The sequence below is a fragment of the Halomonas sp. R57-5 genome (assembly GCF_900070345.1).
In the GTDB taxonomy this organism is placed as follows: domain Bacteria; phylum Pseudomonadota; class Gammaproteobacteria; order Pseudomonadales; family Halomonadaceae; genus Vreelandella; species Vreelandella ventosae_B.
On the sequence record NZ_LN813019.1, the window covers coordinates 1,268,005 to 1,383,347 of the forward strand.

Genomic DNA, 115,343 nt, shown 5'->3' on the forward strand with positions numbered 1-115,343 from the left:
GATTTGTCGCGCTATTCGAGATACCGGCTTTAAGGGCTATATCGCCCAAGAGTTTCTCCCTGACCGGGCTAGTCAACAGGCAAAAATAGAATCACTGCAGGCGGCTATTCAGCTCTGTGATGTGTGATTCGACTCCAATAACAACACAGTAAGGAAGATGACCATGCCAGATAATCACTACGATGCCATTGTGGTTGGCTCAGGCATTAGCGGCGGTTGGGCTGCTAAAGAGCTAACCGAGAAGGGGCTAAAGGTTTTACTGCTTGAGCGTGGGCGCAATATTGAGCACGTGAAGGATTACCACAACGCCGATAAAGAGGCTTGGGACTATCCCCACCGCAACGAGCCTACCCAAGAGATGATTGCCAAGTTTCCGGTGCTCAAACGCGACTATCCCCTCAATGAAGCCACCATGGGCATGTGGGCGGATGAACAGGCCAATCCCTACGTAGAAGAGAAGCGCTTTGACTGGTTTCGCGGCTACCACGTAGGCGGGCGCTCCCTGCTGTGGGGGCGACAAAGCTACCGGCTCAGCCCGATGGATTTTGAGGCCAACCAGCGGGRAGGCATCGCCATTGATTGGCCGATTCGCTACGAAGATATCGCCCCGTGGTACGACTATGTGGAGCGCTTTGCCGGTATCGCGGGCACCCAGGAAGGACTGGATATTCTTCCTGATGGCGAGTTTCTGCCGCCAATACCGCTTAACTGCGTGGAAGAAGATGCCGCCAAGCGTATTAAAGAGGCGTTTGGTGGCCAGCGTCATCTTATCCACAGCCGGGTGGCCAATATTACCCAGCCAAAACCGGAGCAAAATCGAGTCAACTGCCAATACCGCAATAAGTGCTGGCTGGGCTGCCCCTATGGCGCCTATTTCAGCACCCAGTCCGCTACGCTGCCTGCTGCGGTKGCCACCGGCAATTTAACGTTGCGTCCGTTCTCGATTGTCAGTCAGGTGCTGTATGACAAGGACCGCCAGCGAGCGCGAGGCGTTGAGGTGATTGATGCCGAAACCCATGAAACCCACGAGTACACCGCCGATGTGGTGTTTCTCAACGCCTCGACCTTCAATACCACCTGGATTTTGATGAACTCTGCCACCGATGTCTGGGAAGGCGGTTTGGGTAGCAGCAGCGGCGAACTGGGCCACAACGTGATGGATCACCACTTCCGCTGTGGTGCCAGTGGCGAAGTGGAAGGCTATCAGGATAAATACTATTTTGGACGCCGCCCCGCAGGCTTTTACATCCCTCGTTTTCGCAACGTAGGCGATGAGCAGCGTAGCTACGTGCGGGGGTTTGGTTATCAAGGKGCGGCGAGCCGCCAGGGCTGGGATCGCGAAATTGCCGAACTCAATATCGGCGCTGATTTAAAGCAAGCACTCACCCAGCCAGGCGGTTGGACGATCGGAATGACCGGCTTCGGCGAAATGCTGCCCGACCACGATAACCGTATTTCTCTGGATCATAGCGTTCGCGATAAGTGGGGGCTGCCGGTGCTGTCGATCAATGTTGAGCTCAAGCAAAACGAGCGCGATATGCGCCGGGATATGGTTCAGGATGCGGTCGAGCTGCTGGAGGCCGCTGGCGTGAAGAACGTCAAAGGCGACGTAGGCGATTACGCGCCGGGCATGGGCATTCATGAAATGGGCACTGCGCGGATGGGCCGTGACCCGAAAACGTCCGTGCTGAACAGCCATAACCAGGTGTGGGACGCGCCCAATGTCTTCGTGACGGATGGTGCCTGCATGACGTCATCCTCTTGTGTGAATCCATCTTTAACCTACATGGCACTTACCGCTCGGGCGGTGGACTATGCCGTGGAAGAGCTTAAGCGGGGGAACCTGTCATGAATCGTCGCGAGCTACTCAAAATGATCGCGCTGACGACCGGTACAGCGATGATTGGGGGCAAATCTCTATTTGCCTTTAGCGGTACTGGCCAGGCAGACCACTCCCTTAGCAGCCAGGATGTGCAGCGCCTAGACGAGCTGGCCGAAACTATTTTGCCACGTACCGATACCCCAGGCGCTAAGGATGCCAACGTCGGGGAGTTTATGGCCGTGTTCGTTAGCGACTGCTATACGCCCTCAGAGAGAGAGGTGTTTTATTTTGGTTTAGCGCAGCTTGAGGCGCGCAGCCGAGCGGCTTACGAGCGTGACTTTATGGCGTTAAGTGGCGAACAGCGATTAGAGCTCATAACCGAGTTAGACCGAGAAGCGATGGCGCACGCCCAGCAACAGGCTCGTAGAGAGCAGCCAACCCCTGCTGAGGCACTGACTGCAGAGACCCAGACCGCGCAAAATCAAACGGCGGAAACTCAGTCAGCACAGGAGCACGCGGATAGCGATGAAGCGCTTCCACACTACTTCACCATGATGAAGCAGCTAACGCTGTTCGGCTTTTTTACTTCAGAAGTCGGCGCGACGGAAGTCTTACGCTACGAAGCTGTGCCTGGCCGTTACGACGGCTGCGCGCCCTATAACGGCGAGCCTGCCTGGGCAACTTAATTGTGATTTAAAGCAGTGGTGCCAAGTGATTTATCGCCTATTGTTGGCGGCAGACGTTGGCACCGCGCTCAGGCTGCAGCTATCTCTTTGAAGTCTACATTGACTTGGCTTATAGGCGGCAACTGTCTAGCTGAGTGCATTGTTGCGACTGTTCTAAGGGATAATTTCGGTAAATTGCATATTAGTAACAAGAATAAAAGGAGCAAAGCGTGATGTCTCAAAGGCTTCCTCTTAGAGGCTTTCTTATTGTCAGCATTGCAACTCTTAGTAGCACTTCCAGTATTGCACAAGTTGTTTATGAAGATGAATCGCAAAAACTCACCTTTGGAGGCGATGTAGAACTAGATATTAATGCGCAGAATACCCATGCAGGTGAAGGCCCTATTTTTTTTGAGGGGGATATTGAACGAGGTGATGAATTTGACCAAACCGGTCGTATATTGCTCGATATTAGTGGCGAGCGTAGTAGTCCTGCTAACCACTATGCGCGCTTTAAAGTGCAGCCACTGGTTCAGACTAACGGTGATTTTGGTGTCGATGACGCATGGTTAGCAATCGGTAGTTCCTACGGGCTTGAAGTTAAGATTGGTCGCTTCGAAGCATTTGATCTATTCCCTTTAGGTCAAGATGTATTTGTTGGTTTCAGTGGAGATACCTCAGATAGCCTGTACCGCGATGGTCAAGGCTATGTGTATCAAGCTAAGGAAGGACGTGGGAGAGGAGGTGACTCTGGTCAAGTGATGGTTAGCAAGCGCAGTGGTAATCTTTACGGCGAGGTTTCAACGCTATTCGGAGACCGTACAGATCTGTTCGATACAGATACTTATCATGGCTATCGCATTGATCCTGATGGACAAGTCAAAGACTCGTTTATTGTGCGCCCAGTTGTTGCTTGGTCTCCAGGCCCCTGGACACTGGCTGCAGGCCTTGAAGCTAATCTGGTGAGTGATGCTGTGGTCGATGAACGTGGTGCCGATATTAGTAACCGCACAGGCTATGGGACGCGGCTGTCGTATAACCAAGGCGACTGGCAATTGAACACAAACCTAGCTTATTTGGACGCTTATGAAGAAACAAATCTAACCTTGGGTTTTAACGCGTTGTGGCGAGGTTTCGGCGTTGGCTATATACATGCACGCAATGAAATTGACGATGTTAAACCGATTAACGACGAAGAGGTGGTTTTTAGCATGCCTGGTCGCTATAACATCGACACGCTTTATACCTCTTATCATTTCTCAGATGTGCTGAATATTGAAAATTTGAGTATTTACCTTGGTGCCTACTTTGGCCGTATTGATCATTACCAAATTGATGATCTAGATGATGCAGATCGCTATGGCGGAAGAATGCGTTTTAAATATTTATTTTAATAATTTTTGCTTTTTTTAACAGATGAGGAAAACCTATATGCGCTTACCAACACAGCTATTTTTTACGGCCTGTAGTGGTCTGATAGCAGCCCCGCTATTAGCAAATGAGGGCTCAATTGAAGATGAACTGAGTCCTCCACAACAGGCTGCCAAAACCGAAGTGTGGGAACCAGTACCCACTACGGTTTCGGTACCCGAAACCGACGCACCATCCGATGCGATCGTCCTGTTCGATGGCACCGACTTAGATGAGKGGGAAAACGAAGAAGGCGGGGCAGCCGAGTGGCACTTGGAAGATGGCGCCATGACGGTAAATCGCGGTGCGGGAGGCATTCGTACACGCAAGGATTTCTGTGATGTGCAGCTCTACTTGGAGTGGCGAGCGCCGTCCGATATTGATGGTATGGATGGGCAGGATCGAGGTAATAGCGGCGTCTTTCTACAGGAGCGCTATGAAGTCCAAGTGCTGGMCTCCTMCGACAACCCGACCTATCCCAACGGCCAGGCGGCTTCCATCTATAAACAGCATATCCCGCTGGTTAACGCATCGCGCCCGCCGGGGGAGTGGCAGAGCTATAACATTCTCTACACCGCGCCACGCTTTGATGATGAGGGCGCCCTTGAAAGCCCTGCCTACATCACTGTTTTGCATAACGGCGTAGTGGTTCAGCACCACGTTGAAGTGCAAGGCACCACCGAATGGATTGGAGAGCCCAATTACGAAGAAGCCCATGGCTGTGCGCCCATTTACCTGCAGGATCACGATGCTGACGTTAGCTTTCGCAATATATGGGTGAGAGAGTTATAGCAGAGCGCTTATAAGCACCCTAAGCAAGCAAGCCCAGTCTTCTGATGCTAGACAGTATCGGAGGCTGGGCTTTTTTGCGTTATAGGTGTCGTCACTAGTTGGCAGGCAGGCCTTGAACTTTTTTCATCATGGGTTAGTGCTTTGTACGTTGCTTTTCCATACAATATTATTAGGTAAAATTAATTTTTCTCCATCATTCAATAATTAGATGCGCGGTATAATTACTTTTATAAGCCAAGGGGGCGGTTGTGCACCTAGTCTTATTCGACATAGACGGAACGCTAGTCGAGTCATACGATTTCGATACAGAATGCTTTCAAGCAGCAACCAAGGATATATTGGGTGTGACCATTGGCCCTGATTGGAGCCGTTATAATCATGTGACCGATGCTGGAATTCTCACTGAGGTGATTGAAGAACTGCATCTTCAAAGTGACAGCGAGCGAATCACAACGGAAGTGAAGGCGCGGTTCGTGAGTCGAGTAGCGGATTACATCTCGTGTCATGATGTATTCCCTATCTTTGGAGCTTATGAGTTTATATCGCAGCTCGTTGCACGTCAGGATGTTGCGTTAGCATTTGCTACTGGTGGCTGGAGTGAATCCGCGAGGATGAAGCTTGAAGCTGCAGGTATCTGCTTTCCGTCTATACCMCTGGCTTCGTCTTCGGATCACTTTCGCAGGATAGAGATTATGCGATTGGCAGAAAGGCGCGTGGGTAACGGTCATTACGACGCTATAACCTATTTTGGAGACGGCCCCTGGGATCAGAAAGCATCTGAAACTCTGGGGTACAACTTCATCTCAGTCGGAAATCGTATTTCTAGCCCTCAGTCGATTCGAGATTATAGTGAAGCTGATGTGGCCTTTAGGTACATTGGATTATAAACAGGCCAAGCAACCAATGCGCAATCTCCGCTTCGCTACCGTTTTATCACCGGTAATGGCGTTACATCTAAAGTGAGAAACTTCAATGAAGCAATTTATAATTCTATTATTTAGCCTTCTGGGAGCTGCCATGGCGTTTGCTGAAAATCCACATAACTTTACGGACATTGATTCGAAAGAGAAGGCAATAAGGCTAGTGGAAGAAGGTAGACTCGTGCCCATTCTATTGTTTCCCGCAGAGCTTGGTGGCCCAGAAGCTCCACAGAACACGGTTTATGTGCCACCTGAAACACGAGATATTCAAACACAAATTATTGGCACATTGATCAGGTTTGTTGAAGAGGGGCTCATAGACAACTTAAATGCCGAGCCGGAATATAAGGGGAATAGCTTTGTCCCATCCAAAATCCATATGCGTACAAGTCATTCCGGTAAGCCAGGGCAGTTTAACCCGACTATCGAAATATGGTAGAAAACACGGCAAGCGCTGACTTACGTGCATTATGCGTTTGCTCTACAACCTTGTTACATTTAACCAAAAAGGGATTTTATGGACGGCTTTTTTGAAGAGATAGGCAGGGGGTTTTTTAGGGGAATAGGTTACATACTGGCAGAGATATTCTTCAGAACAATTTGTTACTGGGTTGGCTGGCCAATCTGCAAGCTAGTTACTTTGGGAAAATATCCTTCGGCTTCTAAAGTGATATATCTCGATGAGCATAGGAGTCGAGCTGACGGCGCTTGGTGTGCAGTAGTGGGTTTGCTAGCGTTGATTGTGTTGGCGCTTTATTTGCTCGGACAGTTTTAGATTTCGGCTATGCCATTCATTTAGGTGAGTTTAATTCTATTGTCAGGAGGCAAAGGAGTGGCGGCTAGAAAACAAAGATCATTGAAGATCAAGACGCTAAACTCAGTTTGTGCAAGTGCGTTAATCGGGGCGCTACTTTATATAGTGATCATGGGGTTTGAAGTGGTGGCGCTTGGCGCGATGGGGATTGCTCTCACTGGTATCTCAACACCCGTGATTGTCAGCAGTGAGGGAGTTTTAGAGGTGCTGCTAGAGATCGTCATGTCGGTAGCTGAAGGCATCATGACTATTGTTGAAGTTGTCGTAGGCGCAATATCGGGGCTTTTTAGCCTGTGACCAATAAGGCTTCATGACTGAGACGATGTGCCCATTAAGTACTTTAAAAGTTTATAAAATAGTTAGCCGGGCGCTGCCAAAGCGCCCGGCATGTCTCATGTTCTAGACCCTTACAGTTCAGACTTAGCCGTTACGCTTTTATCGTCTTTAAAAGTGAGGAAGAACAGCGCCAGTACCGCGATAGCAAACACCGCTGGGAACATCCAGATGCCTTGCCAGTCGTGCGCGCCGTTGGTGGAGAAATGGTCGGTAATCTGACCGGCTACCCAGAAGCCTATTAGCATGCCTACCCCGTAAGTGGCCAGCGTGATCATGCCTTGGGCTGAGCTTTTGAATTTATCGCCCGCGCGGGCATCGGTGTAGATCTGCCCGGTCACGAAGAAGAAGTCGTAGCACACGCCATGCAGGGCAATACCGATCAAGAGCATAAACACCATTTCGTCGGCGTTACCGAACGCAAACAGCGCGTAGCGCAGCGCCCAGGCCAGCATGCCGATCAATAAGGTTTTCTTGATACCAAAGCGATGAATAAAGACCGGTAGCAGCAGCATAAACAGCACTTCTGATACCTGGCCCAAGGTCATTTTGCCGGTAGGATTAGTAACGCCGATTTCGGCCAGGAAGGGGTTAGCGTTTTGGTAATAAAAGGCCAACGGAATGCAGATCAAGATCGAGGCAATAAAGAAGATGGCGTAGTTACGGTCTTTCAGCAGGGCGAGCGCATCGAGCCCTAGCACTTCTTTTAAGCCGACCGGGCCGTCTGCTTTAGGCCGTGTCGCGGGTAGGCTAAAGCTATACAGGCCAAGGGCTAAAGAGGCGATAGCGCACATCAAGAAGGTGTTACGCAGCATGCCGTCGGCAATGCCTTGTGATGAGTCCCAGGCGAATAAGTAGCTGATACCCAGACCGGCGATAATCCAGCCAATGGTTCCCCACACGCGGATTTTAGCGAACTCTTGGCCAGGGTCGCTCATTTGGCGGAAAGAGACCGAGTTGACCAGCGCCAAGGTGGGCATATAGACAATCATGTACATCAGCACTAGCGGGTAAAAGGTGCTGAAATCGCTGGCCACATAGAGGCCGTACATCAGCGCTGCGCCTGCTAGATGCAGCACCGCGAGAATGCGTTCAGCATTAAAATATCGGTCAGCGATTAAGCCGATAATAAAGGGGGCGATAATCGCGCCCCAGGATTGGGTGGAGAAGGCCATGCCAATTTGGCCACCGCTGGCGCTCAGGTTATTGGCCAGGAAGGTGCCCAAGGTGACAAACCAGCCGCCCCAGATAAAGAACTGCAAAAACATCATGATACTGAGTCGTGTGCGTATCATAGCCATGACGTGATCCTTTGTTGTGGTTGTGGTCGTGATTGCTGTCTTGATTTAAAACAATCAATTAGCGGTGTGGAGGAAGACCGAGAATTCGTCGGTTGCGAGAAGGGCTGGCGGTGACGCCAGCGAAATCGTCAAAGGCGCGACCGGCAGGTTGAATCAGGTGCGCCTGGATGAAAGACGCGCCCTCTGCGGCGCCTTGGGCGGCGTCCTTAATACAGCACTCCCACTCAAGCACCGCCCAGCCATCAAATCCGTACTGCGTCAGGCGGCTAAAAATACCGCTGAAATCAATCTGCCCATCGCCTAATGAACGGAAGCGCCCAGGGCGCTCTACCCAGCCTTGGTAGCCGCCATAAACGCCGCTGCGGCCATTGGGGTTAAATTCGGCGTCTTTAACGTGGAACATGCCGATACGCTCATGGTAGCGATCAATAAAATCGAGATAATCGAGCTGCTGGAGTAGCAAGTGGCTGGGGTCAAAAAGAATTTTCGCCCGTGGATGGTTGTCCACTGCCGCCAGGAACCGCTCGAAAGACGCACCGTCGTGAAGATCCTCGCCAGGATGTATTTCAAAGCACAGGTCAACGCCAGCTTCGTCAAAGGCCTCCAGGATCGGCCGCCACCGGCGGGCCAGTTCGCTGAAGCCTTCTTCAACTAACCCTTCTGGGCGCTGGGGCCAGGGGTAAACAAAGGGCCAAAGTAGCGCGCCGGAAAACGTAGCATGGGCGGTTAACCCCAACCGCTGGCTCGCTTTGGCAGCCAGTATCAACTGCTCAATAGCCCATTCGGTGCGCGCTTGGGGGTTGCCGTGCAGCTCGGCGGGGGCGAAATCATCAAATAAGTCGTCACAGGCGGGATGCACGGCGACCAGTTGGCCCTGTAAGTGGGTAGAGAGTTCACTGATCACTACACCGGCCTTTTCACAGCGGGCATTTAGCTCATCGCAGTAAGCTTGGCTTTCAGCCGCTTTGCGTAGGTCGATAAAACGACTATCCACGGTGGGCAGCTGAATGGCGTGATAACCCTGTTCGGCCGCCCAGCGGGCGATTCCGTCGAGGCTATCGAAAGGCGCTTCATCACCGATAAATTGGGCCAGGAAAATGGCGGGCCCGCGGATGCCTTTGTGAGTGTTGGGCATGATTAGGCTCCTGGTAGTTGAGTAGCGGGCAGCGGTGTCCATTTTTGTTCGCTTTGGGCGCTGGTGGTGACTGCCTCGATAAACGCCATGCCGCGAAGTCCGGATGCCATGCCGGGAACGCCATCAACGTCCCCGTGCTGGCCCTGATGAATCGCCTGGGCAAAGTCGCGGTAAAGGTTGCCAAGTGCTTCCAGGTAGCCTTCGGGGTGGCCGCCAGGTAGGCGTAGGCGCTGCATTGCGCTGGGGAAAAGGTCGGGTTGGTCGATGCCCGCACGGAGGGTGCGCATCGGTGCTTGTAGCGGGCGGTAGAGCAGGCTGTTGGGCGCCATTTGGTGCCACTCCAGCGCGCCTTTATCGCCGTAAATGCGTATTTTGAGTGCGTTTTCTTCACCGCTACAGACTTGGCTGGCTATCAGGGTGCCGCTGGCGCCTTGGTCGGTGCGCAGCAGCACATCGCCATCATCATCCAACTGGCGGCCCTCGGCGTGGCTGCTAAGTGAGGCACACAGCTCACTAACCCGATGCCCAGAGATAAACTCGGCGAGGCCAAAAGCGTGGGTGCCAATATCGGCCATGCAACCGCTGATGCCTGCGAGTGTCGGGTCGGKGCGCCAGGCGGCCTGCTTATTACCCTGCTGTTCTAAACGTTCACCTAGCCAGCCCTGGGGGTACTCAACATGAATTTTGCGAATGCTACCTAGTTGCCCATCGCTGACCATTTCCTTGGCTTGCCATACCATGGGGTAGCCTAAGTAGGTATGTGCCAGGCCATAGAGGCAGCCGCTGGATTGCCAGCTTTCTGCTAAGCGCTGGGCTTCGCGTAATGACACACCTGCTGGCTTTTCGCAGAACACGTGAAAGCCTGCCTGTATCGTCGCTTCAGCGATCGGCACGTGAAGGTGGTTAGGCGTGGCGATCACCAATAACTGCATGCGCTCTTCTGCGGGAAGCTGCTGCTCGCTTGCCAGTAACTGCTGCCAGTCGGCGTAAACACGCTCGTCGGGTAGATAACACTGTTCGCCAGTGAGTTGGTTGTTACCTGATGAGCGGCTAAAGGCGCCGCATACCAGCTCGCAGGTGTCGTCGAGACGGGCGGCCAAACGGKGAACTTGGCCAATAAACGCCCCTTGTCCACCGCCGATCATGCCGATACGGATACGTGACTGCTTGGGTCGCGGCATAGGTAGGCTCCTGTTTTAAGAAAGCTGTATTTGTTGATATTCACGGCTATTAAAATGGTTATTAAAACCAGTATGTAACCGGTTACATTTAAGTGGAAGTTAGGCCGCCACGCTGTGAGCGTCAATGCGACAAAGGTCTATCGGTGTTGAAGAAGGTGTCGTTAAATAGCGCGCTGAGTTTAACGCTGGGATGCGTTAAGCTGAGATAAATAATGCCGCGCAATCATCTGCTAACGGCGATTAAATAACGTTAAGAGAGTCCATGACCAATATACGTAAGGTCGCCGAGTTGGCGGGGGTGTCGGTAGCGACAGTGTCGCGGGCGTTGAAGTCGCCGGATATCGTCTCCCCCGTCACCCGTGAAAAAGTGCTCAAGGCGGTTGATCAAGCGGGTTATAAGCCTAACTTGATGGCGGTACAGTTTCGTTCCCAACGCACTTATAATTTGGTGGTGTTGGTACCCACCATTGCCAACACCTTCTTTGCGCGGGTCATCAGCGGCATCCAGGAAGCTGCCCAAGCACGCGGGTACGGTGTACTGCTGTGTAATACGCTGGGCGATGAGGCGATGGAAACCCAATACGCCAGCTTAGTGACGACGCGCCAGGCGGATGGTGTGATCCAGCTGCGCGCTTTCAACCCTTTTTCTGCCAATGCCTTTCCCGCCGGGGCAGCATTGCCAATGATCAATGCCTGTGAGGTGCTGGACGATGCGCCATGTCCTACCGTCAAACTGGATAACCGCGCGGCGGCCCGCGAGGCCACCGAGCACTTAATTGCCCTGGGGCATCGGCGAATTGGCATGATTAAAGGTCCGCGGCGCAGCCCGTTAACCCGTGACCGCCAACTGGGCTATCAGGATGCGTTGAGCGCGGCGGGTATTGCGTTGGATGAGTGCTTGCTGTGCCCTGGCGATTTCACCCCTCTGGCAGGCTATCAGGCGGCTGAAACGCTTATCGCGTTAACGGAGCGGCCCACTGCCATTTTTTGTGAAAGTGATGAGATGGCGATAGGKGCCATGAGCCGTATCAAAGAAGCAGGACTACGCGTGCCGGAGGATATGTCGGTGGCAGGTTTTGACGATATTGCGTTTGCTTCCTATAGCGACCCGCCGTTGACCACTATCGCTCAACCGGCGGAAACCTTCGGACGTGAAGCGGTCGCGATGTTGATTGAGGTGCTGGAAGGGCGAAAAGTCAATAATCTGATCTTGCCCTACACCCTGGTATCAAGGGCGAGTACTGCAGCGTGCCAACTTTAGGCGTGTTTCTTTCGTGCGCTAAGTGCATACAATAAGTGGGGCTTCTGCAAAAAGCCTGGCAACTGTTAGCTGCTAGCTGCGCACATCAGAAAACGTACTTCATAAAACGTACTTCATAAAAATAGCTAAAAAAAGGATCTACCATGACGCTGACACGCTCAATAGCTCGTTTTACCGCTGGCTTGGCCGGTGCGGCACTGCTTTCCGCCTCTCTTTCTGCACAGGCTCGCGAACTTTCGGTTTCCACCGTTCTGTCTGACGCTTTCCCTTGGGGGCAGGCGGCGGAGAAGTGGGCCGAACTGGTGGAAGAGCGTAGCGGAGGTGAACTCACGCTACGGGTTTATCCCAACTCTCAACTGGTCTCTGGCGATCAGACCCGAGAATTTTCCGCTATGCGCTCGGGGTTGATCGACGCCGCAGTAGGCTCGACCATCAACTGGTCGCCCCAGGTGCCGGAACTTAATCTGTTCTCTTTGCCATTCTTTATTCCCGATGAAGCCGCCGTGGATGCGGTCACTGGTGGGGAAGCGGGGGAGTTGGTCTTTGAGGCGATTGAATCCCGCGGTGTTATTCCGCTGGCGTGGGGGGAAAATGGCTTTCGTCAGGTCTCAAACTCACGTGGTCCGATTAGTCAGCCAGATGATCTGGATGGCCTGAAAATTCGCGTTGTTGGCTCGCCGCTGTTCCAGGACACCTTCTCGGCACTCGGTGCTGACCCGACGCAAATGAGCTGGACGGATGCGCAGCCCGCGCTGACGACTGGCGCGGTAGACGGTCAGGAAAACCCGCTTTCGGTGTTTGATGTGGCGCGTATCGACCAAGTCGGTCAAGAGCATCTAACGCTCTGGAACTACATGAATGATCCGCTGATTTTCGCGGTCAACCAGCAGGTCTGGCAAACATTGAGTGAAGAGCAGCAAACCATGCTGCGCGAAACCGCTCAAGAAGCCGGTGAGTGGGAAATCGCCATGACCCGTGAAGAGGAGAGCGAGCGTCTAGCAGCCATCCAGGAGCGCGGCGTGACGGTGACCGAGCTTTCTGACGAGCAGTACCAGGCGTTTGTTGAGGCCACACAGACTGTCTATGAAAAATGGGCGCCGCGAATTGGTGAAGAAGTGGTAGAAGCGGCACAAGCCGCTATCGACGCCCGCTAATTACCTTTTGATGTTGTCMCTCTCGGCCCTTAGGGCCGGGAGTTTTTTTGCTGTGAGGCTGCCATGAAAGGCTTTCCTGATGCGCGCCCCGAACGTTGGCTGGGTGCGCTGGCGTTAATCATTATCTCATTGATAAGTTTGGGTAATGTCATTACACGCTACTTAACCGGCGGCTCTTTTTCGTTCACTGAAGAGTTTTCCGTATTTCTGCTCGTGGTACTTACCTTTGCGGGCGCTTCCGTGGCGTTGCGGCGCAACCGGCATATTCGCATTGGCTTTCTGGAACGCGCCTTGCCCGCTAAGTACCGTCGTGCTCTGATTCTTTTTCAAGCGCTCTGCGGCGCCACCGTACTGGGCTTGATCACTTGGTACGGCGGCAAGTTAGCCTGGCAAGAGTATCAGTGGGAGTCGCTTTCGCCAGGGCTTGGGCTGCCCCAGTGGTGGTATTTAGTCTGGCTACCGGTGCTTTCCGCGGCCATGTTCTGGCGCCTGTTCCAGCAAACCGCTGATCGTTTGACGGGGAGGCTCACTGATGAGCCCTGATATATGGATGATTCTGGCCTTTGCGGGCTTGCTGATTGCGGGTGTGCCTGTGGCGTTTTCATTGGCGCTTTCCGGAGCGGTGGGCATCGTGCTGGGGTTGTCGCCGGATATGCTGGCGACGATGGGCACCAACACCTATAACAGCATCGCCAAGTACCCCTTGATTGCTATTCCGCTATTTATTTTAACCGGGCTTATCTTTGAGCGCTCCGGTGTGGCGCTGCGCTTGGTGCGTTTTGCCCAGGCGTTGATTGGCCCGCGCCATGGTGGTTTGGCGCTGGTCGCCGTGCTGGTGTGCATGATTATGGGCGGCATGAGTGGCTCAGGCCCCGCGGACGCGGCGGCCGTCGCGATGGTAATGCTGCCGAGCATGACCAAAGCGGGTTATCCCAAGCCGTTTTCGGCCACGCTGATTGCCGCCTCGGCGTCTACCGCTATTCTGATTCCCCCTTCAGTGGCGCTGATTCTCTACTCGATTGTGGTACCGGGTGTCGATTTGCGCGCCCTTTTCGCAGCGGGATTATTTCCCGGCATTTTGGCTGGGCTGGCGCTGCTGGTGCCTGCCATGATCGTTTCCAAACGCTACGGCTGGGAGGGCGGTACGCCGGTGGAGGGCGCCGAACGGCTAAGCGTACGCACCACCTTTAAACAGGCAATTCCGGCGCTGTTTGCCCCCGTGCTGATCTTGGGCGGTTTGCGTTCAGGGTTGTTTACACCCACCGAAGCCGCAGTGGTGGCTGTCGCTTATGGCGCGATTGTCGGGCTTTTTCTTACCCGAGAGCTGTCGTTGCGCGATTTATGGGAGTTGCTGGGGGAGGCGGCGATCATCTCCGGCGTGGTGATGCTGATTATCGCGCTGGCAGGTATTTTCGCCTGGGCGGGCACCATGCTGGGCACCTTCCGCCACCTGGCCGAGTGGATTATCAGCCTGACCGATAACGGCGTGCTGCTGCTGATTCTGGTGATGTTGGCGGTGCTGGTCGCCGGGATGCTGCTGGATGCGATCTCGATTTATCTGATTATGATGCCGATTTTGATCCCTGTGATGCAGCACTTTGAGTGGAACCCAGTGTGGTTTGGGATTCTATTGGCAATGAATATTGCCATTGGTCAATTTACCCCGCCGGTAGCGGTCAATTTGATGGTGACCACCGAAGTGGCCAAAATTCGTTTGGAACAAACCCTCGGCTGGGCGCTGCTGTTTGTTGTTGCTATGGGCTGTGCCCTGGCGCTGGTGGCCATTTTCCCCGCCATCGCGCTGTGGCTGCCCAGCGTGTTGGGCTATAACGTTTGATTGGTGTCGATTAGCCTATGCAAAGGCGGCATCGCAATTAACGCTCCCTAAACGATGAAGACCGCTACACTGAGTATTAGATATCAGCGAAGCGCATTTTTTAGCGTATTACATTTCGCTAATCAGGTTTTTTTCGCTAAAGTAGTGTTAGCAGGTTGCCAAAGGGACGCCTGTAACGGTTTGTCTTAAAAACAAATTGTCTTAAAAAAAGATCGCCTTAAAAATAGGCTGTCTTGAAAAACGTTTGGAGCAAGACCACCTGAGGGAACGGTTCATCAGGTGAGACCAACGCGCAAGATGCCCATAACATCAAATATGCTCATAACATCAATATAAAGAGGTGTGTTCATGAAACGCCATGTATTTTCCACTACAGCCTTCTCCGGTGCGCTACTTGCCGCCGCTGCTTTCGCCTCACCGGCAATGGCCCAGGATGATGAGCAATTCATCACCATCGGCACCGGTGGCCAAACAGGTGTGTATTACGTGGTCGGCCAGTCGATCTGTCGTTTGGTGAATCGTCTTGAAGACGCAGATATTAAGTGTAATGCACCTTCCACTGGTGGTTCTGTTGCCAACATCAATGGCATCAAGTCCGGCGAGTTGGATATGGGTGTTGCGCAGTCCGATGTTCAGTATCAAGCCTACAATGGCACTGGTAATTTCGAAGGTGAACCCTACGAAGATTTGCGGGCTGTATTCCGCGTACACGGTGAGCCTTTGACCCTGCTAGCGCGTGCTGATTCAGGCATCGAGACCCTTGATGATTTGGAAGGCAAACGCGTCAATATTGGTAATCCAGGCTCAGGCCAGCGCAACACCATGGAAGTGGTGATGGATGCCAAGGGCTGGACCGAAGATACCTTCTCTCTGGCATCTCAGCTTGATGCTGCCGAGCAAGCTGCAGCACTCTCCGATAACAACGTCGATGCCATGGTGTATGTGGTTGGCCACCCCAATGGCTCTATTCAGGAAGCGACCACTACCGTTGATTCCCGCCTGATTCCGCTGAATGACGAAGATATTCAGGGCATTGTCGATGAATATCCTTACTACTCCACATCGGTCATTCCGGGTGGTCTGTATCGCGGTAATGACGACGATGTTGAAACCTTCGGTGTGGCAGCGACCTTTGTAACCACTGCTGAGGCTGACGAAGAGGTTATTTACCAGACCGTCAAAGCAGTTTTTGATAACTTTGATCGTTTCAAGCGTCTGCATCCGGCCTTCGAGAATCTTGATCCGGAAGAGATGGTGTCTGAAGGGCTTTCCGCACCGTTGCATGAAGGCGCGGCGCGTTATTACCGTGAACAAGGCTGGATCGAATAATCCTGCAGCCTGAGGTATTGCTACCTTGGTAAGGAATGCGCGGTTACCCGAGGGTGCCGCGCATTTTGGTTTTGAATGTTGATGGGGCATTTCGGTATGGCAATTAAGCGTCAATCGACTCGGAGAAGGGCAGGCATATGAAAGACGATAAGCACGGGCCTTCGGGAGCCGGAGTAGACTTGGAGGATATGGTCGCCTCCAGTGACACGGGAGCCCGTAAACCAGCCGGCATGCCCGGCAAGCTCTTGGTGAGCATTGCGGCAGCGTGGTCTCTTTTTCAATTGTGGATCGCTTCCCCAGTGCCCTTCATTCTAGGGTTTGGCGTCTTTAATGCCACGGAAGCCCGCTCTATTCACTTAGCCTTTGCGCTGTTTCTGGCGTATATGGCCTATCCGGCACTCAAGCGCTCGCCTCGCGACCGTGTTCCGATTCAGGATTGGGTGCTTGCAGCGGCGGCGGCCTTTTGTGGCGCTTACATGTTTATGTTTTATGAGCAGTTATCCCAGCGTCCCGGTGCACCCATACTGCAGGACGTTATTATTGGCATCGCCGGAATACTGCTGCTGCTTGAGGCGACCCGCCGAGCGCTTGGCCCGCCGTTAATGATCGTGGCGTCGGTTTTTCTTATCTATAGCCTGGCCGGCCCTTGGATGCCGGGTATTCTTTCCCATGGTGGGGTAAGTCTCTTCGGCTTGATCAATCATCAGTGGTTGACGACGCAGGGGGTCTTCGGTATTGCCCTGGGGGTCTCAACCAGCTTTGTGTTTCTGTTTGTACTGTTCGGTGCCTTGCTCGATAAGGCGGGTGCTGGCAACTACTTTATCAAGGTAGCGTTCTCGCTGCTCGGCCACTACCGCGGTGGGCCAGCGAAGGCCGCCGTGGTAGCTTCGGCCATGACCGGGCTGATTTCTGGTTCTTCGATCGCCAATGTGGTCACCACCGGTACCTTTACGGTGCCGATGATGAAGCGCGTTGGGTTCTCAGCCGAAAAGGCGGGTGCTGTCGAAGTGGCGTCATCGGTCAACGGACAGATTATGCCCCCGGTGATGGGGGCGGCCGCTTTCCTGATGGTCGAGTATGTCGGTATCTCTTATGTTGAGGTCATCAAACATGCCTTTCTGCCCGCGCTGATTTCTTATATTGCGCTGGTCTATATCGTTCACCTGGAAGCCCTAAAGGCCAATATGCAGGGGCTTAAAAGCAGCAATCCACCTAAGCCGCTGGTCAATAAAGTTATCGGCTTTCTCGGTGGCTTGCTACTTATGATGGGCACCGCCCTGGCGGTCTATTACGGTCTTGGCTGGCTCAAGCCGGTGCTGGGCGATGCGACACCCTGGATAGTGGCGGTTGGGCTTACGTTTATCTATATCGCCTTGCTTAAACTGGCGGCAGGTTACCCCGAACTCGAACTCGATGATCCTAACGAGCCGATCTTTTCGCTGCCGCAAACCAAGCCAACGGTGTTAGTGGGCCTGCAGTACATCCTGCCGGTCATTGTGTTGGTCTGGTGTCTGATGGTTGAGCGTTTGTCGCCTGGGCTGTCGGCCTTTTGGGCCACGGTGTTTATGATCTTTATCATTCTTACCCAGCGCCCTATTACGTCGATTTTTCGGGGTCGCAGCGATATGCGTGCGGATCTGCGCGAAGGCGCTCTGGATCTGTGGAGTGGCTTGGTCACCGGTGCCCGCAATATGATAGGTATCGGCATCGCCACGGCCACCGCCGGCATTATCGTTGGTGCCGTATCGCAGACCGGGGTAGGGCTGGTACTGGCCGAGGTGGTGGAAACGCTTGCCATGGGTAACTTGATGCTGATCTTGTTGCTTACCGCCGTACTTAGTTTGATTCTCGGCATGGGGCTGCCAACGACGGCTAACTACATCGTCGTATCGGCGCTGTTGGCGCCGGTTATTGTCAGCTTGGGCGCTCAAAATGGCTTGTTGGTGCCGTTGATTGCGGTACACCTGTTCGTGTTCTACTTCGGTATCATGGCCGACGTTACGCCGCCGGTGGGGCTGGCGTCCTTTGCGGCGGCGGCAGTATCGGGTGGCGATCCCATTCGAACCGGCTTCCAGGCGTTCTATTACAGCCTGCGCACCGCGGCGCTACCGTTTTTGTTCATCTTTAATACCGACCTGCTGCTCATCGATGTGACCTTCCTGCAGGGGGTACTGATCTTTGTGGTGTCGACCATCGCCATGCTGATCTTCGCCGCGGCGACCCAGGGCTTCATGATTACCCGCAACCGCTGGTATGAGTCTGTCGTGTTGCTGCTGATTGCGTTCACGCTGTTCCGGCCCGGTTTCTGGATGGACATGATCCATGATCCCTATGAATCGATACCCCCCGCGCAGTTCGTCGAAGCGCTGGGCGATGTCGACGAAGACTCCACCCTGCGCTTGCAGATTGCCGGTCTCGATGACTATGGCGACCCCATGACCACCTATATGACGCTACCGGTGCCGGAAGGTGAAACGGGGCAGGAGCGGCTCGATAATCTGGGCATGGAGCTGTTTATTGAAGACGGCACGGCAACCGTGGATATGGTGACCTACGGAAGCCAAGCGGCAGAACTTGGTTTCGACTTCGATCAAGAAATCATTGAGGTACTGGCCCCCGTTGACCGCTGGACGAAAGAGCTAATGTGGATTCCTGCCTTCCTGGTCTTTGGGTTGATTGTTTTGATGCAGCGCCGCCGTCGTGAGAACACGTCAGCCGCTGCCACCGCATGAAGGAGAAGGCCATGTACAGCAAGATCATGTTGCCGGTGGACCTAAACGAGGAAGCTTCCTGGTCGAAGGCGCTGCCCACCGCCCTGATGCTATGTCGGACGTTCGGTGCCTCGCTGCATGTGGTGACGGTACTGCCGGACTATCGCATGCCCATGGTGGGCTCCTATTTCCCCAAGGACTTCGCCAAAAAAGCGCATGAGGCTATCACAGCTGCGCTTCATGACTTTATCAAGGCGAATGTCCCCGACGACATTCAGGTGCAAAGTGTCATTGTGGATGGTTCACCTTGGGAGGCGATTATTAAGGCAGGCAAAAAGCTGGATGTCGACCTGATCGTTATGGCCTCCCATACCAAGCGTAAGTTTGTCGATTATGTGCTCGGACCCAATGCCGAGCACGTGGTGCACCATGCCAAAATGTCGGTAATGATTGTGCGCTAGACGCCATGCTTGTGTAGCGCTAGTCGCATAGGAAAAACCAAGAACTCCGGGCAAGTGCTCGGAGTTTTTTTATGGCTGTCGATAGCACTTTTTAACTATATCTAATTTTGCTAACGCAGCAATTTAATTGGCGCTTTATCGCTATTTCGTGGATTTTTTGTACGCGTATCTCAAAGTGCCACCCGCCAAGAGCCCTGGTCAGCTACATTAAGAGGGTATTAAAAGATAATGTTCAGCCATTGAGTTGGCATTAATACCGTCAGCGAGTAACCCGCGTTGATGCGTTTGAGGTAAATCCTGAATCCAGGGTCTATATCAGGAACGACAGGAGTAATGCCATGAATGAGGCTACAACAAAAACAAACCACTCTTCGGATCTGCCCAGCGTTAAAATCACTATCAACAAGGTCGGTTTGGATCGACCCAGGGCGTGGTTAGCTGCAGGCGTAGAGGATTTTCGCCGTGCTACAGTAGTAAGCCTTTCTTATGGCATGTTTTGGGTGGGACTAAGTATCGCTATTACCTTAGGCGCTTTCACCATGGGGTACTGGTACTGGCTACTGCCCATGATTGCTGGTTTTATGTTTATTGGCCCACTGGTGGCAGTGGGATCTTATGGCATCAGCAGGGCGTTGGAGCGTGGCCAGGTGCCTAACCTAGGCGATGCGTTCGGCAGTTGGAAACCCCATGCCGGGCAGTTGGCAATGATGGGCGTAATGATGATGATCTTCTTCCTCGCCTGGATACGCCTGGCAACACTTCTCTTTGCACTGTTTTTTGGCTTTGAAGTCCCCAGCCCCGCTACACTTTACACCTCACTCCTGACCACTTCTGAAGGTTTAGGAATGTTAGCGGTTGGCACGGTGGCTGGCGGCATCCTGGCTTTTGGTGCCTTCGCTATTAGCGTTGTAGCGATTCCCACGCTGATGGATCAAGATCTAACCTTTATGGAGGGTATTGAAGCCAGCGTGCGCTGTGTCGCACGTAATTTCCGTGTGATGCTGTTGTGGGCGGTGATTCTTACCCTGTGCGTTCTGGTGGGTGTGATGACGTTCTATATCGGTTTGGCGCTGATCTTGCCCGTTTTAGGCCACGCAAGCTGGCACGCCTATGAAGAGCTTGTGCGCATTGAGCCCTTCGAGAAAATTAAAACGTAACCCAACTGTGAACAGTTAATAACGCTCTGGTTGCTAAAAATAGCGACGAAAAACAGTATTTACCCTGACCTGTTAAAGGAGATAGCGTAGTCTTTACGCTATCTTCTTCTATTGCTCCTGGCTGGTATAACCAGAGAGTAATCCTGTGTGAGGTGTTCACTGTGAAAGCGTTGTTAATGGGGTGGGTCGTGCTGATGTTCAGCACTCCTCTGGCGGGGCTTGCTGAATCGGCTAATGACTTAGAGGCGCCTAGCGGGCACGTTATCTTGACCGTCAGCGGTAATATTGACCATACCAACGTGGGCAGTGAAGCGCAGTTTGACCGTGCCATGTTAGCGGCATTACCGCAGCACGAGTTTGAGACCAGCACGCCTTGGACAGAGGGCAGCAGTCACTATAGTGGCCCGTTAATGCGTGATTTACTGGCGTTATTAAGCCAGGAGTATGATGCAGATGCAGTGCTCGTCTCCGCGCTGAACGGCTACGAAGCCGAAATACCGGTCAGCGATTTTAATGATCACGATGTTATCTTAGCCATGACCAAAAATGGTGAGGCGATTCCAATTCGAGAATATGGCCCTTTGTGGGTGCTTTATCCCTTTGATCAAGATGAAACGCTGTTAAGCGAAAAAATTCGCTTTAGAGCGGTATGGCAGGTTATGCATATTAATGTTCTCTAGCGCTTCTAATGCGCAGGCCTCCAGCCTACTGCGTTATCCTCTTCGTTTTAAGCTCGTTGCCATTGTCGCGGTGCTGCTGTTCGCTGCGGCACTGGTCGTCGCCACCCTGGCTGCGTGGCGGCAGGAAAATCTTACTCAAAGTCTGCGTGAAGATACGGCATGGGTTGTCTATAAACTGGATCGCGATGCGGTACAGCTACTGAATCATTTGCTGGCAGTGACCCGTGAGCCGTTATCACCTGCGGCTCACGAGGAACTCAATCTCCGCTTTGAGTTACTCTATAGCCGCATCACGCTGCTTAACGACGGTGAAGTCAGCAACCTCCTGCAACAGATCGATACCGCCCGTGAGCTACTGAGCCAAATCCAGCAGCAGCTTGATGTGCTGGATATTATGTTTACGCCCTACAATGCGCTCGAACTGAACCAGTTGCCGGTAGCGTCGCTGGAAGATGAACTACAGGCGCTAACGCGGCTAACTGAACGGTTGGTGATTGCGATTAACGGCTATTTAGCTGAATCGGCAACGGAAGAGCGTGCCCAGCTTAGCCTGCTTTACAAGCTACTTATGAGCCTGATTATTGGCATGAGCTTAGCGGCCTTTCTGGTGATTGCCTTTTTGGTGCGCGAAATGCGTGAAAGTGCGGCGATAAGGCGCAATCAGGAGAAGCTTGGCCGCCAGTTGGAAGTCACTGCCAAACAGGCTCAGGCGGCGAATCAAGCCAAGTCAGATTTTTTAGCCATGGTCAGCCATGAAATTCGCACGCCGCTAAACGGCGTTATCGGCATGAGCGAGCTGTTACGCGAATCAGCGAGTCCCGCTCAGGTGGAGGATTACGCACAGACGATCCACGATAGCGCCAATCAATTGCTGGCAATGATCAATGAAATTCTCGATTTCTCAAAAATTGAAGCAGGGTACTTAACCCTTGAAACATCGCCCACAGAACTCAAACCGCTGATTGATAGCGTGGTGGTGCTGTTTGCGCCCCGAGCAAAAATGAAAGGGCTAGCGCTGACGGTTAATGTGGATGCGCTGGTGCCAACCTGGGTGCTGGTCGATGCAGGCCGACTGCGGCAAATTCTGCTAAATCTTATTGCTAATGCGATCAAATTTACCGACCACGGTGAAGTCCGCGTGCGGGTCTCCTCAACGGTGGAGCAGCTACTCTTTGAGATTAGTGACACGGGGTGTGGCCTAAGCGAACAGCAACAACAACGCTTGTTTGAGCCTTTTCAGCAGGCAGACGCGTCGGTGGCACGTCGATTTGGTGGCACTGGGTTAGGGTTGGCAATTTGCAAACGGCTAAGCGAAGCGATGCAAGGGCGTTTAGGGGTAAAAAGTACCCCAGGCCAGGGGAGTACCTTCTGGTGCGAGTTGCCCTTGATCGCCGCTGACCCCGTAGCAACATCGCTGCCCCCAGTGCCCAAGCGGGACTTTGCCGGCACAACGCTGCTGCTTGTAGAGGATAACGCTGTCAACCGCAAAGTCGCGATGGGTTTATTGGCGCGCTTAGGGTGCGATATCGTCTGGGCGGAGAGTGGCCATGACGCCTTGGCCATGGTTCAGTCGCAGCAGGTGCATCTGATCTTTATGGATATTCAGTTGCCTGATATGGATGGCCTAACGGTCACCCAGCGTCTGCGTGAACAGGGCGGGTGGTTAGCCAGTGTACCGATCGTTGCCATGACGGCCGGTGGCGCCGAAGATGACCGACAACGCTGCCTGGCAGTGGGTATGGATGATTACGTCACCAAGCCGCTGTCGCTCTCTGCATTAAGTAACGTACTGGCGTTGCAACTGTCCTCCTTGGACACTATGCCTTTACAGGCGTTAGCGGTGATCCCAGGGCTCACTGGAGAGCAATCGTTGCTTAATAGCGACACCCTTAGCATGCTGAAAACAGCGCTGGGGGAAGCCAGCATGATCCAGCTGATCATGCTTTACCACCAGCAAGTCAGTGATTACTCCGCTCAATTGGCTGCGTGCTTGGCTGCAACCCCCTTAACGCCAGAGCAGGAACAGCAAGTCGCGCGGCTTGCGCATCAACTGCGTGGTGAATCATTAAGCATGGGGGCCGACAAGATTGCCGAGCTGGCAAAACAGCTTGAGACATTAGCCAAAACACAGCGGTCCACATCCACGCAACTTGATGAAGTATTTAGTACGTTAAGGCTCGCAGCGGCGCATACGCATGCTGCACTGGAGAGGTGGAGCCGTGACCACTTATCAGGCTGAACRGGGTATTCGCACTGCGACCAGCCAGCAGACTAATGCTAACCAGGCCGCGGCGGAGCTAGCCGACATTTTACGCCACGAACACTTGGGCTTCGTGCTGTTCTTCTGCAGTGCGGAGTATGATTTAGCGGCCCTGGCGAATGCACTGGAAAGCTGTTTCCCCACCACGTCACTAAGTGGCTGTACCACAGCTGGAGAAATAACGCCTGCAGGCTATGATCGTGGCTCCATCGTGGCTATCGGATTTGATCGCCGCCTGTTCGCCATTGAAACCGCGCTGATTGATGACCTTGAGCATTTTGAGCTGGCCAACGCTCAACCGCTGGTCGATACACTGTTGGAGCAGTGTCGCCAACAAGTCATCGCGCCGATTAATGAGCACAGCTTTGCGCTGACCCTACTGGATGGCCTATCCAGCCGTGAAGAGCAGGTGCTCGCTACCTTAGACGCTGCGCTAGGGCGTATTCCCAGTTTTGGCGGCTCGGCGGGTGATGACAATCACCTTAGCCATACCCATGTGTACACCGCCGGGCGCTTCCATACGCGTGCGGCGGTGGTGGTGATGATCAACACCCGGCTGCCCTTTGAAGTGTTTTCAACCCATCACTTAATCCCATTGACCCACAAGCTGGTGGTGACCGAGGCTGACCGTGAGCAGCGGCGGGTGATTGAGCTCAATGGGCTACCTGCCGCCCAGGTATATGCTGAGCTGGTAGGTATGGCGCCTGCACAGCTGAGCGCCGCCGTTTTTGCCCGCCACCCACTCGCCGTGCGCATCGGTGGGCAGCACTATGTGCGCTCCATTCAACGTGTTAACAGTGACAGTAGCTTGAGTTTTTACTGTGCGGTGGAAAACGGCATTGTACTCACGGCCATGCAGCCAACCCCGCTGTTGGATGATCTCAAAGTGATGCTTGCCGGGGTGAGCGCCAGGCTGGGGACGCCGAGCATGATTATTGGCTGCGACTGTTTTTTGCGCCGCATGGAGCTTGAGGCACTGCAACAACTGGATCAGGCATCACAACTGCTGCGCCAAGCAGGCGTAGTGGGCTTCAATACCTATGGCGAGCAGCATCACGGCATGCATGTGAATCAAACGTTTACGGGGGTGGCGTTTGGATCTCTTCCAGCTAACGACAGCCACTGACGCGGCTGAACACACAGCAGCGGCAAAGGGCTCTGATGAGGCGGACGTGGCAGCGCTGCGGGAAGAGAACCGCCGCCTGCGTAAAGTGTGCCAAGCGCTGATGGAGCGGGTGGAAACCGGGGGCGGTGCTGATCCGGCCCCCTATGCGGCGTTTGAGCGCTCGGTGTTACTTGCCGAGCAGGTGCGTGAGCGCACCGACGCGCTGCACCGCACCTTAGACGAGCTGAGCCAAGTTAATACGCGCTTGCTGGCCGCGAAAGCCGAAGCTGAAGCCGCCAACCTATCCAAAACGAAATTCCTGGCGGCGGTCAGCCACGACCTGCTGCAGCCGCTTAACGCTGCCCGGCTGTTTGCCAGCGCCTTGGAGACCCATTCGCTGCCTGAAACCTCGCAAATGCTAGTCAGCCATATAGGCCGCTCGCTGAAAGATGTCGAAGGTTTGATAGGCACACTGGTGGATATTTCGCGCTTGGACGCAGGTGTGCTACACGCTGATAAAGCGCCTTTTGCGGTGAGCACGCTGCTCGATGCGCTAGCCGAAGAGTATCGCCAAGTGGCCGGGGTGCGGGGACTGGCGCTTCACTATGTGCCTTCCAGCGCGGTGGTTGAGTCCGATCTGGCGCTGCTTGCGCGGGTGGTTCGCAACTTCTTAAGCAACGCAGTGCGTTACACCGACCAGGGCCGTGTGCTGCTGGGCTGTCGACGCAGGCGGGACGGCCTGGAAATTATGGTGGGCGATACCGGCCCCGGCATTCCCGAGCAGCAGCGCGAAGCCATCTTTCTCGAGTTTCGGCGCGCTAATCAGCCTAACAGTGCCCACAGCCGTGGCTTGGGGCTGGGGCTGGCCATCGTCGATCGTATCAGCATCATGCTGGAGCAGCCGATATCGCTGGCCTCTCGCCCCGGCGTGGGTGCGCTATTTTCGATTACCGTGCCCTACGCAACGGCAACGGTTCCCGCAGTGAGCAACACGCGTAGCGCGATACTGCCTGAGGCTGACGAGGAGGCGTTGAGCGGCTGCGTCATTTGGGTGATTGATGACGACCTGGCGATTATAGAAGGCATGCAAGCGCTGCTGGGCAGTTGGGGCTGCCGGGTGCGGGCTGCCGCCACGGTAAGTGCGTTGGAAGCCGCCAGTGACGGTGAACGCCCGGCGGTATTACTGGTGGATTATCATTTGGGCGAGCACCGCGAAACCGGTATTGAGCTGGCCGCACGCTTGCAGCGGCGCTATCCCGGCCTGGCTGCGGTGGTGATTACGGCCAATCACGAAGCGGAGATTAAGCGTGCCACCCGTGAAGCCGGCATGCACTGCTTGCTCAAACCCTTAAAGCCCCTGCGGCTGCGCATGCTGCTTGGCACGCTACTCAATAAAGCCTAATGGCGCAGTCTAACGAGTGCGGTTGGCCCGGTGAAAGCTTAGGTCCTCTTCGCCCGCAATAACGATCGCGTGAACCCGGCTCGTGGCATTCAGCTTACGTAAAATCGCCGAGACATGGGTTTTAACGGTGGTTTCGGCAATCAATAGTTCCCGGGCAATATGCTTGTTCGACATGCCTGTCGTCATGCACGCCAATACCTCTAACTGCTTATCGGTTAAGCGTGCTAAGCGCTCACTGGACGACGAAGTCTGGGTGGTGGGTTGTGCCAAAACAGCGCGCGGCGCTGGGCGGCGCATCACATCGGGCGGCAGGTAGAGCTGACCCTCAAGAATCTGTGTTAACGCGGCCAGCAGCGCTTCCCGGGGGGTGGATTTAGGGATATAGCCCACCGCGCCCAAGGTAATCGCATCGAGTACCAGCTGGCGCTCCTGATGCGCAGATACGATCGCCACCGGCAGCGAGGGAAATTTCTCGCGCAGCCGTGTTAAACCGTCTAGCCCTTCTGCATCCGGCAGGCTTAAATCCAGCAGCAGTAGATCTAACTCGGTGTTCGCTTCAATTAGCGCTATGGCGTCAGCGAGGCTCTCCGCTTCCAATAACTGGCTGCCTGCCAAGCCCCCGCTAATCACGGTTTGTAGTGCGTCGCGGAACAGCGGATGGTCATCCGCCACCAACAGAGAATACATGGCGTCTCCTACCAAGGGATGAGGGCTAATCCTGCCATCGGGCTATATCGCCATTTGCTTTAGTGAACAACACTGTCAATGCACCTAAATAATCATAATACTCAGGAGCACGACAATGATCTACGCCAACCCTGGTGATACCGGCTCTTTGGTGTCATTTGAAAAACGCTATGGCAACTATATCGGTGGCGAGTTTGTCGCCCCGGTGAAAGGCCAGTACTTCGACAATATTAGCCCCGTCAATGGGCATGTGTTTTGCGAAATCCCCCGCTCCACGGCAGAAGATATCGATAAAGCGTTGGACGCAGCCCACAAAGCGGCACCTGCCTGGGGGAAAACCTCCGTCCAAGAGCGCAGCAATATTTTGCTGAAAATTGCCGACCGCATTGAGCAAAATCTGGAAATGCTTGCCGTCGCGGAAACGTGGGATAACGGTAAAGCGGTACGCGAAACCCTCAATGCGGATCTACCTCTCGCCGTTGACCACTTCCGCTACTTTGCGGGCTGCTTACGCTCGCAGGAAGGCACGGCGGCGGATATCGATGCCAACACGGTTTCTTATCACTTCCACGAGCCGCTGGGCGTAGTGGGCCAGATTATCCCCTGGAACTTCCCGATTCTAATGGCGGTTTGGAAGTTGGCACCGGCACTGGCGGCGGGTAACTGCGTGGTGCTCAAACCTGCCGAGCAAACCCCAGCATCGATTTTGAAAGTCGTCGAATTGATTGGCGACCTGCTACCTCCGGGCGTGCTTAATATCGTCAACGGCTTTGGCGCCGAAGCGGGTCAGGCATTGGCCAGCAGCAAACGCATCGCCAAAATCGCCTTTACCGGCTCTACCCCCGTTGGCTCGCATATTCTGAAATGCGCGGCGGAAAATATTATCCCCTCCACCGTAGAGCTGGGCGGTAAATCTCCCAATATCTACTTCGCTGATATTATGAACGCCGAACCGACGTTTATTGATAAAGCGGTAGAGGGCTTGGTACTGGCGTTCTTTAACCAGGGTGAAGTGTGTACCTGCCCGTCTCGCGCGCTGATCCAAGAGAGCATGTACGAAGAGTTCATGGCCAAGGTGATCGAACGCACGAAAACCATCAAGCGCGGTAATCCACTGGATACCGATGTGCAGGTAGGGGCTCAGGCTTCCCAAGAGCAGTTCGACAAGATCATGTCGTACATGGATGTCGCTCGCGACGAAGGCGCGGAGTTCCTCACTGGCGGCAATAAAGAGACCATGGACGACAGCCTTAACAGCGGTTACTACATTCAGCCCACGCTGTTGAAGGGCAATAACCAGATGCGCGTCTTCCAGGAGGAAATCTTTGGCCCGGTGGTGGCGGTGACCACGTTCAAAGACGAAGAGGAAGCGCTGGCGATTGCCAACGACACCGAGTTTGGCCTGGGCGCAGGCGTGTGGAGCCGCGACATGAACGTCGCTTTCCGCATGGGCCGCGGCATTCAAGCCGGGCGTGTCTGGACTAACTGCTACCACCAGTATCCGGCCCACGCGGCTTTCGGTGGCTATAAGAAATCCGGCGTTGGCCGCGAAACCCATAAAGTTGCCCTTGAGCACTACCAGCAAACCAAAAACCTGCTGGTCAGCTACGATATCAACCCGCTGGGCTTCTTCTAAGCGTTCTGCTAGCCACACCGCCCGGTATTCGCCGGGCGGTATTGTCAGTCCCCCTGACGCTGACTCTACCGATAAGAGCCGTTTTTAAATGGCCGTATCGAAAACTATTAGGAGTTGCATCATGGATAGCACAATGCGCGCGGCGGTCGTTCGTGAGTTTGGCCAGCCGTTGGTCATAGAAGAAGTCGACGTACCTCGCCCTAAGCAGGGCGAAGTGTTGATGAAAGTGGCGGCCTCTGGGGTTTGCCATACCGATTTACACGCCGCCCACGGCGATTGGCCGGTGAAACCCTCGCCGCCATTTATTCCCGGCCATGAAGGCGTTGGGCATATCGTGGCGGTGGGTGCAGGTGTCACCCATGTCAAAGAGGGGGATCGTATCGGCGTACCCTGGCTCTACTCGGCCTGTGGCTACTGCGAGCACTGTTTGGGCGGTTGGGAAACCCTGTGTGAGTCTCAGCAAAATACCGGCTACAGCGTTAACGGTGGGTTTGCCGACTACACCTTAGCGGATGCGGGCTATGTTGGGCGCCTGCCGGATGCCATCGACTTCATTGAAATAGCTCCGGTGCTGTGTGCGGGAGTGACGGTTTATAAAGGCTTGAAAATGACCGATACCCGCCCCGGCCAGTGGGTGGTGATTTCGGGCATTGGTGGTCTGGGCCATATGGCGGTGCAGTACGCCAAAGCCATGGGGCTGAATGTTGCCGCGGTGGATATCGATGATGGAAAGCTAGCCCTGGCCGAGCGCTTAGGCGCTACGGTAACGGTTAACGCCATGAACACCGACCCGGCGGCGTACTTGAAGAAAACCATCGGTGGCGCTCACGGTGCCTTGGTCACAGCGGTATCGCCGAAGGCGTTTGATCAGGCGCAGAATATGCTACGCCGCGGCGGAACGTTGGTGCTCAATGGCTTACCGCCCGGCGACTTCCCGCTGCCGATCTTCAGCACGGTGCTCAACGGTATTACCATTCGTGGCTCTATCGTCGGCACGCGGAGTGATTTGCAGGAGGCGCTGGATTTTGCCGCCGAAGGCAAGGTCAAAGCGACGGTAGCAACCGATACGCTGGACAATATCAACGACATTTTCCAGCGCATGATCGACGGCAAGATAGAAGGCCGTATTGTGCTTGATATGGCGAGCTGAAAGCTGGCTATATAAGCAACCGGGGGAGGCAACTCCCCTTTCTAATGCCACCGTTGCCATTACATCGCCGCTATTAAGTCCCCGCCGTCACCTTGCTGCTATCCTGATCCCGCCAGCCCAACCAACGTTGCGACATGCGCTCGGCGTGGGCAAGGTTGCTGACGACCGCTAACTTACCCGCTTCGCGCTTAATGCCCGCGCGTTTAATTTTCAGCGCCATACGCGGCGGCAGTCCAACAAATATAACGCCTACGTCTTGCTCACCCAGTTCCCGGCGCAGGCTGTCCAGCGCCACCATGGCGGTGGTGTCCAGGCTGGGCACATCGCGCATATCCAAAACGACAATCCGAACGCCGTGATCAATCACCCGCAGCGTGGCAATAGCCTTTTCTGCCGCACCGAAAAAGAGCGGGCCACTGATTTTGTAGAGCGCTACTTCGGCGGGGAAGTGTTGGCCGGAATCGGGTGTGTCTAAACGCTGGGTATGGGTTAGCTGTGCCATACGGCGGATAAATAGCGCCGCCGCAAGGCCAATACCGACGGCCACCGCGATCACCATGTCAAAAATTACCGTGAGGGCAAAGCAGATCACCAGCACTGATACATCGCTGACGGGCGCGCTTTTCAGCGTATGTACAAAGTGGCGAGCCTCGCTCATGTTCCAGGCAATGATAAACAGCAGGGCGGCTAAGGCGGCCATGGGCACATATCCCAGCACACCCGCTAGCGCGACCACGGCAAGTAATACCACCAGCGAATGCACCACCGCGGCGACAGGTGAACAGGCACCGCTTTTGATATTGGTCGCCGTGCGGGCCAGGGCCGCGGTGGCGGTAATGCCGCCAAAGAAGGGCACCACCATATTGCCCAGCCCCTGGCCAATCAGTTCGGCGTTAGGGTCATGGCGGGTGCGGGTTAGGCCATCCGCCACTACGGCACACAGCAGCGATTCAATCGCCGCCAGTAGTGCAATCGCCAATGCCGGGCCAAGCAGCGCCTGAATCAGTGCAAAGTTGATCTCAAGTGGGGTGCCATCTGCGCCGGGAAAATGCCACGGCGCGGTGAAGCTAGGCGCAAAGGGGGGGATTCCACTGCCGCTCTCACCTTCGAACTCCCAGCTAAACCGTGAAGCGATGGTATCGACTTCAACACCACTCATCAGCAATAGCGCAGCCACCACCGTGCCCACCGCCAAACCTACCAGCGGGGCAGGTACAGGCGTATTCAGGCGGGGCCAGATTAACAGCGTCGCCAGGGTGATAAGCCCAACACTGATCTCTGCTGGTGAAAGTGTGGGTAGCGCTTGGCCAATCAGCATTAGGTTCTGCAGGGTGCTGTCGCCAAGCTCGACCCCGGATAAACCAAGAAAGTCAGGTAGTTGCAACAGCGCAATCACCACGCCAATGCCCGCCGTAAAGCCAAGAATCACCGGGTAAGGGACGTACTGAATCAGACTGCCCAACCGCGAAAGTCCCAGCGCGACCAAGATAGCACCCGCCATGAGCGTGGCAATCAGCAGCCCACCCAGACCGTGATTGGCCACAATAGGAAAAAGAATGACCACGAAGGCGGCGGTGGGGCCCGAGATATTAAACCGTGAACCGCCGGTTAAGGCGATCACCGCGCCCGCTACGATGGCAGTATAAAGCCCGTGCTGGGGTGGCACGCCGGTGGCGATTGCCAGTGCCATGGAAAGCGGTACCGCCACCACACCAATCGTCAGTCCCGCCATAACATCGCGCTTTAATTTGGCCAGCGTATACCCTTCACGCCAAGTGCTTACTAGCGCACTGCCAGGCAGCGGGAAAACGTAAGCCGAAGAGCGATGGGCACGGGACATGGGGCCAGTCTCCTAAGAATAGGGAAAACAAGTCATTACGCTACGCCTGCGCTGAAATTTGCACAACAAGGCGTTAGTCGCGGAGTCGTTTGCGCACAAAAAATCCCGGCACGTGGCCGGGATTGTTTTTTCGCTTAAATGCTAGCGCCGTTACATTTGGGAATCTTCAGGGGGCTCGCCGATAGTGCCAGGCATCGCCTGCACATGGCCCATCTGCTGACCGGCCAAGGTGAGGAAGTGCAGATGGCGTTCATACTCAGCCACCAGATCTCCAATTACCTGACCACGGGTGTAACCGTTAAGGTCTTTATCTTGACCACCTTCTGCTAGGTAGACGTCCAGACGTACATAGAAGTCATCATCGGCGGGGATGAAGCTTGGTGTACGCATGCGGTGCGGGCACACCTGATAGACAAAGCTGGTAGCTTCGCCGAAGTCGACCTGGAGCATCAGGTTAGGTAGAGATTCGCCCTCAACGTGTTCTTCGGTCACATTGGCGGTTTGGCCTCGGCTTTCAAGCTCCTGAGCAAACTGCGTCATCGCTGGGCGAATGGAGTGCTCAATCGTCGCAGCGGCACCTGCACGATTAGAGGTATCCAGGGCGCGATCCAAACGCTCCTTCCAGTCTCCGCCTGGGGCGCCTCCGGCAATCATGCGGCGGGCATCGGCTTTGCTACCTTCAAGTTTCAGGGCTTTATACATGCCCACCATCACCGCGAAAATAACCAGCGAGAAGGGCAGTGCGGTGATCACCACAGCGCTCTGCAGCGCGTTCAAGCCACCGGCCATGAGCAGGGCAATGGTGATCAAGCCGATCACCGCCGACCAGAAAATACGTAATTTAACCGGCGCATCGTGGTTCACATCGCTCAAAATCGAGGTGAAGTTGGCCAATACCAGCGCACCCGAATCCGCAGAGGTGATAAAGAATACGATGCCCAGCACGGTGACGACCGCGGCGGTAAGACCTACATAGGGATAGTACTCAAGCAGTGTGTAGAGCGTGGTTTGCGGGGTGTTAAGGGCCTGCTCACCCAGCTCGGCAACACCTTGGTTGGCGACCAGCTCAATACCGCTGTTACCAAATACCGACATCCACACCATCATAAAGGCGAGCGGAATAAACAAGGCGCCTGCGACAAATTCACGAATGGTGCGGCCGCGGGAGATACGCGCCAGGAACAGACCCACAAACGGTGTCCAGGCAATCCACCAGCCCCAGAAGAAGATCGTCCACCACATCTTCCACTCTTGGGCGCCTTCATCGGCAAACGCGTAGGTGTCAAAGCTGGCACCGACAAACCCAGACAGATAATCACCTGCGTTATTGACCACCTTATCCAGCAAAACCAGCGTGTCGCCGGAGAAGAGCACGAACAGCATCAGCGCCAATGCCAACAGCATGTTGAACTCAGAGAGGCGACGAATGCCTTTCTCAACGCCGGTTACCACAGAAATCGTTGCCAGTACGACCACCAAGACAATCAAAATCACCTGCACGGTGAGCGTTTCCGGCACGCCGAACATATAGGTGAGGCCGTAATTGAGCTGCATCACCCCAATACCCAGGCTGGTGGCGATGCCGAACACGGTGGAGATCACCGCAGTAATGTCGACAGCGTTACCAATGGGGCCGTGGATACGCTTGCCCAGAATTGGGTAGAGCGCGCTGCGGATCGCTAGCGGCAGGCGGTGGCGGTAGCTAAAGTAGGCCAACGCCATACCCATCAACACGTACAGCCCCCAGCCGGAGAGCCCCCAGTGCAGATAGGTTTGAACGACGGCGTTACGCATCGCTGCCTGGCTTTCCGGGGTTAAATCCGGCGGTGCCAAATAGTGGGCAACCGGCTCGGCAACACTGAAAAATAGCAGGTCGATACCGATACCCGCGGCAAACAGCATGGCAGACCAGGAGAGCAGCGAAAACTCAGGTCGTGAGTGATCGGGCCCCAAGCGGATGCTGCCAAAGCGTGACATACCAATCGCAATGACAAAGACCAGATACGCCACAATGGCGAGCATGTAGTACCAGCCAAAGGTTTTGCTTACCCAAGCAAGGCCGGCATCAAAAAAGGCACCTGCTTGTTCGGTGAACAGCATGGTGAGCACCAAAAAAATGATGATACCCGCCACACTGCCGTGGAAAACCACGGGGTTGAGGCGGTCGCGGGAGGGGAGGATGGGGTTGTCTTTCGCCATGCAGGCGGACTCCTGTTGTTGAAAGATGATTTTATTTTGAATGAACGTTCAAATAAAATACGCGATTAAGCGCCCCCCTTCAAGTTAACCTCCTCTATTTGGGTTGAATTAGCGTGAAGCTAGCAGTGTGGTGACGAACGCATAGATACAAAAACGCCCGGGGATACCGGGCGTTGGCTCTACTTTTGACGATTTACCCGCGTTTATTCGCTATCGGCATGCTCGTCTCTATGATCATCGTGGTGGCCACCTTTGCCATGCTTGCCACGATACTCTTCATGGGCTTCTTGCATGGCGTTGCGCAGTGCTTCTTGCTCTTCTTCGGTGAGAATTTCAGCTACACGCTCGTGGTGTTCTTCGCGCAGTGACTGCATGGCTTCACGATGTTCGGCGTGTGCCTCGTTGAGCTCGGCCTGTTTTTCAGCTGAGATATCAGCACGCTCGTACACCTCTTGGCGACGCTCCTCCATGCGTTCTTCCATACGCTCGCGATCAGGGCCTTGGCCTTCATGGTCACCGTGGCTATGCGCTTGAGCGGCAAACGCTAATGGCATAATGGCGATAGCCAGCAGGGCAGGGGCAAACAGTTGGCGAATTGACATTTTCTTAGCACTTGAAACGTTCATAGTTCTCTCCTGGTGAGTTGACGATGCCAGTATCACTAGGCGGCGTGCAAACCGTTTGCAGATAGTGTGCAACAATCATGATCTTATTGGCTTGTTGCAGGTCGTAGTGGGTAGGTGAGGGGTCACCTATTAATCCAGGAGAAACATAATGTCGCGTACCAAGCTAATTCGCGAGTGGCAACAGCATGGAGCACTTACCACCCTACGCCGAGTTACTGGCCTAGGGGCGGTTGCCTTATTGCTAAGTGGCTGTAGCGCTGTCCAGCACGTTAGCCAAGGTGATGACCCTGCCATTGAAGGTAGTCAACTGCACGAACCCCAGCCCTTTACACGCATTCCGCCAGCAACCTACACGCCAGACGAGTGGCCCCAGGCGTTAACGGCGGACGTTTACCTGCCTAATAATTTAAGTGACGGGCTGCGACCAGCCGCCTTGGTGGTACACGGTGGTGGCTGGCGCAATCGAACGCCGGAAGATATGCAGGGCATCGCCGAGCAGTTGGCGGGGCAAGGCTACGTGGCGGTGAATATTGAGTACCGTTTTGCGCCGGAGTATCGCTTCCCTAGCCAGTTGCATGATTTGCAGCAGGCGATGACCTGGATTCACGCTAATGCGGATGAGTGGCAAGTGGATACAAACCGAATTGTAGGCGTTGGGTTTTCATCCGGTGCGCATTTGGTGAGCTTGCTGGCGGTGGCGGGAGCAGAAGGGCCGCTGGCCGAACCCTACGGCGGCGAGCAGAGCCGTTTAGCCGCGGTATTGGCTGGCGGGCTACCCAGTGATTTGCTCAAATTTGATGATGGGCGCTTAGTGGTCGACTTTATCGGCGGTACCCGCGCTGAAGAAAACGAAGCATATCGCTTAGCCTCACCCGCGCGGCAAATTACCCCGAAGGCGCCGCCTTTTTTTCTGTTCCACGGCAATTGGGATCAACTAGTGCCGGTCGATCACGCTACGGACTTTTATAAAGCCCTGCAGGACAACAATATAGAGAGCGAGCTTTACCTGCAGCGCTGGCGCGGCCACATTACTAGCTTCCTGCTGCGTGGCGGCGCCATAGATGCGGGCATCGCGTTTCTCAATCGGCAGGTCAATCCTTAACGCCTATACGTCATCAAGACATGGCCAATGACATCATTCCGACAACAGCGTCATCATCAAGATCCATCTGAGTGACGAGTTTGCTTAGTTGGCTCATAGCCTCTTGAAGCGAATTATTGAGGCTACTGATTTCCTGTTGCAGGGCGTCAAGTTTTGCTTGTCGTTGTTCATCGTTTAGGGACTGGTCGCGCATAACATCTTCCAGTTCCTGCTGTTTCTCCCTTAATTTTTCTCTATATTCAGCAACTCGCTTTAGTAACTCTTTGACCTCCTGTGGGAGATCGCTTTCATCGATTTTAGTGTTCTTCGCTTCCTGTGTGTTACCAGCCTTTTCTGAAGCTGAGGCTATGCCTCTAGCCACGGGCGAAAGATCCAAGTGAATGCTGGTATTGGAATCCGTCGTTGCGGCTTTGGAAGAGACCGATGTTGTTGTTACTTGCTGGGCATTTGACGGCTCACTACGTAAAGGATGTGCGTCTAAAGGGGCACTCCCGGTAGGTAAAGAGATGGTCATGGCAATCTCTCGATAGTGTTAAAGGCTATTTTAAGCAGGCGCAACAGCGACTACGCAGGCCTGCTTAGGGAAATAGGTTCTAAGCAGGCTAATAGTACTATCGACAGTCCGAACCAATACTTTAGCTTACGCTAAGAAACACCTAGATAACCTGAAAGTCAGTGGAATATTGATAGCGATCTTTTTCTGCACAGCCATTGATGCAGGCATCGCGTTGTTCAATCGGCAGGTAGTTAGTGAGGACTAGACTTTAGTTGCGTTCTTACTTTATGCAAGGTTGGTGACAGTTTCGGGGAGTAGCGTTCTAAGCTCACAGCGAGATACCTGTGCGAAAACCAAACAAACCTATAAAAAGAGAGCCACGCTATGCTTAACACTTCCAGTGCTTCCTTATCGTTTAATATCAAATCGATATTGGTAGGGGCAACGGCCGCCATTGCCTCTCTATCAATGGCGCTTCCTGCTGTAGCTGACGACTTTCCCTCTCGACCGCTCAACATGGTGGTAGGTTTTGGCACCGGCGGAAGCGCGGATCGTATGACCCGCATGATGTCAGGGCCTATTTCCGAAGAGCTAGGTGTGCCGGTACAAGTAACTAATCGCCCCGGTGCGGGCACTCAGGTTGCTTCTAATTACGTCCTTAACGTGCCTGATGATGGTTATACCGTCTATGCCTCGACGTTTGCTCCTTACTTAACCAACTCGATCCTGACTGGTGATGCAGAGTTTAGTGTCGACGACTTTTCTTATATCAACTTCCAGTGGTTTGATTTGGATCTAATCGCTGCAAATAAAGACAGCGGTTATGAAGACCTGCCAAGCCTGCTTGAAGCGATCCGCGAAGAAGAGGGTCAAGTACGCGGTGCGGTGGTTCAAGGCTCTGCTGGTCACTTAATGGTGCGCTTGCTACTTGATGAAGCAGGTATTCCCCAAGATAACCTCAACTTGGTGACCTATAACAGCGGTGGCGAAGCCCGTTCAGCGGTAGCGGGTGGGCAGGTGGATTTCGTCTCTATTAGTGCCCAGGGCAGTGAGGGAATCCGTGAGTTCTTAACCCCGTTGGCGATCGTAAGTGATGAGCGCATTGAGCAGTGGGATGCACTCCCAATCAATGAAGCGCTGGCGCCGATGAATCTTGAGGTGCCCGTTCTTCAGGGCTCAATGCGCGGCTTTGCAGTGACCAGTGAAATGGAGCGCCAGCATCCTGAGCGTTTCGAGAAGATCTCCTCGGCTATTCAAAGTGCGCTTGCCCGCAAAGATGTTCAAGAGCAGCTTGAGCGCAACGAAATGGGCGGCGTTTGGGTAGGCCCAGAGCGCTCCAACGAGCTGATGCGCGAAAACTATCAGGTGTTTGAAAAATACGCTCACCTGCTTAACTAATTTTCACGACCAGGTTTTTCCGAACAGTTTTTTCGAACTAGTCCTTCCATGATAGCTGGCCCCTCACATTAATGAGGGGCCAGTATGGGGTTTTACCATGTCTGAATGTAAACGTGACTATGGGGACTTTATCGTTCTCATGGGTCTGGCTGGCTTTACACTATGGTATTTATTAGACGCCATTCGCGTATCCGCCACACCGCAAAACCTGCTGCTTATATTGCCACTTGCCGTTATCGTGTTAGCGATTATTGCACTCGAGTTGATCCTGCGTATTAAACACGGCTCGCTGTTTCGCTCCTCTGAAGAAGAACCGCTGCATAAAACATTACCTGTTGTGGGTCTCTTCGCCGCCTATGTAATGTCGCTTGAAGCGATAGGCTTTGATATTGCCACCGTAGCGTTTCTGGCGCTTTTCCTGATCCTTAAGGGGGAGCGCAATTGGTTGTTGGTAGGTGGTTATAGCGTCGTTTTTGGGCTGAGTGTCGCGTTCTTTTTCTCGCAGATGCTGCCGTACCCGATGACACTGCTGCTGCTTCCAAGCTGAGGAGATACCATGATTGATTTTGGCGCAGTAGGGCAGAGTTTTGATCTGCTTTTTTCTAATTTTGGCCCTTGGTTGGTGGTAGTGCCGGGTATCGTACTGGGGCTTATTTTTGGCGCAACGCCAGGCCTGCAGATATCAATGGCTATGGCCATTTTCCTGCCGATGACCATGTACATGGACTTTATTCAAGCCATGTTGTTCCTTACCGCTATTTTTACTGGCGGCTCATTTGGTGCCGGTATCCCAGCCATTCTGATGAATATTCCGGGTACCTCTTCGGCAATCGCTACCGCGTTTGATGGTTACCCCATGGCGCGGAAGGGGCAGCATAACCAGGCGTTAGGTGTCGCGTTAGCCTCCTCGGTGATTGGCGCGCTGATGGGCTACGTGGTGCTGTTCTTTATGATACAGCCGCTTTCCTACATGGTGCTGAGATTGGGGCCAGCAGAGATGTTTGTAGTGATTCTCTGGGGGATGACGCTGATCGCGAGCTTAAAAGGCGAACAGGTGCTTAAAGGCTTGATTGCAGGGTTTGTTGGCCTGTTAGTCGGGACGATTGGGTTTAGCGAAATCGGCTTGGCACGCGGTACGATGGGGCAGACTTACCTGTTGGACGGCGTGCCTGTTATCCCTGCCATGATGGGTATGTTTGCGGCCTCTGAGCTATTTAAGCTGGCCAACAAGGGCTTCATCGTTGAATCCGCCGATGCCCGTAAGGTCAAGGTGAGCGAGATCTTCGAAGGTTGCAGAATGGCGATGCGCTATCCTGTTGTGATGATTCGGGGTGGTTTGATCGGGGTGTTGGTCGGGGCGGTTCCTGGTGTGGGCTCATCCGTGTCTAACCTGCTCTCTTACATAGAAACTAAGCGCCGTGATCGGGATCCCGACTCATTTGGGAAAGGCAATCCGAAAGGGGTCGTGGCATCTGAGGCGGCTAACAGCAGCTCCGAAGGGGGCTCGATGGCAACACTGCTGGCACTAGGGATTCCCGGCGGTGGCGCTACAGCGGTAATGTTAGCGGCGTTTGCTATGCATAACATCACTGGCGGCCCGCAGTTTATTCGCCAACAAACGGATGTGGTTTACGCGATTATCTTCGCTAACTTTGCCCAGGTGTTTCTACTGGTGATCATCGGCTTACTGTTTATTCCTCTCTTGGCCAATATCGTCAAAGTGCCCATGCGCTACTTGATTCCTTCTGTGTTGGTGCTGGCGGTAATGGGATCCTTCGGGCTAACCGGCAATATGACTGGGCCCGCTACGGTGCTGGTGTTTGCGGTGATCGGTTGGATATTTCGCCACTACGGCTACTCCGTACCCGCCGCTGTGATCGGCATGCTATTAGGATCGTTGGCTGAAAAATCGCTACTTCACTCCTATCAAATCAGTGGTGGCGACATTACGTACGTTTTTGAGCGCCCAGTAACGCTGGCTATTTTTGCCTTACTGCTGATCTCACTATTTAGCCAGCCTGTAATGAAGCGGCTTAAAGCGCGCCAAGAGGCTGCTCAACTATGATTCTTGAATTCAGAATTTGAAATGTTGAAAAGAACTGTCATTACCGTTGGCTTGGGTTTTATGGGTGGCTGGTTTGCCMCCCTTTTTTCATTGCCCTTGGCTTGGATGCTTGGGTCTCTGTTTATGGTGATGGGCTTATCACTGATGGGGGTGAAAACAGGTGTCGATAAGCGTGTACACCGCACTGCCATAGCACTGCTAGGGCTATTTATAGGGAATCGAATCCAAGCAGATGAACTCGTAGGATTGGTTTTGTGGTACCCCAGTGTGCTGGCAATGCTGGTTTATATGGGACTAATGCTGATCGGCGGATTCTGGATTTTTAACCGAGCAAGTGTAGGACGCATGAATGCTATTTTTTGCTCGTACCCAGGGAGTATGAATTCAACGCTGGTGCTGGCTGAACGTGCAAATGGAGATTTACGCTGGATCGCCATCTCTCACTCGCTACGCTTAGTCACCGTGGTCTCGGGTGCGGCTTTCGTGGCGAGTTTTTTTGTTGATGATGTAGCGCTTGCCAGTTCGCCATCAGCGCTAGCCTTAGTCGATATCTTGCCTCTGTTATTGGCACCACTATGTTGGTGGTTAGCGCGCTTGTTAAGAATTCCCCTGCCTGAGTTTTTAGGGCCCATGGCCGCAGGGGCCATTATTGCTAACCTTGGATTTGATTACTCCCTGCCGACTGGGGTAGTGCTTGCAGCCTTTCTGGTGCTGGGGGCTTCTGTAGGCTCGCGTTTTTCAGGAACTCAGTGGTCGCAGGTAGTCAGCATGGGGCGCTATGGGATTACATTTGCCCTATTTGCGTTGGTGGTAGCGGCGCTAATGGCATGGTTGGTTTCAAGTTTTACTCAACTAGCCTTCGTTGCTGTCCTGCTTGCGTTAATTCCTGGTGGAGKAGGAGAAATGGCGGTGATCGCCATGGTGATGGGTATCGACCCAGTCTATGTTGTTTCTCACCACATACTGCGTCTACTGTTATTGATCTTTATGACCCCGCTAATGCTGCGAATAGTTAATCAGCCGCTTAAATAGCGGGGAAAGTCACCGTGACTTCAAAGCCGCCCTGGGGGCGATTTGTTAACGCCAGGCGGGCAGAGTGCGTCGTTGCAATTTGTTCTACAATGGCCAGCCCTAATCCGCTGCCAGGCGTATGTTTGTTGTGGCGGAAAAAGCGTTCCGTCAATTTGGAAAGCTGCGCTTCCTCCACGCCGGTACCCTCATCGCTAACCGTTAACGTTACTTGGCGCGTGTCAGCCGTTAGTGCAACGGTTATAACGCCTCTATAGGCCATGCTGCCACCCGCATGCACGCTGGCATTTTCGATTAAATTGGTTACTAACCAGCGCAGCATTATGGGGTCGCCTAAAATGTTAGGAATAGCTTTATGCTGATCAAAGGCGAGTTCTTGGTTCTGTTTATAAATATTAGGGGCAGTCTGGGCACAGGCGTCATGGCAAATGGCGATTAAATCGACACTTTCGAGATGAGACGTATCAACTAATTCACTGCGTGTTTTGGCGTATTTAAGCAGTTGCTTAACGGTGTGACTGGCATGTTCAGCGATGCGTTGAATCTCTCGCAGGCTAGTATGAGCGGGTGATTGCGAGGAGTCTTTAAGCGACATTTCCGTTAAAGCGCGAATCTCTGAGACAGGTGTTCTAAGCTGATGCGAGACATCAGCATTGAGCTGCTGAGTGCTTTCAATACTGCGCCGCATACGCTGCATTAAGTGATTAATACTCTGGATTAGCGGCAGGATCTCTTTTGGGGCTGCATCATCCAATGCATGCAAGTCATTCGGTGAACGTTGTCGCAAGGCTTGGCTAACCGCGTTAAGAGGTGCTAACCCAAGGTGAATGGCTAAAAGTGCAATTGAAATGGCTAGTAATCCTGTAACGACCATTAATCCTGTGAGCGTTATCATGAAGTCGTTGGTAAGGGTGTGGCGGGCTTCCTTTGATTCGGCGACGACGACTTCAATGTCTACCGGTTCGCCTCCTCTCCGGAACGGAAGGGTGAGCGCAACAGCTCTTAAAGCATTGCCCGCATAATCTACATCATAAAAAATGGGCTCTTGAGACGTTTGGGGTGGATCTGTCAAACCGCTAAAGCCTGCGATTATGTCTCCGTCATTTTCTTTAATGCGATAGAAAATTTTTCCTTCACCTCTGCTGCCAAGTGTACTGATGCTGAAATAGTGCATATTGATGCGTAGCTCACCATCCGCTGTGTAAATTCGACGCTCCAGTCTCTGAGCTGCATTAAGTAGCAGGTCATCAAAGGTGGCATTAATTTGGCGAGACAGCAGCAGGTGACTAGAGATCAATGCCAAGATCGCGAGGGCGGTGAAAGGCAGTCCAATCCATAAAAGCAGCCGACTGCGGATCGATTGGCGTTTATTCATAGCCAGGGGCTTTCACGTCTTTAGGTTCACAGTCTTTAGCTTCCAGGTAATAGCCCAGGCCGCGTACCGTTTTTAAGCCGAAATCGTAGCCAATTTTTTTACGAATCCGGGAGATGTAAGTCTCTACTGCGGCGTAGCTGACCGACTCATCGGAGGTAGATAGTCGGTCAATAATTTGATCCTTATTAACGAGGCGATTTTGGTTTATCAGCAGGTACTCCATGACTTCTAACTCGCGGCGATGCAACAGCAAGGGTTTGCCGTCAAGCCGAAGCTCCATGGCATCAGGTAAAAACTCTAAGCGCCCACACTGCAGCGTTTCTCCGCCAAAGTGCTTGGCACGCCGCACTAACGCCCGGGCACGTGCAGTAACTTCTTCCAACGAAAAAGGCTTGCATAGATAATCGTCTGCACCCACTTCAAGACCATGTATGCGCTGATCCAGGCTGTCGCGAGCCGAAATAATCAAGACAGGGATCGTATCCTGCTGATGGCGTAATCTGCGTAGTAGGGAGATGCCATCCAATTCAGGCAGGCCGAGATCCAGCACCAACAGATCGTATCCGCCCTGTTCAAGCATATGGAGTGCTTTTCTGCCATCGTCGGCGACATCAATGCTAAAGGCAGCCTCGCTAAGTGTGGCTGCAATAGAGTTGGCTAAATTAACGTTGTCTTCTACTACAAGCGCCTTCATAAGCAGTCCTGTTGTTATCCCTCCGGCTGGTACTTATACCCTACGCCATAGACAGAACGGATGATCTCCAGCTCCGGAAGCGCTTCGTGGATTTTCTTGCGCAGCTTTTTAATATGGCTGTCCACGGTGCGCTCTGAAACGATGCGGTTGTCGCGATACATATGATCCATTAACTGTTCACGGCTGAAAATTCGGCCTGGGGCCTGCATCATCACCCGCAATAGCTGGAACTCCACCGCCGTTAGGCCTAAATCCTGCCCGTGGGCGAGCGCTTGCCAGCCGTCTTCGTTTAATACCACAGGGGCGTTTTGCACCTTGGTTGGGGCATCGGCGACTGCTTGGCTGCGGCGCAGCACCGCCTTCACCCGGGCGACTACTTCCCGGGGGCTGAATGGCTTGCAGATGTAGTCATCGGCACCCAGCTCTAGCCCCAGCAAGCGATCCACCTCTTCTACCTTGGCGGTGACCATAATGATCGCAATGGTCGGCCACTTTTGACGAATTTCCCGGCTTAGGGTGAGGCCATCTTTGCCTGGTAGCATGATATCGAGCAGCACCAAAGCGGGGGAGTGTTGCTCCAGCCACGGCATTACCTCATCGCCATGGCCTAAGGTCGTCACCTCAAAACCATGAGTGGTTAAGTAGTCCGTCATTAGGCGGGCAATCTTCGGTTCATCCTCAACAATCAGTAAAGAGGCAGCATCAGACATAGCGGTAGACTCGCTTAACAGTGAACGTAAAAGCAGGGCGTAACGGTTCTTGTACTATCAGTTTTGGAGACATTAATCCCGGAAATATTAATCAGCAGCCAACAGCGGAAAACGTAGCGTCCAGCGTAGCCCACCTAGCGTTGAGCTAGAGGGCGTCAGCGTTGCGCCGTGGGCATTAACCAGGGCGCTGGCAATTGAGAGTCCTAAACCGCTGCCGCCACTGGCACGGCTGCGCGAGCCTTCAACGCGATAGAGCCGCTCGGTCAAACGGGCTAATTCACCTTCCGGCACGCCTGGCGTACTGTCTTCCCAGATGACTACGGCCATTCCCTGCTGAGCGGTAAGCGTGACGCGTAGCTCTCCCGGCGGCTGGGTATAGGCGCAGCTGTTGTCCAACAGGTTGTTCCAGAGCTGGCGCAGGCGCTGGGCATCGCCACGAATCATAATGCCAGGCTCGATCTGTTCGGTCAGCGTTAAACCGCTTTCGACTAACCAGCGGTCGGCGTCGGCGAGGCGGCTGGCGAGGCAGTCACTCAGGTCCATCGGCGCCAGTTGGATATCTAGAGCGCCCGCGTCGCTCTGCGACAGCAGGCGCAAATCCGCGACTAAGCGCTCTAGCTGCCCCACCTCTTGGGCGAGGGAGCTAAGGTTCTCCTGGTTCAGCGGGCGAATGCCATCCTGCATGGCTTCGATCTCGCCGCGCAGCACCGCCAGCGGCGTGCGCAGTTCGTGCGCTGTGTCAGACACCCAGCGTGCACGGGCATCGCGGCTGGCTTCCAGGGTTGCTGCCAATACGTTGAAGTCGCGTGCCAGGCGCGATAGCTCATCGCGACCGCGTTCAGGCAGCCGGGTGCGATAGTCGCCCTCGGTAAGCCGCAGCGTGGCGCCCGCCAGTGCTCGGGTGCGTCGCCCCAGCCACCAGGAGAGCCCGCCCGCCAGTAGCAGCGAGGCAACGCAGAGAGATACCACGATAAGCACGAGATTGCGTTGCTGGCGCTCCAGGAAGCGGCTCTCCATACGCTCCATCATTTCTCGGGGAGGCCGGAAACCCAGCGAGCCGATATGGGTATCACCGCTACGCAGGGTCAGCCAATGCCAACTGCCCGAGCCTTCCCGACCACTCCTGGGCGGCACCACAAAGCGGTCATCGGCGGCGCGCAGGGTGAAATCACGCGCCTCGCCGAGTGGCGAAGGGCGGTCACGGTTTTCTTGGCCTAGCTCAAAACGAACAATGAATGGCCAGCGCTCCGGTGACTGCTCCAGCCACTCCCAGCTCTGCTGGGTTTCCCAGCGAGTCACGAGGCCGTCAGCCAGCAGTGTGGCGCGGCGCTCCTGGGCTTGATTGAGGTAGTCGAGAAAGCCGCGGTCAATACTGTAGGAGACGGCCAGAAACATACTGGCTGAGATCGCTATATTGACGCTGAGAATAATCACAAACAGCTTGAGCCCCAACTGGGAGGGGCGCCATTGACGTATGGCGGTTAGCAAGGCCATCAGCGGGCTCCCTCTGTTTGACTAGGCTTGTTTGTAGTTGGATCAGGCTGGCGCGGCGCGCTGAGCCGTTCGCGAACATTCTCCATGCCCAGGTAGAGGCAGGGCACCAGGATCAGCAGTATCACGGTGGCGAACAGCATGCCAAAGCCCAGTGAAATTGCCATGGGAATCATAAAGCGCGCCTGCCGCGATGTTTCTAAGATCATCGGCGCCAGGCCTAGAAAGGTCGTCAGCGTGGTCATCATAATCGGCCGTAAGCGGCGGGKGGCGGCCGCCACAATGGCTTCCCTGGCGGCCATGCCTTCGCGGCGTTTGCGGTTGGCGTAGTCGATCAGCACCAGGGCGTCGTTAATCACCACGCCTGAAAGGGCGAGCATCCCCAACAGGCTGATAATCGAAAGCCCAAAGCCCATGATCATATGTCCAGCGACGGCGCCGACAATGCCAAAGGGGATCGCGGCCAGCACCAGCAGCGGCTGTAGGTAGCTTCTGAAGGGAATAGCGAGCAAGGCGTAGAGTGCAGCAATCATTAACCACATGGAGGTTTTTAGCGTGGCTAAGTTATCGGCGGTGTCCTGCTGACGACCGCCCATGCTGACTTCCAGCCCCGGCCAGGTCGCTTCCAAATTGGGGAACACTTCTTCCTGTAGTGTGGCAAGCACTTGGTTAATGGCCAGGTCGCTTTCGGAGTCGGCGGTGACGGTAATAATCCGCCGGCCGTTAATGCGTTCAAGGCTGCTAGAGGCTTGGCTGATGGTAATGTCGGCTACCCTGGAAAGCGGCMCACTCAGCCCATCGGGGGTGCGCACCGGCATGCGGTAAAGCTCGTTCAAGCTGTCGCGGTTGTCATTGGGCAAACGCACCTCAACGCTGATTTCGCTGCGCCCTACGTACTGTTCAAGCGCCGTGGCGCCCTGGAGAGGGCCTCGCAGGGCTTGGGCCAGGTTATTACCCGTGAGCCCCAAGGCGCGGCCTTCGGCAGAAAGACGCATCTCTAACTGTGGCTTGCCGTCGCCCAGGCCGCTGTCGATATCCGTAAGGCCATAGCCACCTAGCGTTTCCGCTAGCCGTTCGGCGGCGGCTTCCAGTACCTGGGTATTCGGGTGGGAGAGTCGGAGGCTGAGCGCCGCGCCACTACCAGGCCCGCCGACGTCGGCTTCAAAACGCACCGACTGGGCGCCGAGCAAATCACCGGTAAGATCGCGCCACTCTCGGGCGATCCGTGAGGGTGGCCACGCTTCCAGGCTTTCGCTGGCAATATCTAACCGCACTTCCAGGCTTTCGCCGTCCAGGCGGCTGCGTGAACTGCTAAAACTGAGGGTCTCTTCGCGCTCGCTAAGGGCATCGGCGGCGTCGAGCAGCTGTTGGCTTAGCTCGCGGCTAACGCTGATATTGCTGCCAATGGGTAGGGTGACCGTGGCCTGCACCTGATCTGATTCGACCCGTGGCATTAGCGAGAAACCCAACCGCCCGCTCATCGCCCAGGAGAGCGCGATTAGCAGAATGGCGATGCCCAGCGAAATACTCAGCAGGCGTTGGTTCAGGGCGCGCTGCAAGAACGGCTCAAACTGGCGGTAGGTAAAGTGGTGTAAACCTCCCTGAAGCCGCTGGCGCAGCGCTTCCAGGGGGCGCTGCCACGTCGGGGTTTGGCGGGGTTTTCGGCTATGCGCGAGGTGAGCGGGCAGAATGACCAAGGCTTCCAGCCAAGAGATCAAGAATACCGTGACCACCACCACCGGCACGGTAGCAAAAATCAGCCCCAAAAAGCCGGGTAAAAAGAGTAGCGGCAGGAAGGCGACAATATTGGAAAGAATCGCGAAGGTCAGCGGAGTAGCAATTTCGCTGGCGCCTTTGACTGCCGCATCGCGCAGCGAATAGCCCTCTTCACGGTAGCTGTAGATATTCTCGCCGACGATAATGGCGTCATCGACGACGATGCCCAGGGCGATAATAAAGGCGAACATCGACATCATATTGAGCGAGACGCCGATCCAGGGCAGAAACAGCATCGCGCCGAGAAACGCTGTGGGGATGCCCAGGGTGACCCAGAATGCCAGCCGTGCTTCTAAAAACAGCGCCATAAGTACCAATACCAGCGCTAGTCCCATCCAGGCATTTTTTAACAGTAGGCTGAGGCGGTCTTCATAAACTTCTGAGCTATCGCGGGAAATATCCAGGCTGACGCCTTCCGGCATGCCTGCACGCAGGCGCTCAAGCTCACCGTTGACCGCTTCCGAAATACTGGTCGGGGTTTGGTCGCCAATCTGATAAACATCCACTGATAGGCCGGGCTGGCCGTTATAAAACTCCTCGCGGTCGGTTTCGGCGAAGCCATCGCTGACCTCGGCGATATCCCCAAGCGTGATGGGCATTCCTTGTGAGCTGGTCAGAATCGGCAGCTCGGCAAAGGCTTCGGCACTATTGCGGCGTCCTTGGTAGCGAATTAGCCATTCCCCTTCGGCCGTCGTTAGCTGGCCACTGGCAAGGTCTAGCGCCTCTTCGGCAATGCGGCTGGCCAGTTCCTGATGATCGAGGCCAAAGCGCTCAATGGCCTCATCATCGAGATGAACTTGAATCTCCCGCTCGCGGTTGCCGGAAAGCTCAGCGCGGGAAATGCCCGAGGTGGCTTGGAGTTCGCCGCGCACATCTTCGGCGGCGTCATGCAGCGCCTCTAAGCCGACCGGGCCGTAGACCTGCAAGCTCAACACGCTGCGGGAGCGCCCCGCCAGGGTAAAGCGCGGTGGGTCGGCAGCGCTGGGGAGCGTAGTGATGGCGTTCACCGCCTGCTGGATATCCTGGTAGGCGCGCATGACATCCACGCCGTCAATTAGTGTCGCGTTGACGCTGGCGCTGCCTTCGCTGGCCGTGGCGGTCAGCTCGTCGATGCCTTCTACATCAGCAATCGCGGCTTCCACCGGTAGCAGCAGGCTCTGTTCCACATCTTCCGGCGTGGCGCCGGGGTAGCTGATAGAGACTTGCACAACTTCGGTTTCGAACTCGGGGAAGACCTCTTTTTTAATCGCCAGCGAAGCCATGAGGCCGCCGACGATAAACAGCACCATCAGTAAGTTAGGCGCTACGCCGTGATCCACCATCCAAGCTAATGGGCCGCGTGGCACTTTCATGACTCATCTCCCGGTTCATCTTCCGCTTGAGCCGGGGTGTCTTTGGGGCGGCGGACGCGCACGAGCTGGCCTTCTCTGGGCTGGGCCAACCCAGCGGTGACGACCTGCTGGCCGGTTTCCAACCCGCTACGGATTAACGCATCATCTTCACCGCGATAAGCCAGCGTGACCGGTGTACGGCGTAGGCGGTTATCTTCATCTACCCGCCATGCTACGTCACCTGGACGAAGCGCCGCAGACGGCAGAGAAATGAGCTGCTCCTGAACAGCCGGTTGGAAAGAGGCGCGCAGCACATCACCCAGGCGCAGGGCAGGGCCGTCGGTCTCTAGGGCGAGCGGGTCGTTAACGGCGATCAACAGTTGAGCCTGCAGGCCATTCTCTTCAAGGCTAGGCAGCATCGAGACCAGTGTCCCTTGGCGTGTGGCGGCTTCGGGCCAGCCGCGGCTGGTTAAGGTGACTGTGGTGCCCGCTTCCAACCACTCAGTCCACTCACCAGGGAGCGAGGCGCGCACCCAAAATTGCTCCMCGCCCACCAGATGCAGCACCTCGGTACCTTGGCTGAGCAAGCTGCCAGCACCGACCAAGCGTTCTTGCACCATAGCTCGCCAGGGCGCGATGAGGGTAGCGCGCTCCACATTGAGCGCCGCTTGATCGCGAGCCACCCGCGCTTGGGTGACCTGAGACTGGKCTTGGCGCAACTGCGGTTCGCGCAGTACCAGCGCCCGACGTTCGGCAGAGAGCTGGCGGCCAAAGGATTCGTACTCGCTGCGCGCCCGCTGCTGCTCTGCCTGCTCTAGCGATAGCTGGGCCTGGGCGTTGGCGAGCTGGGCCTCGGCATCTTCAAGGGCTAGCTGTAAGTCGGCTTGGTCAATATAGGCGACCGGCGCTTGCTGCTCGACTACCTGGCCGGGCACAACGCCGTCGGCAAAACGCTCCAACTGGCCCGCCACACGGCTGGCCAGCATTGTTTCCTGCTCCGCCTCAACGCGACCAAAAGCATACAGGTTCGGAGCCTGGGCACTAGCGCTCACCGTGACGACGTCTACCATACTAGGCAGAGGCTCCGGTGGTGGGGTACGCTCTATACGAGGTGGTTGGGTAATAATCCACCAAGCAAGCGCCAATGTGGCAACAAGAATCAATAATGCAACCACGGCACCTAAACGAATGCGGCCATGTTGATGCGTAGCGTAATAGCGAGAAAGAGTCATTACCGCGCGTCATCCATTAGGAGCGAAAATTCCAGAAAAATAAGCGTATGATGCTAGGGTCTCGCATTGTTAAGCAGCCATTAGTCAAACAATGTGCAAATAACATGCAACCGCTACTTCACTTGCATCCGCTGGTTTGGTTTTAGCTTAACTTGGCTTTTATTCACTTGGTTCTCTCACTTGAAAACAATAGACTGACTGGTCTACTTTAAGATTATGAAAAACAATGCAACCCGTGACAAACTCATCGATAGTGGCGCCCAGCTGATTAGTCAGCAAGGCTACAATGCGACGGGCATTAATGCCGTGTTAAAAACTTGCGGTGTACCGAAAGGCTCCTTTTATCACTATTTCTCCAGCAAAGAAGATTTCGGGCTGGCGGTGATCGAACGCTTTGCTACCCGCTATGATGAAACCCTGGTGGCGCTGCTGGAAGATAATGACACGCCGCCGCTCGAACGTCTAAGGCGTTACTTCGCGGCTGGCCGTGAGCATATGCACGAATGCAATCACGCCACAGGCTGTTTGATTGGTAACCTCGGCCAAGAGCTTTCGGGCCAGAGTGACACCTTCCGTGATGCGCTAAATCTGGTCTTTCAGCGCTGGGAGCAGCGCTTCGTGCAGTGCCTGAAAGACGCCCAGGCGCAAGGTGATATTGCCATCCGTACCACGCCAGAAGCGCTCGCCAGCTTTATCCTTACCGGTTGGGAGGGCGCTATTCTGCGCGCCAAAATGTTGAAGTCCGTCGAGCCCATGGTGCACTTTGAAACGATTTTGTTTCAGCAGGTGCTGGTGCCTTCACCTTAACGCCTGTTTCCCTGCTCGCTTGTGCTCTAGTGACGAGCACGGAAGTGATGCTCTTCAGTGGCCACATCGTTTCGGGTTGCGGCGATAAGGGCATCATCGAGCGAAGGGTCATCCATGGCTATTAAACCGCACTGTGCCAGCGCTTCGCGTAGGCTGACTTGCTCATCCAGGCGCTGATACACCACCCGCACACAGCAGGGCATGCGCTCGCTGTTATCCGCCACGCCCATTTTTAAGCCGGTCAAACGCGTCACTTGGCTCTGAAAGCTCGGAAACAGAATCGTCTGAGTGATTTCATGGCCGTTAAGGGTTTCGTGGTCGACCAAAAAGAGTCGATCCGCAAGCTTCACCGCGGTGCCCACATAGCGATTGTGACACGGTCGAGAGCCGGGCGTGGTCTGCATCCGCTCGGTGCGCTGATAGACTACGCCACCTTCCCGCGCTTCCAGGCACACCAAGGTTCGCATTAACAGCCCCGGTCGCGACATTGAGTGATAAAGCTCAAAGTAGCGGCCGATATAGCGCTCCATGCCTTCGCTGCCGCGCTGAACCAGTGCGTTCGGCCACGGCAATGCTGCTGGGGTTGCTTCTGACTTCAGTTGGCCGGTTTGCACCAGGGCACGAAAATCGTGGTGGGGAAGCGCGATATCCTCAGTGGTGACGCCAAAAAAGTGGCAAATGCGTTGCAGTGCCGCGTGGCTGGGACGGTAGCGCCCACTCAGGTAGCGGTTAAACTGAGCACGGTTGATCGCTAAACGCCGACAAACCTCAGCAATAGACGGGTAGTAGCTGCAGAGCAGGCGCAGGTTGGCCACAAAATCGTCATGCATTGGGTGACTCGATTCTCTAAGTGTCGTGGCTGCCTAATGTGATGGTTCACGCCTCAGAGTGCAACGGCCCCGTGACAGGGCCGTTGCGTCCATCGAGTTCGATCTTGTTTAAAAACCTTCCAAGACCAGTTTGCCAATTGTACTGTTGCTCTCAATAAGGGCGTGCGCGCGTTTTAGATTCTCAGCGTTAATGGGGCCTAACACCTCGCCTAAGGTGGTTGTTAGCCTTCCATCATCGACCATGGCCGCCACTTCTGTGAGCAGATCGTGCTGCTTGGCAAGATCTTCGGTGGTGAATAACGGGCGGGTAAACATCAGCTCCCAATGCAGCGAAAGGCTTTTCACTTTGAGCTTCCGCACATCGATCAGTTCCGGGTCATCAATCAGTGCCAATTTGCCTTGAGGCTTAAGGGCTTCAACAATGGCCTCAAAGTGGTGATCGGTTTGGTTAAGGCTGATCACCATATCCACCCCGTCAAAGCCTGCCACTTTAAGCGCCTGATCAAGTGGTTGGTGGTGGTCAATAACGGCGTCCGCGCCTAGCGACTTCACCCAGGATTGGCTTTCGGGCCGAGACGCCGTACCAATGACGGTAATATCGGTGAGCTGTTTGGCAAGTTGCACAAGGATTGAGCCCACGCCCCCCGCTGCGCCAATCACCAACAGGCTTTTGCCTTGGGTATCGCGCATGCCCAGCTCTAGCCGGTCAAACAGCAGTTCCCAAGCAGTAATGGCGGTTAATGGAAGCGCAGCAGCTTCAGTGTCAGAAAGGCTTTTTGGCGCTAGGCTGGCGATGCGCTCATCGACCAGTTGAAACTCGGCGTTAGAGCCTTGGCGCGCAATGTTACCCGCATACCACACCCGGTCACCTGGCTGAAAACGCGTAACGGCGCTGCCAACGGCATCCACAATGCCCACAGCATCGTACCCCAGCACTCGCGGCTCGCCGGTTTTCGGCAAGGCGCTGTTGCGCACTTTGGCATCAACGGGGTTTACGGAAATGGCGCTAACCGCAACACGAATATCGTGGGCTTCTGGGGTTGGGGTGGGTAATTCAATCTCTTGAAGCGCATCAGGATGATCAATAGGCAGGCTTTGGGTAAAGGCAATCGCTTTCATAATGGGTAGTCTCGTGAGTTTAGGTTGCGCCATCATGCCTGGATGTTGTTTTGCTAAAAAGAGGGGTAATCTTGCTAACAGTTTCTAATAAATTTTGAAAATAGTAGGCGCCAGAGGTTTTAATGCGTGTCGATGATCTAAAAGTGCTGATCTATGCTGCCGAGCACGGCAGCCTTTCTGCCGCTGCACGGGAGTTAGCGATTACTCCAGCGGTGGCCAGTGTGGCCATCAAACGTTTGGAAGATGCGCTAGGCACGCGGCTATTGGTGCGCTCTACCCGCAGTTTGCGGCTAACCACCGCGGGCGCACACTACCTTGTGCACGCTAAAGCGGCGCTCAATGCTCTCAACCAAGGCGAGAAAGAACTTCACCGCGAGCGCCAAGAGATCGCTGGAGAGCTCAGTCTTGCCATGCCTTCCGACCTGGGTCGCAATGTGCTGCTGGGCTGGTTGGACACCTTTATGGCCCAGCACCCGCAGTTGCATTTACGCCTGCGAGTAAGTGACCGCGTGAGTGATCTGTTCCGCCAACCCGTAGAAATCGCCCTGCGATACGGCGTTCCGGAAGACTCCAGCCTCGTCGCATTGCCGCTTAAAAGCGATAATTATCGCGTGGTATGTGCCTCTCCAGACTATATTACGCGTCATGGCAGTCCTGCTTACCCCGACGATTTACATCAGCACAACTGCCTATGTTTCGTGCTTGGCGAACGTGTTCATAACCAGTGGAAGTTCGGGAGTGACAACATCAACGTAAAAGGCAATCGGGTGAGCGACGATGCCGATTGTGTGCGGCGCTGGGCATTGGCTGGCGAGGGCATTGCTTACAAGTCACGGCTAGACGTTGAAGAAGATCTTCGCAATGGTCGCCTAGTGGCAATGCTGGAGGAGTTTCCCAGCGAGCCAACGCCGCTCTATCTTGTGTGCCCTCATCGCCTCTCACTAACGCCTGCCGTGGTAGCGTTAAAAGACTTTCTTATCCAGCAGTTAAAAGGTTACAGCCGCTAGCGGCTGAGGTCAGGGTTTAACATCAACTTGTATTGCGAATCACTGATATAGGCGTTTATAAAAGGGTTACGCGATTACGTTGTGTTAGTTACATTGCCAGCAGATCAGGAGAACACCATGTTTCATGGGTTTGAAAAACAAACGCGCCACGTTAACGGCGTCGAGATCGCTTTTCGAATGGGTGGCAGAGGCCCGGCACTGCTACTGCTTCATGGTCACCCTCAGACCCACGTGATTTGGCACAAAGTGGCAGAAGAACTTGCCCAACATTTCACCGTTATCGCCGCGGATCTGCGCGGCTACGGTGACAGCAGTAAACCCGACGATGATCCTGAGCATCTAAATTACTCCAAGCGCGCTATGGCTGCCGATATGGCAGAACTGATGAGCACGCTGGGCTTTGAGCATTTTAAAGTGCTAGCCCATGATCGCGGGGCGCGGGTTGCCCACCGTTTAGGGGTTGACCACGCTGAACGCGTAGAGCGCATGGTGCTATTGGATATCGCCCCGACGCTTGCCATGTATCGTGGCACTAATGAGGCCTTTGCGCGCAGCTACTGGCACTGGTTCTTCTTGATTCGTCCCCAGCCGCTGCCGGAAATGCTGATCCAGAGCGATCCCGCCCAATATCTGAAAAGCGTCATGGGTGCCCGCAGTGCCGGTATGGCGCCTTTCTCTCCGGAAGCACTGGCGGAGTACGGGCGCTGTCTCGCTCTACCCGGTACGGCTACCGGCATTTGCGGTGACTACCGCGCCAGCGCCACCATCGATTTGGAGCATGATCAGGCCGATATCGATGCGGGCGTAAAACTCACCTGCCCGTTAAAAGTGATGTGGGGCGCGGAAGGCGCCATTGAAGCCTGCTTTGATGCCCTAAGTGAATGGCAAAAAGTCGCCATTGATATAGAAGGCAAGGCGCTTCCTTGCGGCCACTACATCGCTGAGGAAGTTCCCGAAATGCTGCTTGAGGAAGCGCTATCGTTTCTATGCAAGAAAGGATGACAATATTGTTTGGATAAACCGATCATAGTCTGGCGGCAGATCGGTTTATTTATTTCCCTCTTTAACGCTCGATACTGCTAATAATAAGCGCCGCATTGACGCCACCAAAACCGAATCCGTTGCACAATACATGCTTAGTGACGTGCTTCTGATGAGTCGCCGTGACGAAGGTTAAATCCTGCATATCATCATCGCAGTGCTCAAGATTGATGGTAGGCGGAAGTTGCTGCGTATTGGCTGCCAATACAGAAAAAATACTCTCGATGCCCCCTGCTGCGCCTAAGAGATGGCCTGTGGCGGCTTTCGTTGCCGAAATCGGGATGGCGGGCAAGCGCTCGCCGAATACATTACGCAATGAAGCAATTTCAGCCCGGTCGCCAACGGGTGTCGAGGTGGCGTGGGCATTGATATGGTCAATAGCATCAGTAGATAGGTTCGCCATGCCTAGCGCTGCTTGAATCGCTGCTGCTGCGCCAGCCCCATCTTTTGGGCCTGCCGTCAGGTGGTAGGCATCCGCGCTGGTACCGTAGCCGCTGATCACCGCTAACGGCGTTGCACCCCGGGCGACCGCATGTTCAAGCGTTTCGATCACCATAACGCCAGCGCCTTCTCCCATCACAAAACCGTTACGGGCTTTATCAAAGGGCCTGGACGCGCGTTCAGGGTGGTCTGCTTCTGTGGAAACGGCCTTTAGAGCGTTGAAGCTGGCCAGTGAAAGCGGGTCAATACACGCCTCGGCGCCGCCGACGAGGGCTACATCGGCTTCTCCATTGCGTATGATGCGCATACCGTCACCAATGGCCTGTAGACCTGCCGCGCAAGCTGTAACCGGGCATCCCAGAGGGCCTTGAAAACCATAGCGAATGGAGAGATTGCCAGCCGCCAAATTGGCCAGAAAGGCGGGCACCGTGAAGGGGGAGAGTTTGCGATAGCCGCGCTCAGCAAGGGTTTTTTGGGCTTGAGTAATGGTAGGGAAGCCGCCAATGCCAGAGCCAATAATGGTGGCCGTTCTGCGTTTTTGAGCCTGCTCAACGGGGAACCAGTTGGCCTGTGACAGTGCCTCATGGGCTGCTGCTAACGCATAAAGGCTGAACAGATCCATTTTGCGCTGCTCTTTGGGGTCGGCTATCTCATTCAGGTCAATACCGCCGCTGGGGTCTTGGTTAATGCTAGGCACCACCCCAGCAATTTTGATCGGGATATTGCTGGTGTCAAAGCGGTCAATGGTGCTGATGCCAGACTGGCCGTCAACCAGTCGCTGCCAACTTTTATTGACGCTGTTGCCTAGCGGGCTGACCATGCCCATGCCGGTAATCACGATAGGTGAGTGCATAGTGGCTCCTAATTTATTGATATGGTCACCCTAGCAATGGGCACTATATGATCAAGATAATATTTAGCTGACGAGGTAGATATGCCTTATCCCAAGAGCCATAAATCGAAAACCAAAGAGCGCATTTTGGCTTCGGCGACGGAGCTATTTAGCCGCAATGGGTTTCAAAAGGTATCGATTGGCCAGATCATGAAACTAGCCAAGATGACCCACGGCGCCTTTTACGCCCATTTCGCTTCAAAAGAGGCCCTTTACAATGAGTCTGTTCGCCTGACCATTGATAACAGCCGGGCGGCTAGACTGGTAAAAGGCCCGCTTTCGTTACAGCATCTAACCGAATTAGTCGCCAACTACTGCAATCTCCAAGAGTTGGAAGCTAAGCATAAGCCGGGGCCTGAAGCGGTACTGTTTAACGAAATAGGCAGTGAAAAAACAGAAATCCGCACCCTGTTTGAAGCGTCTTATATGAGTATGAAAAAGATGCTTGAAACCCGTTTAATAGCACTGAGCAAGTTGAAACAACTCCCTTTTGCCAATGACCGCAACGCGATTGCTGATAAATCCCGGGTTATATTGGCTTCCCTGGKAGGGGCCGTCGCCATTGCCAAAAGTCTGCCGGGAGAAGTGGAGCGCAAGCAGGTGCTGATAGCCACACAACGCCAGATTTTACTAATGCTCGGGGTCAGCGAAACCGAGGCAGAGAGTATGCTGCAAGCACAGTAATTCCTTCCTCTCCTGGAGAGATCGCCAAGATGCTGCTGTAGCAAGCACTGCCGTTTTCGCACGACGAGTGGTGGATGATTTGGGCGATGGCCCAAGACGAAGCGGGTGAAAAACTGGATAATGGCTGCCATTCGCCTACCGGCTTAAGTATTTAATGGCCCAGGCACACTCATTACCCCGGACGCCCGCTCATGGAAATCAAAGTTAACTATCTCGACAACCTCCGCCTGGAGGCCAAGTTCGACGATTTTACGGTCATCTCTGACCAGCCAATTCGCTATAAGGGCGACGGCTCGGCGCCTGGGCCGTTTGACTACTTCCTGGCTTCGTCGGCCATGTGCGCTGCCTACTTCGTCAAGGTGTACTGCAACGCACGGAATATTCCCACCGAGAATATCCGCCTGTCGCAAAACAACATTGTCGACCCGGAAAACCGCTACAAGCAGATTTTCAAAATCCAGATCGAGCTGCCGGAAGATATATCGGATAAGGATCGCGAAGGCATGCTGCGATCCATTGACCGCTGTACGGTGAAGAAAGTCGTCCAGACTGGTCCCGAGTTCCAGATCGAGGTGGTCGAGAACATCGACGAAGACGCCCAGGCGCTATTGATGGGCGCTCCGGAAGGCGGCAGCACCTATATCGAGGGCAAAGMCCTACCGTTAGAGCAGACCATCGCCAATATGAGCGCGATCCTTGCCGACCTGGGCATGAAAATCGAGATCGCTTCCTGGCGCAATATCGTGCCCCACGTCTGGTCGCTGCATATCCGCGATGCGGCTTCACCTATGTGCTTTACCAATGGCAAAGGCGCGACCAAAGAGAGCGCCCTGTGTTCGGCGCTGGGCGAGTTTATCGAGCGCTTAAGCTGTAACTTCTTCTATAACGATCAGTTCTTAGGCGAAGAGATCGCTAATAGCGCATTTGTTCACTACCCCAACGAGAAGTGGTTCAAACCGGGGCCGAATGACGAGCTGCCTGCCGAGATCCTCGACGAGCACTGCCTGGCGATCTACAACCCGGAAGGTGAGCTGTGTGGCTCCAACCTGATTGATACCAACTCCGGCCGAGAAGACCGCGGTATCGTGTCGTTGCCCTTTGTGCGCCAATCTGATGGCGAAACGGTTTATTTCCCCTCGAATCTGATCGAAAACTTGTTCCTCAGCAACGGCATGAGTGCGGGCAATACCCTGGTAGAAGCCCAGGTGCAGTGCCTGTCGGAAATTTTCGAGCGAGCGGTGAAGCGGGAAATCCTTGAGCAGGAGCTAACCCTGCCGGATGTACCGCAGGAGGTGTTAGCGAAATACCCAAGCATAGTAGAGGGCATTAACGCCCTGGAAGCCCAAGGGTTCCCGGTGCTGGTCAAAGATGCTTCCATGGGCGGGCAGTTCCCGGTGATGTGCGTCACCTTGATGAACCCGCGCACCGGCGGCGTGTTTGCCTCCTTTGGCGCCCACCCAAGCTTTGAAGTGGCGCTGGAGCGCAGCCTGACCGAGCTGCTGCAGGGCCGCAGTTTCGAAGGCCTGAACGATCTGCCGCTACCGACGTTTAACTCCCAGACGGTTTCCGAGCCCAACAACTTTGTTGAGCACTTTATCGACTCGGTGGGCGTGGTTTCCTGGCGCTTCTTTAGCGCAAAGCCTGACTTTGAGTTCAGCGAGTGGGACTTCTCCGGCAGCAATGATGAAGAAGCCGAGACGCTATTTGGCATTTTTGAAGAGCTGGGCGCCGAAGTGTATATGGCGGTACACGAAGATTTGGGCGCACCGGTGTGCCGCATCCTGGTGCCGGGCTACTCCGAGGTGTACCCCATCGAAGATCTGATCTGGGATAACACCAATAAGGCGCTAGATTACCGCGAAGATATTCTCAATCTGCACCGCCTGGATGACGACCAGCTCACCGACCTAGTCGAGCGGCTGGAAGAGAGCCAGATGGATGACCACGCCGATATCATTACGCTGATTGGTATTGAGTTTGATGAAAACACCGAGTGGGGCCAACTGACCATTCTGGAACTGAAGCTGTTGGTCTACCTAGCTTTGCAACGCCATGAAGAAGCACTGGACTGCGTGCAGATGTTCCTGCAGTACAACGACAACACCGTCGAGCGCGGCCTGTTCTACCAGGCGGTGAACGCGGTGCTGGAAATTGTCCTGGATGATGAACTAGAGCTTGAAGACTATCTACACAACTTCCAGCGCATGTTCGGTGAAGCCACTATGGCCGCGGTGGTGGGCTCGGTGAGTGGGGAAGTGCGCTTCCATGGCCTAACGCCCACCAACATGCAGCTGGATGGCCTTGAGCGCCACCAGCGCTTGATCGAAAGCTATAAGAAGCTCCATGCGGCTCGGGCGGCTAAAGCGGGCATCTAAGCATTATCCAAAAATGGTGATAGATCTCTGCTGGCGTTACGGCGCCAGTAAAGCTCGCTCTGGTGCAGCCGGTTTGCTGCGAACAGGCGGTCTAACCAGCAGAGTGGAACCAGTTTTGGTGGCTGAGGAATTCGATTAGCTCGCTGCGAAACAGCTTTGCCCGCGCTGAAAGGCTACGCCGGTAGGGCCATACCAAGTAGATCTCTCTGTGGCGTCCCTGCCACTCAGGGAGCACTCGTATTAATTCTCCCGTTTGTAAGCTATTCGCCACCATGCTGGCGGGCATTAAGGCGACGCCTGCGCCCGATTTAGTGAGGTTCAGCACAATATTCATGTCGTTACTGATATGAAAATGGCTCTTATGACAGGCGTGCTGGCTACCCTCTTGGTGGAACAGCTGCCAATCGCTAAACATCTTTGCTGCCACGCTGGGGCACGCCTGTAGTTCCTCAACCGTGCTCGGAGTAGGGTGCTTCATCGTCGGTGAAGCCACCAAAATCGGCTCTATATAGCCCAGGTATTTCTGGATCAGCGTCGAATCTTTTTGTGGCCCAGAGCGAAGCGCAATATCCGCTTGGTGATCGCGAATATCAACCACGTTGTTATCGAGTTCGATAGTCAGCGCAATGTCAGGGTGGCGATGAATAAAGTGTCGCCAAAACGCATCTAGTGGCCCGCTCCCCAGATTGACCGGCGCCATAATCTTCAACGGCCCGCTCAGGCTATGCAGCGTCTGATCCAGATCCAATATGCGCTGATCAAGGGCGAGCACTAGCTCTTCACACTCGCGATAATAGGACTCACCGTGGGGCGTTAACGTTAACCCTTTGGTGGATCGATGGAGCAGTTCTACGCCTAGCGTGGCCTCCAGTGCGCTAATACGCCGCGACACGGTGGCGATAGTCATCTTTAGCTTTGCCGCCGCTGCCGTAAGGCTGTGTTGATTGGCAGCCACGATAAAGATGTTCAGGTCATCCAGAGAAGGCTTTCGCATTTTGCAATTCTGTAAAATGGTTTCTTATATATTGGCATATATTACCGTAATGGGTGTTTGATAGCCTTGTCCCAGGTAAATAATGCTTTTAAGGACACCCCATGAAACACAGAATTATTTTCGCGCTACTGATGTCGTTCACACTCTCGCTGATTATGTCGGCGTGGGTGACTTATGTGAATATCGGAGCTCATCCCGATTTTGTGGCTATTTGGATGCATGCATGGCTGCTTGCTTGGCCAGCTGCGGGGATCATCGCGTTTATCAGCGGCCCCTTTATTCATAAGCTAGCCCATCGCATTGCCGAGAAGATCTGACGGCCCGCCTGATGCACTCTGGTGCACCCACTGATGCAGTGAGTGCACACAACTGCATCGCTGCGCCAAATTTAATCCTGCCCCACGCTTGGTACAACATTCTCCGCGGCGCGAATTCCAAAAGCGCGATAGCAAACGACGCGAATTCCAACATAACGCTAATACAAAAACGCGGAGAGAATCACATGCTTGATATGCTCAATGACCTCCTATGGGGAAAGGTTCTGCTAGTGCTGCTGGTGGGCGTTGGCATCGGTTTTACCGTTGCGTCCAGCTTTGTGCAGTTTCGCTATTTCGGTGAGATGTTTCGTATCCTTGGTTCCGGCCAAGCCTTTAAGCGTAATAAACACGGCCATTTAAGCTCGTTTCAGGCGCTGGTGCTTTCAGTAGCCGGGCGTGTCGGTGGCGGCAACATCGCCGGTGTAGCGGTGGCGATTACGCTGGGTGGCCCAGGGGCGATTTTTTGGATGTGGTTGGTGGGCTTAATGGGTATGGCCACCAGCTTTTTGGAATGCACCCTGGCACAGACCTATAAAGAAGCCGAAGGCGACGGCACTTACCGCGGCGGCCCGGCGTACTACATCGTTAAAGGGTTGGGTAAACAGTGGCGCTGGCTGGCAGCGTTCTACTCGGTACTACTGCTGTTGACCTTCGGTTTTGCGTTTACCGCACTGCAATCTTATTCGGTGGCGACCTCTTTCGGTGACGCTTTCGGCGTGCCGGTACTGTATAGCGGCATTGGTCTTGCCATGCTGGTGGGACTGATTATCTTTGGCGGTATTAAGCGTATCGCACGTATTTCCGAGGTATTGGTGCCCTTTATGGCGGTCAGCTATATCGCCATTGCGCTGCTGGTCATCGCCATGAATATTACGGAAATCCCTGGCGTGATTGCGCTGATTGTAAAGAGTGCCTTCGGCCTTGAACCGCTGATTGGTGGCGGTATTGGCGCGGCGATCATGATGGGCCTGAAGCGTGGCCTGTTCTCTAACGAAGCGGGCCTGGGTAGTGCGCCCAATGTGGCGGCAGTGGCCTACGTACCGCACCCGGCYAACCAAGGCATCGTGCAGGCGTTCTCAGTCTTTATCGATACCGTGATTATCTGTTCTGCCACGGCGTTTTTGATTCTACTCAGCGGTGTATACGACCCTGCTGCGGGCGCTGGCGTTGAGGGCATTGCCCTGACCCAGGCAGCACTGGCCGATCATGTGGGCGAATGGGGCCGCACCTTTGTCAGCCTAGCACTGCTGCTGTTTGCCTTCAGTACGATTCTTTATAATTACTMCCTGGGCGAGAACAGCCTTAACTTCTTCAGCCGCGACAACCAAAACCTTTTTAACGCCTTCCGCGTGGCCATCGTACTGCTGGTGTGCTGGGGTGCCACTACCGATTTGGGCACCGTGTTCGGCTTTGCTGATGTCACCATGGGGCTCTTGGCGGTCGTTAACCTGTTCGCGCTGATTCTGCTGTTCAAGTGTGGCCTGCGCATTTTGAAAGACTTTGATGGGCAGCGTCGGCAGGGCATCAAGCAGCCGATTTTTGACGCTAACCAGCATCCGGATCTCGATTTGGATCCAAAAGCCTGGGAGCTAGAGCCTGAAGAGGCTGAAGCGTTAAAACAGCGCCTGGAAGGCGCACCTGCGAAGTAAGTAGTTAACTAGATTGTACTGATAAGGAGAGGAGCGCCCATGCCCCGCGTACTGATGCTCTATACCGGTGGAACTATTGGTATGCAGCCATCGCCACACGGTTATATACCCTGCGCGGGGCTGGCTGAACGCCTAACGACGCATTTGGCTTTGGACGATCCTTACCGGCTGCCAGCGTTTGATGTGCTGGAAATGCAGCCGCTGATTGATAGCGCCGAGTTAATGCCGGAGGCCTGGAATCGCCTGGTGGCGCTGCTGGAAAGCCACTGGTCGCGTTACGATGCGTTTGTGGTGCTCCACGGCACCGATACCATGGCGTACAGCGCCGCCGCGCTTTCGTTTATGCTCGGTGCGTTGAACAAGCCGGTGATCTTTACCGGCTCTCAAATTCCATTGGGTGAGCCAAGAAGCGATGCACTGAATAATGTGGTCAGCGCGCTGCAGCTTGCGGCTCACCCCGCGACACCTTGCGAAGTCACCCTGGCTTTTCATGACCGGCTGTTGCGTGGAAACCGGGCCCGGAAGGTGCGCACACAAGGCTTAGATGCCTTCGACTCACCCAACTTCCCCTGGCTTGCCGAGCTGGGCATTGGCATTAGTTTTCTCCAGCCCTCGGCGCTGCTGAGCGGACTACCGAATCTTGCGCCTATTGACGTGGACGACGAGGCGGTAGCGGTACTGCCGTTGCACCCAGGGATGTCGCTGCGCCGTGCCAAGGCGCTGCTGGAGGATGAAGCGCTAAAAGGGCTGGTGCTGTATAGCTACGGGGTTGGCAACCCGCTTAGCTTTGAAGGCGAGCTGCTTAACGCCTTATCGGCTGCCAACGAGCGAGGTGTAGCACTGCTTAACGTGACCCAGTGTGCCCAAGGCGAGGTGGTGCAAGGCGCCTACGCCACGGGTGCCGCACTTAACCAAGCAGGCGTGATTGCCGGCAGCGATATCACCCTGGAAGCCGCCATCGCGAAGCTCACCGTGTTAATTGGGCAAGGGCTCGTGGGGTCAGCGCTGCGCAAGGCATTGAGCGCGTCCATGCGCGGTGAGTGTAGCCGTTAAGCCCATTAACGGGAGGAGAGACTCAACGCGGTGACGGTTATCAATATGATCCCCATGCCTACCATTTGAATAATACCCAGGCTCTCGCTTAACACCGCTACCCCAAACAGAGTGGCGGTGACCGGCTCCACCATGGCCACCATGGAAGCTAACGCCGGTGCCGCATGCTTAATGCCGACCACATAAAGCAAGAACGATAGACCCGCGCCCAGAATACCTAACACCACAAACAGCGGCAGCTCTGGAGCGTTAATAACGCTGATCACCTGGGGGATATCCGCTGGTAGTAGAAGGACTATCGCTAATACGGTGAAGGCAATTGTGAGAACGGCGGATGGGCTGCCATGGGGTGCCGCATACTTAAAGCCAAAAATGAACAGCGCATAAGAGAGGCCGGCAAGCAGACCCGTACCCACACCCAGCAGCGAGAGGTCGCTGGCGCCAATAGCATACAGTTTGGTTAGCAACACCACACCCACCATCACTAGTGCGATGGCGAGCCACTTGGCGGCGGTGGGTCGTTCAAGCTTGAGGGCAAATGAAACGAGATAGACAAAAACAGGGGCGCAGTACATCAAGGTGGCCGCGACCGCCACATTGCCATACTCAATACTAAGGAAATAGAACGTAAAGTTACCTGCCACGCCAAGGCCTGCCACGACCGACCAGAACCAAAGCTGCCTGCTGTTCAGGCCGCTATGGCTGCGTTGAAACAGTAGCCAAACAAGCGCGAAGAGAAGTCCTACAAACCCTCGATAAAATGACACGACAGCCGGATCCCAACCGCTGTCTAACAGAATGCCCGCGATTCCTCCGGAAATTCCCCAGAAAAAAGCGGCGAGCGCAATCAACATAGTGCTGGCGCCTGCCATATTTCACCTTTCATCCTTGAGCGGTTAACACCCGGGAGCGACGGCTGTTTAAACGCATTTCCTTTGCTTAACGATAGCTCTAGATCTGCTGCCTGCAGACCCTATTTTTACTCATATGAAAGGTAGACGCTGTGCTCTACAAACGAAAGCCTATTAACGCCGGTCAGCCAAAAAACCAGTAGCACACTGCAATAGCGGTGGTAACGCCTGCGAAGTCTGCTACCAGAGCACAGCCCAGACCGTGGCGAATGCGAGTAATGCCAACGGCGCCAAAGTAGACAGCCAATACATAGAAAGTGGTCTCGGTGCTGCCTTGCATAGTGGCGGCGAGCAACCCTGGAAAGCTATCGACGCCAAAGGTGTCCATGGTTTCAATCATCATGGCGCGGGCGCCACTACCGGAAAGTGGCTTCACAAAGGCGGTGGGCAGCGCATCGACAAAGCGAGTGTCCCAGCCAAAGCCCTCTACTAGCCAGCGGATGCCACTAAGGCCTGCGTCCAATACGCCGCTGGCGCGCAGCACGCCGACGGCCACCAGCATGGCGATCAAGTAGGGCAGCAGGGTAATGGTAAAGCTTAGCCCTTCTTTCGCGCCTTCAATAAAGGCGTCATACACCCTCACACCCCGTAACGCCCCCACCACTAAAAACATCATCACGATGCTAAATAGCGTCAGGTTACCGACTAGTGTAGAGGCCGCGGCCAGCGCCTGCGCGGACATGCCTGCCAGCGTGGTAATCAGTAGCCCCAACGCTAGAGCAGCAGCTAATAAATAGGCTAGCACCACGGGCTGCCAGAGTTTTAAGCGCTGCATCACCGCCACCGCCAAAAGCCCAGCTAGGCTAGAGGCCGTTGTCGCCAGCAGAATAGGTAAAAACACCAGTGTGGGGTCGGCGGCGCCTTGCTGGGCGCGATACATAAAAATGGTTACCGGCAATAACGTTAGCGAAGAGGTATTAAGCACCAGAAACAGAATTTGCGCGTTGCTGGCGGTCTCACTGCTGGGGTTAAGGCTCTGCAGCGAGTGCATCGCTTTGATGCCAATCGGCGTGGCGGCGTTATCCAGACCCAGGATATTTGCCGCGAAGTTCATACTGATCAGCCCCATAGCAGGGTGGCCGCGGGGAACCTCTGGCATTAAGCGGCAGAACAACGGGTCGAGTACCCGCCCTAGCAAGCGAATCAAGCCCGCCTTTTCGGCAATCGAAAGAAACCCCAGCCACAGCGTCATGGTGCCAAGCAGCACCAGAATAATATCAACGCTTACTTCTGCCATATCGAACAGTGACTGCACCAAGCGGGCAAATACCTCGCTATCGCCGCCAACCAACCACTGCCAGAGTGAGGCCGCAAAGGCCGCGATAAAGAAGCTTAACCAAATTCCGTTGAGCATGGGGAGTGGGCATCCTGGGTGTTAAGAGTTTTTATATCTCCAGCAATGCCACTTATCCTAACCAATGAGCGCCCGTCACCGCTAACCCGATAGCGAAAGAAAGAACAGAATCAGCGGTGGGGAGAGCAGCGAGAGAATAAACCCGCTGACCACGGCAATAGGCACGCAGGCTACGCCGCCGTGCTGCTGAATGACGGGCAGGGTGAAGTCCATGGAGGTGGCGCCACCATAACCAATCGCCAGTGCGGTATGGCGGTGGATCACCAGCGGAATCAATATAAACGCCAGCAGTTCCCGGGTCAGGTCGTTGAAGAACGCCACACCGCCCATCAGCGGACCAAGCTGGTCGCCAATCAAGATGGCCGAAAGCGAGTACCAGCCAAAGCCAGACGCCATCGCCAGGCCTTCGTTCCAGCTTAATGAGAGCAGCGGGGCGGCAGCTAAGCCTGCCAGCAGCGAACTGATTGCCAACGTCACCGCAATCGCCAGCCCCATGCGGTTAAGTAAGATCTGCCTGAGAGGCATACCGGAGTTACGCAGCTGGCAGCCGATCAGTGCCAGCAGCAGGTAGAGTACCCATTCGGCCAGTAAGTCTGTGGCGTTGAAAAGCCTTTCACCTAAGTGTGGCCCCAGCAGCAGCCCGAGGATAACGCCCCCAGCCACCACGGCGACCAATAACAGCGACCCTCGCATGGCCGCCAGCTTACTGGTAGGAGCATTTTTCACAACTGGTGAGCTACCGGCCTTAAGCGTTAAACGGCGCGATAGCCACCACAGCGCGGCTAAGTTAAACAGCGTGGTAATGCTAAATAACAGCAAGGCGTTGCCACCCAGGCGCGAAAGCTGGCTAGTCAGGTTTTCAAGCCCGGCAAGGCTTATGCCCATAAATAGCAGAATCAGGTAAACCGAGCCATTAACCGCTCGGTTGATCAGGTTCTGTAACTGTATGGAACGGACGCGAACCAGATAGCCAAGAAAAAGCGGTAGTAGAACAATCAATAAACCGGAAAGCATTTAGGGCGTCGCGCCACCGTTTGGGTTGAAGTTAGTTAATGTCAGCTGCGTTTCGCGGCGACCCTCTTTTCGATACACCGCTGAAAGAATCAGCCCGGGCCAGTCAGGGTGAAAGCTAATGGTTAGTAGGCGGTCGGGCTTCTCGATATCAATGAGCGATACGTTCAGTGCTTCAAACTCTCCTGCGGGAACCTCAATGCTGCCTGGGTCGGTAACATAATATTGAAAGTGCTCATCGCGGCCTTTTTGATCGACAAACTCAATCGCGCAGGGCGTACTCTGTGTACAGTTTTCCTGTCCCGCCCGGCGGGAGAGATCAAACAGCGCCGCTTGGCGATCTAAAGTGGGGATCTCACCTTCGTTCAGTTGATAGCTATCACCCACGCCCAGCACCGAATAGCTGCTGCTAAAGAGCAGAGCGTTGGTGTCATTGCCATTGAGCGAAAAACGGCTGAACTCCTGGCCGCGCGCCACGGTGATTGAAAAGCGCATATCGCTTAACCAGTGATTTCCTTCGTTAGAGAGGCGATGGGTAATGGTAGCCCCAGGCCAACCGCGAACCTCCAGCCGGTACTGTGCTTCAAAGGGCTTAGGGGCTTCAAAGGGCTGCGGCTCTTCGAACGTCTCAGTTGCTAACGCCATGCCAGTTGAGTAGGAAATGGCAAAACCCAACCCCACACACCTGAGCGCGCGGCCAGGCAGTCGTGCGAAAACATTGACCAAGGGCCTTTCCTCCATAAAGGGTATCTTCCTAAGAGCCTCTAGCCACTGCTTGGTTCCCAGCGCGCTAGTATAGCCTGGGTAGGGGGTGGCGTCAGTAACCTGCCTCCGGGTTGATGGTGGAGAGTTTTTCACCCGATTCAAAGGCATGCAAGTAAGCGATCACTTGGTCGATGGCATCGTTGAGCGGAGTAGGCGCCGCCATATGGGGTGTGATGATTACCTTAGGATGCTGCCAGAGCGGGTTGTCAGTGGGCAGCGGCTCTTCCTGGAATACGTCCAATAGCGCACCCCGCAGGTGACCCGGCTGGTGACCGCTGCCCAGTGCTTCCAATAGCGCCTGTTCATCAATCAAACTACCCCGACCAGGGTTAATCACACTAGCGCCTTGGGGCAGTTGGGACAGCCGCTCGGCGTTGAGAATATGGTGGGTGGCGGCCGTGTCAGGGAGAATAGTGATCAGGCTTTGCACCTGGCCGAGCAGCTCGGTTAGCCCGTCATCGCCGTGAAAACAGTCCACGCCGCTGATCTGCTTGGGAGAACGGCTCCAGCCCAGCACCGGGAAGCCCGCCTGCTGCAGGGCACTGGCCACAAAGCTGCCAATCGCGCCCAGGCCTAATMCGCCCACCGGCCACTGGGATTTTTCCACCACCTCCTGCGGTTGCCAAGTGGCGTTATGCTGCTGAGTGGCGTAACGATCCATGCTGCGGTAGAAGTGCAGCACGCCATATAAAACGTAATCGGCCATCAGTTCGCCCATGCCCGCATCACGCAATTTTACAATCGGCACATCGCTGGGCAGCCCTGGGGTTTTGAGTAGGTAATCCACACCAGCGCCCAAGTTGATGATGCCCTTTAACTGGGTCTGCTCTTGCAGCAAATGCGCAGGGGCTTTCCAGATGGCGAGATAGTCAGCCCCTTTACGCTCATCCGCGGGTGCCTCGCTGGTCAGTACTGTGGCGTGGGGCAACGCTTTTGCAAGTGCTGCTTGCCACTGTTCAGCCTCATCAATATGCACGACAATTTTCATACCGTTACCCTCTTGCTATAAGCGTTATCACTGCAGGTTATCATGGTGAGCACTCAAGGCTGTTGCAAGCTTGCTTAGTGCAAATAATGATGCCGTATGCACTTTTTGTCATAAAGCCTTTGACCGCTGACCAAGGGTCGGTGCTAGTATCGGCTTAAGACGACATTGGCGGGCCTGCTGCAACTGCAGCAGATGCAACCCCGACGCCTGATCGGTGGTGGCCAGGTCGATCCTGTGGCCCAGCGTTGCGTGCCTATAGTGGGCAGTGTGCTGGTTCTTGGTGATCTTTAATGGCGAGTTGCCCGATGACTCAGGTTTCCCTGCCTTTCACGCGCGAAGAGTATGCTACCCGCCTGTGGAAAGTGCGTGCTGAAATGGCCAGTCGTGGCATTGACGTATTGATCGTCAGTGACCCTTCCAATATGGCTTGGCTGACCGGCTACGACGGTTGGTCGTTTTATGTGCATCAGTGTGTGCTGGTGGGCCTTGAAGGCGAGCCGGTATGGTTCGGACGGCGCATGGACGCCAACGGTGCCCTGCGCACCTGCTGGATCGACCCTGACAATATTACCTACTACCCGGATTACTACGTGCAGAATCCGGATATGCACCCTATGGAGTATCTGGCGCAGTCGATCATGCCCGACCGCGGCTGGCATCTGGGCGTGGTAGGCATGGAGATGGATAACTACTACTTCTCCGCCAAAGCCTATTTGAGCCTACTTAAAGAGCTGCCCCATGCGCGCTTTATGGATGCCAATTCGCTGGTGAATTGGTGCCGGGCGATCAAATCGCCGCAAGAAGTCGAGTACATGCGCATTGCCGCCAAAATTGTCGAAGGCATGCACACGCGTATCCTGGAAGTCATTGAACCTGGTTTGCCTAAGAGCAAGCTGGTCTCGGAAATTTATCGCGTTGGCATTGAAGGCTTTGTGGATGAGAACGGCAAAGTCTTTGGCGGTGATTATCCCGCTATTGTGCCCATGTTGCCCACCGGCAAAGACGCCGCGGCGCCGCACCTGACCTGGGACGACACGCCGTTTCGCAAAGGCGAAGGCACTTTCTTTGAGATTGCCGGTGTGTTTAAGCGCTACCACGCGCCGATGTCGCGCACGGTGTATTTGGGGGCACCGCCGATTGACTTTATCCGTGCGGAATCCGCTCTGCTGGAAGGCATCGAAAACGGACTGGCGGTGGCCAAGCCGGGGAATCGCACGGCGGATATCGCCATGGCGTTGGGTGCGGCGATGGATAAATACGGCTTTGACCGCGGCGGCGCTCGCTGTGGTTACTCGATTGGTCTTTCTTACCCGCCCGACTGGGGCGAGCGCACCATGAGCCTACGTCCCTCTGATGACACCATTCTCAAACCCGGCATGACGTTCCACTTTATGCCGGGGCTATGGGTAGAGGAGTGGGGCTTGGAAATTACCGAAAGTATTTTAATTACTGAAGATGGCTGCGAAACACTGGCCAATTTTCCGCGCCAGCTGTTTGTTAAGTAGCGGATTGTAAAAAAAGGAACATCCAATGACCGATCAAGCGAGCCAACGGCGGCCTAGCCCTATTTCTGCCACCGTGGATTTTAACGCCGATGGGGTGCAGCACGGTTTTTTAAAGTTACCCATCTCCACCGATGAATCCGCCTGGGGCGCGGTGATGATCCCTATCACCGTGGTTAAGAATGGCGACGGCCCCACGGCGCTTTTGACCGGCGGTAACCACGGCGATGAGTACGAAGGTATCACCTCGCTGCTGAAGCTCTCTTCAACGCTGAAAGCAGAGGATGTCACGGGCCGGGTGATTATCTTGCCTTGCATGAACACCCCGGCGGTCATGGCAGGCAAGCGCACCTCGCCGATGGACAAAGGTAACCTCAACCGCAGCTTTCCCGGCGACCCCAACGGCAGCGTCACGCCACAAATTGCCGACTACTTCACCCGCGTGCTGGTGCCGATGAGTGATGTCGTCCTTGACCTGCACTCCGGTGGCCGCACGCTGGATATCCTGCCGTTTGGTGCGTCCCACGTGCTGGATGATAAAGCGCAGCAGCAGGCAGCTCTGGAAGGCGCCAAAGCCTTTGGTGCCCCTTACGCCATGGTGATGTTTGAGCTGGATGCGGAAAAACTCTTCGACACCGCCTGCGAGCGCCAGGGCAAAGTCTTTGTCGCCACCGAGCTTGGCGGCGGCGGCACCTCGACGCCGCTGAGTATCGCGATTGCCGAACGCGGTGTGCGCAACTTCCTGATTCACTACGGCTTGGTAGAAGGCGAAGTGGAAATGCCCGAAGGTGGGCAGATGTATCTCGATATGCCCGACGCCAGTTGCTACGTGCAGAGCCAGCATTCCGGCGTGTTAGAGCTGTTGGTAGCGCTAGGCGACGAAGTGAAAAAAGGCCAAACGATCGCCTACGTGTACGACATGACCCGTAGCGGTACCGAACCGGTGGCTTACAAAGCAGAGCGTGATGGCATTCTAATGGCCCGTCGCGCGCCCTCGCTCATCAATATGGGGGATACCCTGGCGGTGATTGCCGATGTTGTTGAACGCCTGGAGGCCTAGTCCTCGGCATGATGAAACTTGACCGTTACGATCTGAAAAYCCTCGACATCCTCTCCCGCGATGGGCGAATCACCAAGTCGAAGCTGGCCGAGGCGATCAACCTCTCGGTCAGTCCCTGCTGGGAGCGGGTAAAGCGGCTGGAGAAGGCCGGCATCATTGAAGGGTATACTGCGCGCATTAACGCGGACGTGTTGGTGCCGCGCAATCCTGTCTGGGTGCAGATTGAGCTCAAGCAGCACAACGCCGAAAGCTTCACTCGTTTTGAAGCGCTAGTGATGCAAACCCCGGAAGTTACCGAGTGTGTGGCGGTGGGCGGTGGGGTGGATTACTTAGTGAAGTTTGAAGCGCGCACCATCGATAGCTATCAACGTCTGATGGATAGATGGTTAGTCTCTGAAGCCGGTATCGAGCGCTACTTCACCTATATTGTGACGAAGACCGTTAAACATGAGCCGCTGGGGATTGACACCGACGGCTCCATGTAGGGATTTTAATCCTTTCAGCAAGCTTTAATGCGAAGTGGCTATTTCTTGGTTTTCCAGGTATCCAACCATGCTTGGAAGCGGTTGCGTTTTCTGGAGATGGCGTCGCCTGCAGCGCTAAAGTTATCGGTGACCTCATCAAAAGCGGGCGATAAACGGTCACGGCGAAAGCGCCTCCAGCGGTAGTAGCCGTATCCGAATAGGCCGCCAAAGGTGACCAGAAAAAGTGTCGAGAACCAGTTAAAGGGCTTATCTTCAGGGCCATCAACGGGCGTAATTGAAATGGCGTTGGGGAAGATAGAAAAGAAGATGCTTCTCCAGCCAAAGTATCTAACAGCAACCCACTGGGGGTCTGTTTTGGTGGAGACTAAATCGTTGGCTTCGGTGTAAAGGTTCGCCGTATCGAATTTGAAATAGGGCGGCCAGCCCCAGCCGGTGTCCTCGTTACGGTACACAATGGTGCGGCCATTGCCCCGCACACCTTGAATAAATTGCACGTCACGGTTCATCAGCCGCTTCGATTGGGCGGTTGGGTCAGACCAAAAAATGCGTGTCCAATCATCCAGGTCGATACGTTCTTCGTGGGTGTTGACGATACGCACCACATCGTACTTGGGTAAACTGTAGTGTAAAAAGGCAGCGAAAAGCGTCCAGAAGAGAAGCAAAACAAACCATTTAACATAGACCATCGGGTCGCCTCACATATAATTAGTAACGTAGAGGGTAAGCAAGATGGCACTTGGCGGCATAACGTAGACCAAGTGGATCAGCTTGCGTCGTAAAGAGCGGTCGTACTGCTGCATGCCTTGGCGTATATAGGTGGCACGACATGTATTTGAAGCGTTCCGCTCCCAGCGCTTTTGTAGCGCTAAGCGATGCCTGAAGCGCATATAGACGGCGAGTGCGTTATACAGAATCGCAAGTGTCAAAATGAACGTCAGAACAAGTCGCATAAAGGGAAACACCAAGTGTTCCTCCGCAGTGCTTGTAAACGACAACACAACATCATTCGTCTGCACCGAAAAGATAGGCACGTGCGCTGGCTTTATCAGGTGCATACTCGCGTGAGAGAAAGTCACAGCAGTAGGCTTGTTTCGCCTCAGGCCAAGTGCGGTATTGGCGGTAAAATTCGTTTTTATGGCAGATGAACAGCTGGCGGGTATCAAGAGGCGATAGCTCGGCTAGCAGCATATTGACGAGGTCTTTGTTCGCCGTGTTCGTAGCACGCATCAGGTAGAAGTAGCTGGGATGTTCCATCTCGATTCTGGGTTTGGCGCCGCGGGTTTCGGCCCACCGCATCATAGCCGCCAGGCCATCGTATTCATGGGGCAGCTCGCTTGCATAACGTGAGGCGCGGCGCCGCATATCTGTATACGAGAGGCCCGTTACGTCCATTCCCTTTTGCGTCAGGATTTCCGCCAGTATAAAGGTGATTTTTTGGCGCAGGATATCGACTTCCTGGGTATCTCGCCCTTTGATAATGGGCTCTGCAAGCCGATTATCTTGTAAAAACTCGCCAATCTTCTTGCGGTCATCCAGGCTAAGTATTTGCTTAACTGGGAATTTCCCTAACGGTTTTTCGGTGCTGGCGATTAAAGCCGAGCTATCGACATCTTGAAAGAGATAAAGGCCGCCGAAATGCGCCGTCCAGAAGTTCTTTTGCTCAAATGCAGCATGTTTCAGTCGCACTGGATTGCGTGAAATGTTGCCCGTGCGTTTGACCGTATCGACCATATCGTCAATCAGGTGATTATCGAACCAGCTGTCCTCTTCCTCCATAAAGCGGTCGATTAGGGACTCTAAGCGCTCAGCTTCTGCGATGGTACCCGTGGTCGTGTCGGCCTCAATGACGATGCGTCGGATATCAAATAGCCGTTCTGGCCTATCGACATCCAGCACAGAGTTTTCAAGCTCGCCTGCTACCGCGTCGGTTGCTGTTAGGGCAAAAAGCTGCTGCTCGTTAGTATCGATAAAACGCCGAAGTACTTCCCGATTGGTAGAGAACTTGGCGTTGAGTAGTGGGCAATACTTCTGCTCGGTTGAGAGCAGGATAAACTGCCGATTGACGCCGCCGTGATTCAAATAGTAGTGATCTTCTAGCTCATCACCGATCTCCGGCGAGTAGCCGGAGATGTCGATATGAAACTCTGTCAGCGCAGTGGTTCTCCCTGTGAGATGCTGCAACGCACGGCCATAACGCTCGACCAGCGCTTGCGAACTGACATGAAAGAGGTTACCAAACATCAGCCCCTTTTCGATCAAGCGTTTCATGTTTTCTGCTCCTCCAGGTAGCGCCGACGCGCAGCTTCCTGAAGTCCTAGGTCGCGAACCATGGTGTCAATGGCGGCAGCATCGGATTTGCCTGCATAGCGGAATTCGCTGTCGGCGKAACGGTTAATCTCCTGTAGCACCATATCTGTGGTAATAGGAACTCTCAGCTCGGCAATCATGTTGGATTTTGTATCGTAATCCTTAAACAGGAAAAGCTCCGGGTTCTCCATCCACTCGTCCGGGAGCTCGAAATCCATCGAACGCACCTTGACGGCATCGGTGATGTTCTTGATCGCGCGGCCGGTGAATCGCTCGTCGGCCTCCTGGATAGCTTTTAGATAAGTGCCGAGCTTGGCGATGGTATCCAACTCGCCAACTTGCGAATGTACGCGATCAAATACCGCCATCAGTGTCTCTTCCTGGGGGCGGCTATGGGCTTGAAAAGAGTTAGCCACTGCCTTCTGGATCTCCTGGGCAGCGTAAAGCGCGTGCTCGCCCAGGGGGATCTGGTGATCCTTACCTAGCAGAAGGTGAAGAACGTCGATGTAATCTTCGCGGGTTTGCGGGCCATCGACCAAAAAGCGCGCACCGGAACGTTGGCGCAAGGCGTCATCGACATTTTCGGGATAGTTAGAAAACATACCGAAGGTACAATTACCGCGCACGACCGTGTTAGCACCCGCAAAGGCGTCCATCAACACTGCAGTCACTTCCTGCTGACCCGCTGACGACTGACGGTCTCCACGTTTCCCTGCGATCTGGTCGATATCATCAACGGTGCCGAAACCAATAACACCTGGATCCATCAGATTGCTAATGAATGACTTAGCGTTTTGGCCGGATTTCCCCTGATAGCTGTCAATGTTGTCGATACCAAAGTTCTGGTAACGAAACGGATACCCGGCCACCTGGCAGTAGTCGTTGAGTAGCCCCGCCATCATTTGAATCAAGGTGGTTTTACCCGTCCCCGGTTTACCGTCACCCATGAAAGTGAAGATAAAACCACCCATCTCGGCGAAGGGGTTTAAACGTCGCTCAAAATCGTAAGCCATCAGCATTTTGGCGAGCCGTAGCGACTGGTATTTGGCGATATGGTTGCCCACCACCTCATGAGGCTTTTTGAAGGTCATGGTTAGCGTGGTGGATTTCGCTTTGGTGGCAGGCTCAAAGCCGCGCAGCGTCAGGTCATCGGCCTCTATACGCCAGACAGCGTCGCTAAATGGGGAGAGCCGAGGTGCACTTTGTGCACGCAGTGCGACTTTTTCCATGCACTGCTCGGCAAAGGCGCTGAGCGTTGCGGGCAGTTGGCTCTCATCGTTGGCATGCAGGGTAAGCTTTTGGTCGAGTTCCCAGAGCGTGCCGTTCAGGGCAAGGGGCGCATTGTCCGTCAGTAGCTCTGCTACCTCACCAACTTCGACGCTGGTCTCATTAGTATGAGGTGCCATCAGAAAGGCGGTGGCATTAGCAAAAACGTGCACGACCGTGAGGGCTTCACCTGCCAGTAGCTGGGTGAATTCAGTTTTACGTGCGGTGTCCAGGGTGCCTGCCAAATTCGCGCGCTTCAGTTCGCTCAGCCCGGATGAATCAGCGTAAGCTTCGCCCACCGCCAATGCGATAGCCAATGCCCGCCGTAGTTGGTGCAGCGCTGTGGCTTGGAGCGGCGAAACAAACGGATCGTCTGTTTCGAGCCCCTCAATGCGCGCGCGTATATGAACGCCTTCGGGGCGTGCGGTGGAGCGGGTCACCAAGCCGGGTGTGGTAGTGCGCAGACGGCGAGTTTGGCCGATACCGGGTGAGCGTTCTGGCGCTGCTGTTTGTTCCGAGGCCTGGGGTTTGGCCAAGCGCGGCGTATGGTCGATTCCTTCAAGCATCGTGGTGGCAGTGCCGTAATGCTTGCGAATATCCTCTTCTCGAAGTTCCATCTGGTCGCTGGTAAAACTCATGATATCCTCGGTTATAGGGCTATCCTGCCCTAATCACATGGCTCCAATACCGTTAGCGCTCAACATGGCTGCATATAGCAGCGAACACTTAGGCCGGTACTTCTATTTTGCTGCCGCTTAATAACTCAACACTTGCCCTTTGGGACTAACCACGAACTTGCGCACATCGAGAAAGCCAGGGGGATCAAGCTCGGCAAGCACCTGAAAAGGGTGTTGTGGCAATATAATGGCGCGCTCTGTATGCGTGGCGCCGGTATCTACCCCTCGGCTGCCGAAGGGATCAAGGGCAAACACTTCACGCTCTACTTTACTAAACCAGCCGGCACGCTCTTCGCGTACTTGCTCGCTGTTTAATTCTTCTAACGTCCAGGCTAAGGCCCAATCCTGGCCCTCCTGGGAGGCAGCCTGCTCAAGCACTTGATGCAGTGGCCCAGACTGTTCGGTATACGCCGATGAGTACATCGGGCCTAGGTGGTAGCGGCTCAGCTGTTTGGGATGAAGGTCACTGAAATCCTTATCGAAGCCCTGTGCGATGGTCAGTAGCTTCAACCCCACTAGAGATTGCGACATAAGATGTGACTGTACCTGGGGCCAACGGCTTTGATCCTGGGGCAGGGGCGTCTTGCCACTATCTTCCAGCTCTACCAGGTAGATAACGGGCAGGTTGACTTGAGTGTCGTACACCGCCCAATGAATAAGAAATTGGCGGCGGCCATTGTCACTGGTGCCCTGCGAGATAAGGCTTGGATCATTACGTGCCCAAAACAGGCCACCTTGCGTCAGCGTTTCGTAATATAGACGTTGCGATAGGGCAAACTGCAGCTTGGTAGGCGTTTGTCGTTCAGTAAGAATGGTGTGAAGCATCTGCTTTTTTAAGGATTTCACAGAAGGCAGATTGTCCAGATGAAGCGCTGCTTGCTGAACGTCATTGCCCATGGTCAAAAGTTCGGATGCCACCGGAAAGCCACTGTCCCGCTTGTCCATCGTCAGGCTGTCCATCGGAGGACCTTGCTCATTGCCGACGAGAAGATACTTCATACTCAATGCCTTGAACGTACGGTTCAGTCTAATCAGATAGTCCGTCAATATCTTGGCATTGGTTTTGGTAAGCTTTCCTTCTGCCTGCAGTGTGACCGCAGTTCTAGCGAGGTAATGGATAATATGCTCGAACTTGCGAAAATAACGACGCGAGGCAAACGGGTCTGCCAAGTCAGTATGATCGCGGCTAAGCTCTGTCATTGGTTTCCCTCTCGAGAACAGGCCTGTTCTCGATGATGCTTTCGTTGGCTACGAGCACCAATCGACACATTGGGCGAGTGTGCTCACCCAATGCTGATTGATCACTATCTTCGTTAATTTGTGCAGAGGCGTAGCTTAGCCCCCGTACAAGTTCTTATCGTGCTTCTCAACGATGGCGGAGAACCGGCGGGCAAAACGGTCATCGGCTTTGGCTTTTTTCTCAATAATATCGCGGGCAAAAACCATGCTGTCTTCATGCGCTTCCATCATGTCGGCCATGCGCTGATTGGTAGCCGCACCAATGCCAGCCATGGCTGTTTGCGCTTCTTTGTCGGTTTCAACGCCGATTTCGTTGATGCGGTGAGCGACTTCTTGTTGCTGGGCTGTTTTGAGTGACTTCGTCAGGGCATCGTAAAGAACAACGCGCTGCTGGGTATCCGTCTGAAGTTTATTGATTAGCACCATTTGGGTAGCCGCTTGGTTCTGCAAACTATCTACCCAGGTTTTGCCCTTTTCGACATAGCGCTCAAGCGTCTGAGATTTGGCGATTTTGACCTGCTCTTGCTGTACCAGCGCATTATATTTTTCGTTCAGATTGGCCAATTCAGTTTCAAGCTGGGTTCGCGCTGTAGCATCTTGCTCTACAGAAATTTTGTTTTCCAGCTCAACGATTACTGGATCAAGTTCCAGTAACTCAGCGCGTGCGGCTTCAAGTTCTTGTACCGTTGCCTCGCGGTCGTCAAGAGTGGAAGTGAGGTTTTGTTGAACTTTTTCTTGCTGCTCTTGTAGTGTTTCTAGCTGGTCTTTTAATAGGCTGACAATAATGTCTGATTTTGAAATCAGGTCTTGCAGCTTATCGTCGATATTCGCTCCGCGAATACGCTCCTGACGTAATGACTCAGATTTTCCTTTACTGAAAAAACCGACAAAGTTCTCCCAGCCTGACTTAGAACGCATACCGTCAAAATCTTTCGAAAATGCCGCGGTGGTATCGTCCAAACCCATGATAAGTTCAGCGATATTGGCATTCATCAGATCAGCGTGAGCTTGCACGTCATCAAGCGTGGCATTCTCGATATCCAATCCCTGATCTTCACCAGCCTCAATTTTTTCTCGCGCAGTTTCCATCTGCGATGTAATCGATGAGATCTTGGCTTTAGATTCCTTAACAGTATCTTGCGAGTCCTGAATCATTTTTTCGAATTGAGATGTGCTCATGATTTCATCCTTAATGAAGTATGGTGAAGATCCTTATAAGAAGGGCTTTATAGGTGATTTTAGTTTCACATGTCAATGTTATAAGGCGTAAAGGAGCAATGGAATCTGGGCAATTAGTTGCCTGGCAATGAAGCAATAAGCCCACATTCATAATCATAAAGGCGGCGAGTAACGGCAGAAAAAAAGACGGTTTATACTTGGTTTACAAAAAAAAATGCAATTTTACGCAATCTTTTCAAAAACACTTCGTGGCCACTCTCCGTTAACCTGGGAGCATTCGACGGCAAGGCTAATGAGCGCTTGCTGACAATGCACGCAGCTATTGCAGCGCTCGGTTAGCCAGACTGCATTTGAGGAGAGGTTCCCATGACCACACTATCGGCCACGCTCGCAAAGCGCTTGGAAGATCCGCGCCTGTTCCGGCAGTACGCCTACGTGAACGGCAAGTGGACCCACGGGGAAGGCGGTCGCGAAGAAGCCGTTTACGATCCCGCTACTAATGAAGCCATTGGCCATATCCCACTCTTGGAAGCCGAGCAAATTACCGCTGCGGTGGATGCGGCTGAAGTCGCTTTTGTTCAGTGGCGCGCCCTGCGCGTTGATGAGCGCTGCGAGCGTTTGCTGGCGKGGTACGACCTGATACAAGCCAACCGTGAAGACCTCGCCACTATCATGACGCTGGAGCAGGGCAAGCCGTTGCCCGATGCCCGTGGTGAAGTTGAGTATGGTGCCAGCTTTGTGCGCTGGTTTGCCGAAGAGAGCAAGCGCACCTATGGCGAGACTATCCCTAGCCATATCCCGAACGCATCGCTGGGCACTATTAAAGAGCCGGTGGGCATCGCGGCAATGATTACGCCTTGGAACTTCCCGTTGGCGATGATCACCCGTAAAGCCGCAGCAGCGTTGGCGGCGGGCTGCCCGGTGATCGTCAAACCTGCCAATGAAACGCCTTACTCGGCGTTGGCGCTGGCAGAACTTGCCGAACGCGCAGGTATTCCACCGGGCATTTTTAATGTGGTGCTGGGTGACCCGGCGGAGGTCTCGAAAATTCTCTGCGCTGAGCCGCGCATTCGGGCGCTGTCATTCACCGGCTCCACACGCGTTGGCCGCATTCTGATCGAGCAGAGCGCGCATACCATCAAGCGTCTGTCTTTGGAGCTGGGTGGCAACGCGCCGTTTATTGTCGGGCCGGATATGGATCCCAAAGAGGCTGCCTACGCGGCCGTCGACGCCAAGTTTCAAACCGCGGGGCAGGATTGTCTGGCAGCCAACCGCATCCTGGTACACGAATCCATTCACGATGAATTCGTTGCGCAGTTCACCGAGCGTATGGCCGCGCTCACCGTGGGCAACGGCTTGCAGGGAGAGATCGATCTTGGCCCGCTGATTCACCGCCAAGCAGTAGAGAAAGCCGCAGCGATTGTCGATGACGCCATTTCTAAAGGCGCCACCATGGTCGGCGGCGATCAAAGCCAAGCGCCCGGTGAGAACTTCTTTATGCCGGTGATGCTGACCGGCGTAACGCCTCAGATGAAAGTGTGGCGGGAAGAGAACTTCGCGCCTGTGGCCGGTATCACTGCTTACAGCACCGACGACGAAGTCATCGAAATGGCCAACGACACCGAGTACGGTCTGGCCGCGTATATCTACACCCACGATATTCGCCGTATCTGGAAGCTAATGCGCGCACTCGAGTACGGCATGGTCAGCGTCAACTCAGTGAAGATGACCGGCCCGCCGGTGCCTTTCGGCGGCGTGAAGCAGTCCGGTCTTGGCCGGGAAGGCGGCGCCACGGGTATCGATGAGTACCTGGAAACGAAATACTACTGCCTGGGCGCGCTGGGTTCCGTCTCTGGCAGCTAGCGGCGCTTTGCTACCTCGCCGTAAGCAACCATTTAACATGCCCTCCCCAAACATTGGGGAGGTTTACCGTACAGAGAGAACACTATGAGCTTGCATCAGGATTTGATCGAACGCGACCGTAAAGTCACTTTCCACGCCTCTACCCACTTGCGTGATTTCGCCCATGGCGATGCGCCGGGCCGGGTGATTACCGGCGGTAAAGGCATAAACATCGTGGATAAAGATGGCCGTGAGTTTATCGACGGCTTCGCCGGGCTTTACTGCGTCAACATAGGCTACGGGCGCACCGAAGTCGCCGAGGCGATCTATAAGCAGGCACTTGAGCTCTCTTACTACCACACCTACGTAGGTCACTCCAACGAGCCGCAGATCGAGCTTTCCGAGCGTATTCTGAAAATCGCCGGTATGAATATGTCCAAGGTCTACTACGGCATGTCCGGCTCAGATGCCAACGAAACCCAACTCAAGATTGTGCGTTACTACAACAACGTGCTGGGGCGCCCGCAGAAGAAAAAGGTTATCTCACGTATGCGCGGCTATCACGGTTCCGGTATCGCCTCGGGCTCGTTGACCGGCCTGAAAGCGTTCCATGACCATTTCGATCTGCCGATTGACACTATTCGCCATACCGAAGCGCCGCACTACTACCTGCGTGCCGCCGAACAGCACGGTATGACCGAACTCGAGTTCTCCGCCTACTGCGCCGAGAAGCTGGAAGCCATGATTCTGGAAGAGGGCCCGGATACCGTAGCCGCCTTTATCGGTGAGCCGGTATTAGGTACCGGCGGTATCGTACCGCCGCCGGAGGGKTACTGGGATGCCATTCAAAGCGTGCTGGCGAAGTACGATGTGCTGCTGATCGCCGATGAAGTGGTCTGTGGCTTTGGCCGTACCGGCTCCGATTTTGGCAGCCATCATTACAATATGAAGCCTGATTTGGTCACCATCGCCAAAGGCCTCACCAGTGCCTATCAGCCGCTTTCTGGGGTGATCGTGGGTGAGAAAGTGTGGCAGGTGCTTGAGCAGGGCACCGGTGAGTACGGCCCTATCGGTCACGGTTGGACCTATTCAGGCCACGCGCTGGGCTGTGCAGCGGGGCTTGCCAACCTGGATATTATTGAGCGAGAAAACCTGGTGGGCAACGCGGCAGAAACCGGCGGCTACTTCCAGCAGCAGCTAAAAGCTAACTTTGAAGGCCATCCGCTGCTGGGCGACGTACGCGGCGTTGGCTTAATGGCTGCACTGGAGTTCTCTCCGGATGCCAAACAACGCCTGCACTTCGACCCCGCCCTCAAAGTGGGCCCTCGCGTGGCGGCGGCTGCCATGGAAGAGAACCTGATTGCCCGCGCTATGCCCCAAGGCGATATCCTCGGCTTCGCACCGCCGCTGACCATTAATCGTGGTGAAGTGGACGAAATGATTGGCCGCGCCAAGCGCGCCATTGATCGGGTAACCGATGAGCTCGTGCGTTCCGGCGATCTAAAAACCGGCCAGCAAGAGGCAGCATTTACTGTTTAATCGGAGCTTGTAGCCTTATGAGCGCCGCTGCCTATGCAGCGGCGTTTCTGTTTTTGAAGGGGGCGGCTATGCTTAATAGCATTATGCGTTATAAGCCATTTGATAGTTAAGGAGTAACCACCGATGCAACCGGTATTAGCTTTCGATGTATACGGCACGCTAATTGATACCCAGGGCGTTACGGTTGAGCTGGAGCGGCGCCTAACGGATGCTTCCAAAGCAGTTGAATTCGCCCGCCGCTGGCGTGATAAACAGCTCGAGTACAGCTTTCGCCACGGTCTGATGGGCGCTTACGTGCCGTTTTCGGAGTGTACCCGCGAAGCGCTGGTGTTTATCGACCGCGCACTGCAAACCGGTCTTTCGGATAATGACCACGATCACCTGATGGCGGTATACGGTGAGTTGCCCGCTTTTGACGATGTAGTACCTGCACTTGATCAGCTTCGCGATGCAGGCATACGCTGCGTGGCGTTTTCGAACGGCACTACAGAAGCCGTGTCAACGTTGTTAACTCGCGCAGGTGTTGAGAGCCATATGGACGATGTGATTAGCGCCGATGAGGTGAAGCGCTTTAAGCCTGACCCGGCGGTGTACGCGCATCTGCGTAGCCGCTTAGAGACGCGCCCCGAGCATACTTGGCTAGTTTCCAGTAACCCCTTTGATGTGATTGGTGCCACCCATGCAGGCCTGCGTAGTGCGTGGATACGGCGCAGCTCTGACGCACCTTTCGACCCTTGGGGTGTCGAACCCGATATGACGGTGACCGATCTAGAAGCATTGGCGGAACGCATAATCCGCTAGGTTGTTAACCTGCGTCGAGAAGCCGCATAATGATGCACGCTTAACGACTTAGGAGATGACCATGTCAGAAAAAATTTACTGTGTTGCTGGTTTTAAGCCCAAACCAGGTAAGGAAGAAGCGGTGTTTAAAGCGCTTCAGTCGTTAGAGCCGAACACCCATCGGGAAGACGCGTGCATTCACTACACCGTGACCCGGCAGATAGACAACCCTTTTGCTCAAGGCACCAGTTACCCGATTGTGTTTCATGAAATTTGGGCCAGCCGTGAAGAGTTTGAAGCCCACTGCCAGCGTAAAGAGATCCAAGACTTCTTTGCCAAGCACGTTGAGGCGCCGGATGGTGATATTGAAGATGCCAACGTGTGCGTTTACACCGACGAACCATGGAATTTTGACGCGCCCAAGGTATAAGCTTAAAAGGAGCTAACATGACCGATCAAAAGATGAACGTCGAGAGCTTTAACCTGGACCACACTAAGGTAAAAGCCCCGTATGTACGCCTAGCCGACATCAAAGAAGGCCAGAACGGTGATCGTATCCATAAGTACGACCTGCGCATCTGCCAGCCCAATAAAGATCATATGGATATGCCAGCGCTGCACTCCCTTGAGCACTTAATGGCTGAGCTGTCGCGCAATCACACCGATAAAGTGGTCGATATCAGCCCCATGGGCTGCCAAACCGGCTTCTACATCGCGATGATCAACCACGACGACTACGACGACGTGATTACGATCATCGAGCAAACTCTGAATGATGTGCTCGAAGCCACCGAAGTACCCGCCTGCAACGAACTGCAGTGCGGCTGGGCGGCCAGCCACAGCTTGGAAGGCGCTCAGGAACTGGCGCGTAACCTGCTCGCTAAGCGCAGCGAGTGGACAGAAGTGTTTGCTTAAACGTTATGTGGCAGCACCAATCTAGTCGACTTTACGCCTTCCTAAGGGGAGGCGTTTTTATTGTCCGTGCACTAACCAATGGTAAACGCAAAGCAACGGTGAGATGCTGGTACTTTGATCGCATTTTCCATGGGTGAGGCACGAATATGCTGTTGGACACTTGGCTTTTATACCTAATTGCCTGTATTGGCCTGTCGCTTTCGCCAGGGCCCAACGGCCTGTTGGCGCTGACCCACGGCGCAATGCATGGCAGCCGTAAAACCCTGTTTACTATCATCGGCGGCGCGACAGGATTTATGCTGATTATTGCCCTGTGCATGTTTGGGATTGGGGCGCTGCTTAAGTCGTCGGTGGTGTGGCTGACAGCGCTGAAATGGGTCGGGGGTGCCTATCTGATTTGGCTGGGTATCCAAGTGTGGCGCTCACCGCCGATTACCGGCGAGCTTCATTTGCAGGCAAGCCAAGCGAGCGGCTGGCAGCTTTATCGCCAAGGCGTATTGGCATCGATTACCAACCCCAAAGTACTGCTGTTCTTCAGTGCTTTTCTAGCTCAGTTTATCGATCCGCAACGCAGCCTAATGCTGCAATTTTTCCTGCTGGCAGGCACCTTTGTTGTTATCGAGTGCGTTGTAGAAGGTTTGCTCGCCAATATGGCTAATCGCATTCGTCACTGGTTAAAACGCGTAGGCCGCGGATTCAACCGCACCTGCGGCGGTATCTTCATCGCCATCGGCGCCGCGCTGCCATTAAGGGCTTAAACTCAGGCCTGCTCGGCTTTTTGCGACACGTTATAGATAACCATTGACTTCTGCCTATGATGCCCCTATAAGAGCACGATAATCCACCACCTTAGGCGCCCATGTTCCTTCTGATCTCGATTGCCACGCTTTCGATTGCACTCTCTTTTCTGTGTTCCATCCTTGAAGCAGCCCTCCTGTCAATTACGCCCAGCTATATTGCGAAGCTGAAAGAGGAGAAGCCCAAGTTACACGCCTCGCTGACCAAGCTCAAAACCAATATCGACCGGCCCTTAGCGGCTATTTTGACGCTTAATACGATTGCCCACACCGTGGGCGCGACAGCAGTGGGTGCTCAGGCGGCAATTGTATTTGGTGAATCGTCCATCGCTATTGTGTCGGCGGTGATGACGATGCTGATTTTGATCCTCTCAGAAATTATTCCGAAGACTATCGGCGCGACTTACTGGCGCGGTTTATCTCCGTTTCTGCCACGCTTGTTGAAACCGATGATTTTGGGTCTGCTGCCCTTTATCTGGATGTCGGAGCAGATTACCCGCCGACTAGGTAAGTCCGAGCACGACGTTGACCTGCGGGATGAAATTAAAGTGCTGGCCCGTGTCGGTCTGGAAGAGAACGTGCTGGATGCGGACGAGTCGCGCACTATTATCAATATGCTGAATCTGCACGATATCCTGGTTAGCAAAGCGATGACCCCGCGTACAGTGTGTGAAACCGTCCTACCGGACATGACCGTGAAAACGTTCGATGAACAGTATGGCAAAGCGCCGTTCACGCGTTTCCCGGTGATGGACAACGGTGAACAAGCTTTTGGTTATGTGCATAAAGCCGATATGTACCACGCCGACGATGCTAAAACGATGCGCGAGTTGATGCATCCGATCGGCAGCGTGGACGTCTCACATAACGTCGAGCAGGTCTTCACCTCTATGCTAAAAGACCACCTGCACATGCGGGTTGTCTACGACGAGCATGGCACCTTTGTGGGCTTGATTACGTTAGAAGACATTATTGAGACCATTCTGGGGCAGGATATTGTCGATGAGACCGACAATGTGGCCAATTTGCGCCACTATGCGAAACAGCAGTGGATCAAGCGGGTTAAGCGGGATAATAAAGACGCTAAAGTGAAAGAGTGATTGCCAGGCAAGGCTCATTGTTTGCTAGTCAAAAGCGGCGCCTTCGGGCGCCGTACTGCTTTTTACTGGCGGTTATATCCAGGCGCTTACGCGACTGGACTACGTTTGGCTCAGCGAGTGAACGTTGTCATGCAACTCGCTGTCTTAGCGCTAAATGATCTATAGTGAAGGTGCTGTAAGTCAAATAAGCTATTAAGGCGCCTAACGCCCATTAAGGAGGAAAGCATGTCATTACGTATTAATGCAGTTGTACCTGATTTTGAAGCGGAAACGAGCCAAGGGCCGATTCGTTTTCATGACTGGATTGGCGACAGCTGGGCGATCCTGTTTTCACATCCTAAAGACTTTACCCCGGTTTGCACGACGGAATTTGGCGCCGTTGCGCAGCTGAGTGCCGAGTGGAAAAAACGCGGTACCAAGGTGATTGGTGTTTCTGTAGATGGGGTAGAAGAGCACAAACGCTGGGGTGATGACATTAAAACCGTCAGCGGCAGCGAGGTCGACTTTCCGATCATCGCCGATAACGGGCTCACGGTATCAAAGCTCTATGACATGTTGCCAGAAGATGCTTATCTGCCCGATGGCCGGACGCCAGCCGATAGCGCAACGGTGCGCTCGGTATTTATTATTGGGCCGGATAAGCAGCTGAAGCTATCCATGACCTACCCAATGACCGTAGGGCGTAACTTTGCGGAAATCCTACGTGCCCTGGATGCGCTGCAAACCACAACACAACACGGTGTTGCCACCCCGGCGGATTGGACGATAGGTCAGGATGTGATTATTCCGCCAAGCGTGTCTGACGCGGACGCCAAGCAGAAGTATGGCGAATACGAAACAGTTTTGCCTTACCTGCGTAAGACGCCACTGCGTTAACCAAGAGTGGTGTAAACGTGAAAGCCAGCGCCTATGCGCTGGCTTTTACATGGGGCATTACGCGGACTCTAGCGCAAGCTGTTCAATAGACGTTGAAACACTGCGCGCCCCGGTGAGTATCTCATTGACGATAATCTCAATTTCGCTCACGCTGGTTTGGCTCGATTTGCCTTGCTCTACTACCTGCTGCATGGCCTGAGTAGTGCGTTCCACCAAGGCGCTGTTCTCTTTTAGCACCCGGGTAATATCCTCCACCGCTTCGCTAGACCCTTTGGCCAAACGGCGCACTTCATTAGCTACTACCGCAAAACCGCGACCCTGTTCGCCCGCGCGCGCAGCTTCCACGGCGGCGTTAAGCGATAGTAGGTTGGTTTGATTGGCGATACGCGCAATCGACTCGGTAATGCTATTGATACTCTGTGCCTGCTTGTTAAGCGCGGCAATGAGCTGCTGTGCTTCTGCCAAGGTTAGCGCCGCTTGCTCAGAATCACGTACAACGCGCTGCAGGTGGCTAAGCCCATTTTGGGCGATCTGCTCCGTTTGAGAAGAGGTGCTTTGCGCGGCGGTAACGGCTCGTGTGGCGGATKCCGCTGCTTGAACGGAGCGGGTGATATCGGTGGCAAACTTGACCACTTTTACGACGTTGCCATGGCCATCTTGAATCGGGTTGTAAGTTGCCTCTAGCCAAACGCTGGTGCCGCGAGAATCCAAGCGCTCAAACTTCCCTTGCATGTATTCGCCCTGAGCAAGCCGTTCCCAGAAACGCGGGTTAGCTTGTGAGAAGTTGGCGGGACAAAACATCCGGTGATGTGCCCCTACAAGCTCTTCATTGCGGTATCCCATTGCCTGCTCAAAGTTGGTGTTGGCATTGAGGATCTCACCGCTGGGGGTAAATTCAATTACCGCCATGGAGCTATTTAACGCGTCTAACACAGCGTTTTTGCGCTCCGCCTCTTGGTGGGCAGCCGTGATGTCATTGGCAATTTTGAGTACCTCGACAACCTTACCCCGCCGGTTACTGATCGGTAAGTAGTTGGCCTCTAACCAAATTTCTTCGCCCTGGGCATTAGCACGCCGAAAGCGTCCTTGCTGGCTATGCCCTGCGGCCAGTGCTTGCCAAAACGCTCGGTACTCATGGCTATTGCTTTCTTCAGGAAAGCAGAAGACCCGGTGGTGTTGCCCCTTCACTTGGTCAAGGGTGTAACCGACGGCGGTTAGGAATTGCTCACTTGCCTTCTTAATAACCCCTTCAGGTGTAAAAGAGATGCAAGCGGTATGTTGGTACAGTGCGTTGTGTAAACCATTAGAAGCGAGAATTGTGAGCATTGCTAATCCTGTCAGCGGGGCTATGTAAGTCTTGTGTACAAGGTTAGAGCAGTCCCGGTCTATAAGCATCAGTTTGTGTCTATATGACACAAAATGTTGCATTCGTGAGAGTGTTTAGTGTCTTTGAGTATTAATTTCATATGATAATCAGTTTATTTAGCCAATCTTCAGGGGAAGATGGCCGTAGATGGCGGAAACTGCAGGGCTTCTAGATAGAGCAAGTTGAAAAAACATTAGGGTTAACTCTATATTCATATTTTTAATGTACAGTATTTGTATAATTATGATTATAGAGCTAATGCTAAGAAAAGCTACCTCTTTGTATAGGTTTTGTGCAATAATTTTTAGGCGTACAAAATACACCGCTCATGGGCAAGCAGAAGAGGAGGGAGTGGATTGGCAGCGCCTAACCGCCGGCTAGTCGTCTTGGGTGTGACGCGTATTAAGCAGAGAGGCGGGGTGATGCTTTCCAGCTTGGTGCATCAGGTCGAATTGGCGGGCGCAGGTGCGGCAGGCTCGGCACATCGACAGATGAATACGCAAAGCCATTTTTTCACGTAACGATAGTGTTTTATCCTGTTTTAAGGACATCAATCCCGTGGCTTCGCGGCACATAAGCATATCAGGCTCCTTTTCAGCTAATTTAACCAACCATGATCCAAGCACTCTCTTAGCCGTAAACGCGCACGGTGTAAGATGACCCAGCAGTTAGTTTCAGTAATGCCGGTTTCCTTACAGATATCGGAGGTGGAAAGCCCCATGAGTTCTCGCAGGGTAAATACCCGTGCGATGTTTTCCGGCAAGGCGATCAAACAGGCATCAAATACCTGCCAAAAACGCTGGTTTTCCAACACCTGCTCCGGCTCGCCCCAGTGGCTAGGGCGGGCAGCGCTCTGCCAGTGACCATCCTGCTGAAACAGACGATCAAGGGTGTCGTCATCTAAGTCCTGGTCTAACGGTTGCCACGTTCCTTGACGGCGCTGTTGACGGAGTTGATTTAGAATTTTGTATTTCAAAATGCCAAATACCCAGGTCTCGAACTCGGAGCGCCCTTCAAAGGAGGCGCTTTTCTCAAAGGCGGTGAGCAAGGTTTCCTGCACCGCATCTTCAGCGGCGGTGGCATCACGCAGCTGCAACCGCGCAAAAGCCACTAAACGTGGTCGTAGCTGGGTAAAGTGGGCGGCGGCTAAGGTGGCGGAAAAAGGCACGTGGTTCCCTTTATTAAGGTCTCCTGGGCGCACGTTTACATCGTGCTCATAAACATCATCATTATTTATTCATTCGTCATTAATGCGTTAAAGTACGTGTTGATACCACGTTAGACAACAACGTGTCGTTCTCTTTGATGCCTTTCCGTTTGCCAATCGAGTTTATGCTGTCCATGGAAAATACATTGTTACTGGGGTTTTTGGGCAGCTTAATTGCTGGATTGTTGACGGCGGTGGGTGCACTGCCGGTGCTGTTAGGCAAAACGCCTAGCCGTGGCTTTCGTGATTTAGCGTTAGGTTTTGCGGCGGGTGTGATGCTGGCAGCGTCATTTTTCTCGTTGATTATCCCCGCGCTGGACGCTGCAGAAATCTACTATGCCGGTGGCCCTGTTCCTGCCGGGATTGTTTGTGCGGCTATTTTGCTCGGTATGGGTGCCATCGCCCTGCTTAATGAGCACCTTCCCCATGAGCATTTTGCCCAAGGCCGTGAGGGGCCGGAAGCCGCTTCGCTGCGCCGGGTATGGCTGTTTGTATTTGCGATTACTATCCACAACCTGCCGGAAGGCATGGCGGTGGGTGTCGGCTTTGGTGCCAATGGCTTAGAGGGCGGCATGCCACTGGCTATCGGCATTGGCCTGCAGAACATGCCTGAAGGGCTCGCCGTCGCGGTCGCTTTGATGGGGGAGGGCTACTCAAAGTGGCGCTCCTGGTCGATTGCCGCCCTAACCGGCCTCATCGAACCCATCGGTGGCTTGTTTGGCGCCAGTATTGTTAGCGTTTCCCAAATACTGCTGCCTTGGGGGCTGGCGTTTGCCGCCGGTGCCATGCTGTATGTCATCAGCCATGAAATCATCCCCGAAACCCACCGCTGCGGCCACCAGAAAAAGGCTACCTTTGGCTTGGCGATGGGGCTGGTGATTATGCTGTTCTTAGATGTGTGGTTGGGGTAGCCCTAACCCTAACCTATTATTTCCGCGCCACCGTGCGGGCCCGACTGGTGGCACAGCCGGTGGTCGCTAAGCACGTCTATAATATGGCACTGGCCAACACTGCCCCCCGCACACTGATTGATCATGCGTTTAAGCTCATCGCGTACCGCGGTGAGTCGTGCCAGCCTCGCTTCAACCTCGGCAAGATGACGTTTTGCCAGCGTATCCACCTCCTGGCAAGGCATCGCTGGGTGATCGGCCATTTCCAGCAACTCTCTTACCGCCTCCACTGAAAAACCAAAATCCCGTGAATGGCGAATAAACGTCAATCGGCGGATGGCAGCCCTAGTGTAACGCCGCTGGTTTCCTTCATTGCGCGGCGCTGAAGGCAGTAGCCCAATGTGTTCGTAATAGCGCACTGTTTCTGGCTTGCAGCCGGACTCGCGTGCCAGTTCGCCGATGCCAATATAGCGCTCAGTCGTGGATGGCTCAGTAGTGGATAGTTCAGTGGTTTGATCTTTCATTGCTTGAACCTCTAGTGACTACAGGTATTACGCTGCTGCTAAGATAGACGAACTTGGAGCAAAGAGCGATGAATGACGCTACACCTGCTAATACCGAACAACCCACCCCACAAGCGACAACCCCGTCCACCACGCTGCGCGTGCAGGGTATGGACTGTGGTGGCTGCGAACGTAAAGTCGAATCAGCGCTAAAGCGCTTAAATCACGTTGACCAGGTCTCTGCGAGTTCGCTGGCGGGGTCGGTACAACTCACTCCACCGCCGGGGCAATCGTTGCCACGTGCGGAGATTGAGTCGACGATTACCGCCCTCGGCTACCAGGTAGTGAATGAGTCGGAGGATACGTTTGAGTCGAAAAAGGCGCCTTCTTGGTGGCAATCGCCAAAAGGGCGACTGGTGATAGTCAGTGGCGCATTGCTGGCGCTTGCCTGGGGGCTTAAATTTGCTTGGCCTGCGCTGGGCAGTTGGCCCTTTATCGCGGCGACGCTGGTGGGGCTAGTGCCGATTATTCAGCATGCCTGGCAAGCGCTCAAACTGGGCAACCCCTTCACCATTGAAATGCTGATGAGCATCGCCGCCGTGGGGGCGTTAGCAATCAACGCAGCCGCCGAAGCGGCGGTGGTGGTGTTTCTGTTTGCCGTGGGTGAGCTGCTGGAGGGCGTTGCCGCAGCCCAGGCCCGGCGCAGTATCTCGGCACTTTCAAAGCTGACGCCCTCCACCGCACAGCTATTGGAGCAGGGCGAAATTCGCGAAGTCGCTGCCGCCTCGCTCCAGCCTGGCCAACGTGTTCAGGTACGCCCCGGCGACCGACTGCCCTGCGATGGGCAAATTATGTCCGGAAACTCCTCGATCGACGAGTCGCCGGTCAATGGCGAGTCGGTGCCCCGGGAGCGTGGCGAAGGGGAAACGGTGTTTGCAGGCACCGTTAATCTGGAGGGCGTGCTTGAGGTGGAGGTAACCCGCAGCGCTGAAAATAACACCATCGCCCGGGTGATTAAGCTGGTGGAAGAGGCCCAAGCGGCGAAAGCGCCAGTGGCCCGCTTTATTGACCGCTTTGCGTTTTACTATATGCCTGCGGTGGTTGGGGTGGCGCTAATAGTCGCTATCGTTCCGCCGCTGGTATCGTCGATGCTGTGGTCAGAATCCATTTACCGAGCCTTAGCGCTGCTGCTGATTGCCTGCCCCTGCGCGCTGGTGATCTCGACGCCCGCTGCTATCGCTGCCGGGCTATCGGTGGGGGCTCGTAACGGTCTGTTGATGAAAGGCGGCGCTGTGTTAGAGCAGCTAGGCAAACTCAAGCGGGTTGCGCTGGATAAAACCGGCACGCTGACCGCGGGTAAGCCCACAGTGACAGATATAGAGAGCTTTGATGGCGTCAGTGACGATGAAATAGTGCGCCTTGCCGCCGCCCTGGAGCAGGGGTCAAGCCACCCCCTTGCCTTGGCGATTAGCGACTATTTTCAAAATAATAGCGGCCAGCAGTCAAAAGCTACGTTGCCTAAAGTAGACGCTGGCCGTGCGTTAGCGGGGCACGGCGTTGCCGGGCAGGTGGAAGGGCGTGAATTACTGCTAGTGAGTCCGCGCTACTTACAAACGCTCACCCAGGGTAGCAGCAAGCTAAACGCCAGTATTACTGCGCTGGAAACTCAGGGTAAAAGCCTTGCAGTTCTGTTAGAAAACGAACGGCCTATCGGGCTAATCGCCTTGCGGGATGAGCCCCGTGAAGATGCTCGCAAGGGGCTTCAAGCGCTAGAGCGCCTGGGGGTACAGGCTGTGATGCTCAGCGGAGATAATGCCCGCACCGTGGCCGCCATTGGTGAGCAGTTGGGCATTGAGGCCGAAGGCGCACTGATGCCCGAAGATAAAGCCCAGCGCGTGCGTGAATGGCAGGCGCAAGGGCTGGGGCCCATCGGCAAAGTAGGCGATGGGATTAACGATGCGCCGGCGCTTGCGGCTGCAGAGGTGGGTATTGCCATGGGCAGCGGCACGGATGKGGCGCTTGAAACCGCCGATGCTGCGCTGCTTAAAAACCGCGTGGGTGGGATAGCCGAAATGATCGCGCTCTCCCGGGCCACCATGCGCAATGTAAAAACCAACGTGGCGCTGGCGCTGGGTTTTAAAGCGCTGTTTTTGATTTCGACAGTGCTGGGGGTTACCGGGATGTGGGTCGCGGTGATGGCGGACACTGGGGCGACCGTGCTGGTCACCCTCAATGCGCTGCACTTATTGCGCTACCGCTTTAATGACGTGTAAGACGAACCAACCCGTTAGCTTTGTACGTACTAATTCTTTACGTACTCTACCAGCGCCTGGGCGAAGGAGKCGGTCGTGCCGGTGCCGCCCATATCCGGGGTGACCATGTCACGGCGGGTTTCCAGCACGGTGCGAATGCCCTGACGGATGGCGGTGCCTTTTTCCGTCATGCCCAGGTGGTCAAGCATCTGCGCAGCGGCGAGCAGCAGGGCGCAAGGGTTGGCGATGTTCTTGCCTTCGATATCCGGCGCAGAACCGTGAACGGCCTCAAAGATTGCCGCTTTTTCGCCAATGTTTGCCCCAGGCGCCAAGCCCAAGCCACCGACGAGCCCTGCACACAGGTCAGAGAGAATATCGCCAAACAGGTTGGTGGTAACGACTACATCAAACTGGTGCGGGTTCATCACCAGCTGCATACAGGCGTTATCGACGATCATCTCCTGGAATTCTATTTCGGGATACTCTTTGGCGATCTCCCGCGCTACGTCCAAAAACAGCCCCGAGCTGGTTTTGATGATATTGGCTTTATGCACCGCGGTGACTTTTTTGCGGCCGTTGCTTTTGGCCAGCTCAAAGGCGTAGCGAACGATACGCTCAGAGCCTTTGCGGGTGACTTTGATGACCGAAATGCCGGTATCGCCGTCGTCGATCATCTCCTGACCGTCGGAAAGATACGCGCCTTCGGTGTTTTCCCGAACCGTGATCATATCGATGTCGTCGTAGCGCGAGCGGGTGCCGGGGAAGCTAATCGCCGGGCGCACGTTGGCATAAAGGTCAAAGTGGCGACGTAGCTGTACGTTAATCGAGGAGAAGCCTTTGCCAATCGGCGTGGTCAGCGGGCCTTTCAGCGCAATGCCGTACTTTTCGATGGCATCCAGCGACTCCTGAGGAATCAGCGTGCCGTGCTTTTCAAGTGCACCTAAGCCCGCATCAATATGCTGGTAGGTTAAGCCGCAATCTAAGGCGTCGAGCACTCGCAACGTGGCCTGCATAATTTCTGGGCCGATGCCGTCGCCCTTGATGACTGCAATAGATTGGCTCATGTACTGCTCCTCTTTATTTATCGGCTGGTTAGCGTCAGATGTATTTGGCACTGATGGGAAAGACAACAGGGTGTCATTTCAGGAAAGTTACCAATCGATAGCGCCTTTAATGGCCCAATGGTACGCCAGAAACGGGGGCAAGGTCACTCTGTCTAAAGTAGCGACATACCTCTGGGGGAGTTTTAGCCCAAGGGTTAGACGTTAGGTGCAATGCAGCAGAATTACTGGTAGGATACGGCACTTTGTCGCACTTGGCTTTCTACAATACGCTTCTTGCGACGCGTTATATGCACAACCCTTTCTTTTCGCAACTGTAAAAGAATCTCTGCCAATGACTGCATTCACATATTGCTTTTCAGGGCTGATGACTCCGCCCTAGCCCCTCGCCCCCTCTAAGGTGCTGATAGTGCATTCACTGCTCTGTCATCGCTTTCTGGTACTTGTTTATAGCGGCTAAGATCTTAACGACTGATTCTTAACGACCCAGCTCTTAACGATCAGGTTCTCAGCGCTCAAGTTTCCAGTACCTGAATTTAGCGGTACCTAACGCTAGCTCATCACTATTTAAAACAAAAAGCTGATCATCCCAGCGTGCCAATGTGTTGGCGGTGCTTCCCTTGTTGGCTGCGCTGTTTGACCGCTTTTGGCCTGTTATTAACCTAAAACCATGGATCCCTCGCATGTACGAAAAGTTTAAACAATCCTGGCTCTCCAATCTCAAGGGCGACACCCTGGCGGGGATTGTCGTAGCGCTAGCGCTAATCCCCGAGGCCATTGCGTTCTCGATCATCGCAGGCGTTGACCCGAAGGTCGGCCTTTACGCCTCCTTCGCTATCTGTGTGATTATCGCCTTTACTGGCGGCCGCTCCGGCATGATCTCAGCGGCAACCGGCGCCATGGCGCTACTCATGATCACCCTGGTGAAAGAGCACGGTTTAGAGTACCTGCTGGCCGCCACACTGTTGACCGGTGTGCTGCAGATTGTGGCAGGTTATCTAAAGCTTGCTGAGTTGATGCGATTCGTATCGCGCTCGGTGGTGACAGGGTTTGTCAACGCGCTGGCCATACTGATCTTTATGGCCCAGTTGCCCGAGCTGACTGACGTCACTTGGCACGTTTATGCAATGACCATTGCGGGCCTGGCCATCATTTACGGCTTTCCCTATGTGCCGGTAGTGGGTAAAGCCATTCCTTCTCCACTGGTATGTATTGTTGTACTCACCGCCGTGTACATGCTGACCGGCATGGATATTCGCAGCGTTGGCGATATGGGCGAGCTGCCCGATAGCCTGCCGATGTTCTTATGGCCCGATGTGCCGCTGAACTTTGAAACCCTGATGATCATCCTGCCCTATTCGCTAATGTTAACTGTGGTGGGCCTGCTTGAATCAATGATGACGGCGACCATTATTGATGACTTAACTGATACCAAGAGCGACAAAAACCGCGAGTGTAAAGGCCAGGGTATTGCCAACATTGGCGCGGGTTTGATTGGCGGTATGGCGGGCTGCGCCATGATTGGCCAATCGGTGATCAATATTAAATCCGGTGGCCGTCGTCGTACCTCGACGTTAATCGCCGGTATCGCACTACTGCTGATGGTGGTTTTCCTGGCCGATTGGGTATCCCAGATCCCCATGGCCGCGCTGGTGGCGGTAATGATTATGGTCTCTATAGGTACCTTTAGCTGGGAGTCGATTCGCGATCTGAAAAAGCATCCCATGAGCACTAACATCGTCATGGTGGCCACCGTTATCGTAACGGTAGGTACCCACAACTTGGCGATTGGCGTATTCGTTGGTGTGCTGTTAGCGGCGATGTTCTTTGCCAACAAAGTCGGCAACATTATGTATATCGGCTCTAAAGAAATAAAACCGGGGAAAGAGCGTGAATACGAAGTCGTTGGTCAGGTGTTCTTTGCTTCCTCCGAGCGCTTTATCGCCGCCTTCGACTTTAAAGAGAGTATCGATAAAGTCACTATCAATCTCTCCCGGGCGCACTTCTGGGATATTACCGCCGTGCAGGCGCTGGATCGCGTGGTGATTAAATTCCGCCGTGAAGGTACCGAGGTAGAGATGGTGGGTCTGAGCGAAGCCAGCGCAACGGTAGTGGATCGCTATGCGGTACACAATGACCCCGAAGCGGTTGAAAAACTGATGGGCGGCCACTAAACCAACGCATGGAGAGCGATATGACAGATCAAGTATTAGCCGCTATTGACGGCTCCCAGTTTTCTGAAGGCGTCTGCGATTACGCTGCCTGGGCAAGCTTGGCCATGGATGCACCGTTAACCTTTGTGCATGTGGTCGACAACCACTCAGAAGTACCTGAAGAGCAGAATCTTTCCGGCAACCTACGTTTTGGTGCCCGCGAAAGGCTGATGAAAGAGCTTTCTGACCTTGATGAGCAGCGCGCTAAGGTGAACCGCGAGCATGGCAAGCTGATGCTGGAAGCGGCTAAAGCGCGGGCAATTGAGGATGGGGTCAGCGACCCCGTTACTCGCCAGCGCAATGGCACCCTGGTAGAGAGCCTATTAGAGCTTGAAGAAGAGATGCGTTTGCTGGTGGTGGGTAAACGCGGTGAAACCGCCCACCAGGCCAGTGGGCATCTTGGCTCTAACCTTGAACGCGTGGTGCGTGAACTGCACCGACCGATTCTAATGGTGCCGAAAACCTTCAAGCAGCCTGAAAAGATCCTGATGGCCTTTGACGGCAGCAAAACCGCCCGTAAAGGCGTTGAGATGCTGGCACGCTCGCCCCTTTTTGCGGGCACTGAGTGCCATGTGCTGATCGTGGGTGCGGAAACGGCTGAACACCGCTCCGAGCTCGAATGGGCGTTAAGCACATTGCGCGAAGCGGGCCACCAAGCCGAGGGCGCTATTCGTGCTGGCGAGGTAGACGAAGCCCTGCAAGCTTATGAAAAAGAGCAGGGCATTGACCTGTTGGTGATGGGCGCCTACGGGCACTCCCGTATTCGTCACCTGCTAGTCGGTAGCACCACAACGGCCATGCTCCGTGGTAGTCGCATACCGGTGTTGATTCTGCGCTAAGGCCCAATAAGCAAGTTTAGCTCGCATTGCGATTTGTTTTCCGCAGCCGGCCCTCTTTCTTGAGTGAGCCGGCTTCTTAGTCTCTGCAGTGCCTAAATTATCTCCATCAAATGATGCTAATGTTGCAATGCGCTTCTATGCTAGTAGTCAGGTTGTAACCTATTCACCCACTGGAATAGCGTAAGGAGCCTGCTGTGAACATGCCCATGTTGGAAAAAAAGCCTGTTGGCTTCGACGAAGCCTCAACGTCCCACCGTTTTGTCGCCGAGCTACTGGCCCAAGCCGATATTCATCTCGACGGGCACCGCCCCTGGGATATCCAATTGAATGCTCCCGGCGTTATTGATAGCGCTCTTTCGCGAGGTAATCTTGGGTTTGGCGAAAGCTACATGAAGGGGGACTGGGACGCCGATCGGCTTGATGAGTTGTTTTACCGCTTAATGCGTGCTCGGCTCGGGCAGCGTATCAAACCCACTCAATTGATGTATCACTCTCTGCGTTCGCGCCTGCTGAATCGTCAAACGGCGAAGCGTGCCTGGGAAGTGGGCGAAAAGCATTACGATCTGGGTAATGACTTCTACGCGGCCATGCTCGATCAGCGCATGACCTACACCTGCGGCTACTGGAAAAATGCCCAAACCCTAGACGAAGCTCAGGAAGCCAAACTCGACCTGGTCTGCCGTAAATTGCAATTAAAACCGGGGATGCGGGTGCTGGATATCGGCTGCGGCTGGGGCAGTTTTATGGCCTACGCGGCTGAGCATTACGGTGTTGAGTGCGTGGGCCTGACGATCTCCAAAGAGCAGGCGGAGTTCGGGCAGCGGCTGATAAAAAACGGGCTGCCGGTAGCGTTTCGCTTGCAAGATTACCGTAATGAGACCGAGCAGTTTGACCGTATTGTTAGTATTGGCATGTTTGAGCMTGTGGGGCATAAAAACTACCGCGAGTATATGAGCGTGGTTAACCGCTGCTTAAAAGATGACGGGCTGTTTTTACTGCATACCATCGGCAAAAACTTGAGCAACACGGTGACTGACCCCTGGATTGATAAGTATATTTTCCCCAATGGCGAATTGCCCACCTTGGGGCAAATCGCGGATGCCACTGAAGCGCTGTTCGTGGTGGAGGACGTACATAACTTTGGGGCCGATTACGACCGTACTCTAATGGCTTGGCACGATAACTTTGAGACGCACTGGCCCACCTTTGAAAGCCAGTATGGCGAGCGTTTCTATCGCATGTGGCGTTACTACTTGCTATGTTGCGCCGGTGCTTTCCGAGCTCGAGAAATTCATCTTTGGCAACTGGTGATGAGTAAGCAGGGGGTGCTGGGCGGTTATTCCCGCGTTAGCTAAATTTTTGCTCTGGTATAAGCTTGCTAGGCACCCAGCGTAAGAACGCCACCATACCCAATAGCTCTACCAGAGATTGGAACACCACCACCACGACCGCTGCTTGCCAGGGGCTCGGCAGGGTTAGCGCGATGGGCAGCATCACAAAAGAGTTACGCGTGCCAAAGCTGAACGCTAGCGTTCTAGCGCTTTCGGTGGGCAGTTTAAACAACTTACCTAACCCCTTACCCAGCAGTGCAGCAAAGAGTAGAAAGCCAATAAAGATAAATACCACCTGCACCAGCACGCGGCTCAGCCCGAACACAGTGTTGACCTGGGAAGCGGCAATCATCATCACCACCAAGGCCAGTAAGGGAACCGGCAGTAACCCTAAGTAATGTACGCTTCGCCTTACCGCTTTATGGTGCTGGGCGGTGTACTCGGTAAGCCAGGCGAGTGCTAAGGGGGTGAGAATAAGCCCTGCAAAAGCGCTCAGCAGCTCGCTGGAGAGGGTCAGTCCAAACCACTCMCTGCCCAAGAACAGCCACAAATAAACCGGCAGCGCGACCATCTGCACCAGCAGCAGGAGCGGGGTAGCGGCAACCGCTTGCGCGCTATTTCCCTTGCCTAGATGCGTGAAGGTGATAAACCAATCGGTGCAGGGCACTAGCAGTACCAGTAGAACGCCTGCCAACACGGCGGGGGAAAGCGGTAGCCACATAACGGTAAGGGCTAAAAAGGCCGGGATGACAATAAAGTTACCGACCAGTAGCGCGGCCATAAAGCGTGTGTCTTTCAAGCTACTGGCAATGCGAAGAAGAGGAATCTGAGTAAACGTAGCGTAGAGCAGTAGGCCGAGTAATGGCCAAAGCAACCGTTCGAGCTGTTCAGCGAATGTCGGCGCCCCGATGCCTAACGCAAGGCCTAGGCCAATGAACACCAGGTAGAGCCAAGACTGATGCTTTTCCATCTGGTCGCGCATGCGGGCTTACCCTGTGGCTGACTGTTTTGCTAACGAAAAAGCGCGATGCGCTCGCCCACTACGGCGGCGCCCAGCCAAAGGGGCAAGCTGACCACTATATAAGCCAGTGCAATCCATGGTTGGCCTAACTGCACCAGATGCAGCGTCTCTAAGCTAAACAGCGAAAAGGTGGTAAAGCCACCGCAAAATCCGGCGACCAGTAACGGCTGTAAAGGTGCCAGCTGGCCGTGAGGGAAGCGCGAGATGGTGGCCGCCAGCCAGCCAATCAAACAGGAACCTAGCACGTTGACGATGAGCGTACCCCAGGGGAAATACCCCCCCAATGCCGCCTGAGATAGCAGTGAAACGCCGTAACGCAGCACGCTGCCAAGTCCACTACCCAACCCCACGGCTAAATAGGCTTTCCAGGCGCTCATAGAGAGCCTCCAACGACGAGCCAGCCCAATACGACCATGACTAAACCGAGTAGCAGTGTGGTACCCATATTAAGAGCCGCACGCAGCGCTTGGCCGCTCTGCCATAGTTCAATGGTTTGCAGACTAAAGGAAGAAACCGTGGTGTAGCCCCCCAGCAGCCCGGCGACCATAAATAGCCAAACAGGTGAGGGTTGATCGCTGGGTATGCCCTGACTGCCCAATAAACAGCCTGCTATAAAGGCGCCGCTAGCGTTAACCGCCAGGGTCCCCCAGGGGAAAGCTTTACCCAGCCAGCGCGCCATCAGATTGGAAACGCCAAATCGACCCATGCCGCCCAGCATGCCGCCTAGTGCGACTAACAGTACGCTTGTTAGACCATACCCCATGCTTCCCCCATTGGCGCTCACTTAAATAGGCTGCTAAGTGTAGCACGCACGTTTTATAGCGTCAGAGCAGTATTAAAGAACGTTCTAGGCTGTCGCGAGTCAATGAGTTCGTGTAGAAAAGGTAGAGAATATAACAATAACGTTGATGMACCCGCTCAAGGAGCCGTAACCCATGTCAGATCGCGTGTTGGCCGCTATTGATAGTTCTCAATTTTCAGAAGGCGTGTGTGATTATGCGGCCTGGGCCGCCAAAGCGCTTAATGCCCCGCTCAGTTTTATTCATACCGTCGATAACCATGCCCAGGTAGCTGAACCCGATTTAACCGGAAATCTAGGCCTAGGTACCCGAGAGCACCTGCTGGAAAAACTCTCAGGCATTGAAGAGCAGCATGCGAAAGTCTCCCGTGAACGCGGTCGCCTGTTGTTAGACGCGGCCAAAGAGCGTGCGATTAACGCGGGTATTGCCGAGCCGCAATGTTTGCAGCGCAATGGCACCTTGGTAGAAACCTTGGTTGAGAACGAAAAAGACGTTCGGCTTTTGGTGGTGGGCAAGCGAGGCGAGACGGCGCACCAAGCCAGCGGTCATTTAGGTTCTAATCTTGAGCGCGTGGTACGTGAGATGCATCGGCCGATCCTTATGGTGCCGAAACAGTTTACCCAACCGCACAATGTGATGATGGCATTCGACGGTAGTAACACCGCGCGAAAAGGTGTCGAAATGCTGGCCAAAAGCCCGCTGTTTGAGGGTGCCMCCTGCCACGTGGTGATTGTCGGCGCAGAAACCGCTGAAAACCGCTCGCAGCTAAGCTGGGCACTGGAAACCCTGCGTGAAGCGGGGCACACCGCGGAAGGGGCGATACGCGCAGGCGAGGTGGAAGAGACGCTGCGTACCTATAAGCAAGAGCATGATATCGACATGCTGGTGATGGGCGCCTACGGCCACTCGCGGATCCGTCACCTGCTAGTCGGCAGTACTACCACCACAATGTTGCGTAATGCCCAGTTGCCGGTGCTGATTTTGCGCTGATTGCTGCACTTTTATGGCTCAGTCGGGATGAGAGTTGCAGATGAATCACCCAGAGATAGATATAGCCGTTATTCGTGAGAAATTACTAACGTTCGACGCCACGCTCCGTGAGGAGAGCGCCAGCAGTGAAGACTCCCGGGATACGGTGATGCTGGATCAAACATCGGTAGGTCGGCTGTCGCGTATGGATGCGATACAAGGGCAGGCGATGGCTAAAGCAGGCGAGCAGCGCCGTCAGCTGAAGCTAAAGCAAATTGCCGCTGCCCTGCAACGTATTGAAGGGGAAAGCTTCGGTGAGTGTATCGAGTGCGGCGAATGGATTGGGGCCAAACGCCTCACCTGGGACCCATTAGTGCTGAAGTGTATTGAGTGTGCCGATTAGATCCTAAACCTTAGCCATTTACGCTTCGGCGGCAGCTTCTGGCCGCTGCTCAGTTGTCTGACCTGGGTTAATCGTTGCGTTAATACCTGACAACAGCGCCTTGAGCGATGCACTCACAGTATCGCTATCTTCGGCCACTGCGCAAAGCCGCTGGCCATCGATATTGAGTTGGACAAAGGCGATCGCATTGGCTTCACTGCTGGCACCCAGCGAGTGCTCGCTGTAATCGATAATCCCCACGCTGCTTCCAGAGTGGCGCTGCCACGCATCGGTGAACGCGGACATGGCGCCGTTACCTTTACCTGAGAGACGCAGCGTTTCATCGCCCTGTTGTAGCGTGACCTCAATGCCTTCCTGCTGACCTTTGGAGAGTTGGTAATCGACAAGCGTTAGCGGCGCTTCCTGGGTGAAATTATCGAACATCACCTGGCGAATCATTCCGCTGGAAAGTTCGCTGGCGCGCTGTTCGCTCTCTTGCTGAACAAAGGGCGCCAAGGCCAGCATCATCCAACGCGGCAGATTAATGCCGTAATCACGCTCCAGCAGGAAAGCCATGCCGCCCTTGCCGGACTGACTGTTGACGCGAATCACCGCCTGGTAGTCGCGGCCGATATCGTGGGGGTCGATGGGCAAATAGGCCACTTGCCACGGCTCGTCGGACTGTTGATGCTTGAGGGATTTACGAATCGCGTCCTGATGGCTGCCCGAGAAGGCGGTATAGACCATCTCGCCCACCCAAGGGTGGCGCGGGTGCATGGCGATGCCGGTGCACTCATTAACCACCTGAATAATTTCATCTGGGTTGGAAAGATCCAGCTGTGGGTCGATGCCCTGGCTATAAAGGTTCATGGCCAGGGTCACGATATCCATATTSCCAGTGCGTTCGCCGTTGCCCAGCAGTGTGCCTTCCACGCGCTCGGCGCCCGCCAGCAGGGCGAGTTCTGCAGAGGCGACGGCGCCCCCGCGGTCATTATGGGTATGCACCGAGATAATCACGCTGTCGCGACGGCTGATGTTCTGGCAGAAGTACTCAATCTGGTCGGCGTGATGGTGTGGCCCGGCCACTTCCACCGTGGTAGGCAGGTTGAGAATGCATTTATTCTCTGGCGTCGGCTGCCACACATCCATCACCGCTTCGCAAATCTCCAGCGAGAAATCGATCTCGGTACTGGAAAAACTTTCCGGGGTGTACTCGAAACACCAATCAATATCGGGGTATTGGTCGGCGTAGGTTTTGACCCAGGTGGCTCCCTGCACTGCGATATCAACAATGCCGGCGCGGTCCATTTCAAATACGCGCTCGCGCTGAATCGTTGAGGTAGAGTTGTATAGGTGCACAATGGCGCGCTTGGCCCCCACCAGCGAGGCAAAGGTCTTCTCAATCAAGTGTTCACGGCACTGCACCAGTACCGCAATGGTGACGTCATCGGGAATTTGATTCTCTTCGATCAGCCAGCGCACGAAGTCGTAGTCGGGCTGGCTGGCCGAAGGAAAGCCTACCATGACTTCTTTAATGCCCACTTTAACGATCTGCTGCCAGAAGCGCTGCTTTTGCTCAACGGTCATCGGCTCAAGCAGCGCCTGATTGCCGTCGCGTAGGTCTTCGCTCACCCAGATCGGGGCGTGATCCAGATCACGATCCGGCCATTGGCGATTGAAGGCAGGCACGCGGGGCGCAGGGCGATATTTGCGATGATCGAAAGCAGACATAGTGAACTTCCTGAAGTGGTGGTCTTCCTGAAAATAACCGTTTTATGGATAGCGGCTGCTTGTGGCGGCCGTGCTGAGTGGTTCGCTGCTTTTGGCAACTCGTATAGTGTAAAGGGTTTGCAGCGCTAGGTTCTTGCGAAGATAGGAGGTGTTAGATAATAATTGGCAGGAAGTTTCTTTAATATTTTATTTTTTGGCAGGAGCTGCCTTTTATGTCGGTATCGCCACTGGTGTTGGATCGTTTTGATCGTCATATCTTGGATATTGTCCAGCAGGAGGGGCGCATTAGTAACCAGGAGTTGGCTGATCGAATTGGGCTTTCGCCTTCGCCCTGTTTGCGCCGGGTACGGGCCCTGGAGGAGCACGGCCTAATATTGCGCTACCGTGCGGAGGTAGATTCCCGCCAACTGGGCTATCAGTTAATGGCGTTGCTGCATATCTCCATGGATCAGCATACGCCGGAGCGCTTCGATAATTTTGAGCGCCATATTCGTGACATTCCTAACGTTATCGAATGTCTGATCATTACCGGCCAGGCGGCGGATTTTCAGCTTAAGATTCTGGTGCGCGATATGGACGACTATCAGCACCTTTTGTTGCACGTGATTAATCGCATTGAGGGCGTTACCGGCGCGCATACCAGCTTTGTACTGCGGCGGGTGTTTGAGCATCGTCCGGTGCCTACGGACCGGCTTTGATAAAGAAGACATGGTCAAGGGTAAGCCTGGCGGTTTAGACTGCTTTTTTTCAACCTGTTAGGAGTTTGCACTATGACTATCCAACGTCACGATACAAAAGCCCGCATGAGCCGTGCGGTGATTCACCAGGGTGTGGCCTATCTGTGTGGCCAAGTAACTGGCCCGGAGGCCCGCGACGGTGATATTACGGCCCAGACTGAAAGTATGTTGGCGCGGGTGGATGCGCTACTGAAAGAGATTGGTTCAAGCCGTGAGCAGCTGCTTAGCGCGACTATTTACCTAAAAGATGGCAGCGACTTTGCCGCGATGAACGAGGTGTGGGATGCCTGGGTACCCGCAGGCTACGCTCCGGCGCGCACCTGCGTCTGCGCACCCATGCCCGCCGATGAACTCAAAGTGGAAATCACCGTCACCGCCGCGGTAAGCTAACTCCTTACTCCTCACCATTCACTCCTCACTATTTACCCATTCACTTCCCCGGCTTTTCCACCGGAAAGCGCGTATCGCGCAGGCTGTCTTTGATTTTCTTGAGGTGGGGTAAGAAGTCTTCACCGCGCCTCAAGGTCACCCCCGTGGCCAGCGCGTCAATCAGGGTTAGCTGAATCACTCGCGAAGTCATCGGCATGTAGTGGTCGGTGTCTTCGGGGGTGGCAACGTCCAGGGTGGCGGTACACTCGCTAGCCAGCGGTGAATTGGGCGCGGTAATACCAAGAACGACAGCCCCGGCATCCCGCGCCAAACGGGCGATATCCACCAGCTCCCGGGTGCGTCCGGTGTAGGAGATAATCACTACCACATCACCCGTATGGCAGGCAGCGGCGACCATGCGCTGCATCAGCACATCAATATAGGCCATCACCGGCAGGKTGAAGCGGAAGAACTTGTGCTGGGCATCCTGGGCCACCGCGCCGGAGGCGCCCAAACCAAAAATGTGGATCTGCTTGGCCTGGGTGAGGTAGTCGACCATACGCTCGACGGCGCCCATATCGATTTCGCGCTGGGCTTGATCGAGGGCGGCGATGGTGGCGCCAAAAATTTTGTGGGTGTACTGGGTGGCAGAGTCGCCGGGCTCCACCGCGCGGGTCACATAGGGCGTACCACCGGCTAAGCTCTGGGCCAGTTTGATCTTGAAATCAGGGTAGCCTTTGGCGCCAAAGTTGCGGCAAAAACGGTTAACCGTGGGCTCGCTAACGCTTGCCGCTTGGGCCAGACTAGCAATGCTGAGACTGGTGGCGACCGTTGGGTCTTCAAGAATTACATTGGCGACTTTACGCTCCGAGCGGTTGAGTTCTTCTAAACGTTCGCGTAAGCGGTCAAGTAAGTCATGAGCCATTAACGATCTCCGTATGGGGATAGGGAAAGTGGAGGTGTGGAGCAGAGCGGTTGCCATTCGCCGCACCACGCCACAAATGCCTCAGCAGGCAGCGGACGGGCGTAGAAGTAGCCTTGCGCGGCTTCACAGCCTATTGAACTTAGATAGGCTGCCTGGGCCGAGGTCTCGATGCCTTCCGCCACTACATCGCAGCCCACGCTATGGGCAAGCTGGGTAATGGTATGCGCCAGTTGGCGGTCAATCGCGCTGGTTTCCAGGTCCATCACAAAGGCACGATCAATTTTCAGCGTCGAAAACGGTAGCGTTTTAATATACGCCAGCGACGACTGGCCGGTACCAAAATCGTCGATGGCCACGGCAATATTCATTTCAGCCAATTGGGCAAGCTGCTGACGAGCGTGATTCATATCGCTCATCAACCCCGATTCGGTCACTTCCAACGCCAAGAAGCGCTGGGGAATTTGCCACAGTTCAAGACGGGCAAGCAGCTGTTGGGCAAAGTCCTTGCGGGACAGCTGGCGAGCGGCCACATTTACCGCAATATGAAAATCATCATTGAGCAGTCCTTCTGCCCGCCAGATGCTGATATAACGCATGGCTTCATCCAGCACCCAGTCGCCGATTGAGAGAATATCACCACTGGCCTCAGCCAGCGGAATAAATTCGCCGGGAGAGATAAGCCCGAATTCCGGGTGCTGCCAACGTAACAGCGCTTCCGCGCCTAAAATCTTATGATCAGCCAGAGATAGTTTGGGCTGAAAGGCAAGCGACATCTCACCGCGCTCGGTGGCGCCACGAATTGCTTGCTGAATATGCAGCCGCTGCCGCTGCTTGGTCTCAAGCGCGGGAGTGTAGTGCTGAACCTTTAGCGACTCCAGGGGCGGCAAAGCTAACGCCGCCATATGTACTAACCGTTCTGTCTCAAAATAACCTGCTTCGGCGCTAATACCGATACGTGCGCTGAGAGGCAGCAAAAGCTCATCCAGCGCCTGATCCTGTTCAAAACAATCGAGTAGTTGCTCGGCCAGGCCCAGCAGTTTGGTTGGGTTTGCCGTGGGGGTAATGACCAGCAGCTCGCTTCCTCCCCATAAGCCGAGCAAACACTCCTCGTCGAGCTGCCGACGAAGCCGTTGGGTAATAAAATGAAGGAGTTGGTCGGCAACCCGGTAGCCGTGCAAGCGCACTACGTCATCGAGTTTATCAATCGCGATAAACAGTAGCCCCGTGCCGGAAGCTTTAAGGGCCGCCGTGCGCAGCGCCTGGTCTAAACCGCGCCGGTTAGGCAGCTGGGTAATAGGGTCGGTGCGTGACTGGCGATCTAACTCTTGGGTGCGTTTGGCGACCATCTGTTCGAGGGTGTCGGCCTGCTTATCACGCACCTGGTAGCGGTGCTCAATGTTTAAGGTATTGCGTATGCGTTGCAATACTTCATCTTGCTTAAACGGTTTGGTGATGAAATCGCGTACGCCCATACTCAGGGCCCGATGGCGGGTCGCGTCATCAATTTGCGCCGTCAGCACGATAATCGGCGGCATCTGCTCGGCAAAGTGCGCCCTGAGCTCTTCAATCACCGCATAGCCGTCTAGGTGCGGCATACGTATATCCAGCAGCAGTAAATCAGGCAACTGCTGTTGGCAGTGAGGGAGCACCTCACGTGGATCGTTGATACCGTGAACGTTCTCGAACCCATACTCGTCAAGAAGATCGAACATGAGTTCGATGTTAACCGTGCTGTCATCCACTATTAACAAATGTTTTTCAGTAAGGCTCATGGTGCTTTCCCTGACGCAGTCTGAATAAACTGAGCAATGGTGGCTTCTAGTTTATCAAGCTCAAGCGGTTTGGTGAGGTAGGCATTAAAGCCTGCTTCCAGACCGCGTCTAATGTCGCCCGGCATGGCGTTGGCCGAGAGGGCGACCACCGGCAAGGCTTGCAGCTGTGGGTCGCGGCGCATCGCTTCCAATGTCTGGTAGCCGTTCATGCCCGGCAGGTGGACATCCATGAGTACCAGGGCAGGCGAGCAGTGGCGCATTATTTCCAGGCCAATTTCAGCGCTGGGCGCAATCTGCAGCGTTATCTCGCCCATATCTTCAATAATATCTTCCATCAGCCGCTGATTGGCGGGGTTGTCCTCGATATAGAGCAGCGTAAAAGCACTGCTGGGCTGCGCATGAACAGGATGAGACGCAGGAGGCGCGTCGGCGGTAGCGTCTGCGTTAGCAGTGGGTAAGGTAAACCAAAAAGTGGCACCTTGGCCGGGCTGACTGTCTACCCCCATCTCGCCGTTCATACGCTCGACCAGCTCGCGGGTAATCGCCAGGCCAATTCCGGAGCCTTCTATGCTGCCACCTTCTGCATCAAGGCGATTAAAGGGTTCAAATAGCTCGTGTTGGCGTTCAGGGGCAATGCCAGAGCCGGTGTCGGTGACGCTGATACGCACATGATCCACTAAGTGTGCCACGGTAATATCGATTGAGCCGTTGGGGCTGTTGTACTTAATCGCATTAGAGAGCAGGTTTAACAGTATCTGTTTGGTGCGTGTGTAGTCGGCGTTTACCTGCCAGCGATCATTGGGTGAGGTATAGCGAAACTGAATGCCTGCCGCCTCGGCGCAGTCTTCCAAGGTAGAGCAGGCGTCGTTAAACACGTTGGCGAGAATAATCGGCTCAATGGAGAGCGTCATATGACCTGCTTCTATCTTGGCCAAATCCAGCACTTCGTTAATCAGGCTGAGTAGGTGTTGACCACTCCGCTCGATTTGGGAGACCTGGCGGTGCTGCTTGTCGCCAAGCGGTTCGCGGCGGCTATTAGCCAGAATCTGCGAGAAACCGATGATGGCATTGAGCGGGGTGCGCAGCTCGTGGCTCATTGATGAGAGAAATTCACTTTTTGCTCGGCTGGCGGTTTCTGCCTGGTCACGAGCCGCGGCGAGGTCGCGCATAACCTGTTCGCGCTCGGCCATTTGGCTATACAGGTTGATCAACAGCGAACAGGTGTCGGTAAACGGCTGTAGCCAATCCAACAGCGCCTGGTTCAGTGGTTGCTGGCTATTGGCGATGGCGTACATACCAATCAGGTGTTCGCCGCTGAAAATAGGAACGCCGAGGTAGTTATGGAACGGCGTGTCCGCGATGGGAAAACCACTGCGTTTAATATGGGGGGCAATGTCGTCGGCAATGATCACTTCACCATAGGCAAAAACACGACCTAACATTGAGTCTGGGTTGGTGAGTTTTAAACTGCCATTACGCAGTTGGTCTACCAGATTACGCGATTCTTCGCTCCACGTGAGATGGGTAATCGCATGAACTTTAAGTGCGTTGGTGGTGTTGGTAGGCAGTACTTCGCCAATGAGTGCGTAGTCACTATCGGTGAGCTCGCGCAGCGCCTCCATCAAAAATACCCACAGCCGTTTTTCCGACATCAGCGCTTGATAGTCGGTAATACCTTGGTGGAGGATTTGGAGCAGCTTCTGCTCTTTCTGCATTTTGCTAGCGGTCTGGGTGAGCTCTATCTGAAGCTTGTGTTGGCGAAGTAGCTCTTCAACCTGACCCGCCAAATTACTGAGCAGCTTTAGATCTCGCTCACTAAAGGTACGAGGCTGGTGGTCAATAATGCACAGGGTGCCAACGGCCATGCCTTGGAGTGGCCGTATGGGAAATCCTGCGTAAAAGCGGATGTGCGGCGAGTCAGTGACCAGTCGATTGTCTGCAAAGCGCTCGTCTTTATGGGTGTCTTCAATGACCAGCGGTCCATCGTGGGCGATGGCATGGGCGCAGAACGAGACGGCCCGCTCGGTTTCACACTCCTCAAGCCCTTGGTGCGATTTAAACCACTGCCGCTCTTGATCGATTAACGACACTAAGGCCACAGGCACATTGAACAGGTCGCGGGCGAGTTGCGTCATCCGCTCGAACGCCTTGTCACTAGGCGTATCGAGTACCTGTAGAGCATGCAAGGCCGCCAGTCGCTGTGTTTCATTTTGAGGAGTATCTGGGGCTTGCATGGCCATTCCACCGAAGAGGATTAAGTAAATATATCGTACAAGAGTTATACCAATGAATAATTACCTATCGGTCATTAACCCACAAGCTTTAGCCAAGACCTAAAAGTTTTATTAGCCAACGCCGGTAAGGTGGGTAAAGTAGCCGGCTCGTTGCTCGTTTCGCCTGATAAAAAACTCCGCGCAAGTGGCTAAAACGCTCAAAACCGTGGCGCCCATGGTAAGCCCCCATGCCGCTCTCACCGACGCCGCCAAAGGGCAATGAAGGCACTGCGTGGTGGAGCAGCGTAGCATTAAATACCAGCGCGCCAGAGCGAGTCGTTTGCAGCAACTGCTGCTGCAAGCCCTTTTCATGTGTGAAGGCATACAGCGCTAGGGGGTGGGGGCGGGCATTCACATAGCGTATTGCCGCCGCCATATCGCTAACGCCAATCACCGGTAGGCAGCGGCCAAAAATCTCGTCCCGCATCACCTGAAGCCCCTGGTGAGGGTCGATAATCAGCGCCGGGGCATAAGGGCCGTGATCAATAACTCTGCAACCGTGGTCGTGGGCTTCTTGTAGCATGGCATCCAGCCGCTGCTGGTGGGCCGCATTAATCGCATGGGTGTCCGCGTTGGCATTGGGGCGCTGCTGTTGAATAGCCTCGCTTAACGCCTTAACCAGGGCACTCATATGGCGGCTCTCTACCAGCACGTAGTCGGGGGCGATACAGGTTTGCCCGCCGTTCATGCCTTTACCAAAAATAATATCCGCTGCGGCTTTAGCGAAATCCGCATCGCCAGCCACAATAGCGGGTGACTTTCCGCCCAGTTCTAGTGTCACTGGGGTTAAATTCGCGGCGGCCGCCTGGGCGACTTGACGGCCCACCGCCGTAGAGCCAGTGAATACCAAGTGATCAAACGGCAGCTCGCTAAAGCGACGGGCCACTGCTACATCGCCTTCGATTACTTTGAGCTCTTCATGGGGGAAGTATTGCGGCACTAGGCGCTTGAGCAGGGCGCTGGTGGCGGGGCTGTGCTCACTGGGCTTCAGCATTACCACATTGCCCGCTGCAAAGGCATCCACAACTGGCATGAGTGCCAGGCTCCAGGGGTAGTTCCAGGGCGACATCACGCCGACCACACCCAGCGGTTGAGGTGCGATGCGTGCCCGGGCAGGCATTAAACGCCACGGCATACTGGCCGAACCCGGGCGCATCCAGCGCCATAGATGCAGCCTGGCGTGGCGAATAGCGTGGATCACTGGGCTGATTTCAGCCATGCGTATTTCCACGTCGCTGCGCTGACCAAAATCCGTTTGAATCGCGCGGATAATCTCAAGCTGATGGTGCTTAGTCATACGCGCTAGGCGGGCCAAGCGTTCACGCCGCAGCGTTAGCGTCGGGTAGGGCATTTGTTCGGCAGCTTGGCGCTGCGTTTGAAAATCACCCATCAGATCGCGCGTCATGGCCTGTCCTTATGTGCCGCTAGCGGCATAACGTTAATGACTGTCGTTTAATCACCGCATCTGCTGTCGTTGGCATAGTCTGTGGATTTAGTCCGTGGGTTCAGCCAATGGATGTCAACGACTGGGGTAAGAGGGTGAGTGTAAACGGTTTAAATAAACAGTTAGTGTAAAGTGGCCCCTTTAGCCCTCACACTCTCGGGAAGGTGCTATGCCGTTACCCCCACTGTCGATCACTATTCTACCCACCATTGAGGCCGTCACGGCAAGCCAGTGGGATTCACTGGTAGATACTGATCAGCCCTTTTTACGTCATGGGTTTTTACACGCCCTGGAGGCCAGCGGTTCGGTCAGTATGGCCACGGGTTGGGAGCCTTGTCACCTGAGTGTATGGCAAGGCGAACAGCTGGTCGCGGCGATGCCGATGTATCGCAAACATCACTCCTACGGTGAGTATGTGTTTGATTGGGGCTGGGCGGAAGCATTAGAGCGTGCTGGTGGCCGCTACTACCCCAAAGCACTCAGTGCCGTGCCGTTCACGCCGGTGCCGGGCGCGCGCACGCTCATCGCCAAGCACGCCGATGCCCCTGCTATACGCGCTCTGCTGGCTGACGCTTGGCGTGAACAGTGTGACAGCCTTGATCTCTCTAGCTGGCACTTGCTGTTTGCCGACGAGGCGGATGTCACCGCTTGGCAGGCGCAGTGCCCTGAGCTGATCAGCCGTGAAGGTGTGCAGTTTCAGTGGCGTGACCGCGGCTTCGGCGATTTTGATGGTTTTCTGGCCAGCCTTACCTCGAAGCGGCGCAAAATGATCAAGCGCGAGCGGCGCTTGGTCGCCGAGCAAGGCTTGAAGGTTGCCTACGTAGAGGGCGACGCGATTACCCCAGCGGATATAGCGCATTTCTATCGCTGCTATGCGATTACCTACCATGAGCGTGGTCGCCCGCCTTATTTAAACCATGACTTTTTTGAACGCCTGCGCCAAACCATGCCCGAGGTGCTGGTGCTGGTACAGGCCTATATTGAAGATCGCCCGGTGGCGGCAGCGCTCTATTTTCGCGGCACTAAGTCGCTTTACGGGCGTTACTGGGGAAGCGAAGTGGTGGCTGACTGCCTGCACTTTGAAGCCTGCTATTACCAGGGCATTGAGTACTGTTTGCAGCGTGGCTTAACGCTATTTGACCCAGGTACCCAGGGTGAGCACAAGCTGGTACGCGGTTTTGCTCCCCAGCGGGTGCGTTCGCTGCACTACATTAGCCACCCTGGGCTGGCTGCCGGTGTTGCCCAGTTTTGTCATCAAGAGGGCGAACATGTCAGCGCCTACCGCGAAGCGGCCCATCAAGCGCTGCCCTTTAAGCTGTCATTTAAATAAGCAGCGGCTCGCTGGGATTGTTCCTTGATGGCATAATGCGCGCCAATAAGTGGGACGATATAAATTGCATCTCAGCCGATAATGTCCAGGAGAGCAGCGATGCGCAAATGGCTAGTGATAACGTTGCTCGCGGTGCTAGCGCTGCTTCAGTATGAATTGTGGCTAGGCAACGGCGGCTGGCGCGATTTGCAGCAAGTGGAGCAGCGGGTCGCGGTTCAAGAGGCGGCCAATGTGCCCATGCGCGAGCGCAATGCGCGGCTGGCGGCCGAAGTGACGGATTTAAAAAACGGTTTAGACGCCATTGAAGAGCGGGCGCGTAGCGATATGGGCATGGTACGCACCGACGAACAGTTCTTCTGGGTGCCGGGTGTCGCGATCCAAAATGAGCTGATCGGCATCAATGCGGGGTTGGTTGCTCCCCAGGAGCCACGTCAGTGAGCCAAACCTGGCTAATTGTTCCCGCGGCGGGTCAAGGCCGCCGAATGGGGGCAGACAAACCCAAACAGTACTTGACCTTGGCCGACGAGCAGCCGGTGCTGGCGCATACCTTGGCGCGCCTTCATTGCGCCTTTCCAACCGCTCGCTTAGTGCTCTGTCTAGACGCCGACGACCGCTGGTTTTCATCGCACTGGGTGCCTTTCGCAAAGTGGCAGCGGGTGCCGGGTGGCAGTGAACGAATGGACAGCGTATTAAATGCCCTACACGCCATGGCGGCTGCAGATGATGACGTAGTGATGGTGCACGATGTGGCCCGCCCCTGTATTACCGTGGGCGACCTTCAGGCGCTTTATCAAGCTGTGGCGACGCACCCCGCTGGCGCGCTCTTGGCGATGCCGGTAGCCGATACCATGAAACGTGCCGATGACCAGTGCCTGAGCGCACGAACCGAACCCCGGGATGGCTTGTGGCACGCGCTAACGCCCCAAGGCTTTCGCTATGCGCTGCTGCGACGAGCCTTGGAAACCGCTCGCCAGCAGCAAACGCTGGTGACCGATGAAGCCTCGGCGGTTGAAGCCTTGGGTGAGTTTCCTCAGTTGGTAAGCGGGCGTCGCGACAACCTGAAAATTACCCACCCGGACGACTTGGCGCTGGCCGCCGCGATTATGGCGGCGCAGGCCGTTGTCGCGCCGGGCAGGGCTGAATAAATAGGAGCTTATAATGCGTATCGGCCACGGATTCGATGTACACCGCTTCGGCCCCGGCGATCATTTAATGATTGGTGGCGTTAAGCTGCCGTTTGAACACGGCTTTGTCGCCCACTCCGACGGCGATGTGCTGCTCCACGCGATTAGCGATGCGCTGTTGGGTGCCTGTGCGCTGGGCGATATTGGCCGCCACTTTCCCGATACCGACCCAGCGTGGGCAGGGGCCGACAGCCGTGAGCTACTGCGCCATGTGGTTACGCTTGTGCAACAACAGGGCTATGGGGTGGTCAATATCGACACCACTTTGATGGCCCAAGCGCCTAAAATGGCGCCGCACATTGAGGCTATGCGGGAAGTCATTGCCGCCGACCTAGGCGTTACGCTGGGGCAAGTCAACGTTAAAGCCACTACCACCGAACGGCTAGGTTTCACCGGGCGCGGTGAAGGTATCGCCGCTGAGGCGGTGGTGCTGCTTAACCGTGCTGAGGCGCTTAATGATTAATATGCCTGAGTGGCAGCGCAGCTTGGATGCTCATTTCGGCCCGCCCAAACCGGGCCAGTACCGTGCCCAGCCGGAGGATTTTTGGGTCGACGAGCAGCTTGATTTTACCCCTGAGGCACACGGTGAACATCTATGGCTGCGCGTTGAAAAGCGCAATCAAACCACGTTAGATGTGGTAAAAACATTAAGTCGGCTTTGCGGCGTGACACCCCGTGATATTGGTTACTCAGGCATGAAAGACCGTATAGCCGTAACCCGCCAGTGGCTGAGTGTGCATTTGCCCGGCCGTGACGCGCCACCTGAGCTTGAGCAGTCGCTTACTGTGCTGGGTATCACGGTGGTTGAACAGGCGCGCCACCCCCGTAAGCTCAAACGTGGTGTTCACCGTACGAATCGGTTTGTTTTGCGCTTGAGCGGTGAGGCCATTGAAGGTGAAGACTTTATCGCCCGCTGGGAGACACTTTGCCAGCAGGGCGTGCCCAACTATTTTGGCCCCCAGCGCTTTGGGCCTGAGGGGCGTAATCTTCAGCGTGCAGAGGCATTACTTAACCGAGGTTGGCGAAAACGCGACGATCGCCAGGGTATGATGCTCTCTACGGCACGCAGTTTTTTGTTTAACGAACTGCTTAGCGCGCGAATCGCGGATGGCACCTGGGCGCAGCCGCTGGCAGGCGATACGTTGATGCTGGACGGCACGCAAAGCGTGTTTCGTATCGACGCCTCCGATGCAACGCTTCAGGCCCGCGCCGCTGAGCTGGATGTTCACCCCACCGGGGTGCTTTGGGGCGTTGGCGAGTCCGAGCAAGGCGACGCAGCTGGCTACACAGCACGTTTGTTGCAGCACTACCCCGAGCTATGCAGCGGTTTAGAGCGCAGCGGTGTAAAGCAGGCGCGCCGGGCACTGCGCATGCGGCTGCTGGAACCACAGCTTGCGTGGGAACCTGGCGCCGTTCGGCTTGCGTTTGCGCTGCCGCGGGGGAGTTTTGCCACCGCCGCGCTGGGTGAGCTTATGTTGGCAGGCTGATTCAACTGTCAGAATTGAGCTTGGCATACAGAAAAGTTAGTAAAAGAGAGGGATATGAGCGGCTACGTTTCGTGCTTATGCTTTGCGCTTGTGTCTCTTGTGCTTACGACGTTTTCGATGACAAAGTTTGCGATTAAAAACAGGGAGACCCACTATGCGGCGACTGCTGCTTTCCAATGATGATGGTGTGCATGCGCCTGGGCTGCGTGCGCTGCACGATGCGTTGTTGGCTCATGCCAATATTCGCGTAGTGGCGCCCGACCGAGACCGTAGCGGTGCCAGCAACTCGCTCACTCTGTCACGGCCGCTCTCGCTGACACCTTTGGATAACGGCTTTTATAGCGTCGATGGTACGCCCGCGGACTGTGTCTATTTAGGCGTGCATGGGGTATGGGACGAAAAGCCGGATTTAGTCATCTCAGGTATCAATCACGGCAGTAACCTGGGTGATGATGTGCTCTATTCCGGCACCGTCGCGGCGGCGATGGAGGGGCGCAATCTGGGAATGACGGCGATTGCCATGTCGCTATGCGGTGAGCGCCATTTCGCCACCGCCGCCAGGGTGGCCGCCACCTTGATCGGTGCCGCGGATCAGCTCTCGCTACCACCGCGAACGCTGCTGAATGTCAATGTGCCCGATGTACCCTGGGAGGAGATCAAAGGCGTTAAAGTGACTCGCTTAGGCTATCGTGGGCCGGCAGAGAAGCCGTTAGCGGTCAAAGACCCGCGCGGCCGTGCGCGCTACTGGATTGCGCCGGTAGCGGCCAATGCTGATGACGGCGATGATACCGATTTTGCTGCTGTCGAAGCGGGCTATGTGTCGATTACTCCCCTACAAACAGACCTAACGCGGCACCCCGCGCTTAACGATGTGCAGGAATGGTTGGATGTTTTTGCCTGATATCTCTCCAGGAGAGCTGCGCGGTCGCGGCATGACCTCCCAGCGCACCCGTGACCGCATGGTCGAACGCCTCATGCAACAGGGTATTAGCGATGCCCGGGTGCTGGAGGTGATGGCTGGCGAGCCGCGTCACCTGTTTGTTGACGAAGCGCTGGCTCATCGTGCTTATGAAGATACCGCGCTACCGATTGGCTTTAGCCAAACGCTGTCGCAGCCGTTCATTGTGGCGCGGATGACGGAGCTTGTGCTGCGTGCTGAGCCGCGAAGAGTTCTGGAGCTGGGCACAGGGTCCGGCTATCAGACATTGATACTGTCGCGGTTGGTAGAAGAGCTCTACTCCATTGAGCGCATTGGTGCGTTACACGAGCGTGCGGCGCAGCGCTTAAGACGGTTAGCAGCGCCCGCCACGCTGGCGGTGGCGGACGGCGGCTATGGTTGGCCTGAGGTCGCGCCGTTCGACGTTATTTTGCTAACCGCTTGTGCCCAAACGTTGCCTACAGCGCTGCTAGAGCAATTGAGCAACGATGGGGTGCTAATCGCTCCGTTGGAAGAGCCTGATGGCAGCCAGTGGCTTACTCAGGTAAAGCGCATCGGCAGTGCCTTTGAAAAGCGTCGGCTTGAGCCCGTGCGCTTTGTACCCTTACTGCAAGGAGTAGTGGATTGAAGCGGCAACCCTTAGGACTTTTTTTACGCGGCGCAGGGATGGGCGCCGCCGACGCTGTACCCGGCGTGTCGGGAGGAACGATTGCGTTTATTAGCGGTATTTATGAAGAGCTGATTAACACCATCAAACAGTTTGGCCCCAGTGCCATTGGCGTATGGCGCCGCGGTGGCTGGCAGGCCTTGAGCAAGCATTTAAATCTCGCCTTTCTAGTGCCGCTATTGGCGGGGGKCGCGATTAGTCTGTTTAGCGTGGCACACTTGGCGCTCTGGTTGATGGAAGCGCATCCATTGCTGCTGGATGGGTTCTTTTTTGGCTTGGTGGCTGCCTCTGCCCTGGTGGTGGGGCAGGCGAGTAACGGCTGGAAACTGTGGTATTTATTGCCGCTACTGGTGGGAGTAATGCTGGCCCAGGCGTTGCCCGGCATGATGCCGCTGGTGTTATTAATGGATAATGAAGCACTGGTAGTAATGGTGGCAGGCTGTATTGCCATTAGCGCCATGCTGCTGCCAGGCGTGTCAGGCAGCTTTCTATTGCTGACCATGGGACTCTACGGCACCATCATGGGGGCAATTCGCAGTTTGGATCTGGGTATCATTGTGCTGTTTGGCATGGGCTGCATAGTCGGCTTAGCACTGTTCTCACGGCTGTTGTCCTGGCTGTTAAGGCGTCACCACACCTCAACCATGCAATTGCTACTGGGGTTTATTGTCGGTTCGCTACCGGTTCTCTGGCCATGGCGCGAACTGTTACGCTACCAAATAGGGMCAGAAGGGCAAATGATTCCTCTGGAGCACCGCTATTTATTGCCCGCTGACTATGCCGTATTGACCGGTGCTTCGGCACAAGTGGCCGGTGTTGTCGCGCTAATGGCCGTGGGCGCTCTGATTGTCGTGTTACTCAACCGACACGCGGATCGTCGGCCAATCGATACCCAGCTTGGCGCTGAAAAGGAGTAGGTTTGTATGTGTAAAGGTTATCTACCTAAAGTACTGATGATGTCGGCGCTGGCACTCGCAATGGCTGGCTGTGCCAGCCAGCAGGGCGGAGGCCCCCAGGTGCGTGATTTAAGCCAAGCACGCCAGGCGGTGGAAAACTCGCCCCAATATACGGTTAAAGCGGGCGATACCCTGTACGGCATTGCCTGGCAGCACAATTTGGATTATCGCCAGCTGGCAGCAATGAATAATATTGATCCGCCCTACCAAATTCGGCCAGGGCAAACCATTGCCCTGCGCGAAGGCGCCTCGTCAGCGGCCAGTAACCAGCCGGATGCTAATACCTCTGGCGGCGGCGGCGGTGGTGCCGTGGCGACGGGCCTAAGCC

General features: G+C 54.7%; 105 protein-coding genes (2 of these 105 only partly in view). 64 read left to right on the forward strand and 41 right to left on the reverse strand.

The features are described 5' to 3' along the window. The 8 genes from HALO_RS05740 to HALO_RS05780 form a co-directional block, all read left to right on the forward strand. Nucleotides 1-127, forward strand: the 3' portion of a protein-coding gene (locus HALO_RS05740; protein WP_035585312.1) for a hydroxypyruvate isomerase family protein. It extends 773 nt beyond the left edge of the window; 127 of the gene's 900 nt are visible here — the last part of the coding sequence; the start codon falls outside the window, past its left edge; it ends in the stop codon at nt 125-127. 36 nt (nt 128-163) lie between these two features. Beyond that, nucleotides 164-1,852 (forward strand): GMC oxidoreductase, encoded by a 1,689-nt coding sequence (locus HALO_RS05745; protein WP_050713169.1) that lies wholly within the window; start codon nt 164-166, stop codon nt 1,850-1,852. Further along, nucleotides 1,849-2,508 (forward strand): gluconate 2-dehydrogenase subunit 3 family protein, encoded by a 660-nt coding sequence (locus HALO_RS05750; protein WP_035585308.1) that lies wholly within the window; start codon nt 1,849-1,851, stop codon nt 2,506-2,508. The genes HALO_RS05745 and HALO_RS05750 overlap by 4 nt, the downstream gene beginning before the upstream one ends. Before the next feature lie 212 nt (nt 2,509-2,720). Then, the gene (locus tag HALO_RS05755) at nt 2,721-3,881 is read left to right on the forward strand and encodes a carbohydrate porin (RefSeq protein WP_035585307.1); all 1,161 of its coding nucleotides are present in this window, start codon (nt 2,721-2,723) and stop codon (nt 3,879-3,881) included. 37 nt (nt 3,882-3,918) lie between these two features. Beyond that, nucleotides 3,919-4,689, forward strand: a complete 771-nt coding sequence (locus HALO_RS05760; protein WP_050713170.1) for a 3-keto-disaccharide hydrolase — start codon at nt 3,919-3,921, stop codon at nt 4,687-4,689. 248 nt (nt 4,690-4,937) lie between these two features. After that, nucleotides 4,938-5,576, forward strand: a complete 639-nt coding sequence (locus HALO_RS05765) for an HAD family hydrolase (protein WP_035585303.1) — start codon at nt 4,938-4,940, stop codon at nt 5,574-5,576. A 130-nt stretch (nt 5,577-5,706) separates the two neighbouring features. Beyond that, nucleotides 5,707-6,048: a hypothetical protein gene (locus HALO_RS05770; RefSeq protein ID WP_152561169.1), complete on the forward strand. Its 342-nt coding sequence runs from the start codon at nt 5,707-5,709 to the stop codon at nt 6,046-6,048. A 393-nt stretch (nt 6,049-6,441) separates the two neighbouring features. After that, on the forward strand, nt 6,442-6,720 hold the full coding sequence (locus HALO_RS05780) for a hypothetical protein (protein ID WP_035585297.1): 279 nt from the start codon (nt 6,442-6,444) through the stop codon (nt 6,718-6,720). A 110-nt stretch (nt 6,721-6,830) separates the two neighbouring features. Here HALO_RS05780 and HALO_RS05785 read toward each other — a convergent pair whose 3' ends face one another. Genes HALO_RS05785 through HALO_RS05795 form a run of 3 tightly spaced genes read right to left on the reverse strand, consistent with a single transcriptional unit; the run spans nt 6,831 to nt 10,373 of the window. After that, nucleotides 6,831-8,057: a nucleoside permease gene (locus tag HALO_RS05785; protein ID WP_035585295.1), complete on the reverse strand. Its 1,227-nt coding sequence runs from the start codon at nt 8,055-8,057 to the stop codon at nt 6,831-6,833. A gap of 58 nt (nt 8,058-8,115) precedes the next feature. Continuing rightward, the gene (locus tag HALO_RS05790) at nt 8,116-9,192 is read right to left on the reverse strand and encodes a sugar phosphate isomerase/epimerase family protein (RefSeq protein WP_035585293.1); all 1,077 of its coding nucleotides are present in this window, start codon (nt 9,190-9,192) and stop codon (nt 8,116-8,118) included. 2 nt (nt 9,193-9,194) lie between these two features. Next, complete coding sequence (locus tag HALO_RS05795; RefSeq protein ID WP_050713171.1) at nt 9,195-10,373, reverse strand: Gfo/Idh/MocA family protein; 1,179 nt, start codon at nt 10,371-10,373, stop codon at nt 9,195-9,197. Nucleotides 10,374-10,635: 262 nt separating this feature from the next. Here HALO_RS05795 and HALO_RS05800 point away from each other — a divergent pair, with 262 nt between their 5' ends. From HALO_RS05800 to HALO_RS05855, 12 genes are all read left to right on the forward strand, one after another. After that, a complete protein-coding gene (locus tag HALO_RS05800) occupies nt 10,636-11,634 on the forward strand; it encodes a LacI family DNA-binding transcriptional regulator (protein WP_035585289.1) in 999 nt (332 codons plus the stop codon). A gap of 143 nt (nt 11,635-11,777) precedes the next feature. Beyond that, nucleotides 11,778-12,788, forward strand: a complete 1,011-nt coding sequence (locus HALO_RS05805; RefSeq protein ID WP_035585287.1) for a DctP family TRAP transporter solute-binding subunit — start codon at nt 11,778-11,780, stop codon at nt 12,786-12,788. Nucleotides 12,789-12,851: 63 nt separating this feature from the next. Next, the gene (locus HALO_RS05810; protein WP_035585285.1) at nt 12,852-13,331 is read left to right on the forward strand and encodes a TRAP transporter small permease; all 480 of its coding nucleotides are present in this window, start codon (nt 12,852-12,854) and stop codon (nt 13,329-13,331) included. Next, the gene (locus HALO_RS05815) at nt 13,321-14,625 is read left to right on the forward strand and encodes a TRAP transporter large permease (protein ID WP_035585283.1); all 1,305 of its coding nucleotides are present in this window, start codon (nt 13,321-13,323) and stop codon (nt 14,623-14,625) included. The genes HALO_RS05810 and HALO_RS05815 overlap by 11 nt, the downstream gene beginning before the upstream one ends. Nucleotides 14,626-14,973: 348 nt before the next feature. Next, a complete protein-coding gene (locus HALO_RS05820) occupies nt 14,974-15,954 on the forward strand; it encodes a TAXI family TRAP transporter solute-binding subunit (protein ID WP_035585281.1) in 981 nt (326 codons plus the stop codon). 137 nt (nt 15,955-16,091) lie between these two features. Next, complete coding sequence (locus tag HALO_RS05825) at nt 16,092-18,686, forward strand: TRAP transporter permease (RefSeq protein ID WP_035585279.1); 2,595 nt, start codon at nt 16,092-16,094, stop codon at nt 18,684-18,686. Nucleotides 18,687-18,697: 11 nt separating this feature from the next. Further along, nucleotides 18,698-19,126 carry a universal stress protein gene (locus tag HALO_RS05830; RefSeq protein ID WP_035585277.1) on the forward strand — a complete coding sequence of 143 codons (429 nt, stop codon included), beginning with the start codon at nt 18,698-18,700 and terminating at the stop codon, nt 19,124-19,126. A gap of 338 nt (nt 19,127-19,464) precedes the next feature. Beyond that, complete coding sequence (locus HALO_RS05835) at nt 19,465-20,283, forward strand: DUF2189 domain-containing protein (RefSeq protein ID WP_035585275.1); 819 nt, start codon at nt 19,465-19,467, stop codon at nt 20,281-20,283. A 176-nt stretch (nt 20,284-20,459) separates the two neighbouring features. Further along, entirely contained in the window at nt 20,460-20,963 is a 504-nt protein-coding gene (locus tag HALO_RS05840; protein ID WP_035585272.1) for a molybdopterin-dependent oxidoreductase, read from the forward strand. After that, nucleotides 20,953-23,202, forward strand: coding sequence for a hybrid sensor histidine kinase/response regulator (locus HALO_RS05845; RefSeq protein ID WP_035585270.1), 2,250 nt, complete (start codon nt 20,953-20,955; stop codon nt 23,200-23,202). Before HALO_RS05840 ends, HALO_RS05845 begins: the two co-directional genes overlap by 11 nt. Further along, complete coding sequence (gene nosP / locus HALO_RS05850) at nt 23,183-24,349, forward strand: nitric oxide-sensing protein NosP (RefSeq protein WP_092490814.1); 1,167 nt, start codon at nt 23,183-23,185, stop codon at nt 24,347-24,349. Before HALO_RS05845 ends, nosP begins: the two co-directional genes overlap by 20 nt. Further along, the gene (locus tag HALO_RS05855; protein ID WP_035585266.1) at nt 24,318-25,730 is read left to right on the forward strand and encodes a hybrid sensor histidine kinase/response regulator; all 1,413 of its coding nucleotides are present in this window, start codon (nt 24,318-24,320) and stop codon (nt 25,728-25,730) included. The genes nosP and HALO_RS05855 overlap by 32 nt, the downstream gene beginning before the upstream one ends. 9 nt (nt 25,731-25,739) lie before the next feature. Here HALO_RS05855 and HALO_RS05860 read toward each other — a convergent pair whose 3' ends face one another. Further along, complete coding sequence (locus tag HALO_RS05860; protein WP_035585264.1) at nt 25,740-26,417, reverse strand: response regulator; 678 nt, start codon at nt 26,415-26,417, stop codon at nt 25,740-25,742. A gap of 115 nt (nt 26,418-26,532) precedes the next feature. Between HALO_RS05860 and exaC the strand changes: the two genes are divergently transcribed. Together exaC and adhP are read left to right on the forward strand one after the other, a co-directional pair. Then, entirely contained in the window at nt 26,533-28,053 is a 1,521-nt protein-coding gene (gene exaC, locus HALO_RS05865; protein ID WP_035585263.1) for an acetaldehyde dehydrogenase ExaC, read from the forward strand. A 121-nt stretch (nt 28,054-28,174) separates the two neighbouring features. Further along, the gene (adhP, locus tag HALO_RS05870; protein WP_035585262.1) at nt 28,175-29,203 is read left to right on the forward strand and encodes an alcohol dehydrogenase AdhP; all 1,029 of its coding nucleotides are present in this window, start codon (nt 28,175-28,177) and stop codon (nt 29,201-29,203) included. A 73-nt stretch (nt 29,204-29,276) separates the two neighbouring features. Here adhP and dauA read toward each other — a convergent pair whose 3' ends face one another. The 3 genes from dauA to HALO_RS05885 all read right to left on the reverse strand — a co-directional run bounded on the left by dauA (nt 29,277) and on the right by HALO_RS05885 (nt 33,868). Further along, entirely contained in the window at nt 29,277-31,043 is a 1,767-nt protein-coding gene (gene dauA, locus HALO_RS05875) for a C4-dicarboxylic acid transporter DauA (RefSeq protein WP_035585261.1), read from the reverse strand. A gap of 150 nt (nt 31,044-31,193) precedes the next feature. Beyond that, a complete protein-coding gene (betT, locus tag HALO_RS05880) occupies nt 31,194-33,242 on the reverse strand; it encodes a choline BCCT transporter BetT (protein ID WP_035585259.1) in 2,049 nt (682 codons plus the stop codon). Nucleotides 33,243-33,445: 203 nt separating this feature from the next. Next, nucleotides 33,446-33,868, reverse strand: a complete 423-nt coding sequence (locus HALO_RS05885) for a hypothetical protein (protein ID WP_035585257.1) — start codon at nt 33,866-33,868, stop codon at nt 33,446-33,448. Nucleotides 33,869-34,016: 148 nt separating this feature from the next. Between HALO_RS05885 and HALO_RS05890 the strand changes: the two genes are divergently transcribed. Then, nucleotides 34,017-34,970 carry an alpha/beta hydrolase gene (locus HALO_RS05890; protein ID WP_035585255.1) on the forward strand — a complete coding sequence of 318 codons (954 nt, stop codon included), beginning with the start codon at nt 34,017-34,019 and terminating at the stop codon, nt 34,968-34,970. A 13-nt stretch (nt 34,971-34,983) separates the two neighbouring features. Here the strand turns inward: HALO_RS05890 and HALO_RS05895 are convergent, their stop codons facing one another. After that, nucleotides 34,984-35,484 (reverse strand): hypothetical protein, encoded by a 501-nt coding sequence (locus tag HALO_RS05895; protein ID WP_035585253.1) that lies wholly within the window; start codon nt 35,482-35,484, stop codon nt 34,984-34,986. A 366-nt stretch (nt 35,485-35,850) separates the two neighbouring features. Between HALO_RS05895 and HALO_RS05900 the strand changes: the two genes are divergently transcribed. The 4 genes from HALO_RS05900 to HALO_RS05915 all read left to right on the forward strand — a co-directional run bounded on the left by HALO_RS05900 (nt 35,851) and on the right by HALO_RS05915 (nt 39,961). After that, on the forward strand, nt 35,851-36,864 hold the full coding sequence (locus tag HALO_RS05900; protein ID WP_009287368.1) for a Bug family tripartite tricarboxylate transporter substrate binding protein: 1,014 nt from the start codon (nt 35,851-35,853) through the stop codon (nt 36,862-36,864). Nucleotides 36,865-36,961: 97 nt separating this feature from the next. Beyond that, nucleotides 36,962-37,411, forward strand: a complete 450-nt coding sequence (locus tag HALO_RS05905; RefSeq protein ID WP_027958069.1) for a tripartite tricarboxylate transporter TctB family protein — start codon at nt 36,962-36,964, stop codon at nt 37,409-37,411. 9 nt (nt 37,412-37,420) lie between these two features. After that, nucleotides 37,421-38,929, forward strand: a complete 1,509-nt coding sequence (locus tag HALO_RS05910; RefSeq protein ID WP_009287367.1) for a tripartite tricarboxylate transporter permease — start codon at nt 37,421-37,423, stop codon at nt 38,927-38,929. A 21-nt stretch (nt 38,930-38,950) separates the two neighbouring features. Then, entirely contained in the window at nt 38,951-39,961 is a 1,011-nt protein-coding gene (locus HALO_RS05915; RefSeq protein WP_050713173.1) for an AbrB family transcriptional regulator, read from the forward strand. Here HALO_RS05915 and HALO_RS05920 read toward each other — a convergent pair. The 6 genes from HALO_RS05920 to HALO_RS05945 form a co-directional block, all read right to left on the reverse strand. Beyond that, a complete protein-coding gene (locus HALO_RS05920) occupies nt 39,954-41,333 on the reverse strand; it encodes a sensor histidine kinase (RefSeq protein ID WP_035585249.1) in 1,380 nt (459 codons plus the stop codon). The two genes, HALO_RS05915 and HALO_RS05920, sit on opposite strands and share 8 nt — an antisense overlap. Then, entirely contained in the window at nt 41,326-42,027 is a 702-nt protein-coding gene (locus tag HALO_RS05925; protein ID WP_035585247.1) for a response regulator transcription factor, read from the reverse strand. Before HALO_RS05925 ends, HALO_RS05920 begins: the two co-directional genes overlap by 8 nt. Before the next feature lie 14 nt (nt 42,028-42,041). Further along, on the reverse strand, nt 42,042-42,737 hold the full coding sequence (locus HALO_RS05930; RefSeq protein WP_009287363.1) for a response regulator: 696 nt from the start codon (nt 42,735-42,737) through the stop codon (nt 42,042-42,044). Between the two features lie 87 nt (nt 42,738-42,824). After that, entirely contained in the window at nt 42,825-44,231 is a 1,407-nt protein-coding gene (locus HALO_RS05935; protein ID WP_035585245.1) for an ATP-binding protein, read from the reverse strand. Next, on the reverse strand, nt 44,231-47,356 hold the full coding sequence (locus tag HALO_RS05940; protein WP_050713174.1) for an efflux RND transporter permease subunit: 3,126 nt from the start codon (nt 47,354-47,356) through the stop codon (nt 44,231-44,233). The genes HALO_RS05935 and HALO_RS05940 overlap by 1 nt, the downstream gene beginning before the upstream one ends. Continuing rightward, the gene (locus HALO_RS05945; protein WP_050713175.1) at nt 47,353-48,567 is read right to left on the reverse strand and encodes an efflux RND transporter periplasmic adaptor subunit; all 1,215 of its coding nucleotides are present in this window, start codon (nt 48,565-48,567) and stop codon (nt 47,353-47,355) included. Before HALO_RS05945 ends, HALO_RS05940 begins: the two co-directional genes overlap by 4 nt. Nucleotides 48,568-48,783: 216 nt before the next feature. Here HALO_RS05945 and HALO_RS05950 point away from each other — a divergent pair, with 216 nt between their 5' ends. Further along, nucleotides 48,784-49,374, forward strand: coding sequence for a TetR/AcrR family transcriptional regulator (locus HALO_RS05950; protein WP_035585238.1), 591 nt, complete (start codon nt 48,784-48,786; stop codon nt 49,372-49,374). A 26-nt stretch (nt 49,375-49,400) separates the two neighbouring features. Here HALO_RS05950 and HALO_RS05955 read toward each other — a convergent pair whose 3' ends face one another. Beyond that, nucleotides 49,401-50,204: a helix-turn-helix domain-containing protein gene (locus tag HALO_RS05955; RefSeq protein WP_035585236.1), complete on the reverse strand. Its 804-nt coding sequence runs from the start codon at nt 50,202-50,204 to the stop codon at nt 49,401-49,403. Nucleotides 50,205-50,312: 108 nt separating this feature from the next. Continuing rightward, a complete protein-coding gene (locus tag HALO_RS05960) occupies nt 50,313-51,323 on the reverse strand; it encodes a zinc-binding alcohol dehydrogenase family protein (protein ID WP_035585234.1) in 1,011 nt (336 codons plus the stop codon). 122 nt (nt 51,324-51,445) lie between these two features. Between HALO_RS05960 and HALO_RS05965 the strand changes: the two genes are divergently transcribed. Together HALO_RS05965 and HALO_RS05970 are read left to right on the forward strand one after the other, a co-directional pair. Next, nucleotides 51,446-52,330 (forward strand): LysR family transcriptional regulator, encoded by an 885-nt coding sequence (locus HALO_RS05965; protein ID WP_035585232.1) that lies wholly within the window; start codon nt 51,446-51,448, stop codon nt 52,328-52,330. A 117-nt stretch (nt 52,331-52,447) separates the two neighbouring features. After that, entirely contained in the window at nt 52,448-53,332 is an 885-nt protein-coding gene (locus HALO_RS05970) for an alpha/beta fold hydrolase (RefSeq protein ID WP_035585230.1), read from the forward strand. A 61-nt stretch (nt 53,333-53,393) separates the two neighbouring features. On the opposite strand, the gene fabF is transcribed toward HALO_RS05970, so the two are convergent. Next, nucleotides 53,394-54,665 carry a beta-ketoacyl-ACP synthase II gene (gene fabF / locus HALO_RS05975; protein ID WP_035585229.1) on the reverse strand — a complete coding sequence of 424 codons (1,272 nt, stop codon included), beginning with the start codon at nt 54,663-54,665 and terminating at the stop codon, nt 53,394-53,396. Nucleotides 54,666-54,746: 81 nt separating this feature from the next. Between fabF and HALO_RS05980 the strand changes: the two genes are divergently transcribed. Beyond that, nucleotides 54,747-55,388, forward strand: coding sequence for a TetR/AcrR family transcriptional regulator (locus tag HALO_RS05980; protein WP_050713176.1), 642 nt, complete (start codon nt 54,747-54,749; stop codon nt 55,386-55,388). 191 nt (nt 55,389-55,579) lie between these two features. Further along, on the forward strand, nt 55,580-57,763 hold the full coding sequence (locus tag HALO_RS05985) for an OsmC domain/YcaO domain-containing protein (RefSeq protein ID WP_050713177.1): 2,184 nt from the start codon (nt 55,580-55,582) through the stop codon (nt 57,761-57,763). A gap of 91 nt (nt 57,764-57,854) precedes the next feature. Here HALO_RS05985 and HALO_RS05990 read toward each other — a convergent pair whose 3' ends face one another. After that, entirely contained in the window at nt 57,855-58,757 is a 903-nt protein-coding gene (locus HALO_RS05990) for a LysR family transcriptional regulator (RefSeq protein ID WP_035585222.1), read from the reverse strand. Nucleotides 58,758-58,858: 101 nt separating this feature from the next. Between HALO_RS05990 and HALO_RS05995 the strand changes: the two genes are divergently transcribed. The 3 genes from HALO_RS05995 to HALO_RS06005 all read left to right on the forward strand — a co-directional run bounded on the left by HALO_RS05995 (nt 58,859) and on the right by HALO_RS06005 (nt 61,776). Further along, a complete protein-coding gene (locus HALO_RS05995; protein ID WP_035585220.1) occupies nt 58,859-59,074 on the forward strand; it encodes a DUF2798 domain-containing protein in 216 nt (71 codons plus the stop codon). Between the two features lie 185 nt (nt 59,075-59,259). Then, on the forward strand, nt 59,260-60,723 hold the full coding sequence (locus tag HALO_RS06000) for an alanine/glycine:cation symporter family protein (protein ID WP_050713178.1): 1,464 nt from the start codon (nt 59,260-59,262) through the stop codon (nt 60,721-60,723). A 39-nt stretch (nt 60,724-60,762) separates the two neighbouring features. Continuing rightward, complete coding sequence (locus HALO_RS06005; RefSeq protein ID WP_035585216.1) at nt 60,763-61,776, forward strand: asparaginase domain-containing protein; 1,014 nt, start codon at nt 60,763-60,765, stop codon at nt 61,774-61,776. 5 nt (nt 61,777-61,781) lie between these two features. Here HALO_RS06005 and HALO_RS06010 read toward each other — a convergent pair whose 3' ends face one another. The 5 genes from HALO_RS06010 to HALO_RS06030 all read right to left on the reverse strand — a co-directional run bounded on the left by HALO_RS06010 (nt 61,782) and on the right by HALO_RS06030 (nt 66,805). Further along, nucleotides 61,782-62,648 (reverse strand): DMT family transporter, encoded by an 867-nt coding sequence (locus tag HALO_RS06010; protein WP_035585214.1) that lies wholly within the window; start codon nt 62,646-62,648, stop codon nt 61,782-61,784. Between the two features lie 163 nt (nt 62,649-62,811). Continuing rightward, nucleotides 62,812-64,041: a nucleoside recognition domain-containing protein gene (locus HALO_RS06015; RefSeq protein WP_035585212.1), complete on the reverse strand. Its 1,230-nt coding sequence runs from the start codon at nt 64,039-64,041 to the stop codon at nt 62,812-62,814. An 81-nt stretch (nt 64,042-64,122) separates the two neighbouring features. Further along, entirely contained in the window at nt 64,123-65,055 is a 933-nt protein-coding gene (locus HALO_RS06020; RefSeq protein ID WP_035585210.1) for a lysine exporter LysO family protein, read from the reverse strand. After that, nucleotides 65,056-65,697 (reverse strand): hypothetical protein, encoded by a 642-nt coding sequence (locus HALO_RS06025; RefSeq protein WP_081899185.1) that lies wholly within the window; start codon nt 65,695-65,697, stop codon nt 65,056-65,058. 172 nt (nt 65,698-65,869) lie between these two features. After that, complete coding sequence (locus HALO_RS06030) at nt 65,870-66,805, reverse strand: 2-hydroxyacid dehydrogenase (protein ID WP_050713179.1); 936 nt, start codon at nt 66,803-66,805, stop codon at nt 65,870-65,872. A gap of 305 nt (nt 66,806-67,110) precedes the next feature. Here HALO_RS06030 and doeA point away from each other — a divergent pair, with 305 nt between their 5' ends. The 3 genes from doeA to HALO_RS06045 are packed head-to-tail and all read left to right on the forward strand — an operon-like array spanning nt 67,111 to nt 69,852. Beyond that, nucleotides 67,111-68,310: an ectoine hydrolase DoeA gene (doeA, locus tag HALO_RS06035; protein ID WP_035585204.1), complete on the forward strand. Its 1,200-nt coding sequence runs from the start codon at nt 67,111-67,113 to the stop codon at nt 68,308-68,310. A gap of 25 nt (nt 68,311-68,335) precedes the next feature. Continuing rightward, complete coding sequence (gene doeB, locus HALO_RS06040) at nt 68,336-69,367, forward strand: N(2)-acetyl-L-2,4-diaminobutanoate deacetylase DoeB (RefSeq protein WP_035585203.1); 1,032 nt, start codon at nt 68,336-68,338, stop codon at nt 69,365-69,367. 8 nt (nt 69,368-69,375) lie between these two features. Further along, entirely contained in the window at nt 69,376-69,852 is a 477-nt protein-coding gene (locus HALO_RS06045) for an Lrp/AsnC family transcriptional regulator (RefSeq protein WP_050713180.1), read from the forward strand. Nucleotides 69,853-69,890: 38 nt separating this feature from the next. Here HALO_RS06045 and HALO_RS06050 read toward each other — a convergent pair whose 3' ends face one another. The 5 genes from HALO_RS06050 to HALO_RS06075 all read right to left on the reverse strand — a co-directional run bounded on the left by HALO_RS06050 (nt 69,891) and on the right by HALO_RS06075 (nt 76,520). Beyond that, nucleotides 69,891-70,538 (reverse strand): DUF1523 family protein, encoded by a 648-nt coding sequence (locus HALO_RS06050; protein WP_035585199.1) that lies wholly within the window; start codon nt 70,536-70,538, stop codon nt 69,891-69,893. A 316-nt stretch (nt 70,539-70,854) separates the two neighbouring features. Further along, nucleotides 70,855-72,120 (reverse strand): DUF6638 family protein, encoded by a 1,266-nt coding sequence (locus HALO_RS06060; RefSeq protein WP_050713181.1) that lies wholly within the window; start codon nt 72,118-72,120, stop codon nt 70,855-70,857. After that, nucleotides 72,117-74,063: an AAA family ATPase gene (locus HALO_RS06065; RefSeq protein ID WP_050713182.1), complete on the reverse strand. Its 1,947-nt coding sequence runs from the start codon at nt 74,061-74,063 to the stop codon at nt 72,117-72,119. Before HALO_RS06065 ends, HALO_RS06060 begins: the two co-directional genes overlap by 4 nt. A gap of 117 nt (nt 74,064-74,180) precedes the next feature. Then, complete coding sequence (locus HALO_RS06070) at nt 74,181-75,302, reverse strand: hypothetical protein (protein WP_035585193.1); 1,122 nt, start codon at nt 75,300-75,302, stop codon at nt 74,181-74,183. Nucleotides 75,303-75,437: 135 nt separating this feature from the next. After that, complete coding sequence (locus tag HALO_RS06075) at nt 75,438-76,520, reverse strand: hypothetical protein (RefSeq protein ID WP_035585192.1); 1,083 nt, start codon at nt 76,518-76,520, stop codon at nt 75,438-75,440. 366 nt (nt 76,521-76,886) lie between these two features. Here HALO_RS06075 and HALO_RS06080 point away from each other — a divergent pair, with 366 nt between their 5' ends. From HALO_RS06080 to HALO_RS06115, 8 genes are all read left to right on the forward strand, one after another. After that, nucleotides 76,887-78,383 carry an NAD-dependent succinate-semialdehyde dehydrogenase gene (locus HALO_RS06080; protein WP_050713183.1) on the forward strand — a complete coding sequence of 499 codons (1,497 nt, stop codon included), beginning with the start codon at nt 76,887-76,889 and terminating at the stop codon, nt 78,381-78,383. 84 nt (nt 78,384-78,467) lie between these two features. Continuing rightward, a complete protein-coding gene (locus tag HALO_RS06085; protein ID WP_035585188.1) occupies nt 78,468-79,901 on the forward strand; it encodes an aspartate aminotransferase family protein in 1,434 nt (477 codons plus the stop codon). Nucleotides 79,902-80,024: 123 nt separating this feature from the next. Beyond that, nucleotides 80,025-80,702 carry a haloacid dehalogenase type II gene (locus HALO_RS06090; protein WP_035585186.1) on the forward strand — a complete coding sequence of 226 codons (678 nt, stop codon included), beginning with the start codon at nt 80,025-80,027 and terminating at the stop codon, nt 80,700-80,702. A gap of 61 nt (nt 80,703-80,763) precedes the next feature. Next, the gene (locus HALO_RS06095; RefSeq protein WP_022522330.1) at nt 80,764-81,111 is read left to right on the forward strand and encodes a putative quinol monooxygenase; all 348 of its coding nucleotides are present in this window, start codon (nt 80,764-80,766) and stop codon (nt 81,109-81,111) included. A 17-nt stretch (nt 81,112-81,128) separates the two neighbouring features. Further along, on the forward strand, nt 81,129-81,596 hold the full coding sequence (locus HALO_RS06100) for an S-ribosylhomocysteine lyase (protein WP_035585184.1): 468 nt from the start codon (nt 81,129-81,131) through the stop codon (nt 81,594-81,596). A gap of 146 nt (nt 81,597-81,742) precedes the next feature. Then, complete coding sequence (locus tag HALO_RS06105) at nt 81,743-82,354, forward strand: LysE family translocator (RefSeq protein ID WP_035585182.1); 612 nt, start codon at nt 81,743-81,745, stop codon at nt 82,352-82,354. A gap of 101 nt (nt 82,355-82,455) precedes the next feature. Continuing rightward, complete coding sequence (locus HALO_RS06110) at nt 82,456-83,493, forward strand: CNNM domain-containing protein (protein ID WP_035585180.1); 1,038 nt, start codon at nt 82,456-82,458, stop codon at nt 83,491-83,493. Nucleotides 83,494-83,718: 225 nt separating this feature from the next. Then, complete coding sequence (locus HALO_RS06115) at nt 83,719-84,369, forward strand: peroxiredoxin (RefSeq protein ID WP_035585178.1); 651 nt, start codon at nt 83,719-83,721, stop codon at nt 84,367-84,369. A 57-nt stretch (nt 84,370-84,426) separates the two neighbouring features. On the opposite strand, the gene HALO_RS06120 is transcribed toward HALO_RS06115, so the two are convergent. The 3 genes from HALO_RS06120 to HALO_RS06130 form a co-directional block, all read right to left on the reverse strand. After that, on the reverse strand, nt 84,427-85,695 hold the full coding sequence (locus HALO_RS06120) for a methyl-accepting chemotaxis protein (RefSeq protein WP_050713184.1): 1,269 nt from the start codon (nt 85,693-85,695) through the stop codon (nt 84,427-84,429). A gap of 417 nt (nt 85,696-86,112) precedes the next feature. Next, on the reverse strand, nt 86,113-86,316 hold the full coding sequence (locus HALO_RS06125) for a zf-HC2 domain-containing protein (protein ID WP_035585174.1): 204 nt from the start codon (nt 86,314-86,316) through the stop codon (nt 86,113-86,115). 17 nt (nt 86,317-86,333) lie between these two features. Further along, the gene (locus tag HALO_RS06130; RefSeq protein WP_035585172.1) at nt 86,334-86,903 is read right to left on the reverse strand and encodes a sigma-70 family RNA polymerase sigma factor; all 570 of its coding nucleotides are present in this window, start codon (nt 86,901-86,903) and stop codon (nt 86,334-86,336) included. A 173-nt stretch (nt 86,904-87,076) separates the two neighbouring features. On the opposite strand from HALO_RS06130, the gene HALO_RS06135 reads away from it, so the two are divergent. Continuing rightward, nucleotides 87,077-87,853, forward strand: coding sequence for a ZIP family metal transporter (locus HALO_RS06135; RefSeq protein ID WP_035585728.1), 777 nt, complete (start codon nt 87,077-87,079; stop codon nt 87,851-87,853). 8 nt (nt 87,854-87,861) lie between these two features. Here the strand turns inward: HALO_RS06135 and HALO_RS06140 are convergent, their stop codons facing one another. Beyond that, entirely contained in the window at nt 87,862-88,356 is a 495-nt protein-coding gene (locus HALO_RS06140; protein ID WP_035585170.1) for a MerR family transcriptional regulator, read from the reverse strand. Between the two features lie 68 nt (nt 88,357-88,424). On the opposite strand from HALO_RS06140, the gene HALO_RS06145 reads away from it, so the two are divergent. Then, the gene (locus HALO_RS06145; protein ID WP_050713185.1) at nt 88,425-90,608 is read left to right on the forward strand and encodes a heavy metal translocating P-type ATPase; all 2,184 of its coding nucleotides are present in this window, start codon (nt 88,425-88,427) and stop codon (nt 90,606-90,608) included. Between the two features lie 29 nt (nt 90,609-90,637). On the opposite strand, the gene HALO_RS06150 is transcribed toward HALO_RS06145, so the two are convergent. Then, nucleotides 90,638-91,651: an isocitrate dehydrogenase gene (locus HALO_RS06150; protein WP_050713186.1), complete on the reverse strand. Its 1,014-nt coding sequence runs from the start codon at nt 91,649-91,651 to the stop codon at nt 90,638-90,640. Nucleotides 91,652-92,331: 680 nt separating this feature from the next. Here HALO_RS06150 and HALO_RS06155 point away from each other — a divergent pair. The 3 genes from HALO_RS06155 (at nt 92,332) to cfa (ending at nt 96,055) form a co-directional block, all read left to right on the forward strand. Next, nucleotides 92,332-93,822 (forward strand): SulP family inorganic anion transporter, encoded by a 1,491-nt coding sequence (locus HALO_RS06155; RefSeq protein WP_035585164.1) that lies wholly within the window; start codon nt 92,332-92,334, stop codon nt 93,820-93,822. A 20-nt stretch (nt 93,823-93,842) separates the two neighbouring features. Beyond that, nucleotides 93,843-94,700: a universal stress protein gene (locus HALO_RS06160; protein WP_035585162.1), complete on the forward strand. Its 858-nt coding sequence runs from the start codon at nt 93,843-93,845 to the stop codon at nt 94,698-94,700. A gap of 200 nt (nt 94,701-94,900) precedes the next feature. Continuing rightward, the gene (gene cfa / locus HALO_RS06165) at nt 94,901-96,055 is read left to right on the forward strand and encodes a cyclopropane fatty acyl phospholipid synthase (RefSeq protein ID WP_172821659.1); all 1,155 of its coding nucleotides are present in this window, start codon (nt 94,901-94,903) and stop codon (nt 96,053-96,055) included. On the opposite strand, the gene HALO_RS06170 is transcribed toward cfa, so the two are convergent. Genes HALO_RS06170 through crcB form a run of 3 tightly spaced genes read right to left on the reverse strand, consistent with a single transcriptional unit; the run spans nt 96,048 to nt 97,815 of the window. Continuing rightward, entirely contained in the window at nt 96,048-97,013 is a 966-nt protein-coding gene (locus tag HALO_RS06170) for an arsenic resistance protein (RefSeq protein WP_050713188.1), read from the reverse strand. The two genes, cfa and HALO_RS06170, sit on opposite strands and share 8 nt — an antisense overlap. 29 nt (nt 97,014-97,042) lie before the next feature. Further along, the gene (locus tag HALO_RS06175) at nt 97,043-97,429 is read right to left on the reverse strand and encodes a fluoride efflux transporter FluC (protein WP_035585156.1); all 387 of its coding nucleotides are present in this window, start codon (nt 97,427-97,429) and stop codon (nt 97,043-97,045) included. Next, nucleotides 97,426-97,815: a fluoride efflux transporter CrcB gene (crcB, locus tag HALO_RS06180; RefSeq protein ID WP_035585153.1), complete on the reverse strand. Its 390-nt coding sequence runs from the start codon at nt 97,813-97,815 to the stop codon at nt 97,426-97,428. The genes HALO_RS06175 and crcB overlap by 4 nt, the downstream gene beginning before the upstream one ends. A gap of 172 nt (nt 97,816-97,987) precedes the next feature. Here crcB and HALO_RS06185 point away from each other — a divergent pair, with 172 nt between their 5' ends. Next, entirely contained in the window at nt 97,988-98,842 is an 855-nt protein-coding gene (locus HALO_RS06185; protein WP_050713189.1) for a universal stress protein, read from the forward strand. A gap of 40 nt (nt 98,843-98,882) precedes the next feature. Beyond that, nucleotides 98,883-99,224 (forward strand): TraR/DksA family transcriptional regulator, encoded by a 342-nt coding sequence (locus HALO_RS06190; RefSeq protein ID WP_035585149.1) that lies wholly within the window; start codon nt 98,883-98,885, stop codon nt 99,222-99,224. A gap of 18 nt (nt 99,225-99,242) precedes the next feature. Here the strand turns inward: HALO_RS06190 and HALO_RS06195 are convergent, their stop codons facing one another. Next, nucleotides 99,243-100,934: a 2-isopropylmalate synthase gene (locus HALO_RS06195; protein WP_035585147.1), complete on the reverse strand. Its 1,692-nt coding sequence runs from the start codon at nt 100,932-100,934 to the stop codon at nt 99,243-99,245. Nucleotides 100,935-101,146: 212 nt separating this feature from the next. Between HALO_RS06195 and HALO_RS06200 the strand changes: the two genes are divergently transcribed. Next, nucleotides 101,147-101,632: an Lrp/AsnC family transcriptional regulator gene (locus HALO_RS06200; protein ID WP_035585145.1), complete on the forward strand. Its 486-nt coding sequence runs from the start codon at nt 101,147-101,149 to the stop codon at nt 101,630-101,632. Between the two features lie 72 nt (nt 101,633-101,704). Then, nucleotides 101,705-102,061, forward strand: coding sequence for a RidA family protein (locus tag HALO_RS06205; RefSeq protein WP_035585143.1), 357 nt, complete (start codon nt 101,705-101,707; stop codon nt 102,059-102,061). Between the two features lie 40 nt (nt 102,062-102,101). On the opposite strand, the gene HALO_RS06210 is transcribed toward HALO_RS06205, so the two are convergent. From HALO_RS06210 to HALO_RS06225, 4 genes are all read right to left on the reverse strand, one after another. Beyond that, nucleotides 102,102-102,965: a MurR/RpiR family transcriptional regulator gene (locus HALO_RS06210; RefSeq protein ID WP_050713190.1), complete on the reverse strand. Its 864-nt coding sequence runs from the start codon at nt 102,963-102,965 to the stop codon at nt 102,102-102,104. After that, on the reverse strand, nt 102,965-104,737 hold the full coding sequence (locus HALO_RS06215) for an EAL domain-containing response regulator (protein ID WP_035585139.1): 1,773 nt from the start codon (nt 104,735-104,737) through the stop codon (nt 102,965-102,967). The genes HALO_RS06210 and HALO_RS06215 overlap by 1 nt, the downstream gene beginning before the upstream one ends. Then, the gene (locus tag HALO_RS06220) at nt 104,734-106,971 is read right to left on the reverse strand and encodes an ATP-binding protein (protein ID WP_035585137.1); all 2,238 of its coding nucleotides are present in this window, start codon (nt 106,969-106,971) and stop codon (nt 104,734-104,736) included. Before HALO_RS06220 ends, HALO_RS06215 begins: the two co-directional genes overlap by 4 nt. A gap of 88 nt (nt 106,972-107,059) precedes the next feature. Further along, nucleotides 107,060-108,415 (reverse strand): aldehyde dehydrogenase family protein, encoded by a 1,356-nt coding sequence (locus tag HALO_RS06225; protein ID WP_035585135.1) that lies wholly within the window; start codon nt 108,413-108,415, stop codon nt 107,060-107,062. A gap of 208 nt (nt 108,416-108,623) precedes the next feature. Between HALO_RS06225 and HALO_RS06230 the strand changes: the two genes are divergently transcribed. The 9 genes from HALO_RS06230 to HALO_RS06270 form a co-directional block, all read left to right on the forward strand. Next, the gene (locus HALO_RS06230) at nt 108,624-109,784 is read left to right on the forward strand and encodes a GNAT family N-acetyltransferase (RefSeq protein ID WP_035585134.1); all 1,161 of its coding nucleotides are present in this window, start codon (nt 108,624-108,626) and stop codon (nt 109,782-109,784) included. Between the two features lie 99 nt (nt 109,785-109,883). Further along, entirely contained in the window at nt 109,884-110,222 is a 339-nt protein-coding gene (ftsB, locus tag HALO_RS06235) for a cell division protein FtsB (protein ID WP_035585132.1), read from the forward strand. Beyond that, nucleotides 110,219-110,929, forward strand: a complete 711-nt coding sequence (gene ispD / locus HALO_RS06240) for a 2-C-methyl-D-erythritol 4-phosphate cytidylyltransferase (protein WP_035585130.1) — start codon at nt 110,219-110,221, stop codon at nt 110,927-110,929. The genes ftsB and ispD overlap by 4 nt, the downstream gene beginning before the upstream one ends. Before the next feature lie 13 nt (nt 110,930-110,942). Further along, on the forward strand, nt 110,943-111,431 hold the full coding sequence (ispF, locus tag HALO_RS06245; RefSeq protein ID WP_035585129.1) for a 2-C-methyl-D-erythritol 2,4-cyclodiphosphate synthase: 489 nt from the start codon (nt 110,943-110,945) through the stop codon (nt 111,429-111,431). Then, nucleotides 111,424-112,455, forward strand: coding sequence for a tRNA pseudouridine(13) synthase TruD (truD, locus tag HALO_RS06250; protein WP_035585127.1), 1,032 nt, complete (start codon nt 111,424-111,426; stop codon nt 112,453-112,455). The genes ispF and truD overlap by 8 nt, the downstream gene beginning before the upstream one ends. A gap of 154 nt (nt 112,456-112,609) precedes the next feature. Beyond that, nucleotides 112,610-113,356, forward strand: a complete 747-nt coding sequence (gene surE / locus HALO_RS06255; protein WP_035585125.1) for a 5'/3'-nucleotidase SurE — start codon at nt 112,610-112,612, stop codon at nt 113,354-113,356. Continuing rightward, nucleotides 113,343-114,020, forward strand: coding sequence for a protein-L-isoaspartate(D-aspartate) O-methyltransferase (locus tag HALO_RS06260; protein WP_035585124.1), 678 nt, complete (start codon nt 113,343-113,345; stop codon nt 114,018-114,020). Before surE ends, HALO_RS06260 begins: the two co-directional genes overlap by 14 nt. Further along, nucleotides 114,017-114,976: a DUF368 domain-containing protein gene (locus tag HALO_RS06265; protein ID WP_050713191.1), complete on the forward strand. Its 960-nt coding sequence runs from the start codon at nt 114,017-114,019 to the stop codon at nt 114,974-114,976. The genes HALO_RS06260 and HALO_RS06265 overlap by 4 nt, the downstream gene beginning before the upstream one ends. A gap of 6 nt (nt 114,977-114,982) precedes the next feature. Then, nucleotides 114,983-115,343 carry the 5' portion of a peptidoglycan DD-metalloendopeptidase family protein gene (locus HALO_RS06270; protein ID WP_050713192.1) on the forward strand. 716 nt of this gene lie beyond the right edge of the window, so 361 of the gene's 1,077 nt are visible here — the first part of the coding sequence; it begins with the start codon at nt 114,983-114,985; its stop codon lies beyond the right edge, outside the window.

Excerpts from the sequence above, each read along its gene's own strand:
- HALO_RS05825 (WP_035585279.1), top strand. The coding sequence starts at position 16,092 with ATGAAAGACGATAAGCACGGGCCTTCGGGAGCCGGAGTAGACTTGGAG.
- HALO_RS06090 (WP_035585186.1), top strand. The coding sequence starts at position 80,025 with ATGCAACCGGTATTAGCTTTCGATGTATACGGCACGCTAATTGATACC.
- HALO_RS06225 (WP_035585135.1), bottom strand. The coding sequence starts at position 108,415 with ATGACGCGCGATCTGATGGGTGATTTTCAAACGCAGCGCCAAGCTGCC.
- doeB (WP_035585203.1), top strand. The coding sequence starts at position 68,336 with ATGACCGATCAAGCGAGCCAACGGCGGCCTAGCCCTATTTCTGCCACC.
- HALO_RS05750 (WP_035585308.1), top strand. The coding sequence starts at position 1,849 with ATGAATCGTCGCGAGCTACTCAAAATGATCGCGCTGACGACCGGTACA.
- HALO_RS05860 (WP_035585264.1), bottom strand. The coding sequence starts at position 26,417 with ATGTATTCTCTGTTGGTGGCGGATGACCATCCGCTGTTCCGCGACGCA.
- HALO_RS05755 (WP_035585307.1), top strand. The coding sequence starts at position 2,721 with ATGTCTCAAAGGCTTCCTCTTAGAGGCTTTCTTATTGTCAGCATTGCA.
- HALO_RS05900 (WP_009287368.1), top strand. The coding sequence starts at position 35,851 with ATGCTTAACACTTCCAGTGCTTCCTTATCGTTTAATATCAAATCGATA.
- HALO_RS05970 (WP_035585230.1), top strand. The coding sequence starts at position 52,448 with ATGTTTCATGGGTTTGAAAAACAAACGCGCCACGTTAACGGCGTCGAG.
- HALO_RS05960 (WP_035585234.1), bottom strand. The coding sequence starts at position 51,323 with ATGAAAGCGATTGCCTTTACCCAAAGCCTGCCTATTGATCATCCTGAT.
- HALO_RS05785 (WP_035585295.1), bottom strand. The coding sequence starts at position 8,057 with ATGGCTATGATACGCACACGACTCAGTATCATGATGTTTTTGCAGTTC.
- HALO_RS06115 (WP_035585178.1), top strand. The coding sequence starts at position 83,719 with ATGTCATTACGTATTAATGCAGTTGTACCTGATTTTGAAGCGGAAACG.
- HALO_RS05820 (WP_035585281.1), top strand. The coding sequence starts at position 14,974 with ATGAAACGCCATGTATTTTCCACTACAGCCTTCTCCGGTGCGCTACTT.
- HALO_RS05835 (WP_035585275.1), top strand. The coding sequence starts at position 19,465 with ATGAATGAGGCTACAACAAAAACAAACCACTCTTCGGATCTGCCCAGC.
- HALO_RS06125 (WP_035585174.1), bottom strand. The coding sequence starts at position 86,316 with ATGCTTATGTGCCGCGAAGCCACGGGATTGATGTCCTTAAAACAGGAT.
- ftsB (WP_035585132.1), top strand. The coding sequence starts at position 109,884 with ATGCGCAAATGGCTAGTGATAACGTTGCTCGCGGTGCTAGCGCTGCTT.
- HALO_RS05790 (WP_035585293.1), bottom strand. The coding sequence starts at position 9,192 with ATGCCCAACACTCACAAAGGCATCCGCGGGCCCGCCATTTTCCTGGCC.
- HALO_RS06020 (WP_035585210.1), bottom strand. The coding sequence starts at position 65,055 with ATGCTTTCCGGTTTATTGATTGTTCTACTACCGCTTTTTCTTGGCTAT.
- HALO_RS06190 (WP_035585149.1), top strand. The coding sequence starts at position 98,883 with ATGAATCACCCAGAGATAGATATAGCCGTTATTCGTGAGAAATTACTA.
- HALO_RS06050 (WP_035585199.1), bottom strand. The coding sequence starts at position 70,538 with ATGGTCTATGTTAAATGGTTTGTTTTGCTTCTCTTCTGGACGCTTTTC.
- HALO_RS05965 (WP_035585232.1), top strand. The coding sequence starts at position 51,446 with ATGCGTGTCGATGATCTAAAAGTGCTGATCTATGCTGCCGAGCACGGC.
- HALO_RS06200 (WP_035585145.1), top strand. The coding sequence starts at position 101,147 with ATGTCGGTATCGCCACTGGTGTTGGATCGTTTTGATCGTCATATCTTG.
- surE (WP_035585125.1), top strand. The coding sequence starts at position 112,610 with ATGCGGCGACTGCTGCTTTCCAATGATGATGGTGTGCATGCGCCTGGG.
- crcB (WP_035585153.1), bottom strand. The coding sequence starts at position 97,815 with ATGGGGTATGGTCTAACAAGCGTACTGTTAGTCGCACTAGGCGGCATG.
- HALO_RS05935 (WP_035585245.1), bottom strand. The coding sequence starts at position 44,231 with ATGGCCTTGCTAACCGCCATACGTCAATGGCGCCCCTCCCAGTTGGGG.
- HALO_RS06075 (WP_035585192.1), bottom strand. The coding sequence starts at position 76,520 with ATGAGCACATCTCAATTCGAAAAAATGATTCAGGACTCGCAAGATACT.
- HALO_RS05910 (WP_009287367.1), top strand. The coding sequence starts at position 37,421 with ATGATTGATTTTGGCGCAGTAGGGCAGAGTTTTGATCTGCTTTTTTCT.
- HALO_RS05955 (WP_035585236.1), bottom strand. The coding sequence starts at position 50,204 with ATGCATGACGATTTTGTGGCCAACCTGCGCCTGCTCTGCAGCTACTAC.
- HALO_RS05840 (WP_035585272.1), top strand. The coding sequence starts at position 20,460 with ATGGGGTGGGTCGTGCTGATGTTCAGCACTCCTCTGGCGGGGCTTGCT.
- HALO_RS06260 (WP_035585124.1), top strand. The coding sequence starts at position 113,343 with ATGTTTTTGCCTGATATCTCTCCAGGAGAGCTGCGCGGTCGCGGCATG.
- HALO_RS05815 (WP_035585283.1), top strand. The coding sequence starts at position 13,321 with ATGAGCCCTGATATATGGATGATTCTGGCCTTTGCGGGCTTGCTGATT.
- HALO_RS05930 (WP_009287363.1), bottom strand. The coding sequence starts at position 42,737 with ATGTCTGATGCTGCCTCTTTACTGATTGTTGAGGATGAACCGAAGATT.
- HALO_RS05905 (WP_027958069.1), top strand. The coding sequence starts at position 36,962 with ATGTCTGAATGTAAACGTGACTATGGGGACTTTATCGTTCTCATGGGT.
- HALO_RS05925 (WP_035585247.1), bottom strand. The coding sequence starts at position 42,027 with ATGAAGGCGCTTGTAGTAGAAGACAACGTTAATTTAGCCAACTCTATT.
- HALO_RS06025 (WP_081899185.1), bottom strand. The coding sequence starts at position 65,697 with ATGGCGTTAGCAACTGAGACGTTCGAAGAGCCGCAGCCCTTTGAAGCC.
- HALO_RS06010 (WP_035585214.1), bottom strand. The coding sequence starts at position 62,648 with ATGGCAGGCGCCAGCACTATGTTGATTGCGCTCGCCGCTTTTTTCTGG.
- HALO_RS05830 (WP_035585277.1), top strand. The coding sequence starts at position 18,698 with ATGTACAGCAAGATCATGTTGCCGGTGGACCTAAACGAGGAAGCTTCC.
- HALO_RS06230 (WP_035585134.1), top strand. The coding sequence starts at position 108,624 with ATGCCGTTACCCCCACTGTCGATCACTATTCTACCCACCATTGAGGCC.
- HALO_RS06070 (WP_035585193.1), bottom strand. The coding sequence starts at position 75,302 with ATGACAGAGCTTAGCCGCGATCATACTGACTTGGCAGACCCGTTTGCC.
- HALO_RS06015 (WP_035585212.1), bottom strand. The coding sequence starts at position 64,041 with ATGCTCAACGGAATTTGGTTAAGCTTCTTTATCGCGGCCTTTGCGGCC.
- exaC (WP_035585263.1), top strand. The coding sequence starts at position 26,533 with ATGATCTACGCCAACCCTGGTGATACCGGCTCTTTGGTGTCATTTGAA.
- doeA (WP_035585204.1), top strand. The coding sequence starts at position 67,111 with ATGACTCAGGTTTCCCTGCCTTTCACGCGCGAAGAGTATGCTACCCGC.
- HALO_RS05895 (WP_035585253.1), bottom strand. The coding sequence starts at position 35,484 with ATGACCATCTCTTTACCTACCGGGAGTGCCCCTTTAGACGCACATCCT.
- HALO_RS06100 (WP_035585184.1), top strand. The coding sequence starts at position 81,129 with ATGACCGATCAAAAGATGAACGTCGAGAGCTTTAACCTGGACCACACT.
- HALO_RS05845 (WP_035585270.1), top strand. The coding sequence starts at position 20,953 with ATGTTCTCTAGCGCTTCTAATGCGCAGGCCTCCAGCCTACTGCGTTAT.
- HALO_RS06175 (WP_035585156.1), bottom strand. The coding sequence starts at position 97,429 with ATGAGCGCCTGGAAAGCCTATTTAGCCGTGGGGTTGGGTAGTGGACTT.
- adhP (WP_035585262.1), top strand. The coding sequence starts at position 28,175 with ATGGATAGCACAATGCGCGCGGCGGTCGTTCGTGAGTTTGGCCAGCCG.
- HALO_RS05995 (WP_035585220.1), top strand. The coding sequence starts at position 58,859 with ATGAAACACAGAATTATTTTCGCGCTACTGATGTCGTTCACACTCTCG.
- HALO_RS05890 (WP_035585255.1), top strand. The coding sequence starts at position 34,017 with ATGTCGCGTACCAAGCTAATTCGCGAGTGGCAACAGCATGGAGCACTT.
- HALO_RS05885 (WP_035585257.1), bottom strand. The coding sequence starts at position 33,868 with ATGAACGTTTCAAGTGCTAAGAAAATGTCAATTCGCCAACTGTTTGCC.
- HALO_RS06215 (WP_035585139.1), bottom strand. The coding sequence starts at position 104,737 with ATGAGCCTTACTGAAAAACATTTGTTAATAGTGGATGACAGCACGGTT.
- HALO_RS06155 (WP_035585164.1), top strand. The coding sequence starts at position 92,332 with ATGTACGAAAAGTTTAAACAATCCTGGCTCTCCAATCTCAAGGGCGAC.
- HALO_RS06060 (WP_050713181.1), bottom strand. The coding sequence starts at position 72,120 with ATGAAACGCTTGATCGAAAAGGGGCTGATGTTTGGTAACCTCTTTCAT.
- betT (WP_035585259.1), bottom strand. The coding sequence starts at position 33,242 with ATGGCGAAAGACAACCCCATCCTCCCCTCCCGCGACCGCCTCAACCCC.
- HALO_RS06110 (WP_035585180.1), top strand. The coding sequence starts at position 82,456 with ATGTTCCTTCTGATCTCGATTGCCACGCTTTCGATTGCACTCTCTTTT.
- HALO_RS06160 (WP_035585162.1), top strand. The coding sequence starts at position 93,843 with ATGACAGATCAAGTATTAGCCGCTATTGACGGCTCCCAGTTTTCTGAA.
- HALO_RS06220 (WP_035585137.1), bottom strand. The coding sequence starts at position 106,971 with ATGCAAGCCCCAGATACTCCTCAAAATGAAACACAGCGACTGGCGGCC.
- HALO_RS06095 (WP_022522330.1), top strand. The coding sequence starts at position 80,764 with ATGTCAGAAAAAATTTACTGTGTTGCTGGTTTTAAGCCCAAACCAGGT.
- HALO_RS06105 (WP_035585182.1), top strand. The coding sequence starts at position 81,743 with ATGCTGTTGGACACTTGGCTTTTATACCTAATTGCCTGTATTGGCCTG.
- HALO_RS05920 (WP_035585249.1), bottom strand. The coding sequence starts at position 41,333 with ATGAATAAACGCCAATCGATCCGCAGTCGGCTGCTTTTATGGATTGGA.
- HALO_RS06005 (WP_035585216.1), top strand. The coding sequence starts at position 60,763 with ATGCCCCGCGTACTGATGCTCTATACCGGTGGAACTATTGGTATGCAG.
- fabF (WP_035585229.1), bottom strand. The coding sequence starts at position 54,665 with ATGCACTCACCTATCGTGATTACCGGCATGGGCATGGTCAGCCCGCTA.
- HALO_RS05770 (WP_152561169.1), top strand. The coding sequence starts at position 5,707 with ATGGCGTTTGCTGAAAATCCACATAACTTTACGGACATTGATTCGAAA.
- HALO_RS05950 (WP_035585238.1), top strand. The coding sequence starts at position 48,784 with ATGAAAAACAATGCAACCCGTGACAAACTCATCGATAGTGGCGCCCAG.
- HALO_RS05805 (WP_035585287.1), top strand. The coding sequence starts at position 11,778 with ATGACGCTGACACGCTCAATAGCTCGTTTTACCGCTGGCTTGGCCGGT.
- HALO_RS06135 (WP_035585728.1), top strand. The coding sequence starts at position 87,077 with ATGGAAAATACATTGTTACTGGGGTTTTTGGGCAGCTTAATTGCTGGA.
- dauA (WP_035585261.1), bottom strand. The coding sequence starts at position 31,043 with ATGTCCCGTGCCCATCGCTCTTCGGCTTACGTTTTCCCGCTGCCTGGC.
- HALO_RS06205 (WP_035585143.1), top strand. The coding sequence starts at position 101,705 with ATGACTATCCAACGTCACGATACAAAAGCCCGCATGAGCCGTGCGGTG.
- truD (WP_035585127.1), top strand. The coding sequence starts at position 111,424 with ATGATTAATATGCCTGAGTGGCAGCGCAGCTTGGATGCTCATTTCGGC.
- HALO_RS05810 (WP_035585285.1), top strand. The coding sequence starts at position 12,852 with ATGAAAGGCTTTCCTGATGCGCGCCCCGAACGTTGGCTGGGTGCGCTG.
- ispF (WP_035585129.1), top strand. The coding sequence starts at position 110,943 with ATGCGTATCGGCCACGGATTCGATGTACACCGCTTCGGCCCCGGCGAT.
- HALO_RS05990 (WP_035585222.1), bottom strand. The coding sequence starts at position 58,757 with ATGCGAAAGCCTTCTCTGGATGACCTGAACATCTTTATCGTGGCTGCC.
- HALO_RS06140 (WP_035585170.1), bottom strand. The coding sequence starts at position 88,356 with ATGAAAGATCAAACCACTGAACTATCCACTACTGAGCCATCCACGACT.